We start from the raw sequence: 114299 nt of genomic DNA on the forward strand, positions 1-114299 counted from the left end.
AGGGTGACGCCAAGCAGGCGGGCGAGGGAGGTGAGGCGCAAGGTGAGGCACATGAGCGTATCCTGAATGAGAAAAGAACCAGGTCCGTAATATACACCGATATATAGCGTTCTGCCATTGCACAGATCAAGCCGGTACCAGGCCGATTCCCTGATATACTGTATATAAACACAGTATATCGAGGTGCACCATGGAATTGACGGACAAGCTGGAAATCCTGGCCGACGCGGCCAAGTACGATGCGTCCTGCGCCAGCAGCGGTGCGCCGAAGCGCGATTCCATCGGCAAGGACGGTTTTGGCGCCACCTCGGGCATGGGGATTTGCCACAGCTACACGCCGGACGGGCGCTGCGTCTCGCTGCTGAAGATACTGTTGACCAATTACTGCCTGTACGATTGCCAGTACTGCGTCAACCGCCGTACCTCGAACGTGCCGCGCGCGCGCTTTACGGTGGCCGAAGTGGTGAAACTGACCAGCGACTTTTACCTGCGCAACTACATCGACGGCCTGTTCCTCAGTTCCGGCATCATCCAGTCGGCCGACTACACGATGGAGCAACTGGTGCAGGTGGCGCGCGAGTTGCGCGAGGTGCACCAGTTCCGCGGCTACATCCACCTGAAAACCATCCCCGACGCCGATCCGGCCCTGATCGCGCTGGCGGGCCGCTATGCCGACCGGCTCAGCGTCAATATCGAATTGCCGACCCAGGACAGCGTGCAGAAACTGGCGCCGGAAAAGAGCGTGCACACAATCAAGCTGGCCATGGGCGCCATCCGCCGCAAGCTCGATGAAAAGGCCGAAGAACCGCGCTCGCCGCGCTTCGCGCCGGCCGGGCAAAGCACGCAGATGATCGTTGGCGCCGACGCCAGCGACGACCAGCAGATCCTCGCCACGGCCGAGACCCTGTACGGCAGCTATAAACTCAAGCGCGTGTACTACTCGGCCTTCAGCCCCATCCCCGACAGCCCGAAAAGCGTGCCGCTGGCGCCGCCGCCGATGCTGCGCGAACACCGGCTGTACCAGGCCGATTTCTTGCTGCGCAGCTATGGTTTCCAGGCCAGCGAACTGCTGCCCGCCAGCGGCGGCAACCTGGCGCTCGACATCGATCCGAAACTGGCGTGGGCGCTGGCGCACCGCGAACATTTTCCGCTGGACTTGAACCGCGCGGCGCAGCACATGATCGCGCGCGTGCCCGGCATCGGCCTGCGTAACGCGCAGCGCATCGTCGACCTGCGCCGTTTGCGGCAAGTGCGCTATGCCGACCTGTCGCGCCTGCGCTGCAGCATGAAAAAGATTGTCCCGTTCATCATCACGGCCGATTACTTTCCCGCACGCGACACCACCGCCTCGGAACAATTGCGCCGCGCCATGGCGGACGCACCGCAGCAATTGAACTTATGGCCGGAGCTGCAGGCAGCATGAGTACGTTCGTGCGGCTGGCGCAATCGTTCGACGCGTGGCGCGCGGCGGCGCGCGAACTGATCGCGCGCGGCGTGCCGCCTGCCGACGTGGCCTGGCAATCGCAGCCCGGCGACGGCGACCTGTTTTCCTCCACGCCAGAGGCCACGGATACCGGCGCGCCACCGCTGCGCCTGCCCCGCCAGCTGGTGGAACTGCTGGAGAGCGCCGCCTGTTTCAACGTGCATGACCGCTGGGCCTTCCTGTATCAGGTGCTGTGGCGCTGGCAGCAGGGCCAGCACGACGTGGTGTCCCCGGCCGACGCGGACGGCGCGCGCCTGCACGCCATGGTCAAGGCCGTGCACCGCGAGGAGCACGACATGCATGCCTACGTGCGCTTCCGCGAGCGGGCCGAAAGTGACGGCGCGCCCCGTTTTGTCGCCTGGTTCGAGCCCACGCACGAGGTGCTGCCGCAGGTGGCGCGCCACTTCGCGCGCCGCATGGGAAAGGCCAGCTGGATGATCGCCACGCCCGGCGCCAGCATGCTGTGGGATGGCGCCACCTTGCACGCGGGACCGGCCCTGCTGCGCGGCGCGGCCGACATCGACGATGCGGGCGAAGCGCTATGGCTGACGTACTACCGCAGCATCTTCAACCCCGCGCGCGTGAATGCGGACTTGCTGCACAGCCATATTCCCTCGCGTTTCTGGAAAAATTTACCCGAAGGCGCCATCGTGCCCGCCATGCTGAGCGGCGCGGCCAACGGCGAGCGGCGCACGGGCCAGACGGCCAGCGTGGGACAGCGGCAGGGCGCCGCCATGATCCCGATCAGCGCAGAGCGGGCCCAACCGGTGCGCGGGGCTGCCACAACACTGGACCAGTGCCGCCGCTGCGAACTGTGGCAGCATGCCACGCAAGCCGTGCCCGGCACAGGCCCGCACACCGCCCGCATCATGCTCGTCGGTGAACAGCCGGGCGACCAGGAAGACCTGGCCGGACTGCCGTTCGTCGGCCCGGCCGGTGCGCTGCTGGACAAAGCCATGCGGGAAGCTGGCATCGCGCGCGACAGCATCTATCTGACCAATGCCGTCAAGCATTTCAAGTGGGAACCGCGCGGCAAGCGCCGCCTGCACAAGACCCCGGCCCAGCGCGAGATCCTCGCCTGCCATGGCTGGCTGGAAGAAGAGATCGAACGTGGCAAACCACAGGTGATCGTGGCGCTGGGCAGCACGGCATTGAAATCCGTGCTGCAGGATGGCGCGGCCAGCATGACGCCGCTGATCGGCACGCCCATCGAACACGACGGGCGCTGGGTGGTGACCGTGTATCACCCGTCATATGTGCTGCGCGCACGGGACGAAGAGAGCCGGCGCCAGGCCTACGCGGTGATTGTCGATGGCTTGCGGCAGGCGCTGCGGCTACTGCAGGAGCCGCATCACGGCGTCGCCGCCGGCACTTCCTGCGCCTCATCGCGCCGCGCATAGCGCTGCGCAATCACGGCGCAGATCATCAATTGAATCTGGTGGAACAGCATCAGCGGCAAAATCACCATGCCCAGCGAGTGCGTGGCAAACAGTACCTTGGCCATCGGTACGCCGCTGGCCAGGCTTTTCTTCGAGCCACAGAAAACGATGGCGATTTCATCTTCCTTGCTAAAGCCCAGGCGGCGGCTGATGAACGTCATCAGGCCCAGGACCAGGGCCAGCAGCACGATGCTGAACAGGCCCAGGGCGACCAGGGTTTCCACCGAGATCGTGTGCCACAGGCCTTCGCTGACGGCTTCGCTGAAGGCCGTGTAGACCACCAGCAAAATGGAACCCTGGTCGACGAATTTCAGCATAGCCTTGTGGCGGTCGACCCAGCGGCCGATCCAGCGGCGCAGGAACTGGCCGGCCAGGAAGGGCAGCAGCAATTGCATAACAATCGATAAAACGGCGTCGACCGACGACTTGCTTTCCGCGCCCTTGGCCACCAGCAAACCCACGAGGATGGGCGCAAGAAAAATGCCGATGAAATTCGAGGCCGAGGCGCTGCAGATGGCGGCCGGCACGTTGCCGCGCGCCATGGCCGTCAGCGCGATCGACGATTGCACGGTCGATGGCAGCGCGCACAGGAACAGGATGCCCACGTACAGCTCGGGCGTGAGGAAGGTCAGCGCCAGCGGCCGCAGGGCCAGGCCCAGCAGGGGGAACAAAATGAACGTGCTGGCCAGCACCAGCAAATGCAGGCGCCAGTGCATGATGCCGGCCACCACGGCTTCGCGCGACAGCTTGGCGCCATGCAGGAAGAACAGGGCGCCGATGGCAACAGTGGTGATATTGCCGAAGACCACGGCCGTCTGGCCCGTGCAGGGCAGGAAGCTGGCCAGCGCCACGGTGACGAGCAGGGCGATGGTGAAGTTGTCGGGTTTCAGATTGCGCAGCAGGGCGGCGGAAGAAAAAGAAGACATGCGGTAGCCTGGTAGCGGCCCAGCCTTGCAACACTGCGCCATGGATGACAAAAAGCGCCGGAATCGGCGCCAGTGCTGGCTATTCTAACCCTATCGCCGGACTACCTGCCTGGAAGCAAGCGTGGCTTGTGGACACAATGGCACAAAAAAAATGCCCTGTCCGCAGACAGGGCAACCCGGAGTAAAGTACAGCGCGAGGGATTAACCGGCGGCTTTGACTTTCAGCTCGTTCTTGATTTCTTTCACGCCGCTCACGGAAGCGACGATCTGCACGACGCGGTCACCCGCTTCGGCGCTCGGTACATCGCCCGACAGGACGACCACACCTTGCTGGGTTGCTACCTTGACTGGCAGGGCAGCGGCTTGCGCATCGGCGCTCAGGGCGGCCTTGGCCGAGGAAGTGATGGTTTCATCAGGGACGGCAGCGGCGGCGTTGGCGGCCACGACAGTGTTAGCAGGAGCTTGTGCTTTTGGGGCGGAGTCAGCTGCATGCGAAGCGGTGATCGAGGCGCCCGACAGTACGATAGCGGCAACCAGGGTATTGAACAGTTTCGATGTTTGCATGGTAGTTCCTCTCAATGAAGTTAAAAGCTTCTTACTTGGATAAAGCAACACTTTGAAGCGTCACATCTACCCATACAGCAAGCACCGTGCCAGCTTTTAATTTCCCTTCAAAATCAAGTACTTATATTCAAAGCCGATTTTTCCAGCCCATTTCCGCCGGATCCGGCCCGAAAAAGGGGGCTTTTTGTCGCCTGCCAGCGACAGCTTGTGGCAACAATATCAATGTTTCAGGTTAAGCCGCTGATTTTTAACGCTTTATTTTTGTCGCTAATCAGCGACAGGGTCGCCGTCGGCCCGGAACAAGGCCGGCGTCAGCTCATATTTCTGCAATAAACGGTAGAACTCCGTGCGGTTGCGGTCAGCCAGGCGGGCCGCGTCGGCCACGTTGCCGTCCGTCAGGCGCAGCAACTGGATCAGGTAGTCGCGCTCGAAGCGCTGCTTGGCTTCGTTATAGCTGAGCGCTTCGAGCGACGGCACGCGCAAGGCCCGCTGCACCAGCGACAAGGGCACCAGCGGCGCCGTGGCCAGCGCGCACACTTGCTCGACGACATTGACCAGTTGGCGTACGTTGCCCGGCCATGGCGCGGCCACCAGCGCCGTGAGGGCGTCGGGCGCGAAGCCGTTCAACGGTTTTTGATACTTGGCCGCCAGTTTCTGCAGGAAATGGTTTGCCAGCAAGGCGATGTCTTCGCGGCGCTCGGCCAGCGGCGGCAAGGTCAAGGTCACGACGTTGAGGCGGTAATACAGGTCTTCGCGGAATTGCCCTTCCGCCATGGCCACATCGAGGTCGCGGTGCGTGGCGGACAGCAAGCGCACGTCGACGGGCCGCGTCTGGTCGGCGCCCACGGGCCGCACGGCCCGCTCCTGCAGCACGCGCAGCAATTTGACTTGCAGCGGCAGCGGCATGTCGCCGATCTCGTCCAGAAACAGGGTGCCGCCATCGGCCGCCTGAAATAAACCTTCGCGGTTGCCGACGGCGCCCGTAAACGAGCCTTTCACGTGGCCGAACAGTTCCGATTCCAGCAGCTGCTCGGGGATGGCGCCGCAATTGACGGCGATGAACGGCGCCTTGGCGCGGCGGCTGGCGTTGTGCAGCGCGCGCGCCAGCAATTCCTTGCCCGTGCCGCTGGGGCCGCGGATCAGGATGCTGGCGTCGGACCCCGCTACCAGCTTGGCTTCGGCCAGCAGCTCGGCCATCTGCGCACTGCGGCTGATCAGTTCGGCACGCCAGCCTTCGTCGCCGGACGCCGGCGCCGGCATGACGGTGGACAAGTTGATGGCGTACGCCACCTTTTCCATCAAGAGCTTGCCGTCGAACGGCTTCGTCAGATACGCAAACGCGCCGCGCGCCGTCGCGTCGACGGCGTCGGGAATGGTGCCGTGCGCCGTGAGCAGAATGACGGGCAGGGCCGCGTGCTGGCGGCGGATTTCATCGAACAAAGCCAGGCCGTCGCGGCCCGGCAATTGCACGTCGGTAATGACCAGGGCCGGCAATTCCACGGCCAGGCGCGCCAGCGCCGCTTCCGCGCTGCCCACGGCCGTCACGCGATAGTTGCCCGCCTTCAAGCGGATGGTCAGCAGGCGCAGCAGGTCGGGGTCGTCGTCGACCAATAAGATGTGGGCGTGCTCGCTCATTTCGCCGCTCCTGCGGCAGGGCGCACGGACAGGCTGCGCTCGATGTTTTTCAGTGCCTCGAGTTTTTCATTGAGCAAGTCGATGCGGCGCTGCGCGTCGCGCAACTGCGTGTTGAGCTTGTCGATGCTCTCTTCCTGGCGGCGCAGTTCCGCGTACTGGCTGCCGAGCAATTGCGCCAGCGGCGCCAGCAGCTGCGCGTCCTTGCCCGTGGCCGTGGCCAGCGGTTCCAGCAAGGCTTGCGCGCGGGCCAGGTCGCCGGGGCCGCGCACGGTCGCCTGCAGCATGGCGCGGCGTAGCGTGTTGTGCGGCGCATGATCGGCTTTCGTTAGGTCCAGCTGCGCTTTCGCCAGTTCCGACGGCGTCATCAGGCGCAAGGCACTCTGATACGCGAGCAGTTCGGCCAGCTGGGGGTCGGCCACGACCACCACGCGCGGCGGCGTCTGTACCAGCACGGGCGTCTGGGTGGGGGGCTTGGCGGCGCAAGCGCCCAACAGCAGCGCACAGGCGGCCATGCCGGCCAGGGAAGTTCTCGTCATCATAAGGGCAGTTCTATCCGAAAATGCGCGCCAGCCTGGCGCGGTAAAAGAGTGACGCTGCCATCGTGGGCGGCGATATATTCGCGCACGATGGACAGGCCGATGCCATTGCCGTTGCGCGCGCCGGCCGCCTGGCGCACTCCCTGGTAAAACGGTTCAAAAATGCGCGCGGCATCCTCGGGCGCCACGCCGGCCCCCTCGTCGACGCAATCGATGCGCACGCGGCCTCCTTCGCAAGACAGGGTGAAACGCACGGTGCCGCCCTCCGGGCTGAAACGCACGGCATTCGACAGCAAATTCGCCAGGGCGGTGGCCAGCTTGTCGCGGTCGGCCTGCACGATCAGGGATTCGCCCTGCACCTCGACCGTCAAACGGCGCGCCAGCCATTGCAGGCGCTGCGCGGCCACCACATCTTGCAGCAAGACCAGCAAGTCGACCTTGCTGTGCGCCAGATGCTGGGCGTCAAAAGCGGCGGTATTGTAGCGCAGCAAGTCTTCGATCTGGGTTTGCAGCGAGGCCGTGTTTTGCTGCAAGATGCCGGCGATTTCGCGCTGGCTGTCGCTGAGCTTGCCGGCCACCTCGTCTTCCAGCAAGGCCACGCCTTCGCGCAGGGCCGCCAGCGGCGTCTTCAGCTCATGCGAGATATGGCGCAGAAAACGTTCCTTGTCGGCATCGAGGTCCGCCAGGCGCTGGCGCAGCCAGTCCAGCTGCTGGCCCAGGCGGCGCGTGTCGGCCGGGCCGCCGACGACGATGGGCTGGTCGTAGCGCTTCTCGCCCAGGCGCTCGATGGCCGTCTCGATGCGGCGCAGCGGACGCGAGAGTAAAAAACCGAAGCAGGTGGCCAGCACGGCCGCCAGCAGCACGGCGCCGCCCACCAGCAGGCCCAGCAGGCGGCGCTGGCGCTCCAGCTCGGCCAGCAGCGCGTCATTGCGGCTGCCGATTTCCGTCTTGCTTTCGCGCGCCAGGCTGTCATTGATCTGCGTCATGCGGGCAAACGCGCGGTACACGACGGCGTGGCCATCGCGCTTGCGGCGTTTTCCAGCTTGCAAGACTTCCCACGCCGATTGCGCCTGCACCGTCCATTCGTCGGCCAGCTGGGGAGCGAATTCGGGCGTGGCGCGGTTCAGCACTTGCAGCGCCGCCGTCGCTTCCTCGCGCGCCGCCGCGTAACGCTCGCGGAACACGGGGTCGTCCAGCACGAGGAACTGGCGCGCGCTGCGCTCCATGGCCAGGGTGCGCTCGGACAGGCGCTGCGACTGTTCCGTCAGGGCGATCGCCTGCGCCGCCGTCTCACGCCCCAGCCGGGCCAGGTGCTCCAGGGTCAGCAGGGCTTGCACGGAGGTGGCCGTCAAGATACCCGTCGTCAAAATGAAGGCGGCAAATAACAGTTGGCGAAAGGAAAGTCGGGACAAGGTAGGCGCCTTCGGTTCAGTCTGGAGTGCAAAAGGCGCATGGTACGCTAAGCCCCCATCCTGGGGCGCCACCTGTCCAAAAATAGCTTATTTTGCAACATTGTTGCTTTTCCGGCCGACAAGCGAGGCCCGGCGGCGGCGCACGAATACTCCTAGTACAATAGGGAAAACTTCACGCAGGCATCAAAGTGACACCCCGCCCTGGCGGCCAGTCCTGGCATTCCGCCACTTTGCCCCCACATGTGATGCAGCCCCACCGACACTCCGAATCACCTACCGAAGAGATCCCATACCGCATGAGCACATTTGAAAAAGTCAGCAGCAACTTCATTCCAGTCTTGCAGGCAACCATCGAGCAATATGTCGAGCCAGCAACGGGCATGCGCCATATCCACATGCATACCGAGCAGGCTGAGATGGTGTTCCTGGTGGCCTTTCCCACTGTGCCGGAAGTGAGCGACGGACGCGCCCACATCCTCGAACACCTGGCCTTGTGCGGTTCGTCGCGCTACCCGGTGCGCGACCCGTTTTTCTCGATGCTGCGCCGCTCGACGGCCACCTTCATGAATGCGATGACCTATCCGGACCGCACCGTGTACCCGTTCGCCAGCACCGACCGCAAGGATTTCTTCAACCTGCTCGACGTCTATCTCGATGCGGCCTTCTTCCCGAACCTCGATTACCTGAACTTCCGCCAGGAAGGCTGGCGCCATGCGTTCGAAGGCGACAAGCTCGTGTACCAGGGCATCGTCTTCAATGAAATGAAGGGCGCCTTCAACAGCCCCATGCGCGCGCTCGACAGCGGCATCGCCAGCGCCTTGCTCAAGGGCACGACGTATGAAGTGGAATCGGGCGGCGATCCGCTCGACATCCCCGAGCTGACGCATGCCATGCTGAAAGAATTCCACGCCAGTCACTACCATCCTTCGCAAGCCGTGATCATGACCGCCGGCAATATCGAAGCGTCGGCCGTGCAGGAGCAGGTCGCCGAGCGCGTGCTATCCAAGCTCAGCGGCTTTAGCCCGCGCCGCCTGCCGCAGCTGGCGCCCGCGTGGACGGCGCCGCAGGAAAACATCGTCAAGATTCCTTCACAGGAAGCGCGCGACGATGAATTCGGCCTGCAATTTGCCTGGCTGATGGGCGAATCGAGCGACCCCATCGCCTACTACCACGCGCATTTGCTGTCGCATGGCTTGCTCGGCGAATCGTCGGCGCCCGTCATGCGCGCCATGGAATCGGCCGGCTATGGCCGCCCATCGGACATGAATGGCCGCGACGCGGGCATCCGCCAGATGGTGTTCCACATCGGCATGGAAGGTTTAACCAAAGAACAGATCGCCGATGCGCACCAGCGCATCTGGGCCGCGCTGGAAGAAACGGCGGAAGAGGGCATTCCCGCCGCCGTGCTGCACGCGGCCTTGCGCGACATCAAATACAGCCAGCGCGAAATCAGCAGCGGCCGCATGCCTTACGGCCTGGGCCGTTTGCTGCACGCCTTGCCGCTGGCCATGTACGACGGCAACGTGATGGACGCCTTCGACAATGCGGCCATCCTGGAAACCCTGGAGCAGCAGATCGACGACCCGGCATTCTTCAAGCAGCTGGTGCGCGAGCTGATCGCCAACCCGACCCGTCTGACGACGCACGTGGTGCCCGACAGCGCCTATTTTACCGACCGCGCCGCGCAGGAAGACGCCAAACTGGCGGCCCTGCAGGCAAAGCTGACGGATGCCGAGCGCGAACACATCGTGGCCGAGTCCGCAGCGCTGGAAGCGCATCAGCAGCTGCCGTCAAATTCGGAAGTGCTGCCGCGCATCCGCCCTGGCGACGTCAGCGCCGCGCCGCGCCCGGCCCTGCCGATTCCACCGGCCGTCGATGGCGCCGTGGCGTTCAGCATTGCCTCGAACGGCATCAGCTATGCCAACGTGCTGTACGACGTGTCGGGCCTGCCGGAAGCGTCGTGGCCATGGCTGCGCCTGTACACGGACCTGGCGCCGGAACTGGGCGTGGGCGACATGTCGTTCGATGACGCCAGCGCCTGGCGCCAGAGCATGGTGCCGTCGTTCCACATCGGCCTGGAAGCCATTCCCCGCCCGCAGCAAGCGATGCGCGTGGAATTGTCGTTCTCGGCCAGCGGCTTGCGCGAAGAACACGCGGCCATCGCCGCCGTGCTGTCGGCCTGGATCGCCAAGCCACGCTTCGATGAAGAAGAGCGCCTGGCGTTCCTGATCGAAAGCCTGGTGCAAGACAAACTCTCCAGCCTGGCCGAATCGGGCAACCGCTACGCCATGCTTGCCTCGGCAGCGCCGCTGTCGCCGACGCGCCGCTTCGACGACATCGTCGGCGGCCCGGCAGCATTGCCGTTTTACCGCCGTTTGCAGCAGCTGAGCAAAACGTCGGCAGGCTTGCAGGAAATCGCACGCGAACTCGACACCCTGCATGCGCACATCATCGCCCAGCCGCCGACCGTGCTGTGCGCGGGCCTGGAGCAGGATGGCATCACGCTGGCACGTCTGCTCGAGTTGCCGGCCGCCAGCACGGAGGCGGCCGCGCCAGCCGTTGCCGCCGCTCCGGCTACCTTGCCACTGGCCAACACGGCCCTGTATGCGACGAGCCAGATCAACCATTGCTTCGTTTCCTGGGCCGTGCCCGGCGTGCATAATCCCGATGCTGCGGCCCTGGCCGTGGCCGCCGAGCTGATGACCAACCAGGTGCTGCATACGGCCCTGCGCGAAAAAGGCGGCGCGTATGGCGGCAGCGCCAGCTACGCGGCCGGCGCCGGCACGTTCACGCTGAGCTCCTACCGCGATCCGCGCCTGGCCGGCACGTTCGCCGACTTCGGCACGACGCTCGACCAGATCCTCGACGGCGATTTCTCGCAAGAGCAGGTGGAAGAAGCCATCATCTGCGTCATCAAGGGCCTCGACAAGCCGCACTCGCCGTACGCGGAAGCGCTGACGGCCTGGAACATGCAGCAGCGGGGCACGACGGAAGCCGTGCGCCAGCAGTTCCGTACCGGCGTGCTCAATTGCACCCTGGCGCAGATCAAGGACGTCACGCACACCTGGCTGAAAAACGGCCAGCAAAGCCGCGCCGCGTTTGCGGGCAATACGACGCAAGACCTGGCCGGCCTGGACGTGGTCGATCTGCTGGCGCTGGCTTCCTAAGCTGGCCGGAGACGTCGGATTACGCGCGGCTTTGCCGCGCTAATCCGACCTACCCGATCTGCCTGAGCCGTAGCGTAGGTCGGATTAGCGGCGGCACGCCGCGTAATCCGACACCACCACCGATCAGCCAGGTACGGCGCCTGCTTCCATGTACATCAATTCCCACTGATGCCCATCGGGATCCTGGAAACTGTGGCCATACATGAAGCCGAAATCGATCGGCTCCTTGTAGATGCTGCCGCCCGCCTGGACGGCTTTCGCCACCAGCGCATCGACTTCGCCCCGGCTCTCGGCCGACAAACACACGAGCACTTCCGTCGCTACCTTGGTATCGCACAGCTGCTTGGGCGTGAATTGCTTGAACTTGTCGTGCGTCAACAGCATCACGAAGATATCGTCGGCAACGATCATGCACGTCGCTGTTTCATCCGTGAAATGGGCATTGAAACTGAAGCCCAGCGCCGTGAAAAACGCCACGGAGCGTTCCAGCGACTGGACGGGAAGATTGACAAAGATTTTGCGGGCCATCATGTCTCCTTGTGGGTCGTAGTTATGGATGCTGCCCGCCGATTCTACACCGGCTTTTTACGCGCCCGCGCGTCCCACGGTCTTCGGCGCGTAGCCGAAATAGCGGCTGAAGGCGGCACTGAAATTGGCCGGGTGGCGGTAGCCCGTTTGCCAGCCCGCCTGCGCCACCTGGCAACCATTTTCCAGCAGTAACTTTGCCCGCTGCATGCGCAGCGCCAGCAGGGTGCGCTGGGGGCTGTCGCCATAGCGGTAGCGCCATCCCTGCTTGAGCTTGAACAAACTCAAGCCCGCTTGCGCGCACAGGTAATCGAGCGTGAGTGCCTGCGCCATCTGCTCCTGCATCAGCGCGTAGACGCGTTCCAATTTGACGATGTCGGCCTCGGACCAGCGCGGCACGGATGCGGGCGCGGGCCGCAGTCCCCGCAGCTGTTCCGCCAGGATACTCAGCACGCCGATATGCACGGCCAGCGGGTCCGTCGCGCGCAGCAGCGAGCGGGCGTGCAGGGTAGCGGCCGCAGTGGTGGCCGCATGCGCCAGCTGGCGCGCGCCGCCGTGGGGCAGCAGGGACGCCAACCCCTCCGGCCAGTAGCGCGCCAGCGCCTCTTCATCGATCAGCACGCGCAATTGCGCCGCCCGTTGATGCGCCTCGAAACGGCGCTCGCCGCTGACGTGCCGGAACACCGTCATCGTTGTATGGCCACCCTGGAAACGCAATTGTTCGCCATCGCGCGTGGCGTAGGCGGACGCGCCTTCCAGGCCGATGGTGATCACCATGCCGCCCCCGTCGTCATGCTGCGATGGCTCGACGAGCGCAAGCCGTGGCCGGTAGTCGGAATGCACGAGCAGCAAGCCCTGGTCGACCTGGCGCTGGTCGGCGCGGCACTCTTTCAACCCCGGGTCCAGCTGGCGCCGCGTCCAGCCTGCCGCTTCCCTGTCCTGTCCCCTCATCGCTCCTCCCTGTCCTTGCGCGCCGTCGCGCATACGAAATACGCCGTGCCGCATATAAATGCAAATGATAATTATTCTCATTGTTGCATAAAATGACGCTGATGCCCACCTCGCCGAAAGGAAGATCATGTCATTCGATACGCAACACGCCTTGCAACCATACTGGGACCTGGCCGTCGCGCCCGTCCAGGCCGATGGACTGGCCGCCGCCCTGGAACTGGGTATTTTCGAGGTGCTGGCCACGCCGCACACGCCGGCGCAACTGGCGGACGTCCTGTCGCTGCATGCGCCGCACACGGCCCTGCTGCTGGAATTGCTTTGGAGCATGCAGGTGCTGGAGCGCGACGGCGCCGATACTGAGGCACTACGCTACCGCTGCACGGCCACCACCTTGCAGTATTTCTGCCGCGACTCTGTTGCCTTTTGCGGCGACGCCTGGCTGTACCGGCTGCACGCGCTGCGCCATTTCGCCACACAGCTCAACACCCTGGTGCGCGACGGCGGAAAAGTAACGCCCTACAGCACGGCGAGCGGGGTCAACTGGGCCACCGCCGCGCAGCAGCAAATCGGCCAGGAGCAGCGCGCCGTCACCATGCGCGCCGCCCTGTGCGTGATGCAGCGCGTCGCCCCGTTTGCGGACGGCAACACGCCGCTGCGCCTGCTCGACGCGGGCGGCGGTCCCGGCTGGGTGGCCATTGCGCTGGCGCAAGCCCATGCGGGCGTGCACGGCTGCGTTTTCGACTGGCCGGAAACGGTGGCCGTGGCGGCCGCGAACATCGCCCATGCGCAACTATCCGACCGCCTGGAGACCCTGGGCGGCGACCTGGACAGCGACGATATCGGCGGCGGCTACGACCTCATCTGGTGCTCGTCCGTGCTGCATTTCGTGCCAGACATGGCGGCTGCCTTGCGCAAGATGCAGGCAGCCTTGAAGCCAGGTGGCGTGCTCGTCTGCATACAGGCGGAAATCGCGGCGGCGCCGGGCGACGCGGCGCGCGTGCTGCCGTATTACTTGCCAATGCGCATGCTGGGCCGCACGGTGACACGGCACGGTGAATTGGCGCAGCTGCTGCGCGACACGGGCTGGCGGCAAGTGGAGCAATACGGCGCCAGCGATTTTCCCATGGCCCCCGTGCAGGTGCTGATTGCTCGTGCCTAACAATTACCATTTAGCAATTATCTTTTTTATAGCAAAAAAGGACGCAAATGCGCTAAGCTGTGCCGGCATTGATCGATGTCATCCGCAGCACTGTGCTGCCTTCACAAGGAACCCATCATGAGTCAAGCTATTGCAGGGAAAGTCGTCCTCATCACCGGTGCCAGCAGCGGCCTGGGAGAAGCCACCGCGCGCCATCTGGCCGCGTTGGGCGCCTGCGTCGTGCTCGGTGCGCGCCGCATGGATTTGCTCAATACCATCGCCGAGGAAATCACGGCCGCCGGCGGCCAGGCCGCCATTGCCCAGACCGACGTCACTCAGGCGGGCGACCTGAAGCGCCTGGTCGACACGGCCCTGGCCGTGTTCGGCAAGGTCGATGTGATGATCAACAATGCGGGGCTGATGGCCATCGCGCCGATGAGCGCCTTGCAAGTCGACGAGTGGAACAACATGATCGATATCAACATCAAAGGCGTGTTGAACGGCATCGCCGCCGTCCTGCCATACTTCCAGGCGCAAAACAGCGGCCACTTCATCAATATCTCGTCGGTGGCGGGACAAAAAGTCTTCAGCCCGGGCGGCACCGTCTACAGCGGCACCAAGTTTGCCGTCAGCGCCATTTCAGAAGGCTTGCGCCACGAGCTGGCGGCCAGCGGCGGCACCATCCGCACCACCGTCATTGCGCCGGGCGCCGTGGACACGGAGTTGAGCCAGGGCAGCAGCCACGCCGAGAGCGCCAAGGCCGTCAAGGAGTTCTACCAGATCGCCATTCCCGCCGATGCCGTGGCGCGCGCCATCGCGTATGCGATCGAGCAGCCGGCCGACGTGGCTATCAATGAGATCGTGCTGCGCCCGACGGCGCAGGCGTTTTAAGCGGCATCCTGTTGCAGCGATTCGATGATCAAGCCGGCCAGGCGCTCGACGGGCGGCCTGGACACGCTTGAGGCGCGCAGCAATTCCAGCGACAGCGGAGGCAGGGCGGGCAAGCCCGCTTCCACGTGATCGAGCGCGCGCACGGTCGAGGGCAAGCCCAGGCCCGTGCGCACCGTCACGCCCAGCCCGGCCGCCGCCGCCGCCCACAGTCCCGCCAGGCTGGGACTGGTAAACGCCGTGCGCCAGGCGATGCCGGCCCCATCGAGCGCCTGCGTGGCGCAGCGCTGGAACAGGCATTCGCGGTCGAACGTAATGAGCGGCAAAGGCTCGCCCGACTCGGGGCGCCAGGCCAGGCTGGACGAGGCGATCCAGCGCATGGACGGTTCGGCAATATGCTGGCGCTGCTGCTGCGGATATTCGGCCACGTCGGCGATACAGGCGCCGCCCCACAGCAGGGCCAGGTCCAGCTGGCCCATGGCCAGCCCTTCCATCAGGGCCGTGTTGCGCGCCACGTGCGCCTCGATGCGCACTTTCGGATGCGCGCGGGCAAAACGCCCCAGCACGTCAGGCAGCAAGGCTTCGCCAAAATCTTCCTGCAAGCCCAGCCGGATCCACCCTTCCAGTTCCGCCCCGCGCAAGGCGACGGCCGCCTCGTCGTTGAGTTCCAGCAGGCGGCGCGCATAGCCGAGCAGCACGTCGCCGGCCGGCGTCAGCGCCAGGCCCCTGCCATCCTTGCGGAACAGGGGCATGCCCGCCTGCTCCTCGAGTTTTTTCAGCTGCGCGCTGACGGCCGAGGTGGAACGGCCCACCTTGTCGGCCGCGCGGGCAAAGCTGCCCAGCTCGATGCCAGCCACATAGCTGCGCAGAAAGGCGATGTCGAAATTAAGCAGGCTCATGGCGTGGCGGTGATCGTCCGGTTTTATGGGATGGTGTGGCACAAATTATCTGATATTCAGAATGATCGTAGCGCGCCACACTGTCAGGGTCAACCACTTTTCTCTCCCTGCCATGAACACCAGTTGCCAAGCCATTCCCGTTCCTGTCCCCGTCACCGCGCCCGTGCTGGGCGACGCCCACCGCTGGAAAGTGCTCGCCGTCGGCGTGGCGGCCAATGCCAGCTTTTCCGCCGCCGCCAACGGCATGCCCACCACGGCCATCTGGCTGCGCAGCGGCTATCACCTGAGCAATACAGAACTGGGGGTGGCGCTGGGCGCCATGGGCCTGGGCGTGGCCCTGACCGAATTGCCATGGGGCATCGCCACCGACCGCTGGGGCGACCGTCCCGTGCTGCTGACCGGCTTGCTGGGCACCATGCTGGCGCTGCTGGCCTTGCTGCTGTGGATTACGCCCGCTGGCGGGTCCGTGCCGCCGTTATGGGCGCTAGCGGCGGGGCTGGCGCTGGTCGGCGTGCTGGGAGGCAGCGTGAACGGCGCCAGCGGCCGCGCCGTGATGCGCTGGTTCGGCCCCGGCGAACGGGGTTTTGCCATGAGCATCCGCCAGACGGCCGTGCCGCTGGGCGGCGGCCTCGGCGCCCTCATCCTGCCCAGCCTGGCATCGCGCTACGGCTTCATGCCCGTGTTTGGCGCCCTGGCCCTCGTATGCGGCCTGTCGGCGTTTTTTACGTGGCGCTGGATGCATGAGCCCGATTTCTCTGCCGAGGCCGCCAAGGGGCCGCACAATGCGTCCAAAAGCCTGTCCGGGATCAAGCCACTGCCACCGTTACGCAATCGAAAGGTCTGGCGCATGGTGGCCGCCATCGGCTTGCTGTGCGTGCCCCAGTTTGCCGTGCTCAGCTACGCCACCGTCTTCCTGCACGACCATGGCGGCCTGGGCCTGGCGGCCATCACGGCCGTGATGGTGGCCCTGCAGGCGGGCGCCATGGTGATGCGCATCTGGAGCGGACGCCATACGGACCGCCACGCGAACCGGCCCGCCTACCTGCGCGGCTCGGCCCTGGTGGCGCTGGCTGCATTCATTTTGCTGGGATGCATCGCCTGGCTGGAGGCGCCGGGCTGGCTGCTGATGGCCGCCGTGGTGCTCGCCGGCATCGCCGTGTCCGCCTGGCATGGCGTGGCCTACACGGAGCTGGCCACGGAAGCGGGCGGCGCCAACGCGGGCACGGCCCTGGGCATGGCGAACACGGCCGTCTACGTGGGGCTGTTCCTCACGCCGATGGCCATCCCGCACCTGCTGGCGGCCAGCAACTGGCCCGTCGTATGGTGGCTGGCGGGACTGGTGGCGCTACTGACCTGGCCGCTGTTTCCGAAGCCTTAAGAAAGCGGCGAAATCCGGTAAACGCAGCGCATCGCGTTCGCCAGCACGTGCTGCTCGCGCACGATGCTGGCGCTTGGCCCCACCACTTCCTGGAACAGCTGCAGTTCGGAGCGGCAAAAGCCCTGGCAGGTGCGCGCCGCGGCGCAGATGGGGCAGTGGTCTTCGATCAGCAGCCAGTCGTCGCCGTCCGCTTCCACGCGCGCCATATACCCCTCTTCATCGCGCACGGCGGCCAATTGCTGCAGCCGCGTGGGCAAGTCCGGCGCCGAACACGCCAAGGCGTACGCGCTGCGGCTTTCCTCTTCGCGCTGCGTGATCAGTTTATCCAGCCCCGCCTCGCCGAACAGCTGGCGCACGGAACCGATCAGCTTGATCGTCAGTTGCGCATGCGTGTCGGGAAAGCGCGCATTGCCCGCTTCCGTCAAGACCCAGTTCTGGCGCGGCCGTCCCGCGCCCGCCTGCGCTTCCTGGCGTCCTTCGATCAGGCCCGCCGCCACCAGCTTTTGCACTTGCTGGCGCGCCGCCTCGCCCGTCATGTCCAGGGTCTTGGCCAGGGTCGCCGTGGAGACGGGTCCCTTGGTCTTGATGAAATACAGGATGCGCTCCGTCGTTTGCGGCGCTTCGCTATTATCCAAACGTTTACTTGTGTAATTCATTTCGCTCAACTATCATGGGGCCAGTTAACCAACTAATTGCTTGCATAATAGGCCGGTAGCTCCCCGCTGTCGAGGAGTTTCCACGCCTGCATGCCGGCAAGGTACTCTTTTGACAGGATTTCCCCATGCAACTGTCTCACTCCATCTGGCTGTTTCACGCCATCCTCGCTACCGGCCTGGCCTCCTGGCTCACCCTGGCCGCCATCAACAACCTGCACGCCTTCCACGGCTCCGTCTGGGCCATCGGCAACACCATGCGCATGGACCCGCTGCGCCAGGACCCGACCATCCAGACGCCGCTGCTGCGCCGCGCGCTCACCTCGTTGACCTTGCACCGGCTCTCGCTGGGCGTGGTGCTGGCGCTGCAACTGCTGGCCGCCATCGCCGCCTGGACGGGCGTGGCGCTGTTGTTCGGCGGCGGCCTGGCTGCTGGCTTGCCCTGGCTGAACCTGGCCTTGTGCGCGATGGCCACCTTTTTGCTGCTGATGCACCTGGGCGGCCTGTGGTTCGGGTACTGGATCGCGCAGGAAGGCTTGCAGACGACGCACCTGGTGCTGCTGCTGTGGACCCTGGCGCTGTTTTTCACCTTCAACGCGCAGCAGACCTGATCAGCCTCTGCTGCGCCTCTTCTTTTTCCCTTTTACTGCTGTAAAGGACTTCATCATGAATACGAAAATCGTCGGCGCCTCCGCGCTGGCCATCGCCCTGGCCGTCGCCGGTGCCGCGCTGTACCCCCGTGCCGACTCGCATGCGGCCGATGCCGCCGCTTACCCGGCCACCAAGGTGGCGCTGGTGCCCGTCGTGCTGGGCACGCAAGAGCGCTTTTTTGCGGGCGTGGGCGAACTGGAAGCGGCGCGGCAAGTACAAGTGGCGGCCGAAACGGGCGGCCGGATCACGCACATCCGCTTCGAATCGGGCCAGAGCGTGGCGGCCGGCGCCGTGCTGGTACAGCTCAATGACGCCCAAGAACAGGCAATGCTGCTGCGCCAGCGTGCACAGCTGAAAAACGCGGAAAGCAGCCATGCGCGCACGCTGCAGATGGTCAAGGAAAAGGCGGCCACGCAGGAGCAGCTCGACACTGCCCTGGCCGCGCGCGACGCGGCCCTGGGCGACGTGCGCCAGACGGAAGCGCTGATCGCGCAAAAGACCATCCGCGCCCCGTTCGCGGGGCAGCTGGGCATCCGCAAGGTGCACGCGGGCCAGTACCTGAATGCGGCCGACACGGTGGCCAGCCTGATCGACACGAAGTCGCTGCTGGTGAACTTCGCCCTCGATGAACAGAGCAGCGCCAAGCTGGCGCCGGGCCAGGCCGTGCAAGTGCTGGTGGACGCGTATCCGGGCGACGTCTTTACGGCGAAGATCAACGCCATCGACCCGCTGATCGCCCGCTCGCGCATGGTGCAGGTACAGGCGGCGCTCTCCAATCCGCGCGGCGCCTTAAAAGCCGGCATGTACGCGAATGTGCGCGTGGCGCGCGAGGCGGGCCAGCAGCTGACGGTGCCGGAAACGGCCGTGACCTACAGCGCCTACGGCGACACGGTCTTTGTCGCGCAGCAGGAGGGCAAACAGCCGCTCACCGTCAAGCGCGTGGGCGTCAAACTGGGCGAGCGGGCAGGGGGCCGTGTCGCCATTATCGACGGCTTGCGCGAAGGGCAGCGCGTGGTCGCTTCGGGCCAGCTGAAACTGGCCGACGGCATGGCCGTGCAAGCCGTGGCCAATACCCTGGACGAGGCCAAGCGCGCCGCGCCCAAGGCCGGTTCCTAAGGAGCGCACACGATGAAATTTACCGATTTATTCGTGCGCCGCCCCGTGCTGGCGCTGGTGATCAGCACCCTGATTTTGATGCTGGGCGTGATCGCCATCCTGCAACTGCCGATACGCCAGTATCCGATGCTCGAATCATCGACCATCACGGTGAAAACCACGTATCCGGGCGCCTCGGCGGAACTGATGCAGGGTTTTGTCACGCAGCCGATCGCGCAAGCCGTGTCGTCCGTGGAAGGCATCGATTACCTGACCTCGTCGTCGGTGCAGGGCAGCAGCACCGTCACCGTGCGCATGGAACTGAACCGCGATTCCACGCAGGCGTTGACGGAAGTGATGGCCAAGGTCAACCAGGTGCGCTACAAGCTGCCCGAAGGTGCTTTTGACCCCGTCATCGAGCGCTCGGCCGGCGATTCCTCGGCCGTGGCCTACGTGGGCTTTGCCAGCGAGAGCGTCTCGGCGCCCGCGCTGACGGACTACCTGGCGCGCGTGGTGCAGCCGATGTTCGCCACCATCGACGGCGTGGCCAAGGTCGACGTGTATGGCGGCCAGCAGCTGGCCATGCGTTTGTGGATCGACCCGGCAAAATTAGCGGCGCGCGGCTTGACGGCGGCCGACGTGGCCGACGCCGTGCGGCGCAATAACTACCAGGCGGCACCGGGCAAGGTGAAGGGACAATTCGTCGTCTCCAACATCAGCGTCAACACGGATCTGACCAGCGTGGCCGAGTTCCGCGACATGGTCATCCGCAAGGGCGGCGATGACAGCGCGTCGCTCGTGCGCCTGAAGGACGTGGGCACGGTGGAACTGGGCGCGGCCGCCACGGAAACGAGCGGCATCATGGATGGCGTGCCGGCCGTGTACCTGGGCCTGTCGCCCACGCCGGGCGGCAACCCGCTGGTGATCGTCGACGGCATCAAGAAGCTGCTGCCCGAGATCCAGAAAACCCTGCCGCCCGGCGTGAAAGTGGAGCTGGCGTTCGAGACGGCGCGCTTCATCCAGTCATCCATCGACGAGGTGGCGCACACCCTGCTCGAAGCGCTGCTGATCGTCGTCATCGTCATCTACCTGTGCATGGGTTCCTTGCGCTCCGTGCTGATTCCCGTCGTGACGATTCCGCTGTCGATGCTGGGCGCGGCGGCGCTGATGCTGGCCTTCGGCTTCAGCATCAATCTGCTCACCCTGCTGGCGATGGTGCTGGCCGTGGGCCTGGTGGTCGACGACGCCATCGTCGTGGTGGAAAACGTGCACCGGCATATCGAGGAAGGCAAGACGCCCGTGGCCGCCGCGCTGGTCGGTGCGCGCGAAGTGGCCGGCCCCGTGATCGCCATGACGATCACGCTGGCGGCCGTGTATGCGCCCATCGGCATGATGGGGGGCCTCACGGGCGCGCTGTTCAAGGAATTCGCGCTGACCCTGGCCGGCGCCGTGGTGGTGTCGGGCGTGGTGGCATTGACCCTGTCTCCCGTGATGAGCTCCTTGCTGCTGCAGCCGAAACAATCGGAAGGGCGCATGGCGCGCGCCGCCGAGCATTTCTTCGAAGGTTTGACCAGCCGCTATGCGCGCCTGCTGGACCGTTCGCTGCACCACCGCTGGCTCAGTGCCGGTTTCGCCGCGCTGGTGATGGTGAGTCTGCCGTTTTTGTACCTGCTGCCGCAGCGAGAACTGGCGCCGGCGGAAGACCAGGCCAGCGTGCTGACGGCGATCAAGGCGCCGCAGCATGCCAACCTCGATTACGTCGAACGCTTTTCGTACAAGCTCGATGCCATCTACAAGCATATCCCCGAAACGCACTCGCGCTGGATCATCAACGGCGGCGAAGGTCCGGCATCGAGCATCGGCGGCATCAACCTGACTCCGTGGGCCGAACGCGCGCGCAACGCGGCCGTCATCCAGGCCGAATTGCAGCACGCCGTGGGCGACGTGGAAGGCACCAGCATCTTCGCCTTCCAGCTGGCGCCCTTGCCGGGATCGAGCGGCGGCTTGCCCGTGCAGATGGTCTTGCGCAGCGCGCAGGATTACGCCACCCTGTTCCGCACCATGGAAGACGTCAAGCAGCGCGCGCGCGATAGCGGCCTGTTTGCCGTCGTCGACAGCGATCTCGATTACAACAACCCCGTGGTGAAAGTGCGCGTGGACCGCTCGAAAGCGAACAGCCTGGGCATCCGCATGCAGGACATCGGCGAATCGCTGGCCGTGCTGGTGGGCGAAAATTATCTGAACCGCTTCGGCATGGATGGCCGCGCGTATGACGTCATCGCGCAAAGCCCGCGCGAACAGCGACTCACGGCGCAAGCCCTGACGCAGCAGTACGTGCGCGCCGACGACGGCAGCCTGCTGCCCCTGTCCGCCGTCGTCTCGGTGAGCGAACAGATCGAGCCGAACATGCTGACGCAGTTCAACCAGCAAAACGCGGCCACCTTCCAGGGCGTGCCGGCGCCCGGCGTGACCCTGGGCGACGCCGTCGCCTTCCTCGACGGCGTGGCGAAGACTTTGCCACCCGGCTTCAGCTACGACTGGCAGTCCGATGCGCGCCAGTTCGCCACGGAAGGCAATGCCCTGCTGCTGGCCTTCCTGGCGGCCGTCGTCGTCATCTACCTGGTGCTGGCGGCCCAGTACGAAAGCCTGACGGACCCGCTGATCATCCTGATCACGGTACCGCTGTCGATTTGCGGCGCCCTGATTCCGCTGGCGCTCGGCTATGCCACCGTCAACATCTACACGCAGATCGGCCTGGTGACCCTGATCGGCTTGATCAGCAAGCACGGCATCCTGATGGTGGAATTTGCCAACGAATTGCAGGTGCATGAACAGCTCGACCGCATCACGGCCATCCGCAAGGCGGCGCAGATCCGCCTGCGCCCGATCTTGATGACGACGGCCGCCATGGTGGTGGGCCTCGTGCCGCTGCTGTTCGCTTCCGGCGCGGGCGCCAACAGCCGCTTCGGCCTCGGTGTCGTGATCGTCTCGGGCATGTTGATCGGCACCTTCTTCACCCTGTTCGTGCTGCCCACCGTGTACACCTTTCTGGCCCGCCGCCACACGGCCGACCATGCCACGCCGCGCGCCCGCGACCTGTCGCAGGCGCTGAAGGAATCCGTATGAAAAATTACCGCTATCTTATTGCCCTTTTCCCCGTGCTGGCCGGCTGCGCCGTCAGCCCCGCCTACGTCACGCCGGGCACGCCCGCCATCACCCTGGCCAGCCCGCAGCAAGCGCAATTCGCAGCTGGCACGGGCGCCGTCAGCGAGGCCGCTTGGTGGACGTTTTTCGATGATGCACGGCTGTCGCAGCTGATCGCCAGCGCGCTCGAACACAACCTCGATATCGCCCAGGCGCAGGCCAACCTGCTGGCCGCGCGCGCCGTCTTCGACGAACGTCGGCTCGACGAACTGCCCACTGTCACGGGCCAGGCCGGCTGGCAGCGCACGGTGCAGCAAAACACGCCCGACAGCCGCACCGCCAGCGCCAGCACGCGCGTGGGATTCGACGCGCAATGGGAGATCGACCTGTTCGGCCGCCTGGCGCACATGAGCCGTTCGGCGCAGGCGCGCGCCGATGCGGCGCAGGCGGACTTGCGGCAAGTGCGGCTGACGATCGCCGCCGAGGTGGCGCGCAATTATTACGAAGCGCTGGGCTACCAGCAAAACCTGGCGCTGACGCAGGCGCAGGTGCAAAGCTGGCGCGACACGGTGGCATTGATCGACGCGCGCATCCGTGCCGGCAGCGGCTTGCCGGAAGAACGCCACAACGCACTGGCCAACCTGGCGCGCAGCGAGGCGGCATTGCCACCGTTGCAGGCGGGCCTGCGCCAGGCGCAGTACCGGCTCGATGTGCTGAGCGGCCAAGCGCCGGGCGCCATCGCCCTGGCGACCACACCGCGCCAGCAGGCGCCGCTGGCGGGCCAGCTGCCGCTCGGCGACGTGAATCAGTTGATCAAGCAGCGTCCCGACGTGGTGCGCGCCGAGCGCCTGCTGGCCGCGTCCAGCGAAGACGTGGGTGCCGCCACGGCCGACCTGTATCCGCGCCTGAGCCTCGGCGGCTTTCTGGGCTTCTTTGCCCTGCGCGGCAGCGGCGTATTCGATGGCGGCGCGCGCGCTTTCGAGGTGGCACCCTCCGTCAGCTATCCGGCCTTCCGCCTGGGCAGCGTCAGAGCGCGCTTGCGCGGCACGCAGGCCGAGGCGCAGGGCGCCCTGGCGCGCTATGCACAGACGCTGTTAGTCGCGCAGGAAGACGTGGAAAACGCCGTCACGCAGCTGGCGGAAAACCAGACGCGATTGGCCTCCCTGCTGGAATCGGCGCGCCACGGCAACGCGGCCCTCGGCATCGCCAGCACGCGCTATGCGGGCGGCGGTGGCAGCTATCAGGCGGTGCTGGAAAACCAGCGCGCCTTGTACGATATCCGGCGCGAAGCGCTGCTGGTGGAGACGGCGTCCTACATCGATGCGATTGCCCTGTACAAGGCGCTGGGATGGGGGCAAACTATGTAGCATTTTTCGATCAGGAGGAAATGCGATGTTCACGCAAGGCAGCTGGCTCAATCCACCGGAAAACTGGTCCGCCGACGCCGCGCAGCTGCGCGTGACGACGGATGCGAACACGGATTTCTGGCGCAAGACCTCGTATGGTTTTATCCGCGACAGCGGCCACTTTTTCGGTACGGAAATCGATGGCGATTTCACGGCGCAGCTGCACGTGGCGGCACAGTATTCCGCACTGTACGACCAGGCCGGCATGATGGTGCGCATCGACGAGCAACACTGGATCAAATGCGGCGTCGAATTTTCCGACGGCCAGCTGCTGTTGAGCACCGTGCTGACGGTGGATAAATCGGATTGGGCCGTCAGCATCGCGCCCGCCATGCCGGACGGTTTCTGGCTGCGCGTGACGGTGGAAAAGGGCGTCATCCGGGTGCAGTATTCGACCGATGGCAAGCTGTGGCCGCTGCTGCGCCTGGCGCCGTTTCCCGAGGCTGGCCACTACCGCGTGGGGCCCATGTGCTGCACGCCGGAACGCGGTGGCCTGGAAGTGGTTTTTTCGCAGTTTTCCACCGGTCCCGCGCTGCAAAAAGCGTTGCATGATTTAAGCTGATTTTCCAGCATAAAATCACGGCTGTTTATTCGTGCTGGTTGAGCGAGCGGTGCACGTCTTTCGACTCGTTGCGCCCCGGCCTGTCATCTGCCAGCTTGCCCGCTTCGCTGTGCGGCTGCTGGGCCACGCCCTTGACGTGGTCGCGGTGTTCCGGCTGTCCCAGGCCAGGCAGGTTTTCCTGCTCCACGGCATCGGGCGGGCTCTGTGGCGTAATCACATTGTTCGCCCAGTGGCCGCTGGCGACATTGCCGCTGGCGGGCTTGCCGCCGCCCTGGTTGGCATAGGCGTCGCCATCCGCTTGCGCGGCAGCGGTCTTGTCCATGCCGCTATTGCGGGCCTGGTCTGCGGGCTTCGAGGGGGTATCGTTCATCGCTCTTCTCCTGCCAATAGTCGATAAAATCCCATCTTGAACCGATAATTCCTACTGCGCATCCAGCGCACGGCTAGTCTTCCTGTAGGAAAATGCCGTGCGCGGTGCTGCTTTACGCGGCCGCCGGCGCCACCCATGTCTCGTGCAAATGGCGCCACAGCAGGGTGCCGCTGGCCGTTTTTTCATACACGACGGTGGACCAGCGCTCGGTGTTTTCCGCGCCGGGCAGCGACTGGAATTCGCGGTAGGACACGGTGGCGCCGGCCGCACTTTCCTGTATCAGAACGAGATCCGAAATGCGCATCTGCAAGCCAGGACGGCTGGCGCCTGCGGCGCGGAAAAACGCCGCCAGGCCCGCGCCATCGAGCTGCTTGCCACCGGGCGCCACCATCGTGAAATCAGGCGAAAAACGCGCGAGCAAATCAGCGCAATGTTCGGGTGCCGTGGCTGCGCCGGAAAGCCATGCGCGGATCAGCACATGCGTGGATAAAACGTCGTCAAAATAAAGATTTTTAGCATTCATTTTTTGCTTGCTCCATGGTGATGTAAAAGGTCGAGAACGGCGCGGTTGTCGATGCGCAGGCACAGCGCCAAAGGCAGCACGCACACGCTGGCGGCCAAGGCAAAGCACCAGTGAAACACCTGCGCCGCGCGCGCATGCAGGGCAGGGTCGTCCAGCGATGCGATACCGTGCGCGGCCAGCAAGCCATTGAGCAGTACGCTCAGCAGCGCCACGCCCAGGCAAAAGCCCAGCTGGCGGTTGATATTCCACACGGCGCTGGCCTGGCTCAGCTGCGCGTCCGGTGTGCGCAAAAACGCCGTGCTTTGCGCCGTGCTGCTGCACAAGCCGCCGCCAAAACCCATCACGGCATACGCGCCGGCCAGCCAGAATAATTGATCTGCGGAGTCCACCCGCAGCAGCATCAGCATGCCCGCCGCCTGCAGCAGGGCGCCCGCGATGAACAGCGGCTGCGGCCCCACGCGGCGGTAGCTTTTACCGGTGAGCGAAATGGCCGCAAACGAGGCCAGCGCCCACGGCAGCATCAAGGCGCCCGCCGTCGATGCCGGCATGCCCAGCACGCCCTGCAGATACAGCATGGCCAACAGGCTCACGCCCATGAAGACGCCCGGCACCAGCAGGTACATCAGCATGGCAATGCGCAGCAGCGGCTCGGCGGCCAGGCGCAGGTTGAGCAGCGGCGTCGACTTGCGCAGCGCGCCGCGCACGTAGGCCCACGCGCAGGCGGCGCCCAGCGCCAGCACGCCGGCGCCGGTCAGCAACTCGCCCGGCGTACCGAGCATGGTCAAGCCCAGCAGCAGCAGCAAAATCGCCGTGCTGCCCGCCAGCAGGCCGCCCACGTCGAGACGGGGCACGGCCGCGCGCGGCGGATCGGGACGCAGCCAGCAGGCGGCCAGCAGCAGCGCCAGCGCCGCGAACGGCACGTTCAGGTAGAAAATCGCCCGCCACGACAGGCTGTCGACGATCACGCCGCCCAGTGCGGGCGACAGCGCGGGCGCCAGCAAGCCCACCAGCATGATGACGGAGGACAGGCCGGGGCGCTCCGCAGGTTGATATAGCTGGTAGGTCATGCTTTGCCCCAGCGGAATGAGCAGGCCGCCACCGAGGCCCTGCACGCAGCGCCAGGCGATCAGCGCCTCGATCGAGGGGGCCAGACCGGCGCCGATGCTCGCGCATAAAAAAGTTAGCAACGATGCCATGAACACGGTTTTGCTGCCATAACAGGCAGCCAGCCAGGCGCTGGCCGGGATGACGATGGTCAGGCCGAGGATGTAGGCGGTGCTGATCCAGGCCAGCTGCGCCACCGAGGCGTGTAGGGCATGGCCGATGTCGGGGTAGGCGACGCTGGTGATGAACATGTTGATCAGGTCGACGAAAAACCCCAGCAGATAGATGGCCGCCACTTTTTTGCGATAGTCCATGGTGCTCCAAATGGCAAACGGCCAGCTTAAACGCCCATCGTCATTTGCGTAACAGGCCAGCGCCGATTACACTGTCAAACCCATTTTGACAAAGCCCCGCAACCCGCATCTCTTCTTATTTATGATCAGTCTTGACCGCCTGGGTATTTTCATTGCCATCGTCGACGCCGGCTCCCTGACGGCTGCCGCCGCCGTGCTGGGCCAGAGCAAGGCCGTCGTCAGTTTTAATTTGAAACAGCTGGAGGCGGAGCTGGGCGTGTCGCTGCTCACGCGCAGCACGCGCAGCCTGGCGCTGACGGACGTGGGGCGGCGCTTTTACGAGGATTGCCAGCGCGTGCTGAGCGAAGCGCATGGCGCCATCGAGACGGCGCGCCAGGGCCAGCAAGGCTTGCGCGGCACCCTGCGCCTGACCACCACCGTTGAATACGGCAGCCGCACGGTGATCCCCGCGCTGATCGCCTTTGCCGCCGCCCACCCGCAGCTGCAGATCCAGCATTCGTCGTCGTCGTCGCACGAAGATCTGATCTCGGGCCGCTATGACCTGGCCATCCGCATGGGTTCCCTCAACGATTCGAGTTACCGCGCCGCGCTGATCGAGCCGTACGCGATCTGGCCCGTCGCCTCGCCCGCCTACCTGGCCAGCCGGCCCGGCACGAAGATCGCCACCTTGGACGACTTGCAGCGCGCGCGCTGGCTGGCGCACAGCCGCCTGGCCTCGCCGCTGCGCTGGGACGTGCAGACACCCGACGGCCCCGCCGCCTTCGCCGTGCAGGATGACGCCGCCATCCATTCCGACTCCGCCTCGGCGCTGCTGGGCTTTGCCCTGGGCGGCTGCGGCGTGGCCCTGCTGCCGCAGTGGCTGGTGGAGGGGGAGGTGCGCGCGGGACGCCTGCGCCGCCTGCTGCCCGACGTCGTCTTCCCGGAACAGGGCGTGTATGCCGTGTATCCGAACACCCAGCATATTGCGGAAAAGGTGCGCGCCTTTATCGACTTTTTGCGCGCGTTCGTGGGCGCGCCCGACTGAGATTTCAATTCGTCAATATTTGATGAGGTCAACGATTTCCAAGGGGCAAACGGGCGCCCCTTTCGGTGTGCACGGCCTACACTGAAGGGACGTTGTTCATCGAATGGAGACCATCATGGCACATACATTGGCAGCAGTTTTCGCCGTGCGCGACATGGCCGAGCGCGCCCGGCACGACCTGATCACGGCGGGATTTCCCAGCGCCAACATCCGCCTGCACGATGCGGGCAGCGACGAATTTTCCGCCACGGAAAATATCCGCCGCGACGACAGCGACAGCCTGCTCGACAACATCAAGCATTTCTTCACGGACCTGTTCGGCAGCCACGCCGACCGCCACATCTATGCGGAAGCCGTGCGGCGCGGGCATATCGTGCTGACCCTGGAAGGAGCGAGCGACGCCGATATCCAGCGCGCCACCGACCTCGTCGAGCGCTACGCGCCGCTCGACATCGATGCACACGCCGAGCACTGGCGCGCCGGCGGCTGGCAAGGCGCGCCGCAAGACGACAGCGCGAGGCGCCAGGGCGCCAGCATGCAGTCCGGCGCGCCATCGCAGCAGGGCACGTCCGCCGGCAATATGAACGAGGCGCCAGGGTCGCAGCAGTTTGCCAGCGACATGGCGTCGCCGCCGCCGTCGTCCGGCGCGGGCGCCAACGTGCGCCGCTATCCCGGCGCCGATAACCTGCCCGGCACCAGCTACGACGACGAGCAGTACTACCGCAGCCACTGGAGCGCCACCTATGTCGCCACCGGCGCGCGCTTCGAGGACTACGATCCCGCCTACCGCTATGGCCATTCCATGGCCAACAGCGACAGCTACCGGGGCCGCCCATGGGACGAGGTGGAAGCGGACCTGCGTTCCACGTGGGAGCACACGTATCCCCAGTCGGCGTGGGACAACTTCAAGGCGGCCATCAAGCATGGCTGGGAACGCGTGACGTCCTGACGCGCTGAGGGGTTTGCGCCCCTCAGCGCCCCTCGTGCGTGAGCTTGAGGAAGTGGTTCAGGATGTGGAAGTGGTCTTCGAAGAATTGCTCTTCCATGGCCGGCAGCGACGCCACGGGCACCCACTGCGCCAGCGCCGCATCGTCGGCCGCCGTCACGGCCGGCAACTGGCGCGTCTTCAGGTCGAAATAATGCGCGTGCGTGATGGTGCGCCCGCGCTGGCTGCGGTCCGGGTGGTCGAACACGGCCACGCCCACCAGCGCCTCGACGAGGGTGGGCGCCAGCACGCCCAGCTGGGTTTCTTCCGCCAGCTCGCGCAGCGCTCCCTGCAACAGCCGTTCGCGCGGCTCCAGGAAGCCGCCCGGCAAGGCCCACAGGCCCTTGCCCGGATAGCCGCCACGGCGCACGAGCAGCACGTGGCCGCCCGTCTGCACCAGCGCGTCGACGGTCGTGAAGATGGGCGCATACGGCGCCACTTTCCAGCGCGCCTTGTAGGCCTCGATGGCGCGGTATTCCTGCACCAGCGGCGCGTACCACGGCAACAAGGTCCACGCTTTCAGATACTGGCCGATGGCCGGCGGCAGCAGCTGCGCCACGGCGCTCAGCGACACGTCGACGTCTTCCGCCTCGAACAGCACGTTGCGGATCGCCGTCGCGCCTATCGGTGCGCCAGGGTCGATCTCCAGATTGAGCAGCTGCCAGTGGGGGAAGTGGTGCAGGTAATAGCTGGTGGCGTCCTTGAAGCAGGCCACCAGGGCGATGCGCTGCGCCGTGGCCACGGCGCCCGCCACGGCGCGCCGCACGGCATCGGCCCACAGGCCATCGTCGTAGTAATCGCGCACGGCCACGTAATGCACGCGCGCGCGCTGATCCTCGGGCAAGGTGGCGGCGATCATGGCGGCCCGCTCCTGCCACGTAAACGGATTCTTCGGACTGCGCGCATGGAAGGCGGAACCGAGCACCACCACCACTTGCGCGGCCGTCGTCAGCGCCTTCTGCAGCAGGCCGGCATGGCCGTTATGAAAAGGCTGGAAACGGCCGATCAGGATGGCCGCGTCGGCGGAATAGGCGAGGGTCATGCGTCGTCTCCGGTGGGGTAGTGGGCCGCGATCGGCAATTGACGGCCGCTGCCAAAGGCGCGCGAACGCACGCGGATGATGGGCGCCGCCTGGCGCCGTTTGTACTCGTTGCGGGCGACCATGCCGAGGATGCGCGTCACGAGCGCGCGCCCCTCGTCCGTCTCGCGCAGCTGGTTGACCAGGGTCAGCGCCTGCGCGCTTTCTTGCGCCGGCAGGCGACGCCCTTCGATATGCCATTTGAGGATTTCATCGAGCACGGGATACGGCGGCAAGCTGTCGGTGTCGCGCTGGCCCGGCGCCAGTTCCGCCGACGGGGGTTTCTCCAGCACGGCGGCAGGAATCAGTTCGCGTCCGGCGCTGGCATTGATGTGGCGTGACAGGGCGAAGACCTCCGTTTTATACAGGTCGCCGATCAAGCCCAGTCCCCCATTCGTGTCGCCGTACAGGGTGCAGTAGCCGACCGAGATTTCGCTCTTGTTGCCGGTGGTGAGCAGCAGGGCGCCGAACGCGTTCGAGTATTCCATCAATATCGTGCCGCGCACCCTGGCCTGCAGGTTTTCCAGCGGCAGTCCTTGCAGCTTGCCGTCGAAGGCGGCCGCGTAGCCGGTTTCGTATTGCGCCACGATGTCGCGGATGGCATGCGTGTACAGGGCGATGCCGAGGTTGGCGCACAGGGCGACGGAATCGGTGACGGAGCCGGCGCTGGAAAAGACGGATGGCATGGTGATCGCCACCACGTTATCGGCACCGAGCGCCTCGACGGCCAGGGCCAGGGTCAGCGCCGAATCGATGCCGCCCGAGCAGCCGACGACGACTTGCGTAAAGCGGCAGCGGTGCGCATAGTCGCGCAGGCCCAGCACGATCTGGCGGCGCGCAAATTCGACGGCGGGGATGCCGTCCGGGTCCGGCACGGGAAACGCTGCGCCGTCCTTCTGCGCGAAACGCCCATCGGCAAAACGCAGCAATTGAAAATCCTCGACGAAGCGGGCCGCCTCGAATTGCACGCCGACGCCCGGCGAGATGGCGAACGAGGCGCCGTCGAACACGAGCTGGTCCTGGCCGCCCACCTGGTTGACGAACAGCAGGGGCAGGTTGACGCGCTGGCAGGCGGCGCCAAACACAGCGTGGCGCTGCGCGCGCTTGCCGATGTCGGACGGGCTGGCATTGATGCTGACGATGAGATCGGGCCGCGCCGCATGCAGGGCCTCGAACGGGTTGACAGCGTAGGCGCGGCCGTCGTCGTTCCAGCCATCCTCGCAAATCATGAAACCGACCTTGCAGTCGGCGATATCGAGGGTACAGGCGCCGGGCGGGCCCGGCTCGAAATGGCGGCCCTCGTCGAAGATGCCGTAGGTCGGCAGCAGCTGCTTGTAGTATTCGGCCACGATATGCCCGTCGCGGATGGCCAGCAAGGCGTTGTAGAGGGGCTTGCCGACGCCGGGGTTGGGCCGCGCCGTGCCGATGACGGTGACCAGCGCCGGCCAGCGCGTGGACGCTTGCAGCAGCTTGTTCAGCGCCTGCTGCAGGCCGCGCAGGAAGGCGGCATCTTCGAACAGGTCGCCCGGGTAGTACGCGCACAGCGACAGTTCGGGGCACACGAGCAAGTCGGCGCCATCGCTGCTGGCGCGGGCCATGCGCGCGGTGATGGCGGCGACATTGGCGTCGAAGTCGCCCACGGTGGGATTCATCTGGGCAAGGGCGATGGTCAGCATGGTGATCCTTCAATTGGTTCCGCTTGAAACCACTATCCTGCCTGAAAAGTTTTCTGAGCGTACTGATGCAATCGTGCAAGCCTGCCGGTCGCTGCGCTACAAGGTCTTGCGCCAGGCCCGCAAGCGCGTGCACGCGTTCGCATACGGCGACGCCGTATTGAACTGGATCATGCGCCCCATCGTGTAATGCGTGTACCAGGGCTGGCCATACAATTGCGCGTCGTCGTGCGCGTCGACCAGCGCCAGCAGCTGGTTTTTCGCCTGTTCCAGGCGCTGCAGCAAGTCGTCCATGCCCAGTTCAGCATAGTCGGCATAAAAGCGCTGCGCCAGTTTTCCCAGAGCGTTCCACGTGAAACCTTCGGCGGGAAAGGCGATATCCTCGATGCGTTTGCCGTCGCGCAGCTGGGCATGCCAGTGCAAGACCAGCTCGTTCCAGCCCACCAGATAGGCAAGCAGATCGCACACGCTCATGCGCGTGCCTTTCACTTGCCCCTCCAGCACGGGATCGCGTGCCAAGGCCGGCGGCACGCGTGCCAGCTCCTGCATCAGCTTGGCGTACGTGCTGTTGATGGCGTCGACCAGTTCCTGCTTGCTGTTCGGAATCGCCATCATGCAGCCTTCACAACAGGCAAGCCGGCCGCCTGCCAGTCGTCGTAGCCGCTGCCCAAACGGCGCGCCTGCAAGCCGTGCTGGCGCAGGGCCGCCACGGCTTGCACGGACAGCACGCAGTACGGGCCGCGGCAGTAGGCGGCGATCTCCGCGTTCGCGGGCAATTCGCCCAGGCGGCGCTGCAAGTCGTCAAACGGAATATTGATCGCGCCGGGCAAGTGGCCGGCGGCAAATTCCTGCGCGGGCCGCACGTCGAGCACAGTGATGCTGGCTTCCTGCATGCGTTCCCGCAGTTCGTCGCCCGTGATCGCTTCCACATGGTCGCCCCGGCCCAGCGCCTGCAGCTCGCTGCGCTGGTGCTGCGCATACACGTCCAGCGCAGCGAGCAACTGCATGACAGGACCGTTACCGAGCCGGTACAACACGCGCTTGCCGTCGCGTCGCGCCTGCACGAAACCGGCGCGCCGCAACTGTTGCAAATGCTGCGAGGTATTCGCCACGGACAAGCCCGTCAACTCCACCAGTTGCTCCACCGCATACTCGCCGTGCGCGATCTGCTCGAGCAGGCGCAAGCGCGGCGCGCTGCCTAAAATATGGGCAAACCCGGCAGAACCGGTAAGCAATTCAATATCGGCATTTTTCATTGACACGATGCTAGCACCCTTATAACATTCAAGCAATCAATTGAATGTTATAAGGGAGACACGATGCAAATACTCTGGCTCGATGCCCTGGCGATCGGCGTGGGCGCGACGGCAGTGATGGATGTGTGGGCGGTGGCATTAAAGCGCTTCTGGTGCATACCCTCACTGAACTTGGCGATGGTGGGACGCTGGCTCGGCCATCTTCCGCGCGGTACCTTCACCCACGTCAACATCGCCCAGGCGGCGCCCGTACGCGATGAAGCCATCCTGGGCTGGACGGCCCATTACGCCATCGGCGTGCTGTTTGCGGCCGTGCTGCTGGCGCTGGTGGGACGGGAGTGGGTGCAAGGGCCGACGTTCGCGCCGGCCTTGCTGGCGGGCCTGGTGAGCGTGGCCGCGCCGTTTTGCATCTTGCAGCCGGGCATGGGCGCCGGCCTGGCCGCCAGCAAGACGCCGCATCCGGCGGCCGCCCGCCTGCGCAGCCTGATGGCGCACACGGCGTTCGGCATCGGCCTGTACCTGGCGGCCCTGCTGTGGTCGACCGTGCGCTGACTTGTCCGGCTAGCTCGTCAGCGGCGGCACGGGCGCCGGTGCCGGTGCGGCGGCCACCGCTGACATGGCCGGCGCCTCGGGCTGCGCCGGCAAGGTGCTCAGCACCATCGTGCTGGGCTTGGCGATCGCGATGTGCGCATCGTCCAGGCGCTTGAGCAGTTCGAACAGCAGCGCGCTGCGGATGCCCGATGTCAGGCGCGGCGACGAGGCAAAGCCGGTGGCGTTGAACAACAACAGGCCATTGTCGATGCCATCGAGCTGTACGCTGGGCGCCGGCGTATCGAGCACGTCGGGATTGTCGACAAAGACGGACAGGATCAGCGCGCGCGCCTCCTGCGCATCTGTGCCCAGCGGCAGCGGCAGCTTGACTTGCACCAGGCCCAGCGGATTGGCCAGCGTGACATTGCGCACCGTCTTGGTAATGAATTCCGAGTTCGGCACGATCACTGTCGAACGGTCGCTCAGCTGAATTTCCGTGGCGCGCACATTGATGCGGCGGATATCGCCCTCCACGCCGCCGAGCGAGACCCAGTCGCCCACTTTCACAGGGCGCTCGGCCAGCAGGATCAAGCCGGAAACGAAGTTCTGCACCACCGCCTGCAAGCCGAAACCGATACCCACCGACAAGGCCGACGCCACCCATGCGATGCGTTCCAGGCCGATGCCGGCCGCCGACAGGGCCAGCGCCACGGCCAGCACGCCGCCGATGTAGCCGAACAGGGTGATGAACGACACTTGCATGCCGGTATCGAGATTGGTGGTCGGCAAATAACTGTTTTGCAGCCAGCGCTTGAACAGGCCCAGCGCGATAAAGCCGACGACCAGCACCAGCAGCGCCTGGATCATGGCGGCCGGGCGGATCGCCACCTCGCCGATGGCCAGGCCATCCTGCAGCTTGCCCACGCGCTGGAACAGCTCGCCCGGACCTTCGCCAAACGGCGCCAGCAGCAGCATCAGGGCCAGCAGCACGACGATCGCGCGGCCGATGCCCGACAGCAGCACGGCCGCCTGGTCGCGCGCCTTGGGCGTGGCCAGCACAGGATGGGCGGCGTCCGGCGGGGGCGGGGTCGAGGCCAGCAGCATGCAGATATCGTCGACCAGTACCGTCAGCAGATAGGTGCTGCACAGCACCACGATGACCCAGGCGATTTGCTTGGCAATAAAACTGCCGAACGCCACATAGCCGACCAGCAAGCTGATGACGCTCGATGCCAGCGCCAGCCACAGCAGCACCGTGACGCAGCGCAGCCACAGCGGCGTGACCAGGGTGGCGGGATCGGCCTCGCGCAACTGTCGCCAGCAGCGCTCGGCGCGCATCAGGCCGTAGGCGATGGTCGTGCTCATCACCAGGGCGACGATGCAGTTGACGGCCACGGCCGTCGACAAACCCGCATTGATGACGATGGTGACCCGTTCCGTGGCCCACACGAGCACGACGATGAAGGAAAACATCGATGGAAAATTGCGCATGCGGTGCGCCAGCGCATCGGGCAGGGGCAGCAAGCGCCACGATACACGGCGCGGCGACAGCAGCGCGTGGCCGAGCCCTGCCGTAAAGCCGGCAAAACAGATGATGCCGATCAAGCTGCTGAGGAAAGTCGAGGTTTTTTCGGACAGACCGCCATCCCAGCGCAGCCCCATGGCCAGCAATTCGGCCACCAGGCCCGGCGTGGCCGCCGCCAGCACCAGCACGGCCAGCGCATGCAGCGAACGGCGCAAACGGCCATGCGGCACGCGCGTGGCCGTGATCACCAGCAGATAGCGCGAAGCCCAGACGCTGGCGCCGAACACGGCCACGATGCCGGCCAGCAAGCCGCCCCAGGCCGACCACGGCGTGGCGCTTGCCGCGTTCGTCAATTCCCCCTCCAGCGCCCGCAGGCGCTGCAGATTCTGCGGCAATTCCGCATGCAGTTGCTTCCAGAACGAGCCAGCCAGTATCGACGCCGTGCGTTCACCCAGGCGCGCCTGCAACTGCGCGCGGCGCACCGTCGACACTTGCTCCGACGCCTGCGTCGCTTCCACGGCCAGCAAGCGCGCCAATTTCACCTGCGCATCGAGCGCGCTGCTGGTGCGGTCCAGCTGGCTGCGCTGGGCCGCCACGTCGGGGGCGTCTTTCGTGCCTGCCGCCGGCTTGCCCAGCTCGGCCAGCCGCGCCTGCACGCTCGACAGCGTGGGCACGAGCGCATCGGCCACCTTGTCGGCCTCGGCGCTGGCCGCCAGCGCATCGGCGCGCATCTGCGACAGGGTCGCGTCATCGAGCTCCGCCTCGCCATCGAGCGCCTTCTGGATGGTTGTAATCTGCTTGCGCAAGCCGTCGAGGCGCTGGTCGGCCGTGGCGGCGTCATCGACGGGTTGCGCCCAGGCGGGCGGCGGGGCCAGCGAGCAGGCCAGCAACAACGCCAGCAGGAAGGGAAAGAAACGGAGACGGAAAGAAGTCATGCGGACCTAAGGCTGAAAATGGGAAAAATTGCCGAATCGGCGGCGACGCCGGTCATGGCCTGCCGCCCGGCGGGTGCATGCCAATATAGCTGAAAACGCGCGCAAGCCGCAGAACAGGCGGAACCGGCGTGTATCCAAGGGGGCGACTAGGCATATTGCCCTATGGAAATATCACATAAAAAGGTCTAGGATCGTCCTCCGCTTGGCGGCGCGGCCCCCAATCCGCAGCCGCCGACCTTTTGACCATTCCCTCCGTATTGAGACCGCCATGAAGTTTTTATCCAACCTGACCATCGGCACCCGCCTCGCCGTGGGCTTTGGCGCCATCGGCGCCATGCTGATCATCATCTCTTGCCTGGGCATTGCCATGCTGGGCAAGATCAACCAAGGCACCGGCCACATCGTGCATGACAGCATGCCCAAGATTGCGCTCGCCAACAGCGTGTCGGCCAACATCAACGACATCGCCATTGCCCTGCGCAACATGATGCTCAGCGCCGATCCGGCCGACCAGCGCAAGCAGACCGAGGCCATCCTGGCCGCGCGCCAGGCGGCGGCCGGCAATCTCGGCAAGCTCGCGAACATGCTCGATTCGGACCGTGAACGCGCGCTGATGGCCAAGATGAACGACGCCAACACGCGCTACGCGCAGGGGCAGGAAGCGCTGCTGGCGCTGATCAAAAGCGGTACGCCGGACGACAGCAGCGCCTACCTGTACGGCCAGCTGCGTCCCGTCTTGCTTGTCTACAAGCAGTTGATTGCCGAACAAATCAGCTTGCAAAACACCCTGGCCACCACGGCGGGCGACAACGCCAACACCACCTATGCCAATACGCGCACCTTGCTGATCGGCATGTCGCTGGCGGCGCTGGCCATCGCGGCGGCCTTGGCGTATGGCATCACGCGCTCGATCACCGGCCCCGTCGCCACGGCGCTGCAGGTGGCCAACACGGTGGCCGCGGGTGATTTGCGCAGCCATATCACCGTGCAGTCGAGCGATGAAATGGGGCAACTGTTGCAAGCGCTCAAGCGCATGAACGACAACCTGGCGCACACGGTGGGCACGGTGCGCGCCGGCACGGAAACGATCGCGTCGGCCTCGTCCGAAGTGGCGGCGGGCAGCCTGGACCTGTCTGCGCGCACGGAGCAGCAAGCCAGTTCGCTGGAAGAGACAGCCTCATCCATGGAAGAGCTGACCTCGACCGTCAAGCAGAATGCCGACAATGCGCGCCAGGCGCATGTGCTGGCGGACACGGCCTCCGGCGTGGCGCAGCGCGGCGGCGCCGTCATCGCGCAAGTGGTGGCGACCATGCGGCAAATCGACGCCTCGTCAAACAAGATTGCCGACATCATCGGCGTCATTGACGGCATCGCCTTCCAGACCAACATTCTGGCCTTGAACGCGGCCGTGGAAGCGGCGCGCGCGGGAGAGCAGGGCCGCGGCTTTGCCGTGGTGGCCACGGAAGTGCGCAGCCTGGCGCACCGCTCGGCGGCGGCCGCCAAGGAAATCAAGACCCTGATCGACGACTCGACCCAGACCGTGGCGGCCGGCAGCGAACTCGTGCACCAGGCCGGCAACACCATGAACGACCTGGTCGACAGCGTGCGCCGCGTCACCGACATCATGGAAGAGATCACGTCCGCCAGCGCGGAACAGACGGCCGGCATCGAGCAAATCAACCAGGCCATCAGCGAGATGGACAACGTCACCCAGCAAAACGCGGCCCTGGTGGAAGAGTCGGCGGCAGCGGCGGCGGCCATGCAGGATCAGGCGGCGACCCTGGCACAGGTGGTGAGCGTATTTAAACTTGACGCCGGCAAGGCGCAGACCAAAGCGGCAGTCACCACGCCAACCGCACCGCGCCAGCAAGCCGTCGCCCTGCGCGTGCCGGCGACAAGGAAAGCTGCGCCGGGAACAGCGGCGTCATCCGACTGGGAAGAGTTCTAAGACAGCAACGCCACAGGTGCCTCTCGGCACCTGTGGCGTCATGCAGCATAGGATGCTTCTTGTTACGCGACCTGATCCATGTCAATAAACGATCAAGTTTGACACGGCGCGGCTAGGCCGAGATTTCTCTGCGGATGATCTCCGCGCCCGCGCTGAGCGCATTGAGTTTGCCTCTTGCCACGCGACGAGACAAGGGTGCCATGCCGCAGTTGGTGCTGGGGTAGAGCTTGTCGGCATCGACAAAGCGCAGCGCCTTGCGCAGGGTGTTGGCCACTTCCTCCGGCGTTTCAATGGTATTGCTGGCCACGTCGATGGCGCCGACCATCACTTTTTTGCCGCGTATGAGTTCAATCAGGTCGATGGGCACACGCGAGTTGTGGCATTCGAGCGAGATGATGTCGATATTCGATTGCTGCAGCTTGGGGAACGATTCCTCATATTGACGCCATTCGGAGCCCAGCGTATTTTTCCAGTCCGTATTGGCCTTGATGCCGTAGCCATAGCAAATATGCACGGCCGTTTCGCATTTGAGTCCTTCGATCGCCCGCTCCAGGGTGGCGATGCCCCAATCGTTCACTTCATCGAAGAACACATTGAAGGCGGGTTCGTCAAACTGGATGATGTCGACGCCGGCCGCCTCCAGTTCCCGCGCTTCCTGATTGAGGATCTTGGCGAATTCCCAGGCCAGTTTTTCGCGGCTTTTATAGTGGCTGTCATACAGCGTATCGATCATCGTCATCGGACCTGGCAGCGCCCATTTGATCGGCTGGCTGGTTTGCTGACGTAAAAACCTGGCGTCGTCCACAAACACCGGCTTGGTGCGGCTCACGGCGCCCACGACGGTCGGCACGCTCGCATCGTAGCGGTCACGGATTCGGACGGTCTCGCGTTTGTCAAAATCGACGCCGCTCAGATGCTCGATAAACGTGGTGACGAAATGCTGGCGGGTCTGCTCGCCATCGCTGACGATATCGATGCCTGCCTGCTGCTGTTCCTGCAGCGACAAACGCAGCGCATCCTGTTTGCCCTCGATTAACTCCTCGTCCTGTAATTTCCAGGGCGACCAGAGTTTTTCAGGCTGCGCCAGCCAGGAAGGTTTGGGCAAGCTGCCGGCGGTTGATGTAGGCAATAATTTTTTCATGATGGTGATTTCGTGTAGTTGGATTAATCAGCGAGCGTGGCGGCAGCCCATTGTTCAAGAACATGCTTGTATGGCTTGATGAAGTGCTCTTCCGTATATTTGCCCTGCTTGACAGCCAGCTGGCTGCGCTCTTCCCGGTCATAGACAATTTGCGTCAACGAATAATCCTGATTCTTCAGGCTGGGCTGATAGCATTTCCCCGCCGCGGCATTGGCGTTGTAAATTTCGGGCCGGTAAATCTTTTGAAAGGTTTCCATCGTGCTGATGGTGGCGATCAGCTCCAGATTGCTGTAGTCGGCCAGCAGGTCGCCGATAAAATAAAACGCCAGCGGCGCGGCACTGTTTGGCGGCATGAAATAGCGCACCTGCATGCCCATTTTCTCGAAATAGGCATCCGTCGAGGAGAACTCATTTTGCTGATACTCGACGCCCAGGATGGGGTGCTGGTTTTCCGTGCGTTGATAGGTCTTGCTGCTCGAAGCGCTGAGGCAGATGACCGGCGGCTTGCTGAAGCGCTCTTGATAAGCATCGGATCTGACAAAGTGCTTGAACAGCTTGCCATGAAAATCGCCGAAATCATCGGGTGCGCTGAATGCGGATTGATTGTTGTTGTGCTCTGGCAGCAGCACGCTGAAGTCGTAATCGCGCACGTAAGAGGAGAAATTATTCCCCGCAATGCCATCGATGCGTTGGCCGGTTTTTTTATCCAGGATATTCGGCTTCAATATCTCGATCAGCGGGATATTGCCGCCTTTGACATCGATATTCAACTCGACGGAAATGATTTCGAGTTCGACAGAGTAGCGGTCCGCGTTCGGATTGTCCCAATGCGCCAGGCTGTTGAAGCGGCTGTCGATCATTTTCAGGGTGTTGCGCAAGTTCTCCTGGCGGCTCTTTCCCCTGGCCAGATTGGCAAAGTTGGTCGTCAGGCGCGTAGTGTCCGATGGGTGATAGTTTTCATCGAAAACAATGCTCTTGATGCTGAATACAAAGTCGTTGCTCATGGTGTTCTGCTGTCCTGAATTCTGCGAAAAGGTGAATGTGTTAATTGCTTGGTGCCCGCGGTGATGCGTCTCAGGCTACGGCCAGCTCGTCAGCCGTGGCCGAGCTCGCATGGCGCGTCAATGCGATCAAGGGCAAGGCCCGTTGCACCGCCAGTGCGGCCCGCTGGAGCAGCGCCTCGTCCTGCAGACGGTAGTCGAGGAAATCCTTGTCGGTCGCATAGACGCCCAGCGGCAAGGTGCGTGCCTGGAAAAAACTGAACAGCGGCCGCAACTGGTGGTCGATCATCAGGGCATGGCGCTCGCTGCCGCCGGTGGCCGCCAGCAAAACGGGCTTGTCGATCAAGGCATCCTGATGAATGAAGTCGAAGAAGTGCTTGAACAGTCCCGTGTAGGCGCCGCGATAGACCGGGGTTGCCACCACCACGATGTCCGCTTGCTCGACCGCCGCAAGTTCCCGCTCCACCGTCTCGGGCAGCTGCGAGCGCCAGACGGCGCCGGCCAGCTGCGGTGCCAGCTGACCCAGTTCGACCAGCCGTTGTTCGCACAGCACTTCGTCGGCGATCAGGTCCATCAGGTGCTCGGCCAGGGCTGCCGCCTTGGAAGGGCGTTGCAGCCCGCCGGAAACGGCGACTATACGCAATGGACGTGTCATGGTTGCTTTCATAGGGATGGATGCGCGAAGGCGAAGAACGCCGGCAACAGAGAAGTGGATGATAGCGGGGGAAATCGATGAAGTATAATGGTCATATTTCATACATCCATGAATATGGCTCATTCCAATGCTTGAACGCATCCACCTCAGCATCGTCCAGCAGGTCGAAAAACAAGGCTCGTTGACGGCCGCCGCAGGCGTGCTGCACCTGACCCAGTCGGCCCTGAGCCACAGCATGAAGAAGCTGGAACAGCAACTGGGCACCGACGTCTGGCTGCGCGAAGGGAGAAATTTGCGCCTGACGCAGGCCGGCCAGTATCTGCTGGCGGTGGCGAACCGGGTACTGCCGCAACTGGACCTGGCCGAAGAGCGCCTGGGCCAGTTCGCGCAGGGCGAGCGCGGCGCGCTGCGCATCGGCATGGAATGCCACCCTTGCTACCAATGGCTGCTCAAAGTGGTGTCGCCGTATCTGACCGCCTGGCCCGACGTGGATGTGGACGTCAAGCAGAAGTTCCAGTTCGGCGGCATCGGCGCGCTATTCGGCTACGAGATCGACCTGCTGGTCACGCCCGACCCGCTGTACAAGCCGGGGCTGGCCTTCGAACCCGTGTTCGACTACGAGCAGGTGCTCGTCGTGGCCAAGAGCCATGCACTCGCTTCAGCGGCGTATGTGCAGCCCCGGCAACTGACGCAGGAAGTGCTCATCAGCTACCCCGTCGACATCGAGCGCCTGGATATTTACAATCAATTCCTCTTGCCGGCCGGTGTCACGCCCAAGCGCCACAAAGCCATCGAAACGACCGACATCATGCTGCAGATGGTGGCCAGCGGCCGCGGCGTGGCCGCCCTGCCGCGCTGGCTGGTCGAGGAATACGCGGCCAAGATGGACGTGGTGCCCGTGCGCCTGGGCGCGCGCGGCATCGCCAAGCAGATCTTCCTGGGCGCACGCGAGACGGACACCGCCATCGACTACGTGCGCGCCTTCATCGCACTGGCGCGCCAGCCGGCTATCGTCATGGCGCAAGGAAGGGAAGCTAAAACCCTGGATTCATCCCAATAAGCCCAGACGACGCTATCTCCGCTCGGAAACTACTGAACCCACCTATGCGGAGCGCCAATCGGCTGGTGCCATTCCGTCTTCCGGCTGTCAGACTGGCTGAAGACAGAGGCGGCTTTAAACTCGAAATATAGTGAGGAGAAAATATGTGGAGGAATTCGGCGGCAGTGGTAACAATAATAGCGCTCTTGTTGTGCTCCCCATGTTCGCAAGCATGGGGGGCGAATGTTTGTATAGGAAAATACCGTGATGGAAGCCATCCGAGTCCTGAAGAACTCGCGAAATTGCTTGATGAACATACACAGTGGCTGGAAATTTACACAAAGCTTGAAGAAAACGCCTTGCAGATCGAAATTAATAATCGAGACGATACAAAAAAGGCGAATCTCTGTAATGCGAATCTTGTAAATGCACAACTGAAGTACGCTCGGCTCAACGGTGCGAGTTTGCGAGGAGCAAATCTAAGTGGCGCGGACCTGGGTGGTGCACAGCTGGTGGGCGCAGATCTGTCTGGCGTGGTCGCGCGCGGTACATCTATGTCGAATGCCGCGCTGGTTGACGCCAACTTCAGCGGTGCTGACTTAACTGACGCCGACTTGTCCTACGCTATCATCGCCGGGGCGAATATGGATAAAGCCAATGTTGCCAGGACCCGCTTTGCCCTCTATGACATAAAGCTCGCTGGCCACGCGGATAACCTCCCCGATAAAGAAGCCTTTTCTCGGGTTCGTAACATGGCTGAGATCCGGCTCGATCCTTCGTTAAGCACAACGTCACAGTTTGTACTGTTGCGTGAAGAATTTAAGAAAACTGGTAAGCGCGATCAGGAGCGCGCGCTCACTGCGGCGCTTAAGCGTATGGAGGCGCGACACGCGTCGAGGCTGGAAAGGTGGTTCTACTTTGTAGCGTTTGATTTGACGACGGAATTTGGCGCCTCACCGGGTCGGGCGCTTAAGATTCTTTCGTACTTAATGATAGCGTTCGCTTTTCCGTACCTGTTCGCCTTGTCGAGGACCAACGGTGCCGGGATTTGGATTGTCTGGCCAAAAGAACGCCTGGAACAAGGCGTTGGTAACAACACTCCTGCCCGACTTCACAAGACTGGAATCTGTGCCATTCTAACCGCCTTCTACTTTAGCCTACTCTCGGCCGCTAGTATAGGCTGGAAAGATCTCAGCTTCGGGAATTGGATATCGAGGATTCAACCCACCGAATCTGCTTTACGCGCTACCGGCTGGGTAAGAAGTATTTCTGGAATCCAATCAGTAATTAGCGTATATCTGCTCGCCCTTTGGGCGTTAACATACTTCGCGAGACCATTCGAATGACCGCTGTAAAACCTTTCGTTATTTTCCAGGTATACACGTAGGAGCAGATTCAATTTCAAAGTGTAGATGGGTCGGCTATCTCAAGTTTTGCGTAAAGGTGTTTTGCTAAGCCGTTTCTCCAAAATTCGATACTCCCTTGAATTGCTTTAACATTCTTACCGTCTGCGCTGAGAGCTTGCAAGGCAGCAAACATATTATCGGTCACTTCCCGAGGCGACATGCCTATTGCTACACATCCTTGAATTGTTTTACCTTGTAGCCCGCTCCCGCCGGATTGTGTCCACTGCTCAGGCCATTCACTGTGATGCTTAAAGTAGTTTGCCCCAAGATCAACTATGCACGGATGGCTAAGCCCACTTCCCATATGTTTCGATGCTTGAAAAGAAAGAATTTGTCCTTTACCGTTTGGCAACTCGCAAGTTTGTGGAGCCAGTTCTCGAATCTTGTTAAGAATTGATACGGTTTGTGTAATCATTGCCTGGCCCAACACGAAGTTCGCGCCGATGAGCAGCCCGATTTCTTCGTGAATAATCTCATTGGGAACGTCCCAATACTTTCTGGATGCCCCATATGAGCCCATCCGATTTAATAAATCTTCGTCTGTGTTTTCAACCAAAGCCTGTAGTGATCGGGACACACTCTGAATTGGAAAATATGAAAAACGATCGTTTAATTTATCTAAAAGATAGGCAAGTGATGTCGGCATATACGATTTCAACTTAGGATGGACTGGCTCGCTACCACGCCTTGCCAGTTGATGAGAAGGAAAGGCGCGTGCATCTTACGCTGGGCTTACCGTACTTGCATGGCCGGAAATGTTGCGATAACTACGGTATGCGACAGTTGCAAGCTTTCATGCTTCCTGCGGATCATTGCTTGGAGGTACGCGAGCCGTAAGTGCCCTTCGATGAGTTGGTAGGGGGCGCGCATCTTCTCGTGCTCTCGAGGATGCACATGCGAGCCCGCATTCACTGCAACTATTATCGGAGCGGGCATGGTTCCTGAAGCCAGCATATACCGACCAAGCCAGGTGTTCAGGCGGTGCTTGCCATCGAATAGATCGTCGCCCCAGCCCCTCAATGTCTTAGGCCAGTCGCTGACGTGTCCGATACTCAAGATTTCCTCGTTGGACATAGATACAACCGCATATTCCCAAGACAGGGGCTCCATAGGAAGCCATGCCTGAAAGTCATTCCAATGCCGGTATATCCACGTCTCTATGACGGCCTCTGGTACGTGCGCGAAGTGCACAGGCCAGCGGCGCATATAGTCGGCGAACGGCTCTTGGTCGAAAGTGCCGTGCCGGTGTGGTGCGGGTATTCCAACTAACCCAGGGCTTGAATTTTTCATAACTTAAGATGGTTAGATCGCGCCAACTACTTAACTCACAGGATCGACTGCAAAACCAAACGCCTACAAGATTATCGCGAGTGCAGTAGTCAAGTAGTTTCGGACACAACAATAGGGGCGTTTTGTGCCATTTTCCGCTCGTAGGCGGCGAGCGGCAGATTGTCCAGTACTGAATTCAATCGCTTGCAGTTGTATAAGCCGACGATGTAATCGGTGATGTCGGCCTTGGCCTCGGCATGGTTGACATATTGGCGCTACCAGACGCGCGCCGTCTTGAGGTTCAAGAAGAAGCGTTCGGCGATGGCGCTCCCTACCATAATAGACTGAGTGTCACAGCAATTGCCTTTACGGCTCATACTGCAAACAAAGCCGTGCTCGTCCAGCAGTTCCTGATACAGCGCACTGGCGTACTGGCTGCTGCGGTCGGAATGGACGACTAGGCCCAGGCACGGCTGGCGCGGATGGCCATGTAAGGCGTTGCAGACCAGTTCGGCAGGCATACTCGGCGCCATGGGCCACGCCACGACCTTGTGCGCGAACAGGTCGAGCACGATGGCCAGATACACCCAGCCGGCGCCTGTGCGGATGTACGTGATGTCGGTCACATACGTCATATTCGGCGCCGGCGGATCGAACTGCCGATTGAGCACATTGGGGGCGATTGGTAGGTCGTGCTCGCTGTCGGTGGTATGGATGAATTTGCACCTCCAGACGGGCTTAAGGCCGCTTTGCGCATCAAACTGCAAACCTTGTGGCGTCCGATCTTGATTCCCTGGTTGGCCATCGCCGTGACCAAAGGACGGCTTCCATAGCTTTGATGGCTGGCCGCAAATGCGGCCTTCAGGTGAACGCTTTTTTTACACAGAATCAGTTTGGCAGAACGACGCCGCGCCTCGTAATAGGCGGAACGGCTGACGGACAGGGCGCGGCACCGAGCTCCCGACCAACTTTATTAGCTCTAGTGTCGACGAATAATAAAGTCTGACACAATGGTCCTTTAAAAATCAATGACTTATCCTTTTAGCTTCGTACCGACGAGCGAAATAAAGTTTGACACAAAGGACGACTTTCACGCTAGTGCCTAGATTCTTGCAATAATAAAGTTTGACACAAAGGCGTCGAAGCTTGCTCTGCTATGCACCATATTAGCTGCACAGCTAATATGGTGTAACTCCCAACTTTAGTTGACATCCTAAGATTAGCTGTACAGCAAACTGACCCTGAGCTGCCGGCATTGGACTTGGCTTGGCTCGTCACGGACGAGGCCAAGAATGGATTCCAGTTCAGCAAGCTTCTCGGTCACGCCGATGACCTTAGAATGTGGCCCACCATCGTTTCAGCATGGATCAATGCCGACGGGCAGCGATCTTCGGGCATACCTCATTCCTAGTGCGGCCCAAAAGAAATTCTTGCTATGATAGCTATATCAGTTGCTACCGGTCATACTTCAGACCAACTTACGATCAAATCGGAGTCCTAACTTGCTAACAACGATTCTCACATCAGTTCTCGGAGTGATCATTATCGCCGGGGGGACGTGGATTATAAAATCCCGCTGGCTATATGTCATCGCACCCAAGTTCCACATGATTTCCCCTACGAACAACGGGCAAGTTGTCTCATTGTCAATTTGCAATGCTGGACTCCTGGCGGAAGAAGATGTCGTACTGACGATGAGACCCTCCTGCTCCTTTGACCTTGTAGCGACGTCAAAAAGCACCGTAACGCTTCAGGGACAAAAAATCTCTTTACCCAAGTTAGCCAAGAGGGAAATAGTCACAGTGCTCATTCTCGTACGGGGTAATCAATTTGTGCCAGAGGACATCGAGAGTGTCGAATCAAAGGCTACCGAGGGTAAGGTTGTCGAAACGAAAGAGAAGGCTATTGCAGCGTGGCAGCACTTTATCGCATTACCAATTTTATTAATATTTGTAGCGGGGCCATTTCTATTGGGTAATTTCTTTGGGGGCGAACTTAAGCTATCAATATTTGGTTACGTGAAAAATCAGTATGAGATACTTGAACCAAGCAAACAGTTAGCCGGATTCAAAATTTCCACTAACGAAAAATACGCTCATGGCAAGTTAGAAGGTGCTTTAAATGATTCCCGGATAGCGATTGCGGTTAAAGAAGTAGTTCGACGGGGCGATATTCTTACGTTTTCGATAAACATAAAGAATAGTTCTGGCGCTCCGTTAAAAATTGATGGATCGATTTCCGGAACTGCGGGAAAAGGCAGCGTCGATTTTTACGAATCACGAGTTGAAGACTTCGCGTTAGCAGACGGGGAAAATAAATTGGTAAAAATGCGTGTGTTTCTTCCAGAATCTAACAGCGTAAAAATGGCAGAAGGCACATTCAATTTCAAAGGCTTGGGTATGGGGAGTATTGCCATAGAGCAAGTTTTTAACTTCGATTAGAAGATTAAGGGTAATCCCCCATTTTTAGAGCGTGCTAAAAGTAGAGGTTAAACGGCCAGAGAAAGTGCTATGATGTTAACGAAATTCGGCCATTATTTATGACTCATCCTCTCTAGTTTTCCACATGCCACCAGCAAATGCCTCGGAGTCCTTGATACGAATGGGTTGGTGCACGATGTATTTCCGCCCATCAAGGTCCCAGTATCTTATAGTAATACGCAAGGTTGAACCATAATGCCAAAAAGTTTCTTCATCCCCACGGGTGTAACCGAAGGAATTTGTCATGCTTTTCCCATTAGCGAGAAGTGGAATCTCCCCCTTTTCTGAAAAGCAGCGTAGAACATGCGCGTAAGTGGTACTTGAGCCTTTGAATTTCTCAACCCACGGAGCCATGCACTTTTCAGCACCGTCAGTTGAAACGAAAAGGCGCACGCTCACGGCTGGCCGGTTTCCGGTGTTTGTAACCACTAGGTTGTAGGCAATTGATTCATTGCCGCCAGCATATGTTTCAACTGTAGCTGAAATTATGGGGCGGTTAGATTGAAGCCAGTTTCTGCGAGAGATCCAGAGTGAACATAACGAAACTATTAATGCTGATGCTGACATCAGCGTTTTCCAATCGTCGGGACTGAGCTGAGGCATATCGCTTTACCAGTTAACATTCGAAAATACTGCTTCTATGGGAAGTACAGTCCATCGAGCGCACTAACTCATTTTGTCGCATCATCTTCCTTTCGAAAGTACGGACGTGAATCGATAAGATGATCAGGGAATAGCACGCCAAAGCGGCCATCGTCATCATTTTTTGCAATATCCCGTTTCTTTATGACAAAATTCATTGCATCGCGGACTTTTGGTTTCAGGCAATTCAGTACATATTCAACAAACTCCTCAACTGTTTTAGTCTCAGTATGAAGCTGGTTAAGACCGACTGATTTTATGCTAACTGCAATTGTTCGCTCCCAAAGAGAACGATATTCTTTGAAGACTGGAATCTTACCCAAGAAGAAAACCTCATTAAATTTCTGCTTTTCCGGTACAACGTTGCCATGCAAAAGGTCATTTCGCTCGTTGATTAGGCGGTGAAAATTTTTACAAGGCTGAGCGCTATAATCGACCGCCTTTTCAAATCCGACGCAGTTGATATGCAGAGCTCGAACTCTTACATCGATCTGCTGGCGGAAAATACTTTCAAGCAGACGAGCATCCGATTTAATGTCGGAGCGAGCTTGCACAAAAATAAGTAAATTAATGAAGGCCTCTGCCCATACAGGCAACATCGATCGAATACCAAAGCAGAGGCCAAATGCTCGGCTATGGAATTCGCTTACCGAATTCCATGACTCCGCCTGAGCTATTGCCGTGGAAGGCGTATTGAAATCCTCCGAAAATGGCGAATTCAAATCCAGAGTGGACAGTTCCTTGTGTAGACTATTAATGGCGTGAGTCAATCTCCAGTAAGGATTGACGAACTCTGTCCAGCGTTCAAGCTTGCCACGAATCCGCGCCATCGCCGGGCCGTAATTCTGTAAATCAGTTTTAATAAGTTTAATTAGATCAAACTTCTCCGAATCCCCAAAAGATAGCTCGCCAATAACAAAGACATCAGTTCGAAAATTTGTGCCCCAGAATCCGATCAGAACTTCGCCGTATTTGAATGTCCAATCCCAGTGCACAAGATTATCGGAATGGTCGTTTCGAAGAAAATTCTGAATTCCATTTGGGGGGCCAAATCTACCCCAGAAGTAACAAAACAGCTCAATCGGCTTCAATTCATTTCGTATCTCTAGAAAAGATCTAGATATACCAGTATCATTACAAGCATGGATGTACGCAATAATCTCTTCAGTTGAGGGATACGCGAGCGCAGCAAGGAAATCTTGTGGAAGGGACATGATGCGTTCTTGATAGCGTTGAAAATTCAGGGATCGGAACAGCAACTGTGGATACTTTTTCGGATCCAACTAGTGTACGGAGAATAGCATCTTGCTGCAATTCAATCTGCTTGGTTTGTTAAAATATGCCCAGAAAGCATTATAGTCCTGCGGATAATTTTGGTCAGTATTTAGGGCAAGAATGGAACGAAGTCAGTGAATCTTGCATCTTTTGGTGTTGGCCCGTCATGGTAGTGACGACAGTGATCAAGAGTCGCGTCGCGTTCTTTACCTAGAAGCGCCACCATTGCATCTCAGTCTGCGTAGTCATGAAGGCCTGCAAGATGAATGACGCGCAGTCCAATTTGTAGATTGCGTCACCCTTGCAGGCGCTGTGCGAGGTCAACCGTTTCCTTGTCGCTCACCATCGAGTCTAGTTTTTGCCGAAGAATTGCAATCATCTGGCCTGCGAGGCCAGCATGGGCGACTAGTTGTATTGCGCGGCTCTTTAGATACGCCTTCGCCGTAGGCAAGTCGACCATTGATGATTTTTGGATGCATTTAATATTAAGTTGACGATGAGTAAATTTGATCGCAGACTGTGTCTCTTATTCCTCATGAAGACAAGAAATGGCTACTGGATCGAAGTTGAACAGCGCAGCGTTGAAAGCATTTGACAAAATCTACGATACTGAGCATGAGGACAATGCTGCTCATGTACGGGGGGAATTTCTGCTAGCATTTCCACTGAAAAATCTCGCTCATATTTCCTTAGATGAGTACGTCATTGGCCTCCAGAGTCCGACCTTTTGTACTTTTGTCGAAGCGAAGACGCGCCCTTGGGCGAACATTCAGGGAGCAACTTCTGAGAAATTTGGAATTTACTTTGGCAAAACAAAACATGACCCGAAAAAGACATATCGGTTCACAAGGAAATTTGGCAATGATCGTGACGAAGCGTTTAATTTGATAAAAACGACGTTGTTGAACTTGATCCGCCTCGGCAAAGCTAAAACTCTGGATTTTGTATCGATCGATGCCAACATATTCTCACAAATGTTCAAGGCAAAGATTCTAAGTCTTTACTTCCCTAATCGTTTTCTAAATGTATGTAGTGCAGAACACCTCAAGATGCTCGCCGAGCATTTCGGTTTTGCCCAAGGCCTGCCTGTTAGCGAATATCAGCACATGTTATTGCAAGTGAAAGAGTCTAATCTCATTACTAAGGCCTGGAGCAACCCTAAATTTATGGCCTTCCTGTACCACGCTTATGTCCACGTCCAGTCACAGGCTACTAACGCGATAAAAAAGCCAAGGAAGAAGGCTCACGGCAAGGTGAATTTTGAAGACTTGCAGGCTCAAAGGGATCTCATCGGAAAAGCCGCCGAGATATTTGCACTCGATTGGGAAAAGGCGAGATTGGAAGGTGCAGGCATCGGCCACTTGACTTCCAAGATCGAGGACCGCCGCGACCGGCCTGGATATGGATATGATTTCCTTTCGTATTCTTCACCCAAGCAGAAGCGATTTGTCGAGGTCAAGTCCGTGGGAAAACTTTCTGGTGGACGCGGTTACCGCTTTTTCCTTTCAGAGAACGAATACAATGTCTCGATATCCTCTGACCATTGTGATGACTATTTTTTTTACATGGTTTTCTTTGACGGCAAAGGTGAGCCCTCCAGTTTGCGCGCAATTCGCGCTGACGAATTGTATAAAGTTGGTGAGAAGATTCCTGCCGCCTACACTGTCCAGTTTGAGTTGGAGCGGTAGTGGGGAAACTGAGTCACCGAGTACGCGGTCCGGAAATGAACCTACACATGGACTTTCATTCGCAGAAACAAAAATGCCAACCTACGAGGGTTTGCTCGCGAAAAAATGTGGATTGCGGGCTCGCCCTTGTTGGACAAGTACGACTAGTGAAGCAAATCTGTTCTGCCCTTCGCGTGGCGCCCTCGTACATAGCCCGGCGGCTAATTCGCCCAACCGCCTGAGCTGATGGCAGCGCTATTCAGGCTTTCCACCAACCTGCCGACGCGATCCTGGTCGATACCGTGCATGCCGAGATAATTACGCTGCCGACCTATGGCGACCGTCGGGCAGGCGCGTTGGCGAATCGCATGCGTGCCTTGATGGGCCTGCCAGCGATCAACCACAAGCGCTTCTATCGTGCGATGAAAACGAACAGTTTTCTGCTAGCGGTTTGAAAGATCTTTCACAGTGTGTTTATAGACGAGATGGCCTAACGCAGTTCGCCATTGGTCTGGGTAGCTGTCAAGCGAATTTGCAGCGCTTCTTAAAACGACGTCCGAGGAGCCAGCAACATTATTATTAACCAACGCAGTCCCAAGTTGGACACAAGCTGTCCGGTGTCGCACGCCCTTTGACGCAAGCACTCGGGCTGCAGCGTTCGGTGCGCCAAAACGCAAGTGTTCGGGAAAACTCACGAAGCCCTCAGCCATCTCGATGCCGTCAGATTCAAGACGCTTAGCTAACAGGCTTAGTCCCTGTTCGACCAGCGTTTGAAGGGAAAAGGTAATGCCCCGCATGTGAATTGCAAGCACATCGTCAACCGTCAGTCCTACTTGGACTGCGATCTCTCGGAACCGGATTCCGCCCATCCACAACCGTACGATTTCAAAAAAGATTCCCTTAACCGTTTCGACGTCGACCCCGTCGTCGAGCCGAAAACACGATCTCAAATCCGTTTTAAGTTCTGTATGTGACCAAGCCCATTGAAGAATGTCATTCCTCACCTCATGTGATAAGGGATCTACTTCTTTATCCCAATCTGACCGCATAGGAAGGAGTCCCTGCTCGACAGAGTCGATCAACCGAATTTTAGCTCCGGTCGTGCGAGCCCAGGCAGTTTTGCCGACAGCACGATAAACAATTAGGCGGTTGGCCCTCAACGCAAAAATAGCACGGAGGTTGGCTTCGTCATCGATGTAGGTCAGCGTGTGCAGCGTCTTGTCGATGCGGCCGAACTCGGGCCAGATGAGACCAGAAGGCCCTCCAGGCGCGTTTGCTGGTTCAGGCTGATCCCCACTCCCCAGCGAGCGCCACAAGCGCTCTTCGACGCGGCTGCGCAGGCGCGCAACGTACCGTTCGAGCGTCGTGCAGCCTGGCAGCAGTACCTAGTGCGTCACGAACCACGTCGTGGCGCGCTCGAACAGCACGCTCGGCCGGTCGGTGCCGGTCCAGCAAAGCGCGTACAGCCACCGGGTAAGGCGAAAGGCGATCAAGGGTTCCGTGAATTCGACGTAGCCATAGCGCGCGCGAATTTCTATCGCGTGCTGCTAGCGTTGTCGGCCGGTGCTGTAGGCGCTTGCTTTGTCCAGCACCTCGATGCGCAGCTGCATGGCCAGCGTCCGCAACACGGGCTGGGGCACGGCCAGAGGATCTTCCAAAAACGCGCCCAGGTAGCGCACTGTGCCCAGCTGGATGGCGAAGACAAGCCGATTGTGTGCGCCGCGCTTCTCAGCGATTAGCGCATGGTCGGTGTCGTCCAGATGAAAGTACCCGGCGAGGTCATGGGGTGATGGAGAACCGGCGTAGCGGCCATAGTTCTCGCGCTGCGCGTTGGAAAGAAAGCTGACTGGCATCTTTTCCCTGTATGGCGGCAAACAGAGCATTATGATTTGCCTTGGTGCATGGCCGAAATGCGCTTGACCTGGCCTTAACTGCACCCGGACAGCTCGTCGCTCTTCTGGATCGTATTTTCGTTTTCGCAAGGCGACTGTGCCCTTGTCAGGAGTCGGCTGAACTGGATTGGCTGAGCCTCTCCCGAACCCGCATGATGGACTGGCGAGTGGTGCCATAGTCACGCGCCACCTTGGCAACGGACTCACCTGTCGCGAGGCGTTGCATTGCTTCGGCCTGCTGTACCTTGGTCAGCGCTGGCGGGCGACCCAGCGTCTTGCCTTCCGCCCGTGCGCGTGCAATACCCGCTTGGGTTCGCTCGATCAGCAAATCGCGCTCAAACTCAGCTACCGCATTCAACACGCTCATGCTCATCTTTCCGGCAGCGCTAGTCAGATCGACCCCGCCGAGCGCCAGGCAGTGCACACGAATAGCATCGGCCGCCAGCTGCTCTACTGTGGCACGCACATCCATGGCATTGCGGCCAAGTCGGTCCAGCTTGGTTACGATGAGTACATCGTCGGGTTCCAGACGGTCGAGCAACCTAGCAAACTGCGGCCGTTCAGTGGCCGCGACGCTGCCACTGATGCTTTCGCACACGATACGGCGTTTGTCGACCGCGAAGCCGGCCGCCTCGATTTCAAGAATTTGGTTGTCTGTGTTCTGATCGGCGGTGCTGACGCGAGCGTAGATGAAGGTGCGAGACATGTTAGGCAGCCAAAACGTACGAAATGGATGTACTTATTATAAGTCATGTCCGAAACATTGAAATGCTATTTTATGTACATCCTAAAATCACACTGTCCGCAACTGATCGTTTTCGTACATCACAGCTAAAACAACATATAGTTTTCCTACCGTTATCATATAAATATCTTTGTTGATTTCTGAGCGCTAAAGGCGTGTAATTACGTATCGGACTGCGTTCGTACTTTTTCCAGTTTGGGGTGAAATAGCCCCTTGATTCACCAGACACAGCCTATGCGTTATTCTTACGGATAGGAATAGGACTGTGCATATGACTAGGAACAAGCAAACAATCGAGGTTGTGACGGTGAGCCAGGAGCGCCGCAGGCGCTGGTCTGCCGAGGAAAAAGCGGCGCTGGTGCGCGAGACTTACGAGCCAGGCATGAACGTGTCGCTGGTCGCTCGCAAGCACGGCGTCGGTGCAAGCCAGTTGTTCAACTGGCGTAAGCTCGAACGGGAAGGCGCGCTAACGGCGGTCACTGCTGGCGAATCGGTGGTACCGGCGAGCGAACTGGCCGCTGCACGCGCGCAGATAGCCCAGTTGCAGCGCATGCTCGGCAAGAAGACGATGGAGGCGGAAATCCTGAAGGAGGCCGTCGAGTTCGCTCGCGAAAAAAAGTGGATTGCGCGCTCGCCCTTGTCGGGCAAGGACGACCAGTGAAGCCGGTCTGCTCTGCCCTTGGCGTAGCGCGCTCACACGTAGCCCAGCTGCTGGTTCGTCCCGCGGACTGGATCGACGGGCGTACCACTCAGACGTTCCACCAACCTACCGACGCCATCCTGGTCGACGCCGTGCGCGCCGAGATTACAGCGCTGCCGACCTATGGCTACCGCCGGGCTGGCGCTCTGGTCAACCGCACGCGCGCCTTGATGGGCTTGCCAGCAATCAATCACAAGCGGTTTTATCGCGTGATGAAGGCGAACAGTCTGCTGCTACCCAAGGCGCCGAAACGCCCAGTGAGCAGCCGCGTGCACAATGGCGCGGTGGCGGTGGACGAACCCAATCAGCGCTGGTGCTCGGACGGCTTCGAGATCGCCTGCGACAACGGCGAAGTGGTGACCGGTGTGTTCATGAAGGATTGCTGTGACCGAGAAATCATTGCCTGGCGTGCGTGGGCCGAACGTGGCCTGCCTGGCGAGCCCGTGCGCGACATGCTGGTGGAAGCGGTCGAGACAAGATTCGGCCAGGCCAGCGTCGGCTCGACCAGGCTGGAATTCTTGAGCGACAACGGCGGCGCCTATCGAGCCCATGAAACGCACGCGCTGGTGCGCGCACTTGGGATTGAACCGGTGCATACACCGGTATGCAGCCCGCAGTCGAACGGCATGGCCGAGAGCTTCGTGAACACGTTTAAACGGGACTACGTGAACTTGATGGACCGCAGCAGCGCAGAAATCGTTCTGGCTCAACTGCCAGACGCCTTTATGCACTTCAACGAGGTCCATCCGCATTCGTCGCTGAAATGGAAATCGCCTCGCATGTTCAGGAGGGAGCTGGCGCGCCGGGCTCAGGAAAGCGGCGCTAACTAAACGATTGGCTGTGTCTGGTTATATGGGGGCAAGATCAGGGGCCTCCAATGAAATTTTCTAATAAGAATCTCTTTCTTGGTTTTTTCCTTGCCTGCGCGATATGCCCAGCTGGAGCGAGTCCGTTAAATGATCGCCTTCTATTTTGGGAAAAAGAGGCATTGATGTGTCCAGCAGAACCAGGACGCAACGCCTTTCCTACCAAACAAACCGGAGACCCGGCCCAACCATGTGACGACGGCGATATGACATTGTTCAATGGCCTTCTTTGCGCCGCTGGCGACCCACGAGGATGCCAAGGCGTGGCCGAGGCACAGAATCCGGCTACCGGCGAATGGGCGCGTTCACCGCGCATCCGCATACTCGGCCGTAACGATCGCGGCGACGCCTTTTTCTCTCCAGACATGGCGCTCGGCTTGCAGTTATATTTCGTCAAGACTGGTGACGTCGCAGCGGCCCGCAAATGGCTTACTTGGATGCACGAACACGTCGCGTGTTCTGTCGAACTGTTCAACAAATGCCTGGTACGCGCCCTGCCGCGCTTTTGTACCAATGACGAGAAGGACAAAGGCTGCACTATGCGACCAGGTGACGCCGCCCAGCTGTCCGCCACCGTGTCCTACCTCCAGCAGAAATACGGCATGCAGGACCTACCTGACGGTCGCCTGCGTGGATACCTCGGCACGTTCTCAGGCTACGGCCAGGCCATTGTCGACATTGATGCGCATGTCAATGACGCGGGCTTCCCCATGCACTTGGTCGGGGTATCGGTAATGCTTATGCGCATGATGGGCCAGACCGATCCGCGCATTGCTACGGCTGCCGCAACGCTGGCTAGGAGAGAGCCGCGCAATGCCTTTTTCCGCTACCTCAGCGAAGGAAAGACGCCGGCCGTGATCGGCCTGACCACAGAGAAATGCCCGGCGCTGGACCGCCAGCCGACACCGCCCTTGATCCAATGGCAGTGGGAGCGCGCAGAAGCTGACCGGGCCTGGGAACATTCTAGCTATTGGGACTGCATATTTATGGCACACCTTTTGCGCTAGCGCAACCTAAGCTTATTAAATATATATTGTCTCTGTTTTTCGTAGCATAGTGGTGCCTGCTAGCCGGCCGGCCGTCGGTATTTAGGAGAATGGGTATGAGAATCGATAACGACGTCTTTAACAAATCTGCAATAGCAAAACTATGTATTGGTATGGTGCTGGGAGGCATACTAACAGTCGCGTCAGCACAGACTATTAACTTTGATGAAGAAGTTAAGGCGGGTGGTGTGCGATGCGTGGCTCAAGGTCAGGATGAAAAGATTTACAAAAGTTTTTATGCTGGCGATGGGCGCTATTTTGTCAATGCAAGCTTGACGACTGAAGTTAAAGACGGAATGGGAAACTGTAATTTTATAACCGACTCACCTGAGCCGGCAGTGCAAACGGAGAAGTTCCAAGGTACCGACCAGCCGGTTAAGTATACTGTCCGCGCCTATGCAGACTGTGGAAACTTTTTCTTACCTGTCTCTGACATGAGGCAGGTTTGCAAATTTAGGGCAAGTTCTGTCAGAGGCCAAAAATAGATCGAAAGTCGGGTTCTAAAAGAACGACGCCAGCGGTTTCCTGTCACTGGCCGGACATTTGTACGGAACCGCAATACTTGTGAAATCGGTGCAATATTCCATTGGCTATTTTCGCATAGTGAAATATGTCTTTCCGAAAATAATCGATTTATGGAGCATGATGAGAATAGATATCTTTACTTTTCCTTAAATTTTTGTTGTTGCATAGCCATGCAATAGTTGGGTATATGCAGAATATTAATTCAACCTACAAAGGACGAACCATGCAACATACTGATCTCTCGCCTGAAGAAAGCAACCAAAAAACAATTGAAGCCGTATCGGCAGCTCGGCCGAAATTATTTGGGAAATTTAACGTAGATGGCGATAAAAGCTGGTCTAGTCCTTATATATCGGTTAGGCAATTAATATTTCGCCCTGGCAGTAGATTGATTTTTGACGAAGCTGTCACGCGCGCTAATCGAAATATTTTTATATTCGCCGAAGAAATAATTTCTGAGGATCAGGAGAATCCGGGGACAATCACCTGGGTAGATGTCGCTCCATCCATACCGCCGGCGGCAGGGTCAGGGGTAGCTGGTGCTAACCAAGGTGGCGCCGAAAATGTGGGTGGTGGAATGGGTGGAACCGGTCCCGAAGGGCTTCGAGGCGAGCTTGGAGCTACAGCGCCATCATTGACTATCGTAGTCAAGAACATCGTAGGTGGGTTAAAGCTTGGTCTGCGGGGCGAGGACGGTGGCTCAGGGGCGTGGGCGGAACAGGCGGGGCGGGAGGTCAGGGGGGGCGTGGGACAAATGCGAGTCAAAGTATGTTTGACTGCAAGAGTGGTGCTGGAAATGGGGCTCAAGGTGGAGCTGGTGGGGCCGGGGAAGCGGCGGACAAGGCGGCTGGGGCGGGAATGGGGGAACATTCACCCTCATAACTGAAGGCGACAACGTGGCTGTGATTACGCGGCTATTGGCCGTCGACCTCACCCCAGGTATCGGAGGCGGCGGCGGTGCAGGTGGTTTAGGGGGGCCAGGCGGACCAGGCGGGCCAGGCGGGGCGGATGCTCGACCGTACTGCCAAGGTGCCGGCAACGATGGACCTGCCGGGCCGGCAGGTGGGCAGGGTGGCGCAGGTGCTAGTGGTCAGTCAGGAGTGCCGGGGCAATACTATGTTGGGGGCCTTAGCGTCGCCGATATTGAGGGTGCATTGAAATAACACTCGCTCAGCTAACGTGAACGGAGTCGAAGGATTCCGTTTTTATTCGGACAAAGGGTCGCAGTAGGAGCGCCAGTTTCCTAGCGCCTAACATGTAAAGGGTTCTACTGGCTCATAATGTAACAGAAATTCGGCTGGAATTTGCTCTTTAGCAAATATCGCTCGCAGTTGCTCCGAGAAGGCCGGGTCGTTCCGGCCGTACGACGCCAACCGGAGTATTCAGCATAGTCGATGATGGTGAAGGCCGCTACCGACAAAAGTAAGTCAGAATCCGTGTGCGCAGTCGCCTTCTGAGCCAGAAAAATGGTGCAGTCGCCTGCTGAAAATGACATACCCTATACGCCAGAGCGAAAGATTAAAATTTATAAAAATACATTTTTTTATTAGTCTACAGTTGCATCAACATCTGAACAACTTCCAAAGGATTCAATATGAACACACATGAACAGGAAAATCTCCGTTTTGCTGAGCTTGTCACTAAGGCTTTGGTAGCTCAAGAGGAAAAGGCGCTGCGTGTCCTTGATGAGGCAGAAGTGACTGAATTAAAGGAACTTGCAGCAAAGCTTAATGGCAAGTATGACTTTGAAGACAAGGAAGGCTCGCTTTTGGGTTGTATGTGGGTTTGCAACAATAACTGGAGTTGCGATCCTTCTAATCCGCCACCCAACTGCGGCAGATGCCGTAAGGTTTGCTTTTAAACTCGGACGTAGAGACGACAGCCGGACCGGTCATTTTTATCAAGTTGTCCGCGTGGAGCGAACTCGCCCGCGCGCGATCAGTAGCCTTAGTGCCAGCGAGAATGGTCGACAACAGTCCCGTTTCGATCGTTGCCCCGCCCGTTTTTACGCTGGTACGCTACAACCATACAAAGAACCAAGGCGTTAGCCATCGCTATGGGTGTACCCAAAAAGTCTGAAACCCACGCTACAATTCGACCACCCAACTTGGGGAATATCTACATCCTTCTTAAAAAGGACGCATTAAATGATTATCCAACCAATCAACGAAGCCAAAACCGCCGCTCATGGCGATTACCGCATAATCCGGCGCAATGGCGCAGTCGTCGCCTTCGAGCCTGCCAAGATCGCAAGAGCGATGAAACGGTATATGACAGTGGCCGAGTCTAACATGGTTGAGCGAAGCCTCGACTCCGCTGTTGCCGCGTCTGTTCTGCTTGATGACGGTTCTGACACAGCTGGTGCGTCACCAGAAGCAGGTGGCGAGTCTGGAGGAGACGATGATGACGGCGACGGCGATGGCGACGGGCCCCGACGATCTCGCTACGCTTCTCCTACCCCAAAAGTTCGCAATACCCCGGCTGCTCCTCGCCTTCCACGAAGTATACCCACTAAAGCCACGCCTATAAGCACCCCACACCGGGATGCACTGGTCGCGCTCGTCCTCTTAACCACCATAGTGCTGTTGACTGGCGTTGTTCTCGCAATGCTGGGCTTTCCCAAGATCTCGGCCAGTGTCATAGCAAGCTTAACCGGCTTGCCATGGCTGGCAGCAAAGTTCATACGGCCTAAGTAATATTTCTGGCCCTGGGCAATGCTGCCTGGGGCCCGGCGTGCTCATGAATGGGTATGCCCTATCCCACCCAGGATTGTTGTTTTACTGTTCGATTTTTTTTCGCGCCTTGACGAGCCGCGTCTATTAGTCAAGAATCTTTGTGCATTTTGGTTTTTTTTAACACTTTTCTAAATAAGGTAGTAATTATGTCTATAACTCAATCGCCTGTTAGCCTTCGCGGCGGGCTTGATGAACTGCTTGCTGCTGTAGCAGACCTGGGGAAGGCGTGTTCACAGATCGGTGACGCGCCCGACGAACAGCGTATACAACCGCCATTGGTTCCTTTTGATTCAACGGGTTTAATCGCCCACATGAATGCGATTCGCGACCAAATCCGTGAAACAGCGCGTCGTTGGAAACTGCGCCTGGCACCGACCCGTGTGCATGGTGGCATGAAGAAAAAATCGCATACAGCAAACCGCAGCCAGGGCCGCTCAGGTAGCACGGGCAAGTCGTCGGCAAAGAAAAGCGCTAGCGCATCGGGTGACAGCGGCGGCGGCGGCGGCGGCGACGGTGACGGTGACGGGCCCAAGCGCAACAAGAAGAAAACCGTTCGTCCAAAGTCCGCAACACCCCCCCCGAAATACCCGCCCAGCCCCACAACTGGCGCGCACCAAGTGTCTCCCCCGCAATCTCCATCTGCGCCCGCATCAAATCGTGGTCAAGAAACTGCCTTAAAAGGCCTCGCTGTGTATTTATTTTTTATGATCGTTCTCGTCCTGTTGGGCGAAATCGAACTCGCGCGCAGTTTCGTTGACTCGAAGTGGATACCGCTCGTGCTCGTGTCCTTGACGAAGTTGCCTAAAAAATAGGTAGGCAACTGCTGCATCTCAAACGGTTTGCTTTGAAACTGATTGAGGTGCAGCTCCGGCAAAGTTCTATGCGTTCATGCTCATGGTTACACCATCCCTCGCTTTCAGCGGCGCAGAACAGGTAGGGCATAGGCAAAACGTCCGGTTATGACTCAGAACTCTGACACATTTGATACCGCGTACTTGACGCCCGATTGAGGTGTACTTCAGTTGGAAAGTGGTCAGCCGGAGGCTGGAAGCCCCACGATTGGGCTTAACCGTGTTTCCGTTCCACTGCGCCTCATTCCCCAATACCGACGGCGTGCGCGAAATTCTTGGCGTGGCCACGGGTCTTTCCGAAGGAGAACCGCTCTAGACGGACTTCTTGCGCGGCCGGACCCGGCGCGGTCTGCGTGGCGTCGCTGAAGCCGCGATACATGCAGCTTAAAGGATTGCAATCCTTGAGCGAAAATCAGTCTGCACGGCTCTCTGCCGTGATCAACTGACCAGGGCCCATCCCCTTGAGAATCACATCTCATACACCACGTTTAGGGACACCATTACACAAATCTGAAATTATGCCCTGATGGGTCTAGGGCACTGGCAGGGCCAGAAGTACGCCTGCAGTGCCTGGGCTGACCTTATTCTTTGATTGACATGAGGAAGGAAACACACCGCTTGAAGGCCGCTGCCAGGGCCAAAAGCCACGCCAGGCGGCCTTTGTCAGACTTTATTATTTTTTGTCAGACTTTATTATTTATTGTCAGACTTTATTGTTTGTCCACAGGTCCGGGGCGGCCCCCGCCCGGCTTACTCCACCGTCACCGACTTCGCCAGATTCCTTGGCTTGTCCACATCCGTGCCCCGCGCCAATGCCGTGTGATACGCGAGCAATTGCAGCGCGACCACGTGCAGGATCGGCGACAGATCGCCGTAGTGCTCGGGCAGGCGGATCACGTGCAAGCCTTCGCCGGAGCTGATGCGCGAGTCGACGTCGGCAAAGACGTACAACTGGCCGCCGCGGGCGCGCACTTCCTGCATGTTCGATTTGAGCTTTTCAATCAGGGCATCGTTCGGCGCGATGGTGACGACGGGCATTTCATTCGTCACCAGGGCCAGCGGCCCGTGTTTCAGTTCGCCGGCCGGATACGCTTCGGCGTGGATGTACGAGATTTCCTTCAGTTTCAAGGCGCCTTCCAGGGCGATCGGGTAGTGCATGCCGCGGCCCAGGAAGAGGGCGTTTTCCTTGCGCGCGAATTCCTCGGACCAGGCGATGATCTGCGGCTCCAGCGCCAGCACGGAAGCGATGGCGACGGGCAGGTGGCGCATGGCTTTCAGGTGCGCCGCTTCCTGCTCTTCGGACAGGTGACCGTTGACTTGCGCCAGGCACAGCGTCAGCAGGAACAGGCCGGCCAGCTGCGTCGTAAACGCCTTGGTCGACGCCACGCCCACTTCCACGCCGGCGCGCGTGATGTAGGCCAAGGCGCATTCGCGCACCATGGCGCTGGTGGCCACGTTGCAGATGGTCAGGGTGTGCTGCATGCCGAGGCTGCGCGCATGTTTCAGGGCGGCCAGGGTGTCGGCCGTTTCGCCGCTTTGCGAAATGGTGACGACCAGGGTGTTCGGATGCGGCACGCTGTCGCGGTAGCGGTATTCGCTGGCCACTTCCACGCTGACGGGCACCTTGGCGATCGACTCGATCCAGTACTTGGCCGTCATGCCCGCATACGAGCTGGTGCCGCAGGCGAGGATCAGCACGCGGTCGATCTGCTTGAAGATTTTATACGCGTCGTCGCCGAACAGTTCCGGCATGATGCCCGTCACGCCTTCCAGGGTGTCGCCGATGGCGCGCGGCTGTTCGAAGATTTCCTTCTGCATGTAGTGGCGGTACGGGCCCAGCTCGGCCGCGCCCGTGTGCGCATGCACGGTTTTCACTTCGCGCTCGACGGGCTTGCCATCGACGTCGACGATCCAGCAGCGCGACAGTTGCAGGTCGACCACGTCGCCTTCTTCCAGGTAGATGATCTGGTCGGTCGTGCCGGCCAGCGCCATGGCGTCCGACGCGACGAAGTTTTCACCGTTGCCCAGGCCGACGATCAGGGGCGAGCCCTGGCGCGCGGCGACCACGCGGTGCGGCTCGTCGCGGCAGAACACGGCGATCGCGTACGCGCCGTCGAGGCGTTTCACGGCCTGCTGCACGGTCTCGAACAGGTCGCCGTTATACATGTGCTCGACCAGGTGGGCGATCACTTCCGTGTCCGTCTGGCTCTGGAAGACGTAACCGAGGGCCGTCAGTTCGGCGCGCAGTTCGTCGTGGTTTTCGATGATGCCGTTATGCACCAGTGCCACGCGGGCGTTCTCTTCCGTCGGGGAAAAGTGCGGGTGGGCATTGAACGAGACCGGGGCGCCATGCGTGGCCCAGCGCGTGTGGGCGATGCCCGTAAAACCGCTCAAGCCTTCTTCCGCGATCTGCTTTTCCAGCTCGGCCACGCGCGCGGTGGAACGCGAACGCTGCAACCGGCCATCCGCATGCAGGGCGATGCCGCAGGAATCGTAGCCGCGGTATTCCAGGCGCTTCAAGCCTTCGAGCAGGATGGGAGTGATATTACGTTGCGCTACCGCGCCGACGATGCCGCACATGGAAACCTCTGTCTAAAATTTAATCAATGCACGCATGCTAATGCAGAGTGCGTGAAATATGCTTTCTAAATCCATATATTTTTGACCGAATATTTCATGACTATTTCACGGTGAAATATTATTTCATTTATAATCGATATATTTTCTAATTCATCAAAATCATGAGCGAGCACAATATTACCCTCGATGAAATCGATCGTCGCATCCTGAATGCCTTGCAAATTGATGCGTCGCAAACCAACAGCGAGCTGGCGCAAGCCGTGCACGTCTCGGCGCCCACGTGTTTGCGGCGGGTCAAGCATTTACGGGAAAGCGGCGTCATCGAGCGGCAAGTGGCCATCGTCGCGCCGCAGCTGGTGGGCGCGCGCCTGACGGCCATCGTGGAAATCACGCTCGACGTGCAGGCAGCGGAACGCATGGCCGAATTCGAGCAACTCGTGGCGGACGAGCCCGCCGTGCTGCAATGCTACCGCGTCTCGCCCGGGCCCGACTTCGTGCTGATGGTGCAGGTGGCCGACATGCCCGCCTACCACGCGCTGGCGCACCGCCTGTTTGCCGCGCACGCGAATGTGCGCAACGTAAAAAGCTATTTTTCCACGTTTCGCAGCAAGTTCGAGACGCGCATCGCGGTATAAATCCGGCTGGAAGAGAAGTTATCCCCGCTTATCCCAGCCTTTCCGCCCGCTTATGCACAAGTTTATCCACAGTATGAACATCACGGCTTTCCACGGCCGCCGCCATCCAGCCGCGCATGAGGCCTTTCAATAAATAGACATCAGTTCCCGGATAAAACTTATCCCGGCTTATCCAGCGTTTGCCCACGCTTTAATCACAGGCTTTTGCACAGCTTTACCCACAGCAAGGCTTTACAAATTTGTCTTAAATATTCTTGCAATACAATGACTTATAAGTTATTCATGACTTATTATCCAATTACGCACAAGCTTATCCACAATCCAGACAGGCAAAAATCTGAGGCTACTTTCATAGCCTGCGAGGCTAGCTTGCCTCCTCAGGAACGGTTTAATAACTTAGCGGAAATTTAGTCGACGCAGCAGCAACGAACCCATGGCCAGGTAAATCATATTTTCCGAAACATCAAGGCGCTGCTCGTAGTCGCGCACCAAGCGCCGGTAACGCATCAGCCATGCAAACGTTCGCTCGACCACCCAGCGCCTGGGTTGAACAGCGAAACCTTGCTGCCCTTGCAGGCGCCGCACGACTTCCACCGTGAAGTCAAGAAACGCAGCCTTGTCCATCAACTGTTTGCGGTCATATGCCGCATCCCCAAACAGATGCTTCACCCATGGCCAGCGTTTAATCAGGCCGTCGAGCACCATCTGAGCACCAGTGGAGTCGGCAATATCGGCTGGGGTCAGGTTCATCGCCAGTAAGCGACCGTCCGTGTCGACCGCGATATGGCGTTTGCGCCCGCTGAGTTTCTTGTGGGCGTCATAGCCTCTTGTTCGTGCCCCTGGCGCTTTCACGCTCTGGCTATCGACAACACCGGCACTCGGCAGCACCTCCCGTTCATTGCACATACGATCGAGCATCAGCGCCAAGTCATGAATGGTACGAAACAGCATGCGCCGCATCAGCCGCCGAAACCAGTAATAAACCGTCTGATACGGCGGGAAATCATTTGGCAGCATGCGCCACTCGCATCCGGACCGTACCATGTAACGCAGCGCATTGATCACCGTGCGCAAATCCGTTTTGCGAGGTCTTCCCGTCTTCGCTTGCCTTGGCAGCAGCGGTGCGATCAGACGCCACTCTTCATCTTTCACATCTGTGGGATAGCCACGTTTAAGTGCCGTCCTCACCTGCTGATGCCGGCTTCGATTCTCTTGCGTCCACATCGTCAATCACTCCAAAACATCAAAGATGCTTTGACCTGAAAGTTGCTATAAAGTTTTTAAACCGTTACTCAGGCGCCAAACTTCGCCAGATAACTTATCCCGTCTTTTCCACAGGTTTTTCACCATTTATACGCAGCTTATACCGGGCTTATCCATCACTTGTCCGCCTGCTTGTTCACATGTTTATCCACACACCAAAATACAGCAGAAATACTTGATGGAAATAAAGCTGCGACTTATCCCGGGTTACCAGCCAGCTTTCCACAGGATTATCCACAGGCGCAAAAAAACGCCGCCAGCCCGGACAGGCTGGCGGCGTCATGCCGGGTGAGGGCGATATCGCTTACTTGGGGATTTTCACGGGACGCGTCCAGCCGTCGATGGTCACCTGCCGCGCGCGCGACACCGTCAGCTTGCCGGCCGGGGCATCCTTCGACAAGGTCGTGCCGGCGCCCAGGGTGGCGCCCTTGCCGACGGTGACGGGCGCGATCAGCTGGCTGTCGCTGCCAATGAAGGCGTCGTCTTCAATCACCGTGCGGAACTTGTTCACGCCATCGTAGTTGCAGGTGATCGTGCCGGCGCCGATGTTGACCTTCGAGCCGATGGTGGCGTCGCCGATGTAGGCCAGGTGGTTGGCCTTGCTGTGCGCGGCGACCTGGCTGTTTTTCACTTCGACGAAGTTGCCGATGTGCACGTCTTCCGCCAGAACCGTGCCCGGGCGCAGGCGCGCGTAAGGGCCGATGATGGAAGCGGCGCCGACGACGGCATTCTCGAGATGACAGAAGGGCTTGATGTGCGCGCCGGCGGCCACGGTGGCATTGATGATGACGTTGTTGGCGCCCACGCGCACTCCGTCGCCCAGTTCCACGCGGCCTTCGAACACGCAGCCGACGTCGATGGTGACGTCGCGGCCGCAAATGAGTTCGCCGCGCACATCGATGCGGGCCGGGTCCAGCAAGGTCACGCCGCGCTCGAGCAAGGCTTGCGCGATATTGTTCTGGTGGATGCGTTCCAGCTGGGCCAGTTGCACCTTGCTGTTGACGCCCGCCACTTCCCACACGGCCGCCGGGTGGGCCGAGGTGACGGCCACGCCGTCGGCGACGGCCTGGGCAACGATATCGGTCAGGTAGTATTCCCCTTGAGCATTGTCATTCGACAAGGCCGACAGCCATTGCTTCAGCTGCACGGTGGGCGCGACCATGATGCCGCTGTTGATCTCGCGGATGGCGCGCTCGTCTGGCGTGGCATCCTTTTCCTCGACAATGCGCACGATGGCGCCGTGCTCGCGCACGATGCGGCCCAGGCCGAAGGGATCGTCCTGTTCCACGGTCAAAATAGCCAGCTTGTCCTTGCCGGCCGCCTGCACCAGTTGCTGCAGGGAAGCGGCGCTGGTCAGCGGCACGTCGCCGTACAGGATCAGGGTCGGCACGCTGTCATCCAGCAACGCCACCGCTTGCTGCACGGCATGACCGGTGCCCAGCTGCTGCGTTTGTTCCGCCGCGTCGATCGCCAGATCCTGCTTGGTCTTGTAGCCGTCCAGCAACTTCAGCACCGCTGCGCCCCCATGCCCGTAAATCACGCATAATCGGGACGGCGCCAGGACGCGCGCCGTGTCGATGACGTGCGACAACAGCGGCTTGCCCGCCAACGGGTGCAATACCTTGGGCAGTGCCGACTGCATGCGTTTGCCCATACCGGCAGCGAGAATGACAACGTTCATAGACCGTAATTTTATAAGTTAAGAATATGAAAAAGTTTAACACGCAGACCCCGTCTTCCACGCCCTTCCAGCGGTTTACTTATGCCGTGCTGGCCATCATGCTTGTCGTCATGGCCGGCTGCAGCGGCTTGCGCCTGGCCTACAACAACGGCGATACCGTGCTGTACTGGTGGCTGAACGCGTATGTCGACCTGGACCGCGACCAGAAGGGCTGGGTGCGCGAAGACATCGACAAGCTGTTCGACTGGCACCGCAAGACGCAATTGAAGGATTACGTGGAAATCTTGCGCACGGGCCAGAAACAGCTGCAAGGCAATATCACGCAGGCAGACCTGATGGCCGACTACAGCGAGATCAAGCAACGCACCCAGGCGCTGCTGCTGAAAGCCACGCCCGAGCTGGCCGACCTGGCCCGCTCGCTCAAGCCCGAGCAGATCACGCAGATGGAAAAGAAGTTCAAGTCGAACAATGAGGATTACCGCAAGAAATACCTGAGCGGCGACCAGGAGAAGCGTCAGAAACTGCGTTACAAGAAAGCCATGGAGCAATTCGAACTGTGGTTCGGCAGCTTCAGCAGCGAGCAGGAAGCCATCATCCGCAAGGCGTCCGACGCCCGTCCGCTGAACAATGAGATCTGGCTCGACGAACGCATGCGGCGCCAGCAGAATGTGTTGACCCTGGTCAAGAAAGTCCACCAAGAAAAACTCGGCAAGGAAGCGGCCGCAGCCTTGATCACGACCCTGATCAAGGACAGTTTCGAGCGCCTGGAACACTCGGAGCGCAAGGCCTTTTTTGACGCCTACGAAAGCAGCACGGCGCAGATGGTCATGACGGTGATCAAGATCGCCACACCAGCGCAAAAAGCCCATGCCGTCAAGCGCATGCAGGGCTGGATCGACGATTTCAATTCCCTGGCCACGCAAGCCAAATAGGCAGCCAGCGCCAGCAGGGGGGGATGGGGCCATATGCTATAGTGGCCGCCATCGAATTGAAGAAATCCCCATGCAAAAAAAAATTAAAAAACCCGCCAAAGTCCCCGTCCACCACGCGCCGCCACCGAACCAGGTGCGCATCATCGGCGGCCAGTGGAAGCGCTCCGTGCTGCCTGTTTTGCAGGCACTGGGCTTGCGCCCGACGCCGGACCGCGTGCGCGAAACCGTATTCAACTGGATCAACCACTTGCGCGACGGCGACTGGGCCAACGCCCAGGTGCTGGACCTGTTTGCCGGCAGCGGCGCACTGGGCTTCGAGGCGGCCAGCCGCGGCGCGGCGTCCGTCACCATGGTCGATACGCATACGCCCGTGATCCGCCAGCTGGAAGAAAACAAGACGAAATTGCGCGCCGACAATGTGCAATTGCTGCGCGGCGACGCCCTGCTGACGGCGCAAGGCCTGGCAGCGCGCGGCCAGCGTTACGACCTGATCTTCCTCGATCCGCCTTACCAGCAGGATTTCCTGGCGAAAGTGTTGCCGCTGTGCGCCAACCTGCTCAGGGAAGGCGGCATCGTGTACGCGGAATCGGGCTTGCCGCTGGTCTTCGATGAAGCCAGCGCACTGGAAAAGCCCGAGTGGATGGCGCCGTGGGAAGTCATCCGCGCCGACAAGGCGGGCACCGTTTATTATCATTTGCTAACTTACAACAAAGTGCCGGCAACTGCCTGAATCTGCCTATAAATGAGGCAAAAAAGCTCCCTGGCCCGAGGCGCAGCACCAAGGTGGTCACCAATTTCAGGCATAATGCGCGTCTATATTGGTGCATCATCAGGGAGCCGCAATGGTTGTAGCCGTTTATCCAGGAACATTCGATCCGCTCACGCGCGGTCATGAAGATTTGGTGCGCCGCGCATCGGGTCTGTTTGACAAGCTGATCGTCGGTGTGGCCGACAGCAAGAACAAGCAGCCGTTTTTCTCGCTCGACGAACGCCTGGAAATCGCCAACGAAGTGCTCGGTCACTATCCGAATGTGCAAGTGGAAAGCTTTTCCGGCCTGCTCAAGGATTTCGTGCGCAAGCATGAAGCGCGGGTCATCGTGCGCGGCTTGCGCGCCGTCTCCGACTTCGAATACGAATTCCAGATGGCGGGCATGAACCGCTACCTGCTGCCCGATGTCGAAACCATGTTCCTGACGCCATCCGACCAGTACCAGTTCATTTCGGGCACCATCGTGCGCGAAATCGCGGCGCTGGGCGGCGACGTCTCCAAGTTTGTCTTCCCCTCGGTGAACCGCTGGCTGCAAAACAAGATTGCCGCCAACGCTGCCTCATCGCAATAAGTAAGAGTGAAATCATGGCATTACTGATCACCGACGAATGCATCAATTGCGACATTTGCGAGCCCGAGTGCCCGAATGACGCGATCTACATGGGCGCGGAAATCTACGAAATCGATCCCAACAAGTGCACCGAATGCGTGGGCCACTTTGACGAGCCGCAATGCCAGCAAGTGTGCCCCGTCAGCTGCATCCCCTTCAATCCCGCCTGGCGCGAAAGCCCGGAGCAATTGATGGCCAAGTACGAACGCCTGCAGGCGGAACTGCCTGCCGCCAAACCCTAAGCATTTCTTCCTCGCCACTTCTGCGTGGCGCCAGCTTCTGCCAACTGTTCTACACTGTGTGCATGTGCGGACTTATCCACAGCACATGTTTCTCTACGGAGGCAGAAGATGCAAATACGCACATCCCGTTTGGGCCGCTCCCTGGCCGCCGCCTGCCTGTGCGCGGGCTTGTGCGCCGCCCTGGAGCAACCTGCGCTGGCCGTCGAAGTGGGCGGCGTCAGGCTGGACGACACGGTGCAGCTGGCCAGCCGCGAGTTGAAACTCAACGGCGCCGGCGTGCGCTACAAGGTCATCTTCAAGGTCTACACGATTGCGCTGTACCTGCCGGAAAAGAAAACCCAGCTGACCGACATCCTGGCACTGCCCGGGCCGCGCCGCCTGGAAATCGTCATGCTGCGCGACATCACGTCCGACGAGCTGGGACAAGCGTTCATGCAGGGCTTGAAGCGCAGTTCCGACCAGGCCGACCGTACGCGCCTGCTGAGCCAGACGATGCAGTTCGGCGCCATGTTCGAAACGGTGCCCGGGCTGAAAAAGGGCGATATCCTCACCGTGGACTGGCTGCCGGAAGAGGGGACCTTGTGCAAGCTGAACGGCAAACAGGTGGGCGACATGGTGCCGGACCTGGCTTTTTACAATGCGCTGCTGAAAATCTGGATCGGCGCCCATCCGGCCGACACGGTGTTACGCGCGCATTTGCTGGGCGACGTGGCGTAATCGGCTGGCGGCGGGCGTAAAAAAAGCCGGCGCAGGCCGGCTTATCATTTGCAACAGTTGATCGCTCAGGCGCGCGTCGACAGGGCGCGCAATTCGGCGGCGTTGCTTGGCGACACGCCATCCATCTTGCCCAAGGTACGCTGCAAGGCTTGCGCTTCGCGCATCTGCTGGCGCGCCAAACGCTCTTCGCGGCTCAGCTTGGGACGCACCACCAGCACCATGGCGCGGGCAATGCCCACCAGCAATGGCTTGAACAGCAGGGCGAAGGCGCCCACGGCAACGATCACCAGCACGAGTTGCAGGGCGTTCAGCAGGGAAATCTCCAGCACGGGTGCGGATACTGCGTACAGGGCGGAGGCGAAGGTAGACATACTGTTCCAGTGCATTATAGAATTTGCCAGTACTATAGTGCAGTGCAACATATAAATCTAATTCCATTTCTTGATACCAATTATATGAATCGTGAATGGAAAACTGTAATATTTTTTAACGAGTGAAAATATTCGTGCCCGGCGCGGTTTACACTCCTAAGTAATCAATTTTAAGTAATCAATTCAACTTTTATCTTGGGCTTTCCATGAGTTTTCTGACGCTGGATCTGAACTTGCTGCGTGTTTTCGACGCCGTCATGACGGAACAAAACCTGACGCGCGCAGCGGGCCACCTGGCGATGACGCAGCCGGCGGTATCGAACGCCATCAAACGCCTGCGCGAGAGCCTCGGTGACGAATTGCTGATCCGCACGGCATATGGCGTGAAACCCACGCCCCGCGCCGAAGCGCTGTGGCCGTCCGTGCGCTCGGCCCTGGCCAGCCTGGAAGCGGCCGTCACGCCGGAAACCTTCGACGTGTCGAAAACGCACGCCACCTTCCGCATGGCCATGGCCGACGCGACGGCCGCGTTCTGGCTGCCTTCATTGATGCGCTCGATCGAACGGGAAGCGCCGGGCGTCAACGTGCGCATGATGCCGCTGACGACGCGCGAACCGCGCCCGATGCTGCTGCGCGGCGATATCGACCTGGCCGTGGGCTTCTTTCCCGGCGTGGCGGCGCAATTGTCGAGCGAGACGGGTTCGCCCATCCGCCACGAGCGCCTGTATTCCGGCAAGTATGTATGCGTGATGCGGCGCGGCCATCCGCTGGCCGACAAGGAATTGACCCTGGATAACTATTGCGCGGCCAACCATTTATTGGTGAGCTTTTCCGGCCGCGCGCATGGCTTGATCGACGAAGCGCTGTCGCAGATCCACCGCGAACGGCGCATTTTGTTGACGGTCAACCAGTTCTTCACGGCCGGGCGCGTCGTCGCCAATTCCGACCTGATCACGGTCTTGCCGCGCCATCTGATCGCCTCGACGGGCATGACGGAGTCCCTGCTGTACAAGGATTTGCCGTTGACCCTGCCGGCCGTCCACCTGGACATGCTGTGGCACGAACGCGACGCCCGCAGCCCCGCCCACAAATGGCTGCGCAACCACCTGGAAAGCATGAACACGCCCACCCTGCGCACGGCCACGGCGGCCGGCGGCGGCGTGGCACCGAAGCCGCACGTCGAATAACACCTGTACGTAACAAAAAAACGCCTGATGTCTCAGGCGTTTTTTTTATGCGTGATTGCTGGACCGATAACCGATTCTGAAACCGCCCCAGTGCTTGCCCTCGACGTGAATCGGCACGGATAAATCGTGCATGACTTCGCCCGTGTCGCGTTTATAGGTCTGCAACAGGAAGGGCTTGGTGTTGCTGCCGCAGCGCTTGCCCGTACGGTCGCTGAAGATGCGCTTGGTGCGGTTATTCACGATATCGGTCGCGTAGTCGCCCGTCAGCGGCTGGGAAAACTTCTTGTTATGCGTTGGAAAATAGCCATTGTTGTCGACGGCGCCCGCATACGCGAGATGGGGTAACGCGGCCAGCACGCCTTCCTGCAGGTCGGGCAGCACCTTGTCCGTAAAGGCATCGAACTTCGTGTTGTGCTTGGGCGGATTGGTGTTCGGGATGGGGCGGTAGTGGCGGTCGAACAGGGCTTCGCGCGTGATGCGCCCCGAGGCGATCGCCTGCTCGAACAGTTTGCCCACTTCGCGCGCGGCGCGCTGGGCCGCCTCGCGGATCTCGTCGTGCGGTGTGGCCACGCTCGATTCGCCCAGCGCGCCGGCGATCACTTCGGCCCGCTCGGCCAGAGCCATGGCCGACTGCGTGGCGCGCGGCAATTCGGCATTCGTCGACAACATGCTGTCGCGGATTTGCAGGATGGCGTCGGCGATCAGCTGCGTCGTGTCGACGTGCTCGCGCGAGGCGCGGGCGATTTGCCCGATCTCGTCTTCCGACTCGCCCGACGATTCCTCGATATGGCTGAGCGAGGCATGCACGCTTTCCACATTGCGCGCCGCTTCCGTGACACCGGTCGCCAGCGAACTCATGCCGCGTGCGGCTTTTTCCGCCTGTTCATTGATTTCGCGCACCATCACGCTGATTTCATCGGAGGCTTCCTTGGTGCGCTGCGCCAATTGCCGCACTTCGCCGGCCACCACGGCAAAACCGCGCCCGTGTTCGCCGGCGCGCGCCGCTTCGATGGCGGCATTCAGCGCCAGCAAGTTGGTGCGCGCGGAAATATCGGAAATGGCTTCCGTAAAGCCGGTGATGCGTTTGGATTTTTCCTGCAAGCTCAGCATGTTGCTGGAGGCGCCTTGCGCTTCCTCGCGTGCATGATTGATGCGGCGCAAGCCCTGGTCCACTTCGGCGCGCGCCGCCACGCTTTCCACACGCACACCGGCGGCCACTTTGGCGGCCCGTTCCGCATTGGCGGCGATCTTTTCCGTCATCGCGGCATTTTGCACGGAGCTGTCGGCAATGTCGCTGGCCGTGCGCACGTCGAGTTCCACCTTCTGTTTGACGGAATCGACAAAATACGAAGTTTCCGCTGCGCCGATCATGATGGCGTCGATGGCGTTGCCCACCGTATCGGCGAACTCGTGCAAGCCCGGCTCGCCGCGCGCACGGCTGGCCGCCGCCAGCAGCGCGGCGCCGATGGCGGCGGCCACGCAAGCGATCAGATACGGATGCTCGCCGCCCGAGAGCAGCAACAGATAGGCCAGGCAACAGGCGATGGCCATGGCCAGGATCGTGAATACAAAGAAACGCACCAGCTGATGCTGCAACTGCTTCATTTGTCCCCCGCTGCGCGAACCCGTCACGTCCCGTTGAAGGGACGTGCTGTAACCGTATGCGGGTGGGCACGATTGCCCGCCTTGCACCCTGAACGTCACGTCTATGCGGCGTTTCAGGCGGCTACCGGATAGCAGAATTGTGGTTCTACCCTACAACATTTGTTCCGATAGCTCAATCAGAAAAGTGGGGCGGCTACACCGAGGTCACTTAATTGGCAATTTGGTGGTGTTTTTGACCTCTTCCATGACGGCATAAGTGTGGGTTTCCCGCACACCTTTTTGCAGCAAGGTCTTGCCCAGGAATTCGCGGTAGGCGGCCATGTCCTTGACGCGCGCCTTGACCAGGTAATCGAAGCCGCCGGCCACCATATGACATTCCAGTACCTCTGGAATGATTTGTACGCTATGCTTGAAGGCGTCGAACACTTCCGGTGTCGTGCGATCGAGCACCACTTCGATGAACACCAGCAACGACACGTCGAGCAACTGCGGGTTCAACTGGGCCGTATAGCCCATGATGTAACCGGATTCGTGCAACTTGCGCACGCGCTCCAGGCAGGCGGCCGGCGACAGGTTCACGCGCGCGGCCAGCTCCACATTGCTGATGCGTCCATCGCTCTGCAATTCCATCAAGATTTTCTTACTGATCTTGTCCAGCATTCCTATCACCCCCAAATTAATATTATTTGGTTAAATTGTCGCATCAAAAACTATCTATTGCTAGTCCCCTGTATTACCAGAATTAATCCATAAGAATCCCCTTTACAATCGAATCATCTTAACGTCCGACTTTCTGTATTTTTTTGCACCAAAAAAGAGCAAGAATTACGTCAGTTTTCGTCCCCTTTTTCCTTGTAAAGAGCACTTATGCACCCTGCAGGCCCCTCGGCTTTTATCCCGATTCCTTTTGCTGCGTTCCAGGCAGAAATCCTGCCCGAAGCGACACCACAACGCGCCGCCATCACTGCCGCCTATAGGCGCGATGAGGTTTCCGCCGTGCAGTGGCTGTTGCAACAAGTGCGCCCCAGCAGTACCGAAACGATCACCGAAGGACAAGCGCTGGCGCATCGCCTGGTCTCGAACGTGCGCCAAAAACGCACACGCGCGTCCGGTGTCGATGCACTGATGCACGAGTTCTCGCTATCGTCGGAAGAGGGTGTTGCATTGATGTGTCTGGCTGAAGCGCTGTTGCGTATACCCGACAGTCAAACGGCCGACCGTTTGATCGCCGACAAAATCAGCAAGGGCGACTGGAAGAAGCACCTGGGCGAATCGCCGTCGCTGTTCGTCAATGCCGCCACCTGGGGCTTGCTGATTACGGGCAAACTGGTCAGTACCAGCAGCGAATCGGGCCTCGGTTCGGCCATGACCAAGCTCATCGCCAAAGGCGGCGAACCGCTGATCCGCAAGGGCGTCGACCTGGCCATGCGCATGCTGGGCAACCAGTTCGTCACGGGGCAAACCATCGAGGAAGCGTTGAAGAACAGCCGCGAGAATGAAACGCGCGGCTACCGTTACTCGTACGACATGCTGGGCGAGGCGGCCCTGACGCAAGCCGACGCGGCCAACTACTACGCTTCGTACGAAACGGCGATCCACGCGATCGGCAAGGCGTCGAACGGACGTGGCATCCGCAACGGCCCCGGCATTTCCGTGAAACTGTCGGCCCTGCATGCGCGCTACAGCCGCGCCCAGCGCGCCCGCGTCATGGAAGAATTGCTGCCGAAGGTCAAAGCGTTGCTGTTGCTGGCCAAACAGCACAACATCGGCTTCAATATCGATGCGGAAGAAACGGACCGCCTGGAACTGTCGCTGGACCTGATGGAAGCACTGGCGTTCGATGCGGACCTGGCCGGCTTCGACGGCATCGGCTACGTGGTGCAGGCGTATCAAAAGCGCTGCCCGTTCGCCATCGATTTCCTGATCGACCTGGCGCACCGCAGCGGCCGCAAGTTCATGGTGCGCCTGGTGAAAGGCGCGTACTGGGATGCGGAAGTCAAGCGCGCACAAGTCGACGGCCAGGAGGGCTATCCCGTCTACACGCGCAAGGTCTACACGGATGTCTCTTACCTCGTGTGTGCGCAAAAACTGCTGGCTGCCAGCAGCCTGATCTACCCGCAGTTTGCCACGCACAACGCGCAAACCCTGTCGACCATTTATACCTGGGCAAAACGCGACGGTATTACCGACTATGAATTCCAGTGCCTGCACGGCATGGGCGAAACCCTGTACGACCAGGTCGTCGGCCCCGACAACCTGGACAAGCCGTGCCGCATCTACGCCCCCGTCGGCTCGCATGAAACCCTGCTGGCCTACCTGGTGCGCCGCCTGCTGGAAAACGGCGCCAACTCATCGTTCGTCAACCAGATCGTCGACGAAAGCGTGGCCATCGATAGTCTGATCCGCGATCCGCTGGAACAGGCACGCCTGCAGGGCGGCTTGCCGCACCCGTCGATTCCGCTGCCGCTGGACATGTTTGGCAGCGAGCGCAGGAACTCGGCCGGCCTGGACCTGTCGAATGAAGACACCTTGCGCACCCTGGCCACCGGCCTGGCGCAGCAGCAGACATGGCAGGCGGCGCCGCTGATCGATGGCGCCGTCAGCCTGAATACGCCGATGCAAGTCATCCACAATCCGGCCCAGCACGACGATGTCGTGGGCAAGGTCATGGAAGCCGGTCCGGCGGACGTGGAAACGGCGCTGGCCAGCGCCAGCGCGTATGCCATGGATTGGCAAACGACGGAACCGTCGGTCCGCGCGCAAGCGTTGCTGCGCGCCGCCGACCTGTTCGAGGAACACCATATCGAGCTGATGGCCCTGGCCGTGCGCGAAGCGGGCAAGTCGCTGCCGAACGCGATCGCGGAAATCCGCGAAGCCGTCGACTTCCTGCGCTACTACGCGGCGCAGGTGGAACATGCGCCGAACACCCTGGCGCTCGGTCCCGTCACCTGCATCAGCCCGTGGAACTTCCCGCTGGCCATCTTTACGGGCCAACTGGCCGCCGCTCTGGCAGCCGGCAACGTAGTGCTGGCCAAGCCGGCCGAGCAAACGCCGCTGATCGCCCACCGCGCCGTGCAATTGCTGCATGCGGCCGGCGTGCCGCGCGGTGCGCTGCAATTCTTGCCCGGCAGTGGAGAAGTGGTCGGTGCCGGCCTGTGCAATGACGCGCGCGTGAAAGGCGTGATTTTCACGGGCTCGACGGAAGTGGCGCAATTGATCAACCGCAACCTGGCCGCGCGCGCCGTGGCCGAAGGCATCGACATTCCCCTGATCGCCGAAACGGGCGGCCAGAACGCGCTGATCGTCGATTCGTCCGCCTTGCCGGAACAGGTGGTGCAGGACGTGATGTCGTCCGCTTTTGACAGCGCCGGCCAGCGCTGCTCGGCCTTGCGCGTGCTGTTCCTGCAAACGGAAATCGCCGACAAGACCATCCATATGCTGAAAGGTGCGATGCAGGAATTGCGCGTTGGCAATCCTGACCGCCTGGCGACCGATATCGGTCCCGTCATCGATGCGGAAGCGCAAGGTAACTTGCTGGCCCACATCAACAAGATGAAAACCATGGCCATCGACCATTATTCGCTCGATTTGCCGACCGTCAAAGGCACGTTCGTCGCCCCGACCGTGCTGGAAATTAAGTCGCTGGCGCAATTGACGCAGGAAGTCTTCGGCCCCGTGCTGCACGTGATCCGCTACAAGCGGGCCGAACTGCCGCAACTGGTGCAATCGATCAACGACAGCGGTTATGGCTTGACCCTGGGCATTCATACGCGCATCGACGAAACCATCGCTTTCATCACCCAGCGCGCGCACGTGGGCAATATTTATGTCAACCGTAACATCGTTGGCGCCGTCGTCGGCGTGCAACCGTTCGGCGGCGAAGGCAAATCGGGCACGGGACCGAAAGCCGGTGGCCCCCTGTATCTGAAACGCCTGCAGCGCAATGCGCCGGCCGGCGCGCAGCACCAGCGCCAGGCGCCGCCCGCGCTCGACGCGCTGACCGTCTGGGCGAAGATGCATGGCCACGACCAGGTGCAGCAACTGGCGCAGGAATACGCACGCACCACCTTGCTGGGCAGCACCACCGTCTTGCCAGGCCCGACGGGCGAGCGCAATACCCTGAGCTTTGCCGCACGGGGCACGATTCTGTGCGCGGCAGCCACGTCCGGCACCTTGATGAACCAGCTGGCGGCCGTGCTGGCCACCGGTAACCAGGCCCTCGTGCTGGCGCAAGCGCCGGAGCTGATCCCCGGCGACTTGCCGGCGGCGCTGAAGGACCGCATCCAGATCGTCAGCAGCCTCGAGTCCGTCAAGCAGGATTTCCAGATCGCCATGATCGAGCCTAGTCTCGATGGCCAGCTCAAACCGCTGCTGGCGGCACGGGAAGGGGCCCTGGTGGCCACCATCGCCACCACGCAGGACGGTGCCATCCCCCTGTGGCGCCTGGTCGCTGAGCGGGCGCTGTGCGTGAATACGACGGCGGCCGGTGGTAATGCCAGTTTAATGATGTTAAGTGTCTAAATTTTAAGCAGGTAGTTAACAAGGAAGGGCAGAACCGGTGGTTCTGCCCTTTTTTTATACACGCTAGCTGAAACATCAGCCAGCCAGGCGCTGGCATAGCTGCTGAATCACTGCAAACGCATACGGCGAAGCGACGGATTGCACGAAACGCATGAAGTCGACGGCCGCCTCTTCGTTGGCATTGTCGGAAATGGTGCGCATGACCGTAAACGGCACACCGAGTTCAAAACACACTTGCGCCACGGCGGCGCCTTCCATTTCGACGGCCAGCAAGTCAGGGATATCCGCTTTCAGCTGGTTGATATGCGCGGCGCTGCCGATGAACTGGTCGCCGCTGGCGATCAGGCCGCGGTGCACCTGCGCGTGCTGCAAGCCGAATTCCACGATATCGGCCGCCTTGAGCACGCTGGAAACATCGTCGCGCAGGAAATCTTCCGCGGCGGCGGCCAGTTGCGTGCTCAGTTCCAGGTCCGTGGCGAAGCGCTGCAAGCCCGTCAGCGGCACTTCGAAGCGGGGAAACAAAGGTCGGACGTCCATATCATGCTGCAGCAGCGATTCGGCCACCACGATGTCGCCCACTTTCACGTGTTTATCCCCACTGCCGGCCACGCCGGTGAAGACGATGTGGGTAACTCCGTACTTTTCCACAAGGATAGAAGCTGTCATGGCAGCGGCAACCTTGCCCAGACGCGACAGGACGCACACAGCGTCGATATTCCACAGGTTCCCCAGGGTGTAGTCACGCATGCCGTGCGAACGCCTCTGAGGGCCTTGCATGGCTTCTACCAGCCCCTGCTGTTCTTCGTGCAAGGCACTGATGATGCCTAAACGCATTTTTTTGTGTGAATTCATGCTGTTTTTACAGGTTTTTTGAATTGCAAAACGGTTTACAGGGTGAAAACAGCCTTTTCGGTGACTTTTCCACCGTGCGCGTTTGTCTCTGTGTTTTAAATAAAGATGTATACATAAAAATAGTAGTGATAGTAAACGGCCATTTTTTTGTGGATAAGTCGGTATACCATCGAAAAATCATCGACTTAGCGCACAAAAAAGTAGGCGCACAAGCATTGTATCCAGCGAGGACTTGTTTGGGATAAAAATTGGCTTGTGGACAAAGATCGACTTTTCCCACATCTCATCCTGTGGATATGCAGGCACTTATCCACACCGCTACGCAAAAATCGCATTTTTTCTTGCTGCAGTGACATGTTTGACGGGATTTGTGTGGACTGATTCCTGTCTGGCAATCGAAGCTGAGCGATCACGAACGCGCTTCTTTCACGAACATCGGCATCCAGGTGATTCCTGGCAGACGGTTTGGCAGTGGGTAGCACTGTTGCCGTTGGCTTTTTTTTAACGTTTTTTGCATGCTTTTTGGAAATATCCCCGGACTTCCGTTTTTTTGTCGGTTTACAATAGATCTATATATAAAAATAGTAGTAATAGTAAACGCGTTTTTTTCTGTGGATAAGTCACTTTTTTTCAACAGGATCAACCGTTTACGCGCAAAATAAAGCGTGCATAATCGCTGTATCACGCGAGGAGCAAAATTGTATAAAATGCGGGCCTGCGCATAACTTCGTGTTTACTCACAAGTCATCCTGTGGATATCAAGTGACTTATCCACAATCGTCTCAAATACCCCCTCTTTTCGACATCGCACCGTCTCTCGGCCGAATACCTGGCCAGGACGGTTGACGATTCCATTTTGCAAAACGGTTTGGCAGTGCAGTGCGCGTGATGCCGGCCGTGCCGGTTTTCGTCGCTCAGTTGTTGGCGCGATTTTTTTTGTCAGTCAAAGCAGCTCGCCGTTTTTTTTGAAGACAGGCTTGTGAACCTTCCCGAAGGAAAAGGCAGACAAAGCGCGCGTTGTCAGGTTTATCTTAACAAGATCGTATACAAGAATAGTAATAGTAGTTAACGGCGACATCTTCTGTGGATAAGTCCTGATTTATCCTTGTAAACAATCGCTTGGCGTACGGATAAACGCTGAGTAAGGGTTGTATCTGCCGGGGATGGTTTTGGGATAAAAAAAGGCGTCCAAAAAAATTTTCGTTTACTCACATATCGTACCTGTGGATATCCATACGGTTATCCACAGCTTGGCGACCTTGTTTTTGAGCTTATCGTGACGCTCGCCCATATCGCTGGCCACGATTAATGTCGCCCTGGCCCGGGACTGGTGGTAATCTCAAGACGGCTCAGCAGCCATGCATGCATGAAGAAAGACAGACTCTGGTAAAGGGACGCGGTGGGGAGACACGCCGCGCGACAGCTTGATGGCATACCGAAAGGAGCTTCATTGGAATCGGCAGGCGAATACGACTACATCATCGTGGGCGGCGGCACGGCAGGTTGCGTGCTGGCCAACCGGCTCACGCGCGACAAGGATGCCAACGTTTTGCTCGTGGAAGCGGGCGGCAAGGACGATTACGTGTGGATCCACATCCCCGTCGGCTATCTGCATTGCATCGGCAACCCCCGCACGGACTGGTTGTATACCACGCAGGCGGACGCGGGCCTGGGCGGGCGCAGCCTGATCTATCCGCGCGGCAAAGTGCTCGGGGGCAGCTCTTCCATCAACGGCATGATCTACATGCGTGGCCAGGCCGGCGATTACGATCACTGGGCCGACCTGACGGACGACGCTTCGTGGCGCTGGGACAAAGTCTTGCCGCTATTTAAACAAAGCGAGGATTATTACGGCGGCGCCTCGGAAAACCATGGCGTCGGTGGCGAGTGGCGCGTGGAAAAACAGCGCCTGTCGTGGGATATTTTGAATGCGTTCCGCGACGCGGCGCAGCAGGTGGGCATCCCGAAAACCAGCGATTTCAATGGCGGCGACAATAGCGGCAGCGCGTATTTCGACGTCAATCAGCGCCGCGGCATTCGCTGGAATACCTCGAAAGCGTTCTTGAAACCGGCCGCGCGCCGGCCGAACCTGACGATCATGACGGGCTGCCACGTGGAACGTCTGCTGCTGGAAACGACGGAAACGGGGCCGCGCTGCACGGGCATCGTGTTTACGGGCGGCGGCACGCAGTGGCAGGCGACGGCCAAACGGGAAACCTTGCTGACGGCGGGTGCCATCGGTTCGCCCCAATTGCTGCAATTGTCCGGCATCGGCCCGGCCGCCTTGCTGCGCGAACACGGCATCACGCCCGTGCTGGACTCGGCTGGCGTGGGCGGCAATTTGCAAGACCATTTGCAGCTGCGTATGGTGTACAAGGTGCAGGGCGTCAAGACCTTGAACGTGATGGCCAGCAATATCGTCGGAAAAATGCAGATCGGCTTGCAATATGCGCTGTTCCAGAGCGGGCCCATGTCGATGGCGCCGTCGCAGCTGGGGGCGTTCGCCAAGTCCGACCCGCAGCAAGCCACGCCGAATCTGCAATACCACGTGCAGCCGCTGTCGCTCGACAAATTCGGCGAACCCTTGCATGCGTTTCCCGCGTTTACGGCCAGCGTCTGTAATTTGCGTCCCACCTCGCGCGGCCATGTGCACATCGCCAGCGCCGACAGCTATGCGGCGCCGAAGATCGTGCCCAATTACCTGAGTACCGAGCAGGACCGCGCCGTGGCGGCCGACGCCTTGCGCCTGACGCGCGCCATCGCCGCCGCGCCGGCCCTGAAAAAATTCGCTCCCGAAGAATACAAGCCGGGCGTGCAATTCCAGAGCCAGGAAGAGCTGGCGCAGGCGGCCAGCCAGATCGGCACCACCATCTTCCACCCGGTGGGCACCTGCCGCATGGGTCTGGCCAGCGAGGCCTCTAGCGTGGTCGACAGCTCCTTGCGCGTGATCGGCGTGGCCGGCTTGCGTGTCGTCGATGCCTCGATCATGCCGTACATTACTTCTGGTAACACGAACTCGCCCACCGTGATGATCGCGGAAAAAGCGGCGCAAATGATACACGCGGCCTGGAAATAGCGGGGCAAGCGTGCGAGTTTGCGCCATTCGGGCTGGCGAAAAATCCCCGTAGTTATACTGTATTGTGCGTTAAATTTAAGTTGTGTATTATAAAAATGACTAAGTAGTACAAAAAGTACAACTAGGAGACACGATGTCAAACGTAATCTTGGAAACAAGAAATTTGACCAAGGAATTCAAGGGTTTCACCGCTGTGAGCGAGGTGAACCTGAAGGTAGAGCGGGGCCATATCCACGCCTTGATCGGTCCTAACGGCGCCGGCAAGACCACGTGTTTCAACTTGCTCACCAAATTCCTGGTCCCCACATCCGGGCAGATCCTGTTCAATGGGAAAGATATCACGGCCGCCAAACCGGCCCAGATCGCGCGCATGGGCGTGATCCGTTCCTTCCAGATTTCCGCCGTCTTCCCGCATCTGTCCGTGCTGCAGAATGTGCGCATCGGCTTGCAGCGCCAGCTCGGTACCTCGTTCCATTTCTGGCAAAGCGAACGTGCCTTGAACCAGCTCAACGACCGCGCCATGGCCTTGCTGGCCGAAGTCGACCTGACGGAGTTTGCCGACACCATCACGGTCGACATGCCCTATGGACGCAAGCGGGCGCTGGAAATTGCCACCACCCTGGCGATGGAGCCGGAAATGATGCTGCTCGATGAACCGACGCAAGGCATGGGCCACGAAGACGTGCACCGCGTCACCGAGCTGATCAAAAAAGTGTCGGCCGGCCGCACGATTTTGATGGTGGAACACAATATGAGCGTGGTCTCTGGCATCTGTGACAAGATTTCCGTCCTGCAGCGCGGCGCCATGCTGGCCGAGGGCAGTTACGCGGAAGTGTCGCGCAATCCGCAAGTGATGGAAGCCTACATGGGCACCACCCACGCCGAACTGGAAGGGGCGCATTGATGGCGACACAAGTGAATGGTGGCGCACCCGCGCTGGAAATTACGCAACTGCACACCTGGTATGGCGAATCGCACATCCTGCACGACGTCAACCTGAAAGTGGAGCAGGGCGAAGTGGTGACTTTGCTGGGCCGCAACGGCGCCGGCCGCACGACCACCTTGCGCGCCATCATGGGGCTGACGGGCGCGCGCACGGGCTCCATCAAAGTCAATGGCAGCGAAGCGATAGGTTTGGCCACGCACAAAATCGCCCACCTGGGTATCGGTTACTGTCCTGAAGAGCGCGGCATTTTCTCGTCGCTGTCGACCGAGGAAAACCTGCTGCTGCCGCCGACCCTGGCCAGCGGCGAGAAGGGCATGTCGGTGGAGGAAATCTACGCCATGTTCCCGAATTTGCAGGAGCGCCGCCACAGCCAGGGCACGCGATTGTCGGGCGGGGAGCAGCAGATGCTGGCCGTGGCGCGCATCCTGCGCACGGGCGCCCGTTTGCTGCTGCTCGATGAAATTTCCGAAGGCCTGGCACCCGTCATCGTGCAGGGCCTGGCGCGCATGATTACCACCCTGAAGGCAAAGGGCTACACCATCGTCATGGTGGAACAGAATTTCCGGTTTGCCGCGCCGCTGGCGGACCGGTTTTATGTGATGGAGCACGGTCAGATCGTCGAGACTTTTGCTGCATCCGAACTGGAAGCCAAGATGCCGGTATTGACCGAGCTGCTTGGCGTGTAATGCCCATGTAGTTCCGTATCGTCGTCGAGCAATCGTTTAAATAGCAAACAATAATCCCAACGGAGACACTATGAAACGTAACGCTATCGCCATTGCCACCGCCACTCTTTGCGCCCTGGGCTTTTCCGCCGCCGCGCACGCCCAGGTATCGGGCGATACCATCAAGATCGGTTTTATTTCCGACATGTCAGGCGTGTATTCCGACGTCGACGGCCTCGGTGGCGCGGAAGCCATCAAGATGGCGATCGCCGATGCCGGCGTGGTACTGGCCGGCAAAAAGGTGGAATTCATTTCCGCCGACCATCAAAACAAGGCCGACATCGCCGCCTCGAAGGCACGCGAATGGTTCGACCAGCAGGGCGTCGACATGCTGATCGGCGGCACCAATTCCGGCGCCAGCCTGGCCATGGCCAAGGTCGCGGCTGAAAAGAAAAAAATCTTCATTGCCATCGGTGCCGGCTCCTCGCGCCTGACGAATGAAGAGTGCACGCCGTACACCGTGCATTACGCCTACGACACAGTGGCGCTGGCGCGCGGCACGGGCGGCACCATCGTCAAGCAGGGCGGCAAGAACTGGTATTTCATGACGGCCGACTATGCGTTTGGCCATTCGCTGGAAAAAGACACGGCCGAGGTCGTCAAGGCGGCCGGCGGCAAGGTGCTGGGCAGCGTCAAGCATCCGCTGGGCGCCTCGGATTTCTCGTCCTTCCTGCTGCAGGCGCAAGCGGCCAAACCGCAGATCCTCGGTCTGGCCAATGCGGGTGGCGACGCCATCAACAGCATCAAGGCGGCCAACGAGTTCGGCCTGACGAAATCGATGAAACTGGCCGGCTTGCTGATCTTCATCAACGACATCCATTCGCTGGGCCTGAACCTCACGCAGGGCATGTACCTGACCGATGGCTGGTACTGGGACTTGAATCCTGAAACGCGCGCCTGGTCGAAACGCTATTTCGCCAAGATGAAGAAGGAGCCGTCGATGCTGCAGGCGGCCGACTATTCGGCCGCGGCGAACTACCTGAAAGCCGTCAAGGCCGTCGGCACGGATGATACGGACAAGGTCATGGCGTATCTGAAAAAGACCAAGATCAACGACATGTTCACCCAGAATGGCGAAGTACGTCCCGATGGCCGCATGGTGCACGATATGTATTTGATGGAAGTCAAAAAGCCATCCGAGTCGAAATACCCATGGGATTACTACAAGGTGGTCGCCACCGTGCCCGGTGCGCAAGCATATGTGACCAAGGCTGAATCGAAGTGTTCGTTGTGGAAGTAACGCAGTAGCAACCTCCACGGACTGCCCGCCGCCGCGCGGGCGCTCCGTCCTGCATGCGCTTCGCTCGCAGGGTTCGCCTTGCGCCGCCGCACCCGTTTGCGGTGGCGCGTTTCCCTTGATACCACACCGCTACCCGGCGGTGCTTTTTATACTGTGATGCCATGGAAATTTTCGGCGTTCCATTACAAGCGATGATGAGCCAGCTGCTGCTGGGTCTCGTCAACGGCTCGTTCTATGCCATGTTGTCCCTCGGTCTGGCCGTTATCTTCGGCTTGCTCAACGTTATTAATTTCTCGCACGGCGCCATGTACATGATGGGCGCCTTCCTGGCCTGGATGGGCCTCAGCTATTTCGACATCAATTACTGGGCCATGCTGGTCATCGCCCCGATCCTCGTCGGCCTGCTCGGCATCCTGATCGAAAAAACCATGCTGCGCTGGCTGTACAAACTCGACCACCTGTATGGCTTGCTGCTGACGTTCGGCATCACCCTGATCATGGAGGGCGTGTTTCGCTCGTTCTATGGCGTCTCGGGTCAGCCGTATGCCGTGCCCGAGGCGCTGGCCGGCGCGACGGACCTCGGCTTCATGATCTTGCCGAACTACCGCGCCTGGGTGGTGATCGCCTCGCTCTCCGTCTGCCTGGCCACCTGGTTCGTCATCGAGAAAACCAAGCTCGGCGCCTACCTGCGGGCCGGCACGGAAAACCCGAAACTGGTGGAGGCGTTCGGCATCAACGTGCCGCTGATGGTGACCTTGACCTTCGGCTTCGGCGTGGCGCTGGCCGGTTTCGCCGGCGTGCTGGCGGCGCCGATCATCCAGGTTTCGCCGCTGATGGGCTCGAACCTGATCATCGTCGTGTTTGCCGTGGTGGTGATCGGCGGCATGGGTTCCATCATGGGTTCCATCCTGACGGGCCTGGGCCTGGGCGTGATCGAGGGCCTGACCCGCGTGTTCTACCCGGAAGGCTCGGCCACCGTGGTGTTCGTGGTGATGGTCATCGTGCTGCTGCTGCGTCCCGCCGGCCTGTTCGGCAAAGAAAAGTAATCCTCATCAGTCATGTATTGGAGCTACCACGATGAATAAGAATGTAGGCTACGCCATTGCCCTGCTGCTGGCGTTGGCGGCCCCGTTTTACGGCTACCCCGTCTTCCTGATGAAGTTGCTGTGCTTTGCCCTGTTTGCCTGCGCTTTCAACTTGTTGATCGGCTACACGGGTTTGCTGTCGTTCGGCCACGCGGCATTTTTTGGCGGCGCCGGCTATGTCACCGGTTATGCGCTGCGCACCTGGGGCTGGCCGACGGAACTGGGCTTGCTGGCGGGCGTCGCCACGGGCGCCTTGCTGGGCCTGGTGATCGGCGGCCTGGCGATCCGCCGCCAGGGCATCTACTTTACGATGATCACCCTGGCGCTGGCGCAGATGGTGTACTTCCTGGCCTTGCGCCTGCCGTTCACGGGCGGCGAGGACGGCTTGCAGGGTGTTCCACGTGGAACCTTGCTGGGTACGATAGACCTGGCCAACGACACGGTGCTGTACTACGTCGTGCTGGCCATTTTTGTCGCCGGCTTCGCCCTGATCGTGCGCACCATCCATTCGCCGTTCGGACAGGTGCTCAAGGCGATCAAGGAAAACGAACCACGCGCCATCTCGCTCGGCTACGACGTCAACAAGTACAAGCTGATGGCCATCGTGCTGTCGGCGTCGCTGGCCGCCCTGGCCGGCGCCACCAAGACCCTGGTGCTGGGCTTTGAGACCTTGACCGATGTGTACTGGGGCATGTCGGGCCTGGTCGTGCTGATGACCTTGGTGGGCGGCATGGGCACCTTGTCCGGCCCCATCCTCGGCGCCGTGCTGATCATCGCGCTGGAAAACAAGCTGGGCGATGTCGGCACCTACCTGGCCACGCACACGGGCATCGAGTGGTTCGGTACCCTGGGCGAATCGGTGGGCATGGTCACGGGCGTGATCTTCGTCATCTGCGTGCTGCTGTTCCGGCGCGGCATCGTCGGCGAAGCCATCGCGCGCTTCGGCGGCAGGGCGGCCAAAGCCGCTGTCTGATTTTCAAGCAACGCCGGACGATTCGTCCGGCGTTTTTCATTGTGCGTCCACTGTTACTTCAACGGAGAGAACCACCATGCAAATGACGATCACGCGCGCGGGCACTGTTGGCACGAGCCTGTGCACCCTGCTGGCGTTGGCAGCCTGCGGCAGCAACCATGCGCCGGAAGAGCTGAACCAGATGCCCGGCTACCTGGGCACCATCACGCGCGCCGACTACGACGGCAAGACGAACGATCTGCTGACGGCCGGGCTGGGCAAGACTGGGCTGGCGGGCGCCACGCCCGCGTATGCGAATGCGGAACAGCCGACGCCGCTCGAGCTGCGCCGCAATGCGATCTATGCCAATTACCGCGCCGTGCTCGACATCGCCGCCAACAGCGGCTACGGCACCCTGTACGGGCCGAACGTGGATGCAGCCGGCAACGTGGGTAGCGGCGAGGGCCTGGTCGCGGGCAGCGAATACATCGCCTATGCCGATGATGGCACGGGCAAGAAAAACGTCACCCTGATGGTGCAGGTGCCGGCCAGCTTCGACCCGGACCGCGCCTGCATCGTCACGGGCACGTCCAGCGGCTCGCGCGGCATTTACGGCGCCATCGGCAGCTCGGGCGAATGGGGCCTGAAAAAAGGTTGCGCCGTGGCGTATGCGGACAAGGGTTCCGGCACGGGCCTGTATGTGTTCGAGGACGACAGCGTCAACCTGCAGAACGGCGTGCGCGCGGGCAGGGTCGCCGCCGGCAAGAACGCGCTCTTCGCGCCCGACTTGAGCGACGCGGACCGGCTGGCCTGGTCTGGCGCCTATCCGAACCGCATCGCCTTCAAGCATGCGCACTCGCAGCAAAACCCGGAGAAGGACTGGGGCAAGGTCACCTTGCAGGCGGTCGAGATGGCGTTTTACGTCTTGAATGAACGCTACGGCGTGCTGGCCCGCGACGGCAGTTCGCGCATCGTGCGCCTGACGCCAAAGAACACCATCACGATCGCCTCGAGCATTTCCAACGGCGCTGGCTCGGCCTTGCTGGCGGCGGAACAGGATACGAAAGGCTTGATCAGCGGCGTGGCGGCCAGCGAACCGCAAATCCAGCCGGCGGCATCTAACGCTTACAGCGTGCGCCAGGGCGGGGCGGTGGTGGCCAATCCGGGCCGCGCGCTGTTCGACTACGCCACCTATGCGGCCCTGTATCAGCCGTGCATCGCTTCCGTGCCCGGCAATGCGGGACGCTGCACGGCGCTGGTGGCCAAGGGCTTATTGAACGGCGCCGACCTGGCGGCGCAGCAGGCGGACGCGAAGCAGCGCTTGCGCGCGTATGGCTGGTTGGTCGATTCCGATCCGCTGCAGGCTTCGCACGCGGGCACGAACATCCTCGTAGCCGTCACGTATGCGTATGCCTACGGGAAATTTTCCGTGACCGATAAAGTGTGCGGTTTCACGTTTGCGCAGACGGATGGCAGCGGCAATCCGATCGCGTTCACGTCGGCGCAAAAGGCAGCCAGCTTTGCCGCGCAAAACGGCATCCTCGGCAATGTCGTGTACGACAACAGCGTGGGCGGCGCCAAAGTCTACACGGCCGGCGTGTCGCCATCGACCAGCCTGGCGGACCAGTCGCTCGACGGCTTCCTGTGCCTGCGCAGCCTGGCGACGGGGCGCGACGCCGTCAGCGGCGCCAACTTGCAGGGCACCCTGGGCGGGCAGAGCGTGCGCGTGCGGGCCGGCATGGCCGAAGTCGCGGCCAGCGGAAAGTTGCAGGGCAAGCCGGCCATCATCGTGCATGGCCGCAGCGACACCTTGATTCCCGTCAATCACGCCTCGCGCGCCTATCTTGGCCTGAACGCCGCCGTGGAAGGGGCCGCCAGCCGGCTACGCTATATCGAGGTGACCAATGCCAACCATTTCGATTCCTTCAGCAGCGCCTTGCCGACCCTGATCGTACCGCTGCACGTCTACCTGAACCGGGCGCTGGACGCCATGTATGCGCACTTGAACGCCAAGCAAGCCTTGCCGCCATCGCAGGTAGTGCGCACGGTGACGCGTGCCGATGCGTCGACCCTGATCACGAATGTCAACGTGCCAGCGATCGCCACGGCGCCGGCGCCCGCCAATGCCGTCAGCGTGACGGGCACGCAGGTGGATATTCCGAACTAGGCTGTATCGCTTGTGAAACCTGCGGCCACGTTTCACGTGGCCGTTTTTATTCCCAGGCCGACTCGGCGATCTGGCCCAGTCCCTGGAAGACGGGCTTGGAAAACCAGTAGCCCTGCATCAGTGAAATGCCGCAGCTGGCCAGGAAGTCGCGCTCGGCGCGTGTCTCGATGCCTTCGGCCAGCACGCGGATACCGAGCTCACGGCACAGGCTGGCGATGGCGCGCACGATGGCCTGGCGCGGCGCCTGCGTATCGATGCCGCGCACCAGGTCCATGTCGATCTTGATGATGTCGGGCTGATATTCGGCCAGCAGGTTCAAGCCCGCATAGCCGGCGCCGAAATCATCGATGGCCGTCTGGAAACCGAAGCGCCGGTAGGCGCGGAAGATCTCGACCAGGTGGGGACGGTCTTGCACCCGTTCGCCTTCCGTCACTTCAAAGATGATCTTGTCGGTAGGGAAGCGGTGCAGCCTGGCCGCTTCCAGGGTGCTGCGGATGCACACTTCCGGGCGGTAGACGGCGTTGGGCAAAAAATTGATCGACAGGAAGCCCTGCATGCCGAGGCGCGCTGCACCGGCCACGGCCTTGACGCGGCACGCCTGATCGAAGCGGTAGCGGTTGGCGTCGTTGACTTGCGCCAGCACGCTGGCCGCGCTTTCGCCGTTCGGGCCACGCACCAGCGCCTCGTGCGCATAGATGCTGCGCGTGGCCAGGTCGACGATGGGCTGATAGGCATACTCGAAGGCAAACGGCAGCGGCGCGCTGTCATGGCAGCCGGCACAGGCACCGTAGGGAAAGTGGGTGCTGTCGGGATGAATGGGGATGTCGGGAGGCGTCATGGCGTCAGTGTAGCTGGGCGGGTTGGCAGATTCCGTCTGCTGGTTCACAGTGCGGCCGCATAGATGGCGCGCGCATCGGCGCGCATGAGGGGACGGGGATTGTTGCCCAGCAAGCGCGTTTGCAGCATGGCTTCATCGGCCAGGCGGTCCAGGTCGCCGGACGTGATGCCCACTTCGCGCAAGGTGCGCGCGATACCGGTAGCTACGGCAATGTCCTGCATGGCGTCGATCAGGGCCTCGGCCCGCGCTTCCTCGCTGCCCGTGATGCCGGGTTCCAATACGGTCGCCAGTTGCGCATACAGGGGCGCCGCATGGGATAGATTAAAACGCAGCACGTGCGGCAACACCAGCGCGTTCGACAGGCCATGCGGCACGTGGAACAGGCCGCCGATGGGATAGGCGAGCGCATGTACGGCAGCCACGGGTGCGTTGGCAAACGCCTGGCCGGCCAGCATGGCGCCCAGCAGCATGGCTTGCCGCGCCGGCAAGTTGCTGCCATCGCGGCAGGCTGCGAGCAAGTTGCTGGAGAGCAGCGACAGTGCCTGGGTAGCCAGCATGTCGGACAAGGGATTTTTCAGCAGGCGGCTGGTGTACGCTTCGATCGCATGCACCATGGCATCGATGCCGGTGGCGGCCGTCACTGCGGGCGGCAAGCCCAGGGTCAGGCTGGCGTCGAGGATGGCCAGGTCCGCATACAGTTGCGGCGCGACGACGCCCATCTTGCTGGTGGCGCCCGTGGTGACGATGGCGATGTGCGTGACTTCCGAGCCCGTGCCGGCCGTCGTCGGCAATTGCACCAGCGGCAGGCGCTGACCGTGCACGTTGCCGATGCCGTACAGCTGGGTCAGTTCCTGGTGGCCGGGCGCCAGCACGGCGATCAGCTTGGCCACGTCCAGCGAGCTGCCGCCTCCAAGGCCGATAATCAGTTCCACGTGAAACATCTGGGCCTGGGCCACGCCAGCCAGCACGACGGCTTCGGGCGGATCGGCTTGCACGTCGGAAAAGACATGCATCTCGATGCCGGCCGCTTGCAAGCTGCGCAACGGTGCATCGGCCAGACCCGTGCGTAAAAAGCCCGCGTCGGTGACGACCAGGGCGCGGCGCACGGCGGGGAAGTGGTGGGCGATATGGGCGCCCAGTTGGGCCGCGGCGCCCGGTTCAACGATCAGATGCGGCACGGTACGGAACTGGAAGGCGGACATGCATGCTCCTGACAGTAAAGACAGAAGTCCAGCATACTCCGCTTTCCTGTCACGTGCCTGTTTCACGTGGAACCAAAAGCGGCGCTTACTCCCACTCGAGCGCGCCGCGCTTCCATTCATAGGCCAGGCCAATGGCCAGCACGCCGAGAAAGCCCATGACGGCCCAGAAGCCGGGCAAGCCCAGTTCGTTGACGTTGGCCGCCCACGGCATCAGGAAGATCACCTCGATATCGAACAGGATGAACAGGATGAACAGGATGGCTACCAGGTAGAAGCGGATGTCGAACTTCATGCGCGCATCGCCGAACGCCTCGAAGCCGCATTCGTACGGTGACAGTTTTTGCGCATCGGGCTTGTGCGGCCCCAGTACGCGTCCCAGCAGCATGGGCACGATGCCGACCAGGATGCCGATCAGAATGAACAGCAGGACGGGAAAATAGTGTTCGAGGAGCATGGGGATTCCTCTCAGTGGCTCGATGACAGTTTCATCAGCACGATGCCGCACACGATGAGGACGGCGGCGAACACGCGCATGGTATTGACTTGCTCGCCCAGAAAGACGATGCCGACGATAAAGGCGCCGACGGCACCGATGCCCGTCCAGATGGTGTAAGCCGTGCCCAGGGGCAGGGTGCGCATGGCCAGCGACAGCAAGCCGAAGCTGGCGATCATCATGACGACGGTGACAACGGAGGGAGTGAGTCTGGTGAAACCCTCGGAGAGTTTCATCGAGTATGCCCACACGACTTCAAGCATGCCGGCAATTATTAACAGTATCCAGGCCATGGCGGCTCCTATACAGAGCGGGCCGTCCCGGTGTGTTCCCATGATGGGGGAGGCCGTCCTCCTGGATGATCGTCGCGCTGGCCACTGGCGTGAGCACGGGGCAAACGATGCGGCAATTGTAGCAAACATTGCCGGACCCCGCAGCGCGGCGCGGGCCTGTCCTGGCGCCTGGGCGTGTTCCACGTGAAACAAAAATCGCTGTCGACTTGCCCTCGCTGAGTAAAAATTAAGCAAAAAATGGCCCGTGGAAGGTTGCGTTCGCAAAAAGACTCTATAATCGGAGCTCTCTTCCCGCATTTTTACTTGCACTGTTACCTATTTATCATGTTATTTCCTACAGAATTCGACGTCATCGTTGTCGGTGGTGGTCACGCCGGTACCGAGGCGGCCCTCGCTTCCGCCCGCATGGGGCAGAAGACGCTATTGCTCACGCATAATATTGAGACACTGGGCCAGATGTCGTGCAACCCCTCCATCGGCGGCATCGGCAAGGGCCACCTGGTCAAGGAGGTCGATGCCATGGGCGGCGCGATGGCGATTGCCACCGACGAATCCGGCATCCAGTTTCGTATCCTGAATTCCTCGAAAGGCCCGGCAGTTCGCGCCACGCGCGCCCAGGCCGACCGTATTTTGTACAAGGCCGCCATCCGCACGCGCCTGGAAAACCAGAGCAACCTGTGGCTGTTCCAGCAAGCGGTCGATGACCTGATCGTCGAAGGCGACCGGGTCGTCGGCGCCGTCACGCAGATCGGCTTGAAGTTTCTCGCGCGCGCCGTCGTGCTGACGGCCGGTACTTTCCTCGACGGCAAGATCCACGTGGGCTTGAATAATTATTCGGCTGGCCGCGCCGGCGACCCGCCCGCCATCTCGCTGTCGGCCCGTCTGAAAGAGCTGAAACTGCCGCAGGGCCGTTTGAAAACGGGCACGCCGCCGCGCATCGATGGCCGCACGATTGACTTTTCCGTGATGCAAGAACAGCCGGGCGACCTCGATCCCGTGCCCGTGTTTTCGGTGATGGGCAACACGGCCATGCATCCGCGCCAGGTGCCGTGCTGGGTCACGCACACGAATAGCCAGACGCACGACATCATCCGCGCCGGCCTGGACCGCAGCCCCATGTACACGGGCGTCATCGAAGGCGTGGGCCCGCGTTACTGCCCCTCGATCGAAGACAAGATCCACCGTTTCTCGGGCAAGGAATCGCACCAGATCTTCCTCGAGCCGGAAGGTTTGACGACGCACGAGTTCTATCCGAACGGTATCTCCACCAGCCTGCCGTTCGATGTGCAGATCGCCCTGGTACAGTCGATGAAGGGCATGGAAAACGCCCATATCCTGCGCCCCGGCTATGCCATCGAATACGATTATTTCGACCCGCGCGGCTTGAAGGCGTCGCTGGAAACGAAGGCCGTCGCGGGCCTGTTCTTCGCCGGCCAGATCAACGGCACCACGGGCTACGAGGAAGCGGCCGCGCAAGGCATGCTGGCGGGCCTGAATGCGGCCTTGCTGACGCAGGACAAGGAAGCCTGGGTACCGGGCCGCTCCGAGGCCTATCTGGGCGTGCTGGTCGACGATCTGATCACCCAGGGCGTGCAGGAGCCGTACCGCATGTTCACCAGCCGCGCCGAGTACCGTTTGAGCCTGCGCGAAGACAATGCCGACATGCGCCTGACGGAAATCGGCCGCGCGCTGGGCTGCGTGGGCGACGTGCAATGGCAAGCCTTCGAGACTAAGCGCGAAGCGGTGGCGCGCGAGCTCGAGCGCCTGCGTTCCACGTGGGTCAATCCGCGCATTCTGGCGGCCGCCGAATCGGAACGCATCGTGGGCCAGGCGCTCGAGCGCGAATACTCGCTGGCGGACCTGCTGCGCCGCCCGAACGTGGCCTACGACACCCTGATGAGCATGACGGGCATGGAAGGCCAGGCCCTGGCCGGGCCCGGCGTGGAAGACCCCGCCGTGCGCGAACAGGTGGAAATCCAGCTCAAATATGCGGGCTACATCGAGCGCCAGAGCAAGGAAATCGAGCGCCACGAACACTATGAAAACCTGGCCTTGCCCGAGGGTTTTAACTACCTGGATATCGGTGCGCTGTCGGTCGAAGTGCGGCAAAAACTCGACAAGCAGCGCCCGGAAACCCTGGGCCAGGCATCGCGCATTTCCGGCGTGACGCCGGCGGCGATTTCGCTGCTGCTGGTCCACCTGAAAAAGCGCGGCTTTGGCGCAGGGCAAGCCGAAATACAGACCACCACTTTAAAGGACGAGGTTGTTGAATGAAGCAGTTTGACCGGGCCGCATTGGCCCAGATTTTGAATGAAGGCATCGCCGCGCTGGGGCTGGACCTGAGCGCGGATCAGACGGAAAAACTGCTCGATTACCTGGCCTTGCTGGCCAAATGGAACAGCGTGTACAACCTGACGTCGGTGCGCGATCCCCTGCAGATGCTGACCTTGCACGTGCTCGATTCGCTGGCCGCCGTGCCGGCGTTCGCGGATGCAAAGCATGTGCTCGACGTGGGCGCCGGCGGCGGCTTGCCGGGCATGGTCCTGGCCATCGCACGGCCCGACGTAAAGGTGTCGATGATCGACACGGTGCATAAAAAGACGGCATTCTTGACGCAAGTGAAGGCGGAACTGGGCCTGGCCAACGTCACCGTGTACACGAAGCGGGTGGAACAGCTGGAAGTGGCGCAGAAATTCGACGTGATCACCTCGCGCGCCTTTGCCGACCTGTCCGACTTCGTCAACTGGTCGCACCACGTGCTGGCCGAGGGCGGACAATTCATCGCCTTGAAAGGGGTGGCACCGCCAGACGAGAGAGAGCGACTGCCGGCAGACTGGAAAGTGACGGAATTACGGGCGATCCAGGTGCCAGGGCTAAATGCAGAGCGTCATCTGGTCTTTATAGCAAGAATTTAAAGGCCTTGTAATTAACGGTATAAATCATATAAACAGTTTATACGGTATAAATAATATAAACCGTATAAACGATTTATATCGTATAAATAAAATAAACAGTATAAATCGTTTCGGTCGGATGCCGGGGCGCACGATGAAGTTTGCATCTCTTTACAACTAGAAGATACATGGCCAAAATTTTTTGTGTAGCAAATCAAAAGGGTGGTGTTGGTAAAACCACAACAAGCGTCAACCTCTCCGCCGGTCTGGCCAAATTGAACCAGCGCGTGCTGCTGGTCGACCTCGACCCGCAGGGCAATGCGACCATGGGCGCCGGCATCAACAAGGCCGGCCTGAAGGCGTCGACCTATGAAGTCATGCTGGGCGAATCCGATGTCAAGACGGCACGCCAGCGTTCGGAAGCGGGGCGCTTCGATGTCTTGCCGTCGAACCGCGAACTGGCCGGCGCCGAAGTGGAGATGGTCGAACTCGACAACCGCGAACGCCGCCTGAAGGATGCGCTGGCCGAAGTCGACAGTGAATATGACTTCATCCTGGTGGATTGCCCGCCGGCATTGTCGATGCTGACCCTGAATGGCCTGTGCGCCGCGCATGGCGTGATCATCCCGATGCAGTGCGAGTACTACGCGCTGGAAGGCTTGTCCGACCTGGTCAACACCATCAAGAAGGTGCATGCGAACCTGAACCCGGATTTGAAGATCATCGGCTTGCTGCGCGTGATGTTCGATCCGCGCATGACATTATCGCAACAAGTGTCGGCGCAGCTGGAACAGCACTTCGGCGACAAGGTCTTCAATACCATCATCCCGCGCAACGTGCGCCTGGCCGAAGCGCCGTCGTACGGCTTGCCCGGCGTGACCTTCGACCCCAGCTCGAAAGGTGCCCAGGCGTATATCGCCTTCGGCGCCGAGATGGTCGAGCGCATCAAACATATGTAAACAAGAGGCGGGCGCCTGCACGGTTTGATGTAAGCGCTTACTCTGAAAACACGATTAGGACAGCATGGCTACGAAAAAATTAAAAGGACTGGGTCGCGGACTCGACGCCCTGTTGGGCGGCGGCGGCGATTTTGCCAGTCCGGACACGACACAACCGTCGAACTTGCCCGTATCACAAATGCAAGCCGGCAAGTACCAGCCGCGCACGCGCATGGACGAGGGGGCCTTGAATGAACTGGCCGCTTCGATCAAGGCGCAAGGGCTGATGCAGCCGATCCTGGTGCGCCCGATCGGGCAGGACAGCCTGAGCGGACTTGTCAAATATGAAATTATCGCAGGCGAGCGCCGTTTCCGCGCCTCGCAGCTGGCCGGCCTGACGGAAGTGCCGGTGCTGGTGCGCGACGTGGACGACCTGGCCGCCGCCGCGATGGCGCTGATCGAGAACATCCAGCGCGAAGACCTCAATCCTTTGGAAGAGGCGCAGGGCATCCACCGCCTGATCGCCGACTTCAGTTTTACGCATGAGCAAGCGGCCACTGCGCTGGGACGCTCGCGCAGCGCCGTGTCGAACCTGTTGCGTTTGATGAACCTGGCCAGTCCCGTGCAAACCATGCTGATGGCCGGCGATATCGACATGGGCCATGCGCGCGCGCTGCTGGCCGTCGATGCGGCCAGCCAGATCACCCTGGCGAACCAGGTCGTGGCCAAGCGCCTGTCGGTGCGCGAAACGGAAAAGCTCGTCACCCGCACGCTCGAGGAAGCGGCCAACCCGGTTGAGCCGCGGCAAAAGGAAAAGTCCGGCGACATCGCGCGCCTGGAAGAAGAGCTGTCCGATGCGCTGGCCACGCCCGTGGTGTTCAAGATGGGCAACAAAGGCCGTGGCCAATTGGTCATCGATTTTGCCGATCTTGACGTGCTCGATGGCTTGTTGACACGTTTGCGTGGTTAAATAGCAAGCTGCAAAGACAGGGGCCATGCGGGTGTGGCCGATCCGGCCATGCTTTCCGGATGCACCACGTGATTCCTTGATAACACGGCTGGAAGCGGCCAGACAAGCGACTTTGCCATATAGTGGTGCAAATGGCGGCGAATAGTCGGTAAAGCGTCAGTTTCACGCAGCAATTGCCCTGCTGCGGTGCACCAACGTTTGACTCTATAGATCAAAGCCAACTATAATCCCGTGTCTTTGCGTGTGTAGATTTTTCTGGGAACTTGGCAATTGAGTGATTCACAACAAAGTATTGCCAAGCCAGTCTACAAAGTAGTTGCATTGCAGCTAGCAATCGCTATCAGTTTTGCCACGGTTACCCTGTTTTTTGGTGGCAGTGTCAGAGGCTGGTCCGCCGCATACGGCGGCGCTATCGCAGTCATCGGTAGCCTGGTGTATGCCCTGTTGGTGGTTCGCGGTTCTAGCGACGCCAACAAGGCATTCCGGGCGCATTTGCGCGCAGAAGTGGTGAAAATATTTATCACAGCGGTGCTGTTTATATTGGCACTGGTGTTGTTTCAGTCGGCCGCCTGGTTATGGCTGATCTTGGGTTTCGCGGTGGCAACCTTAGCATACTGGTTTTCATTGCTCGCTGTTTAATCATTGGTTTTGGGGCCTGTTGAGCTCTGAAACGACAAATCTAAATTCATTATGACCACAGAACACGCTATTGAAGCGGGCCATGCTGCCCCGGCCAACGCCACAGAATACATCAGTCACCATCTGGCCCACCTGAGAAGTGCCGACGGCATGATCAATCTGGATACGTTCTGGATTTCGGCCATTCTGGGCTTTGTTTTCCTGGCTGTTTTCTATATGGCGTCGCGCCGCGCGACGGCTGGTGTCCCTGGCAAGTTGCAAAACTTCGTCGAAATGGTCATGGAAATCGTCAATGACACTATTAATGGGGCCTTCCACGCGAAAAGCAAGGTCATCGCGCCGCTGGCCATCACTATTTTTGTGTGGGTCTGGTTGTTGAACGCGATGGACTTCCTGCCGGTTGACCTGTTGCCGAAGATCCTGAGCTGGTTTGGCGTGCATAAACTGCGCGCCGTGCCGACCGCCGACGTCAACCACACATTCGCCATGTCGCTGTCGGTCGTGCTGTGCGTGATCGCCTTCTCGATCAAGGCCAAGGGCCTGGGCGGCTGGATCAAGGAACTGTTCACGGCACCGTTCCATGCGAGCGGCCTGATCGGCACGATCGCCCTGGCACCTGTCAATTTCTTGCTGCAAATGGTTGAGCTGGTTGCAAAACTGATCTCCCTGTCGCTGCGACTGTTCGGCAATATGTATGCCGGCGAACTGATTTTCATCTTGATCGCGTTGTTGCCTTGGTGGGCACAGTGGGCGTTGGGTGGTCCATGGGCAATTTTCCATATCTTGATTGTAACTTTGCAAGCTTTTGTGTTTATGGCGTTGACGGTTGTGTATCTGAGCCTCGCGGTTGAGAAACATTAATCATTAACTTTATATTTTGTTTTTTTAGTATCTTTCGTTTTTAAATTTAGGAGAATTTTATGCAAGCTCTGATCGCACAAGTACAAAGCATGACCGTTCTGGCAGCAGCAATCATCATCGGCCTGGCCGCAATCGGCACCGCTCTGGGCTTCGCTATCTTGGGTGGCAAATTCCTGGAAGCTTCGGCACGTCAACCAGAACTGATGCCACAACTGCAAACCAAACTGTTCGTTATCGCTGGTCTGCTGGATGCTATCTCGATGATCGGCGTTGGTGTTGCTCTGCTGTACACGTTCGCTAACCCGTTCCTGTCCGCTCTGACGGCTGTTGCTCAGTAATTCGCTCCAACCCTAGGAGAAACTTTTAGTTAGGAGCAAAGGTATGGACATCAATATGTCGCTCATCGGCCAGATGATCACCTTCGCGGTGTTGGTCTGGTTCTCGATGAAGTTCGTATTTCCAGCGCTGAACAACGCGCTGGATGAGCGTGCCAAACGAATCGCGGATGGATTGGCTGCGGCCGATCAAGGTCAGGCTTCGATGGCAGTCGCTGAAAAGCGTGCGCAAGAGGCATTGAACAGTGCACGTGAAGAAGCGTCGCAACGCGTTGCGGACGCTGAAAAGCGCGCGCAGCTGGTTGCTGAAGAGATCAAGCAAAATGCACAAGCTGAAGCTGCGCGTATCATTGCGCAAGCCCAGTCGGACGCCGAACAGCAACTGTCGAAAGCACGCGAACAATTGCGCGCTCAGGTGGCTGACCTGGCTGTCAAGGGTGCCGAGCAGATCCTGAAGCGTGAAGTCAACGCTACGGCTCACGCCGAAATGTTGCAGCGTCTTGCTGTCGAGCTGTAATCATGGCAGAACTCGCAACCGTCGCCCGTCCCTACGCGGAAGCTTTGTTCCGCGTAGCCCAAGCTGGTAAGGAGTCAAGCAACCTCGCGGCGTGGTCCGAGCTGGTGTCCGAACTGGCACAGATCGGTAGCCACCCCGAGGTACAGGCGTACGCGCGCAATCCGAAGGTTTCGGAAAGCGACGTCGCCGCCACCATCCTGTCGTTGTTGAAATCGCCGCTCAATGAGGAAGTGAAAAACTTCGTCACGATGTTGATCGAAAATGGCCGCATCAGCCTGCTGCCGGAAATCGGCGCGCAATTCCATGTCTTGAAAAATGGCCTGGAAGGTGCGGCTGACGCCGAGATCACGAGCGCTTTCGATCTGAGCGAAGGCCAAACGGCCGAGCTGGTCGCAACGCTGGAAAAGAAATTCAGTCGTAAGCTCAACCCTGCCGTCACAGTGGATCCATCGCTGCTCGGCGGCGTGCGCGTGGTTGTTGGCGACCAAGTGCTCGATACCTCGGTGCGCGCCAAGCTGCAGCAACTGCACGCTGCACTGGTGTCGTAAGACACGCGCTTCGGCAGGCCAGCTTAGACAGACCCTTACCCCTCGCGCAAGCTGAGAGAAACACTTTTAGGAGTTAGTATGCAACTCAACCCATCTGAAATCAGCGAGTTGATCAAGAGCCGGATCCAAGGTCTTGACGGCGGCGCTGAAGTGCGTAATCAAGGCACGGTTATTTCCGTCGCCGACGGTATCTGCCGCATCCACGGTTTGTCGGACGTGATGCAAGGCGAGATGCTGGAATTCCCAGGCAACACGTTTGGCCTGGCAATGAATCTGGAACGCGACTCCGTCGGTTCCGTGATTCTGGGTGCCTACGAGCACATCTCCGAAGGCGACACGGTGAAATGCACCGGCCGCATTCTGGAAGTGCCAGTCGGTCCTGAGCTGCTCGGCCGCGTTGTCAACGCGCTGGGCCAGCCGATCGACGGCAAAGGCGCCATCGAGACCAAACTGACGGCCGCGATTGAAAAAATCGCCCCGGGCGTGATCGCCCGTGAATCCGTTTCGCAACCAATGCAAACCGGCCTGAAGTCGATCGATGCGATGGTTCCAGTTGGCCGCGGCCAGCGCGAACTGATCATCGGCGACCGTCAAACCGGCAAGTCGGCCGTGGCGATTGATGCGATCATCAATCAAAAAGGCCAGGGCATGAAATGTATCTACGTCGCGATTGGCCAAAAAGCCTCGTCGATCAAGAACATCGTGCGCTCGCTGGAACAGCACGGCGCGATGGAGTACACCATCGTTGTCGCCGCTTCCGCTTCGGAATCGGCCGCCATGCAATACATCTCGCCGTACTCCGGTTGCGCCATGGGCGAATACTTCCGTGACCGCGGTGAAGATGCACTGATCGTCTACGATGATCTGTCCAAACAAGCTGTTGCATACCGTCAAATCTCGCTGCTGCTGCGCCGTCCACCAGGTCGCGAAGCGTACCCAGGCGACGTGTTCTACCTGCACAGCCGCCTGCTGGAACGCGCAGCACGCGTGAACGCCGACTACGTCGAGAAGTTCACCGACGGCGCCGTCAAAGGCAAGACCGGTTCCCTGACGGCACTGCCGATCATTGAAACGCAAGCTGGCGACGTGTCCGCATTCGTGCCAACCAACGTCATTTCGATTACCGACGGTCAGATCTTCCTGGAAACCTCGTTGTTCAACGCCGGTATCCGTCCTGCGATTAACGCCGGTATTTCCGTATCGCGCGTCGGTGGCGCCGCCCAGACCAAGGTCATCAAAAACCTGTCCGGCGGTATCCGTACCGACTTGGCGCAGTACCGTGAACTGGCCGCGTTTGCGCAGTTCGCTTCGGACCTGGATGAATCGACCCGCAAGCAGCTGGACCGTGGTGCCCGCGTAACGGAATTGCTCAAGCAAGCCCAATACTCGCCACTGTCGATCTCGCTGATGGCCGTATCGCTGTTCTCGGTGAACAAAGGCTTCATGGACGACGTGCCAGTCAAGCAAGTGCTGTCGTTCGAAGCTGGTGTCCACGCTTACATGAAGACCAAGCAAGCTGCTCTGCTGGCCAAGATCGAAGAAACCAAGCAACTCGACAAAGACAGCGAAGCAACTCTGTCGGCGGCCATTGCTGATTTCAAGAAATCCGGCGCATATTAAGCGGCCAGGCGGCGCCCGCCTCGAGTGAGGCGCCGCCCTACGCGCAGAAGGAGTAAGGACTCATGGCATCAAGCAAAGAGATACGAGGCAAGATCAAGAGCGTAGAGAATACGAAGAAGATCACCAAGGCGATGGAAATGGTCGCCGCGTCCAAAATGCGCAAGGCGCAAGACCGGATGCGGGCCGCTCGTCCCTACAGTGACAAGATTCGGAATATCGCCGCCAATCTGGCGAACGCCAATCCGGAATACACGCACCCGTTCCTGGCAGTTGCCCAGGGTACGCAAGCGAAGGCAGTGGGTTTCATCGTTGTCACGACCGACAAAGGTCTGTGCGGCGGCATGAACACCAACATCCTGCGCCAGGTGACGTCGAAGTCGCGCGAGCTGGAAGCAGCTGGCAACCGGATTGAAGCAGTTGCCATCGGTAACAAGGGTTTGGGTTTTTTGAATCGCATCGGCGTCAAGATCGTCGCCTCTGCCATTCAAACCGGTGATACGCCGCACCTGGATAAATTGATCGGACCTGTCAAGGTCATGCTCGAAGAATTCCAGGCTGGCAAGCTCGACGCAGTGTACCTGTGCTACACCAAATTCATCAACACGATGAAGCAGGAACCAGTGGTCGAACAGTTGCTGCCGTTGACGGCTGACAAAATGGTCGCCGACAAGAGCGCACACTCGTGGGATTACATCTACGAGCCGGATGCACAAAGCATCATCGACGAATTGCTGGAGCGCTATGTAGAAGCGCTGGTGTACCAGGCAGTCGCGGAGAATCTGGCGTCCGAGCAATCGGCACGGATGGTCGCGATGAAAGCTGCAAGCGACAACGCGGGTAGTGTGATCGGCGAATTGAAGCTGATCTACAACAAGACCCGCCAAGCTGCGATTACCAAAGAACTCTCCGAAATCGTCGCCGGTGCGGCTGCGGTTTAAACGAATTTAACTATATTGAAGGAACGAACATGGCTGATGGCAAAATCGTTCAGTGTATCGGCGCTGTGGTGGACGTTGAGTTTCCCCGCAACGCGATGCCTAAGGTATTTGATGCCTTGAAGATGGCAGGCTCGGAACTGACCCTGGAAGTACAACAGCAGTTGGGCGACGGCATTGTCCGTACCATTGCACTCGGCTCGTCCGATGGCCTGCGTCGCGGCATGATGATCCAGAACACCGGCAAACCTATCATGGTGCCAGTCGGTAAAGCAACCCTGGGTCGCATCATGGACGTGCTGGGCAACCCGATCGACGAATGCGGCCCCGTGTCGCACGAGCAGATCGCGTCGATCCACCGCACCGCTCCTGCATACGACGAACTGTCGCCATCGCAAGAACTGCTGGAAACCGGCATCAAGGTGATCGACCTGGTGTGCCCGTTTGCAAAAGGCGGTAAAGTCGGTCTGTTCGGCGGCGCTGGCGTAGGCAAGACCGTGAACATGATGGAACTGATTAACAACATCGCCAAAGCGCACAGCGGCGTGTCCGTGTTCGCCGGCGTCGGTGAGCGTACCCGTGAAGGTAACGACTTCTACCACGAGATGGCTGACGCGAAAGTGGTCGATCTGGAAAACCCAGAGAACTCCAAGGTCGCGATGGTCTACGGTCAGATGAATGAACCGCCAGGTAACCGTCTGCGCGTCGCGCTGACCGGCCTGACGATCGCTGAATCGTTCCGTGATGAAGGCAAAGACGTTCTGTTCTTCGTCGACAACATCTACCGCTTTACGCTGGCTGGTACCGAAGTATCGGCACTGCTGGGCCGTATGCCGTCGGCTGTGGGTTACCAACCGACCCTGGCGGAAGAAATGGGCCGTCTGCAAGAGCGTATTACGTCGACCAAGACCGGTTCGATCACCTCGATCCAGGCCGTCTACGTTCCAGCCGATGATTACACCGATCCGTCGCCTGCTACCACGTTTGCTCACTTGGATTCGACCGTTGCGCTGTCGCGTGACATCGCTTCCCTGGGTATCTACCCAGCCGTGGACCCACTGGATTCGACCTCGCGTCAGCTCGATCCGTTGATCGTTGGTCAAGAGCACTATGACACCGCGCGTGCCGTGCAAACGACCCTGCAACGCTACAAGGAATTGCGCGACATTATCGCGATTCTGGGTATGGACGAGCTGGCACCGGAAGACAAACTGCTGGTTGCCCGTGCACGTAAGATGCAGCGTTTCCTGTCGCAGCCTTTCCACGTCGCTGAAGTCTTTACCGGCGCGCCTGGTAAATACGTTTCGCTCAAAGACACGATCAAGGGCTTCAAAATGATCGCTTCGGGCGAACTCGATCACCTGCCGGAACAAGCGTTCTACATGGTCGGCACGATCGAAGAAGCAATCGAAAAAGCCAAGAAACTTAACTAAGTTAAGTCTGGGCCTAACCCCGCCCGTTAGACGGCGGGGTTCTTCAACCCGATAGGACACACATGGCACACACAATTCACGTTGACGTGGTTTCCGCTGAAGAACTGATTTTTTCAGGCGAAGCAGAATTCGTCGCGTTGCCGGGTGAACAGGGCGAGCTGGGTATCTACCCACGCCACACGCCTTTGATTACCCGCATCCGTCCGGGCGCGGTCCGCATCAAGGTAGTCGGCCAGGCTGAAGAAGAGTTCGTCTTCGTTGCCGGCGGCCTGCTGGAAGTGCAACCGGATACCGTGACCGTCCTGGCCGATACCGCGATCCGCGGTCACGACCTCGACGAAGCGAAAGCGCTGGAAGCGAAGAAGTTGGCGGAAGAAAATATCCACAACAAGGATTCGGGCATCGACTACGCGCAAGCGCAAGCCGAGCTGGCCAGCGCGATTGCGCAGCTGGCAGCGATCCAGAAGCTGCGCAAGCATTAATTTGCTCGCACGCAGTAATACAAAAAGGCAGCCTGCGGGCTGCCTTTTTTATGCTTCAGCCGCTTGGCTTATTCGCAGCTTGGCTGCCAGGCGCTATCGCGCAACTGGGCAGCCAGGCTGGCATTGCCCTCATTGACCAGCTTCAGGCTAGCCTGCCTGCCCGCCGCTGACTGGTCCGCGCCCGCCGGTGTCTTTACCGCATATTGAAACTGCAGCAGGCCACCACAGGCGGCAGCGCCATGAAAGCTCTTGCTGACGTTCGATTCATACACGGGGTTGGCCGCATCCGGTTCATATACCGACCGCATCAGCACGTGGCCGTTCTCGACAGTGACGGAGGAAATGGGTTCCGGCTTGGTGGCTGCCAGCGACTTGAGCAGGGCGGCCGAGAAGTCCAAGGGATCGGTCTTGGAATTGCCTTCGTAGAGTATGGTAATCAGGCTGCTCCATTTTTCCACCGCTTCGCCATTCGTCGTATATTCATACAAGGCCCGTTTGCTGTTGCGACCCTGCGGCGCGGTAAACGCCAGCGTGTAGACTTTGTCGGCATGGTGAATCTCTTGCGGCACGATCAGCTTCTGCGCGAACAGCGAGCTGCTGGCGAACAGGCAAGCTGACAATGTACTCAGTAGTAAAACGGTTTTTCCCTTGAACACAGTGCATCCTCATGTCATGGTTGGCGGACCGCGCGCATTGCGTGCGGGGCATCTCTGTTGGTAGTGCATTTGACTATACCTTGCATATTTCTCAATTGCAACTTTGATATATTCCAGCATCCTGGCTGTGGCTCGGCTGTTCACGCCATTCCATCCTTGTCACGTTGCCTGAAGGCCTTCATCGTCACCTTCCACTTGGCGCGCGCTGCGCTGCGCTCGAGCGGCGTCTCCTCGCTGCGGCGCGCGTCGCGCAGCAGCTTGTGATAGTTGCGCAGGCGGTCCCCGTCGACGGCGCCACGCACGGCGCAACCGGGTTCGCTGGCATGCTGGCAATCGCGGAACTGGCAGGTGGACGCCACTGCCGCGATGTCGTCGAACGTGGCCGCCAGGGTCTGCGCATCGGCATCGGCGCGCCAGCTGCGCAAGCCCGGCGTGTCGATGATGCAGGCGCCATCCGCACACAGGTGCAGCGAGCGGGCCGTCGTCGTATGCCGGCCGCGGCCGTCGCCGTGGCGCACGCCGTTGGTCGCTTGATCCGCCGCGCACAAGGTATTGGTCAGGCTGGACTTTCCCGCGCCCGATGAGCCGAGCAGTACCAGGGTCTGGCCGGCACCCAGCCAGGGTTCCAGGATGGCCACGTCATACGCGTGGCGCGTATCGATGGCGAACAGCGGCACGTGGGGCGGCAGGCGCTGCCTGAGCTGGGCCAGTTTTCCCGGCACGTCGTCGGCCACGTCGGCCTTGCTCAGTACCACCACGGGGCTGACCTGGGCCGCCAGCACGATGGTCAGGTAACGCTCCAGGCGGCGCGGATTAAAATCCTCATCGAGTCCCATCACCAGCAGGGCCGTGTCGACATTGCTGGCCAGCACCTGGCGCCGGCCGTCATTGCCGCGCCGCGCGATCTGCGTGACTGGGGATAAGTGCGCCGTTATCCACAGCGTGCCGTGAAGATCGGGTTCGGCGGCGATCCAGTCGCCGACAGCAAGGATGGTGTCGTGTTCGAGCAGCGCGTGCAGCAGGCGTGGCAGGATCTGCGCCGGCTGTTCCAGGCTGCCGTCGTGCACGCCGATGCTGTCGCGGTGCACGGCGCTCACGCGCATCAGCTGCGCGGTGGTGGAAGATACGTTGAGTTGGGTGGCCGCGCCGGCGATAGCCTGCTGCAGCCCGATAAGGCGTAGTTGCGCAAAATCGAATGCGATCATGGTAGCGTGATTCCAAATTCTGTCGTCCGCATGCGGACGTATAGCCTGCGCGTGCAGGCACCGCCAGTCGCGATGACTGGCACGAAAGAAAGGGACGTCGGCTACGCGATCACGCGTATGGGGAATGGCGAGCTAAAAAGGCTTAGCAGGGGAAAACAGTGATCAGGCAGCCGACAGCACGGCAGTATCCGAATGGCGCATGTTGTCTACTCCTGTTGTGTGATGGAAAACGCCAGTGTGCCAGCGGCATGCGCCGCCGTCAATGGATGGTGTGGCTCAGCTGCACATGCCGTATGCCTGGCGCTCGGGGAAATAACGGTACGTAAACGTGCGTACCGGATAGCGCTTGCCGCCGACGAGCATGTCGGGCATGGATAGATCAAAGCGCTGCGGCAGCTGGCGCGGCAGTTGCAGGCGCAAGCGCCACTGGGTTTCCTTGCTGTTGCCGACGGCGGCAAACATGATGGGCAACTGCTCGATGACGTCGACGATCTCCGCCTTCTGGTTCATGCCGCGCTGGTAAATGGTGAGTATCTTGGCTTCCGCGAAAGGCGGCTTTTTCGGTTCTTCCAGCAGGAAGGACAGGCGCGTAAAACTGGCTTGGGTGCCGACGGGCAAGGTAAAAATCAGCGCCAGCTCCGTGCCGCCTTCCTTCAGGGTGACAGGCGGCGTGGCGTAGATGCTGATACCGCGCGGCAGTTCGAAACGCGAGCCATCCGTCCACGTCTTGCACTCGGGCGTGGTGGCCTGGTACAGGCTGGGCGCCGTGTAGTCATCGCAGGCGGAAACCAGCAGCAGCAGGGGCAGGGCAAGGAGGGCGGAACGGCGCATGGGAGTCACGGTTGGGGGATCAGCCGACAGTGTAAGCGATCCCCGCGCGATCCACCAGCGACGCCAGGTCTATCCGGGCGGGGCGCGCCGCACGGACTGCAGCTGGCAATGCGCCGGTTGCAGCGCAGCCTGGATGATGTCCAGCGCCAGCTGCGGCCGGGCCGCGCCGCACATGAAGATGTCGACGGCGGCAAAGCCCACTTCGGGCCAGGTATGGAGCGAGATGTGCGACTCGGCCAGCAGCAGCACGCCCGTGACGCCCTGGCCCGGGCCAAAGCTGTGGAAATGGCCGTGCAGTACTTGCGCACCGGCCGCGATGGCCGCCTCGCGCAGCAGGCGCTCGAGCGCGGCGCAGTCGCGCAGGCGTTCCGGTGCGATGCCCGACAGGTCGGCCAGCAGATGGATGCCCAGGGGGAGATGCGGTGCGGACGCCATGCTTATTTGTGGCTGCCGCCGCTGGAGCCGCCGCCATAGCTGCCGCCGCCGCCGCCCGTGCGCGAACTCCAGCTGCTGCCGCCGCTGCTGCCGCTGCCGGCCACCTTGAACATGCGCACCCAGTTGGCGGCCGTGACGGAAAACGTCACCATCAGGGCGTAGATCACGTATTTACTCATGGGGATTCTTTGCATTCTTGTCGAGAAAAGCGGCGGGCAGGAACAGCGCCAGGCAGCCCAGCAAACTCCACATCAAGGTGCTGGAGAACGACACGAACATGGGGATCGCATTCAAGACCAGCACGATGACGATGAAGACCTTGGCGATGCCGCGGTGACTGAGCTGGATATTCGTCGTTTTGATGGCGCCATGGAAGGCGGCGCCGAACCAGGCGGCCATCTGGTCGTAGGCGACGGGCACGGAGCGCGACCAGGTCATTTCCTCGCCCGTGAGTTCCGCCGCCAGCTTGGTCTGTCCCTGCTCGAATTCATAGACGCGCGTGCTGTCGCCGACGGCCACCTTCCAGTTGAAGGCGCCGGCCGCATACACGACCTGCGAGCCGTAGTCATACAGTTTGCGGTAGGTGGCGCCATCGAGCGTGCAGCTGGCGGCGTCCAGCGAGGCCCAGCTGGGCCAGTTCGGCAGCACGTTCGAGCGCGACCAGCCCTCGTCCGTCTCCACCAGCCAGAAGAAGCCGGCGCGCGCGTTGTACAACAGGTATTCGTTCCACTCGCTGCCCTCGTCGTCGGCGCGGCGCATCATGCCGATCACCGTGAAATCCACATTGCTGATCTTCGCGCTGGCGCCCAGTTCCAGCGTGATGTCGGCGTTCTCGTGCACCTGCTTGCCGATGGCCAGCACCTGCGCTTCCGGGCCGCTGGCATCGAGCTGCGCATGGCAGGCGGGACACACGAGCTGCGCCGCGGCGCCAGGGACGTACTGGATGCCGCTGCCGCAGGAGGGGCAGTCGAGCGCATCGAGCTTGCCGCGGTACTTGCCGGCGCTTTTGGCGATGGCCTCGTCGTCGCGCAGCAGCTGGCATTGCAAACTGTCCAGGGTGACGGCGACGCCCTGGTAGACGACCGGTTGCGGGCCATCCGTGTAGTCGAGCGTGACGAAGCTCGCGTAGTTGCGGAAGTCCGCCACCTGGATGCGCCAGCCGGCGCCCACCTTGAAGGGCAGCTCGCCCTGGCCGGCGATGCATTCGGCGCTGCGGATCTCGGCGGCCGTGTACGGTTCGCCGCAGATCGTGTAGCGCCTGCCCGGCGCCAGCTCGCCAAAGGCGGGCAGGGCATCCTGCGTGCCGCGCTCGCGCGTCAGCGTGTACAGGCCGGACGAGTCGCCCAGCCACGCCGTGCTGGCGTCGTCGAACAGCAGATACCACTCGTTCCACGTGCCGGCGCTGTAGCGCTGCTGGATGCGCCCGACGACGGTGAAGTGCACGCCGTCGTGTACGCCGGCCGTGCCGATCTGGATCGGCGAATAGTCTTCCAGGACGGCCGACATCTTGCCCACGTCCCTGACGGAATCGGCGTCCTTGAGGATGGTGCTGTGGCAGTACTCGCACACGGCGAGCACGGAAGCGTGCGAGCGGAAATGCACTTCCGCGCCGCAGCTGGGACAGGAAACAGTTTGCATGCAGTCGTATTTCGCCCTAATCAGCCGATCAGTTTTTTCAGCAGTTCAGCCTTGGCGCCATCGTAGTCGGCCGGCGAGATGAGCCCCTTGTCCAGTAAACCCTTGAGTTTTTCCAGGCGCGCCTCGATCGGTTCCTCGGCAGGTGGAGCCGCCGGAGCGGGTGCCGGGGCGGGCTGCTGCAGCGCACCGCCCATGCTTTGCGCCATCACCTGGCCGATCGACAGTCCGGCGCCGAGACCGGCGCCGATGCCGGCCATGCCGCCTTCGTTCTGCGCCGCCAGCGGGATCGCGTTGGCCACCTGGAATTTGGTGTAGCCGCTCATCTTGTCAGCGCCCAGGCCGCCCTTCATGCCGGCGGAAATACGTTCGTCGAGCGCCGCCTGCAATTCCTCGGGCAGGCTGATGCTGGCCACGTTGAATTCATCGAGGCCCACGCCGTAGCGGGCAAACGCCTGCGCCAGGCCATCCTTGACCTCTTGCGCCATCAGCGCCTGGTTGGCCGCCATGTCGAGGAAGGGGACATTCGCGCCGCCCAGCGAGCTGGCCATGCTCGACATCAGAATGCCGCGCAACTGATCTTCCACCTCGTCGCGCGTATAGACTTCGCGCGTGCCGCTGATCTCGGTGAAGAAGGTGCGGGCGTCGGCGATGCGGTACGAATACATGCCGAAGGCGCGCACGCGGATCATGTCGAAATCCTTGTCGCGGATGGTGATCGGCTGCGGCGTGCCCCACTTGCGGCCGGTCTGCACGCGCGTGCTGAAGTAATACACGTCCGACTTGAACGGCGAATCGAACAGCTTGTCCCAGTTTTTCAGGTTGGTCAGCAGCGGCAAGGTCTGCGTCGTCAGCTTGTGCGTGCCGGGACCGAAGACGTCGGCGATCTTGCCTTCATTGACGAAGACGGCGACCTGCGATTCGCGCACATTCAGGATGGCGCCGTTCTGGATCTCGAAATCCTGCATGGGGAAGCGCCAGGCCAGCACGCCTTCCGTCTCTTCGTTCCACTGCAGTACGTCGATAAACTGCTTCTTGATAAAGCTGCCGAGGCTCATGATGGATGTCCTTGAATAAGATAAAGCGGTGTCAGGAAATGCAGGCGGCGTTGATGGCGCCGATCGACAGCGAAATGGCGCCCAGCAGGCCGCCGAAGGCGCTGTTGTTCGATTCGATCTGATCCTTCGACATGCGCAGCAGGCGCGTGGTGACCACATAGGCGAGCAATTGCACCACCATGGCACCGAAGGCCCAGGCGAAGAATTGCTGGTAGTTGGCCGTGTGCATCAGGGACGAGGCGATGGTGGCGGAAAAGCCCAGCAGCGCGCCGCCCAGCGACAGGGCCGCCGCCTGGTTGCCCTGTCGGATCAGCAGCACTTCGTTATACGGCGTGACGCGCGTGTAGATGATAAAAAAGGCAATCAGCAGCGCGGCGGCCAGTATAAGATGGATCAGATAGTTTAGGATGGCGGGCACGGCTTTCCTCGCAATGAGTATTTGATAACGTCAACGCATATTAGAACAAAAAAAAGTCCAATGAACAAAAAGATTCTGATTTTGTCCGTCTTCGTGGTCGCCTCCTGCGGCCTCGCGTATGAACTGATCGCCGGCGCCATGTCCAGCTACCTGCTCGGCGATTCCATCCTGCAGTTTTCCACCATCATCGGCTGCTACCTGTTTGCCATGGGGGTGGGCGCCCACTTTTCCAAGTATGTGCGGGACGACGACGTGCTCTCGCGCTTCGTCGACATCGAGCTGGCCGTGGGCCTGATCGGCGGCTTGTCGGCCGCCATCCTGTTCATGACGTTCTCGTGGATGGCCGCGCCATTTCGCACCTTATTGTATGTGATGGTGTTCCTGATCGGCGCACTGGTCGGCATGGAAGTGCCGCTGGTGATGCGCGCCCTGAACTCGCGCCAGACGGAGTTTTCCGAGCTGGTCAGCCGCGTGCTCACCTTCGATTACCTGGGGGCGCTGGCCGTCTCCCTGCTGTTTCCGCTGGTGCTGTCGCCCTACCTGGGCCTGGTGCGCACGGGCTTTTTGTTCGGCATGCTCAACGTGGGCGTGGGCCTGTGGACGATTTACGTGTTCCGCGCGGAGCTGAAGAACCTCACGGGGCGCTTCCTGCGCGCCTGCGCCGTGATGCTGGTGCTGGTCGCCGGCTTTGCCATGTCCGACCGCATGGTGGCCTGGGGCGAGCACGGCCTGTTCGGCGACCAGATCGTGTATTCCACCACGACGCCTTACCAGCGCCTGGTGATCACGCGCTGGAAGGACGATACGCGGCTCTACATCAACGGCAATCTGCAGTTTTCCTCGCGCGACGAGTACCGCTACCACGAGGCGCTGGTGCACCCCGTGCTCGAAGCGCTGCCGTGGGCGCGCCGCGTGCTGGTGCTGGGCGGCGGCGATGGCCTGGCGCTGCGCGAAATCCTCCGTTATCCACAGATCGAACACGTCACCGTGGTCGACCTCGATCCTGCCATGACGGCCGCGTTTACCACGCGCCCGGAACTGGCAAAGTTAAATAACAACGCGTTCTCGGACAAGCGCGTCACCGTCGTCAATGCCGATGCCGCCGTCTGGCTGCGCAACAACGGCGACATGTTCGACGCGGCCATCGTCGATTTCCCCGATCCGTCCAGCTTCGCGCTCGGCAAACTGTATTCGGTGCCGTTCTACGACCTGGTGAAAAAGCACCTGGCGGCCAAGGGCTTGATGGTGGTGCAATCGACGTCGCCGTTCTTTGCCCCGCACGCCTACTGGACCATCAATTCGACCCTGCGCGAAGTGGGCATGCGCACCTGGCCCTACCACGCCTACGTGCCCTCGTTCGGTGAATGGGGTTTTATCCTTGCCTCGCCCCAGCTCGACTACGCACCGCCGACGCAATACCGCCTGCCGATGCGCTACCTGAATGCGGACACCACGCGCGAGATGTTCATCTTCCCGCCCGACATGCAGCCGCTGCCCATGGCGCCGAACCGCTTGAATACCCAGTCGCTCGTGCATGAATTCGAGCAGGACTGGAACCGGGTGATCCGCTGATGCAGCGCCGCTCCTTCATGCTGTGGGCCGCCGGCGGCACCGCGGCGGCGGCGGCCGGCATCGGCAGCATCGCCGCGTATCTGCGCTGGCAGGAAATCACGCCCAAGGTGCTGTATCCGGGCCGCAGCGAGGGGCATTATTTGCGCAAGCTGCTGCGCGAGGGCACGGCGCTGCCGCCGCCTGCACGCACCTTGACGACCGACGTGGCCATCCTCGGCTCCGGCATCGCGGGCCTGACGGCCGCCTGGCGTTTGAACAAGCTGGGGCACAGGGATTTTCTCATGATCGATGGCCCGCAGCCGTATGGCAACGCGGCCGGCGGCCACTTCGGCGACCTGGCCTATCCGACCGGTGGCCATTACCTGCCGTTGCCGTCGCCCGAATCGACCCATGTGCGAGAGATCCTGTTCGACCTGGGGATTATCCAGCGCGATCCGCAGGCGGAAAAGCCATATTACGACGAGCGCTACATCCTGCACGCTCCGGAAGAGCGATTGCTGTTCAACGGCCACTGGCAGGACGGCTTCATTCCCACCGAAGGCGTGCCGCCTGCGGAACTGGCGCAGCATGAACGCTTCTTTGCCGAGGTGCGGCGTTTGCGCCAGGCGCATGGCAACGATGGCAAGCGCGTCTTCGTCTTTCCTACCGTGGCGTCGTCGCAAGATCCGGCCTGGCAGGCGCTCGACACCATCACCTTGAAGCAGTGGATGGAGCGCGAAGGCTATACCTCGCCCACCCTGCACTGGTATCTGAATTACTGCTGCCGCGACGATTACGGCACGCGCTACGACCAGGTCTCGGCCTGGGCCGGCCTGCATTACTACTGCAGCCGCTGGGGCCAGGCCGCCAATGCGGGCAATGGCGCCTGGCTGACCTGGCCGGGCGGCATGCAACCGGTCGCCACGGCCATGGAACAGGCGTCCAAGGTCCGGCGCCACGCGGGCACGGTGGTTTCCCTCACGACGACGGCCAACGGCGTGGAAGCGCTGTGCCTGGAACTGGTCGACGGCCAGCCGCGCACCTACCTGGTCAAGGCGCGCAAGGCCATCTGCGCCATGCCGCTGTACGTGGCGGCGCGCGTGGTGAAGAACATCGCCGACTATGGCTTCGACGCGAAACGCGATACGCCCGCGTATGCGCCGTGGCTGGTGGCGAATTTTTTACTGAAACGCTTTCCCGACGAACTGCCGCATGCGCCCCTGTGCTGGGACAACGTGGTGTACCAGGAACCGGGCCTCGGCTACGTCGTCTCGACCCACCAGGACATCCGCGTGCGCCCGCCCGAGAAAACCGTCTTCAGCGCCTACGTGGCCCTGTCCGACCGCACGCCGCAGCAAGCGCGCAAATGGTTAGATGTGGCCAGCCCCGAAGAACTGCTGGCGCTGGCCAGCGTCGATTTAAAGACGGCGTATGGGCGCGATTTTGCCAGCAGCGTAGAGCGCGTCGACATCACCGTGCGCGGTCACGCCATGGCGGCGCCCTTGCCGGGCTTTCGCAGCAACGCGGGCTTGAAGGCCTTGCGCGAACACGACGGCGCCATCCTGTTCGCGCATGCGGATTTGTCGGGCTTTTCCGTGTTCGAGGAGGCGGCATGGTGGGGGGATAGGGCGGCGCGGCTGGCGGCTGTCTGACGCGATGCAAAAGTCGCCTTAGATGATTTCTGTCAACCTCTTCATTTTTTTCCAAAACATAATAAATAGCTGTACTGCTTGTGCGGACAGCTTTCTTTTTGTGTTAACAATGGAGCGAAAATGAAGCAGACAAAGCATCGGTTTGAGGACGGCAGGATGGAAAAAATACGCCGTAGTGTCACGTCTATTTTCTTTCCGCTAGCAAAGTGGCGCTACTTTGTGCTGTTTCAATCCAAGGCCCAGGCAACTTCCTGGATCGTTACCCTGCTGATATGCATGGTAGCCATCACTTATCTTTTTTCTCTGGATCGTGAATCGAAGGCGCCACTTGAGGTGGTATTGCTGGGGGCGGGGATAGGATCGTTGTTCTCGCTGATAGCCGTCCTTCCGGCCGCATTCAAGGTACGGGATAATGGACTTGGCATGCTTGGGGAAATAGAAGTGCGTCTGTTAAAAATGCATTATGTCGAGGAAGCGCGCCATACTGGCATCGTTATCTATCGGCAGAATTTGCCGCGCTTGCTGCGCTGGGATGAGGGCAATATCGAGATCAGGAACGAGGAAGGTGTTTTCGTGGTCAGTGGTGGGTATCTTTCGTTGCGAAAGCTTCGTGGTGGCTTGCTGAAATCATATTGATGATGTGAATGGAATAAAAAAGGCCGGCGCGAACGCCGGCCAGAGCCCCCTAAGGCTCGAACCTGTGCTTCCTTGTTCTTCTCATTTATTTTTATTAATCACGTCGATGAACACGGCCGCCAGCAGTACCAGGCCCTTGATCACCTGCTGGTAGTCGATGCCGATGCCCATGATGGACATGCCGTTGTTCATCACGCCCATGATGAAGGCGCCGATGACGGCTCCCATCACTTTGCCCACGCCGCCCGAGGCCGAGGCGCCGCCGATGAAGCAGGCGGCGATCACGTCCAGCTCGAAACCTGTGCCCGCCTTCGGTGTGGCCGTGTTCAGGCGCGCCGCGAAGATCAGGCCGGCCAGCGCGGCCAGCATGCCCATGTTGACGAAGGTGTAGAAGCTGACCCGTTCCGTCTTGATGCCGGACAGGCGCGCCGCCTTTTCGTTGCCGCCCACAGCGTACACGCGGCGGCCCAGCACGGTGCGGTTGGTGATGAAGGTGTAGGCGACGATGAGCAGCGACATCACGGCCAGCACGTTGGGAAAGCCGCGGTACGACGCCAGCAGGTAGCTGAAATACACCATCACGGCTGCAAAGATGGCGTTTTTCAGCAGGAAGAAGGCGCGTGGCTCGTTTTCCATGCCGTGTTTCAGTTGCTTGGCGCGGCTGCGCAGCGAGGTGACGATCAGCGCAGCGGCGGCGATCACGCCCAGCAGCAGCGACAGGCCGCGCAGGTTGTCGCCGCCGAACGGGTCGGGCAGGAAGCCGGAGCTGAGCATCTGGAAGCCTTCCGGGAAGGGACCGACCGACTGGCCAGCCAGCAACGCCAGGGTCAGGCCCTTGAACACCAGCATGCCGGCCAGCGTGACGATGAAGGACGGGATTTTAAAGAAGGCGACGAAATAGCCTTGCGCGCCGCCGATGACGGCACCGGCCAGCAGGCAGAGGATGCTGGCGGCGACAAAATGCATGTGGTAGTTGACGATCAGGACGGCGGCCAGCGCGCCGACGAAGCCGACCACCGAGCCGACGGATAAATCGATATGGCCGGCCACGATGACCATCAGCATGCCCAGCGCCATGATGACGATGTAGCTGTTTTGCAGCACCAGGTTCGTCAGGTTCAGCGGCTGCATCAGGGTGCCGTCCGTCATGTACTGGAAAAAGCCCATGATGACGATCAGCGAGAGCAGCATGCCGTAGTCGCGCATATTGTTTTTCAGGAAGCCGGCATAGCTTTTCGCTTGCGGCGCGGCCGCTGGCGCTGCTGCCGCCGGCGCGCCTGCTGTCAATTTATTGTCCATTGTTTTCTCCGTGTGTAACGATCGCGCGCATGATGCGTTCCTGCGATGCTTCTGCCGCGCTCAGTTCTGCCGCGAAGCGGCCTTCGTTCATGACATAGATCCGGTCGCACATGCCC

103 protein-coding genes and 3 pseudogenes (2 of these 106 running past the window's edge) are annotated in these 114299 nt (G+C 60.4%); 57 read left to right on the forward strand and 49 right to left on the reverse strand.

Features of this window, described 5'->3' with window-relative positions; genetic code table 11:
* Positions 1 to 53, reverse strand: the 5' portion of a protein-coding gene (gene modA, locus JAB4_RS01235) for a molybdate ABC transporter substrate-binding protein (RefSeq protein WP_070223268.1). 718 nt of this gene lie to the left of the window's left edge; 53 of the gene's 771 nt are visible here — the first part of the coding sequence; the start codon lies at positions 51 to 53; the stop codon falls past the left edge of the window.
* Positions 54 to 190: 137 nt separating this feature from the next.
* Here modA and JAB4_RS01240 point away from each other — a divergent pair, with 137 nt between their 5' ends.
* Both JAB4_RS01240 and JAB4_RS01245 read left to right on the forward strand, forming a co-directional pair.
* Positions 191 to 1423, forward strand: coding sequence for a putative DNA modification/repair radical SAM protein (locus tag JAB4_RS01240; protein ID WP_070223270.1), 1233 nt, complete (start codon positions 191 to 193; stop codon positions 1421 to 1423).
* Positions 1420 to 2883, forward strand: coding sequence for a UdgX family uracil-DNA binding protein (locus JAB4_RS01245; RefSeq protein WP_070223272.1), 1464 nt, complete (start codon positions 1420 to 1422; stop codon positions 2881 to 2883). The genes JAB4_RS01240 and JAB4_RS01245 overlap by 4 nt, the downstream gene beginning before the upstream one ends.
* Here the strand turns inward: JAB4_RS01245 and JAB4_RS01250 are convergent.
* From JAB4_RS01250 to JAB4_RS01270, 5 genes are all read right to left on the reverse strand, one after another.
* Complete coding sequence (locus JAB4_RS01250) at positions 2835 to 3848, reverse strand: bile acid:sodium symporter family protein (protein ID WP_070223274.1); 1014 nt, start codon at positions 3846 to 3848, stop codon at positions 2835 to 2837. The two genes, JAB4_RS01245 and JAB4_RS01250, sit on opposite strands and share 49 nt — an antisense overlap.
* Before the next feature lie 201 nt (positions 3849 to 4049).
* The gene (locus tag JAB4_RS01255) at positions 4050 to 4412 is read right to left on the reverse strand and encodes a BON domain-containing protein (RefSeq protein ID WP_070223276.1); all 363 of its coding nucleotides are present in this window, start codon (positions 4410 to 4412) and stop codon (positions 4050 to 4052) included.
* A gap of 267 nt (positions 4413 to 4679) precedes the next feature.
* Positions 4680 to 6047: a sigma 54-interacting transcriptional regulator gene (locus tag JAB4_RS01260; RefSeq protein ID WP_070223278.1), complete on the reverse strand. Its 1368-nt coding sequence runs from the start codon at positions 6045 to 6047 to the stop codon at positions 4680 to 4682.
* Positions 6044 to 6586: a hypothetical protein gene (locus JAB4_RS01265; protein ID WP_227742073.1), complete on the reverse strand. Its 543-nt coding sequence runs from the start codon at positions 6584 to 6586 to the stop codon at positions 6044 to 6046. The genes JAB4_RS01260 and JAB4_RS01265 overlap by 4 nt, the downstream gene beginning before the upstream one ends.
* Positions 6583 to 7995, reverse strand: coding sequence for an ATP-binding protein (locus JAB4_RS01270; RefSeq protein ID WP_070223280.1), 1413 nt, complete (start codon positions 7993 to 7995; stop codon positions 6583 to 6585). The genes JAB4_RS01265 and JAB4_RS01270 overlap by 4 nt, the downstream gene beginning before the upstream one ends.
* A 296-nt stretch (positions 7996 to 8291) precedes the next feature.
* Between JAB4_RS01270 and JAB4_RS01275 the strand changes: the two genes are divergently transcribed.
* On the forward strand, positions 8292 to 11162 hold the full coding sequence (locus JAB4_RS01275) for an insulinase family protein (RefSeq protein ID WP_070223282.1): 2871 nt from the start codon (positions 8292 to 8294) through the stop codon (positions 11160 to 11162).
* A gap of 123 nt (positions 11163 to 11285) precedes the next feature.
* Here the strand turns inward: JAB4_RS01275 and JAB4_RS01280 are convergent, their stop codons facing one another.
* A complete protein-coding gene (locus tag JAB4_RS01280; protein ID WP_070223284.1) occupies positions 11286 to 11690 on the reverse strand; it encodes a VOC family protein in 405 nt (134 codons plus the stop codon).
* A gap of 57 nt (positions 11691 to 11747) precedes the next feature.
* On the reverse strand, positions 11748 to 12638 hold the full coding sequence (locus JAB4_RS01285; RefSeq protein WP_070223287.1) for an AraC family transcriptional regulator: 891 nt from the start codon (positions 12636 to 12638) through the stop codon (positions 11748 to 11750).
* Positions 12639 to 12765: 127 nt separating this feature from the next.
* On the opposite strand from JAB4_RS01285, the gene JAB4_RS01290 reads away from it, so the two are divergent.
* Positions 12766 to 13797, forward strand: coding sequence for a methyltransferase domain-containing protein (locus JAB4_RS01290; protein WP_070223289.1), 1032 nt, complete (start codon positions 12766 to 12768; stop codon positions 13795 to 13797).
* Between the two features lie 117 nt (positions 13798 to 13914).
* Positions 13915 to 14667 (forward strand): SDR family oxidoreductase, encoded by a 753-nt coding sequence (locus tag JAB4_RS01295; protein ID WP_070223291.1) that lies wholly within the window; start codon positions 13915 to 13917, stop codon positions 14665 to 14667.
* Here the strand turns inward: JAB4_RS01295 and JAB4_RS01300 are convergent.
* Positions 14664 to 15563, reverse strand: coding sequence for a LysR substrate-binding domain-containing protein (locus tag JAB4_RS01300; RefSeq protein WP_070223293.1), 900 nt, complete (start codon positions 15561 to 15563; stop codon positions 14664 to 14666). The genes JAB4_RS01295 and JAB4_RS01300 overlap by 4 nt on opposite strands.
* 112 nt (positions 15564 to 15675) lie before the next feature.
* Between JAB4_RS01300 and JAB4_RS01305 the strand changes: the two genes are divergently transcribed.
* Entirely contained in the window at positions 15676 to 16941 is a 1266-nt protein-coding gene (locus JAB4_RS01305; RefSeq protein WP_070223295.1) for an MFS transporter, read from the forward strand.
* Here the strand turns inward: JAB4_RS01305 and JAB4_RS01310 are convergent.
* Positions 16938 to 17597, reverse strand: coding sequence for a MarR family transcriptional regulator (locus tag JAB4_RS01310; protein ID WP_070223362.1), 660 nt, complete (start codon positions 17595 to 17597; stop codon positions 16938 to 16940). The genes JAB4_RS01305 and JAB4_RS01310 overlap by 4 nt on opposite strands.
* A gap of 125 nt (positions 17598 to 17722) precedes the next feature.
* Here JAB4_RS01310 and JAB4_RS01315 point away from each other — a divergent pair, with 125 nt between their 5' ends.
* Genes JAB4_RS01315 through JAB4_RS01335 form a run of 5 tightly spaced genes read left to right on the forward strand, consistent with a single transcriptional unit; the run spans position 17723 to position 24452 of the window.
* A complete protein-coding gene (locus tag JAB4_RS01315) occupies positions 17723 to 18205 on the forward strand; it encodes a DUF2165 family protein (RefSeq protein ID WP_070223297.1) in 483 nt (160 codons plus the stop codon).
* A gap of 55 nt (positions 18206 to 18260) precedes the next feature.
* Entirely contained in the window at positions 18261 to 19361 is a 1101-nt protein-coding gene (locus JAB4_RS01320; protein WP_070223299.1) for an efflux RND transporter periplasmic adaptor subunit, read from the forward strand.
* A gap of 12 nt (positions 19362 to 19373) precedes the next feature.
* A complete protein-coding gene (locus JAB4_RS01325) occupies positions 19374 to 22466 on the forward strand; it encodes a MexW/MexI family multidrug efflux RND transporter permease subunit (protein WP_070223300.1) in 3093 nt (1030 codons plus the stop codon).
* Positions 22463 to 23851, forward strand: a complete 1389-nt coding sequence (locus JAB4_RS01330) for a TolC family protein (protein WP_070223302.1) — start codon at positions 22463 to 22465, stop codon at positions 23849 to 23851. Before JAB4_RS01325 ends, JAB4_RS01330 begins: the two co-directional genes overlap by 4 nt.
* A 25-nt stretch (positions 23852 to 23876) precedes the next feature.
* The gene (locus JAB4_RS01335; protein WP_070223304.1) at positions 23877 to 24452 is read left to right on the forward strand and encodes a DUF1349 domain-containing protein; all 576 of its coding nucleotides are present in this window, start codon (positions 23877 to 23879) and stop codon (positions 24450 to 24452) included.
* A gap of 25 nt (positions 24453 to 24477) precedes the next feature.
* On the opposite strand, the gene JAB4_RS01340 is transcribed toward JAB4_RS01335, so the two are convergent.
* The 3 genes from JAB4_RS01340 to JAB4_RS01350 form a co-directional block, all read right to left on the reverse strand.
* Positions 24478 to 24822, reverse strand: a complete 345-nt coding sequence (locus tag JAB4_RS01340; protein WP_070223306.1) for a hypothetical protein — start codon at positions 24820 to 24822, stop codon at positions 24478 to 24480.
* A gap of 112 nt (positions 24823 to 24934) precedes the next feature.
* Complete coding sequence (locus JAB4_RS01345) at positions 24935 to 25243, reverse strand: DUF4440 domain-containing protein (RefSeq protein ID WP_217495077.1); 309 nt, start codon at positions 25241 to 25243, stop codon at positions 24935 to 24937.
* A gap of 98 nt (positions 25244 to 25341) precedes the next feature.
* On the reverse strand, positions 25342 to 26763 hold the full coding sequence (locus JAB4_RS01350) for an MFS transporter (protein ID WP_070223310.1): 1422 nt from the start codon (positions 26761 to 26763) through the stop codon (positions 25342 to 25344).
* A 121-nt stretch (positions 26764 to 26884) separates the two neighbouring features.
* Here JAB4_RS01350 and JAB4_RS01355 point away from each other — a divergent pair, with 121 nt between their 5' ends.
* Positions 26885 to 27787: a LysR family transcriptional regulator gene (locus tag JAB4_RS01355; protein WP_070223312.1), complete on the forward strand. Its 903-nt coding sequence runs from the start codon at positions 26885 to 26887 to the stop codon at positions 27785 to 27787.
* Positions 27788 to 27902: 115 nt separating this feature from the next.
* The gene (locus tag JAB4_RS01360; protein ID WP_139143764.1) at positions 27903 to 28736 is read left to right on the forward strand and encodes a hypothetical protein; all 834 of its coding nucleotides are present in this window, start codon (positions 27903 to 27905) and stop codon (positions 28734 to 28736) included.
* Between the two features lie 22 nt (positions 28737 to 28758).
* On the opposite strand, the gene JAB4_RS01365 is transcribed toward JAB4_RS01360, so the two are convergent.
* From JAB4_RS01365 to JAB4_RS01380, 4 genes are all read right to left on the reverse strand, one after another.
* Positions 28759 to 29814, reverse strand: coding sequence for a bifunctional nicotinamide-nucleotide adenylyltransferase/Nudix hydroxylase (locus JAB4_RS01365; RefSeq protein WP_070223316.1), 1056 nt, complete (start codon positions 29812 to 29814; stop codon positions 28759 to 28761).
* Positions 29811 to 31526: an NAD+ synthase gene (locus JAB4_RS01370; RefSeq protein WP_070223318.1), complete on the reverse strand. Its 1716-nt coding sequence runs from the start codon at positions 31524 to 31526 to the stop codon at positions 29811 to 29813. The genes JAB4_RS01365 and JAB4_RS01370 overlap by 4 nt, the downstream gene beginning before the upstream one ends.
* 96 nt (positions 31527 to 31622) lie before the next feature.
* Positions 31623 to 32138, reverse strand: coding sequence for a ClbS/DfsB family four-helix bundle protein (locus tag JAB4_RS01375; protein WP_275527878.1), 516 nt, complete (start codon positions 32136 to 32138; stop codon positions 31623 to 31625).
* Positions 32135 to 32779, reverse strand: a complete 645-nt coding sequence (locus JAB4_RS01380) for a metalloregulator ArsR/SmtB family transcription factor (protein WP_070223320.1) — start codon at positions 32777 to 32779, stop codon at positions 32135 to 32137. Before JAB4_RS01380 ends, JAB4_RS01375 begins: the two co-directional genes overlap by 4 nt.
* A gap of 63 nt (positions 32780 to 32842) precedes the next feature.
* On the opposite strand from JAB4_RS01380, the gene JAB4_RS01385 reads away from it, so the two are divergent.
* On the forward strand, positions 32843 to 33331 hold the full coding sequence (locus tag JAB4_RS01385) for a DUF2938 domain-containing protein (RefSeq protein WP_070223321.1): 489 nt from the start codon (positions 32843 to 32845) through the stop codon (positions 33329 to 33331).
* A 9-nt stretch (positions 33332 to 33340) separates the two neighbouring features.
* Here the strand turns inward: JAB4_RS01385 and JAB4_RS01390 are convergent, their stop codons facing one another.
* The gene (locus JAB4_RS01390) at positions 33341 to 35770 is read right to left on the reverse strand and encodes a DUF3772 domain-containing protein (RefSeq protein ID WP_070223322.1); all 2430 of its coding nucleotides are present in this window, start codon (positions 35768 to 35770) and stop codon (positions 33341 to 33343) included.
* Between the two features lie 268 nt (positions 35771 to 36038).
* On the opposite strand from JAB4_RS01390, the gene JAB4_RS01395 reads away from it, so the two are divergent.
* Complete coding sequence (locus tag JAB4_RS01395; protein ID WP_070223323.1) at positions 36039 to 37718, forward strand: methyl-accepting chemotaxis protein; 1680 nt, start codon at positions 36039 to 36041, stop codon at positions 37716 to 37718.
* Between the two features lie 112 nt (positions 37719 to 37830).
* On the opposite strand, the gene JAB4_RS01400 is transcribed toward JAB4_RS01395, so the two are convergent.
* The 3 genes from JAB4_RS01400 to msuE all read right to left on the reverse strand — a co-directional run bounded on the left by JAB4_RS01400 (position 37831) and on the right by msuE (position 40515).
* Complete coding sequence (locus tag JAB4_RS01400) at positions 37831 to 38859, reverse strand: methionine synthase (protein ID WP_070223324.1); 1029 nt, start codon at positions 38857 to 38859, stop codon at positions 37831 to 37833.
* Positions 38860 to 38882: 23 nt separating this feature from the next.
* The gene (locus JAB4_RS01405) at positions 38883 to 39863 is read right to left on the reverse strand and encodes a DUF1852 domain-containing protein (RefSeq protein WP_070223325.1); all 981 of its coding nucleotides are present in this window, start codon (positions 39861 to 39863) and stop codon (positions 38883 to 38885) included.
* 70 nt (positions 39864 to 39933) lie between these two features.
* Positions 39934 to 40515: an FMN reductase gene (gene msuE, locus JAB4_RS01410; protein WP_070223326.1), complete on the reverse strand. Its 582-nt coding sequence runs from the start codon at positions 40513 to 40515 to the stop codon at positions 39934 to 39936.
* Between the two features lie 127 nt (positions 40516 to 40642).
* On the opposite strand from msuE, the gene JAB4_RS01415 reads away from it, so the two are divergent.
* Together JAB4_RS01415 and JAB4_RS01420 are read left to right on the forward strand one after the other, a co-directional pair.
* Complete coding sequence (locus JAB4_RS01415; RefSeq protein WP_070223327.1) at positions 40643 to 41575, forward strand: LysR family transcriptional regulator; 933 nt, start codon at positions 40643 to 40645, stop codon at positions 41573 to 41575.
* Between the two features lie 281 nt (positions 41576 to 41856).
* Positions 41857 to 42900 (forward strand): pentapeptide repeat-containing protein, encoded by a 1044-nt coding sequence (locus JAB4_RS01420; RefSeq protein WP_070223329.1) that lies wholly within the window; start codon positions 41857 to 41859, stop codon positions 42898 to 42900.
* A 55-nt stretch (positions 42901 to 42955) separates the two neighbouring features.
* On the opposite strand, the gene JAB4_RS01425 is transcribed toward JAB4_RS01420, so the two are convergent.
* Entirely contained in the window at positions 42956 to 43606 is a 651-nt protein-coding gene (locus tag JAB4_RS01425; RefSeq protein ID WP_139143765.1) for a hypothetical protein, read from the reverse strand.
* 808 nt (positions 43607 to 44414) lie between these two features.
* Positions 44415 to 45181: pseudogene (locus JAB4_RS30565) on the reverse strand (IS3 family transposase); the annotation flags it as partial.
* A 550-nt stretch (positions 45182 to 45731) separates the two neighbouring features.
* On the opposite strand from JAB4_RS30565, the gene JAB4_RS01435 reads away from it, so the two are divergent.
* Positions 45732 to 46670, forward strand: a complete 939-nt coding sequence (locus JAB4_RS01435; RefSeq protein WP_070223334.1) for a hypothetical protein — start codon at positions 45732 to 45734, stop codon at positions 46668 to 46670.
* A 96-nt stretch (positions 46671 to 46766) separates the two neighbouring features.
* Here JAB4_RS01435 and JAB4_RS01440 read toward each other — a convergent pair whose 3' ends face one another.
* Positions 46767 to 47276, reverse strand: a complete 510-nt coding sequence (locus JAB4_RS01440) for a hypothetical protein (RefSeq protein ID WP_071650248.1) — start codon at positions 47274 to 47276, stop codon at positions 46767 to 46769.
* 104 nt (positions 47277 to 47380) lie between these two features.
* A complete protein-coding gene (locus tag JAB4_RS01445; protein WP_070308505.1) occupies positions 47381 to 48565 on the reverse strand; it encodes a hypothetical protein in 1185 nt (394 codons plus the stop codon).
* Positions 48566 to 49174: 609 nt separating this feature from the next.
* On the opposite strand from JAB4_RS01445, the gene JAB4_RS01450 reads away from it, so the two are divergent.
* Positions 49175 to 50314 carry a DUF3883 domain-containing protein gene (locus JAB4_RS01450; RefSeq protein WP_070223337.1) on the forward strand — a complete coding sequence of 380 codons (1140 nt, stop codon included), beginning with the start codon at positions 49175 to 49177 and terminating at the stop codon, positions 50312 to 50314.
* 1231 nt (positions 50315 to 51545) lie between these two features.
* On the opposite strand, the pseudogene JAB4_RS30570 reads toward JAB4_RS01450, so the two are convergent.
* Together JAB4_RS30570 and JAB4_RS01470 are read right to left on the reverse strand one after the other, a co-directional pair.
* Positions 51546 to 52146: pseudogene (locus JAB4_RS30570) on the reverse strand (DUF4158 domain-containing protein); the annotation flags it as partial.
* 145 nt (positions 52147 to 52291) lie between these two features.
* Positions 52292 to 52891 carry a recombinase family protein gene (locus JAB4_RS01470; RefSeq protein WP_070223341.1) on the reverse strand — a complete coding sequence of 200 codons (600 nt, stop codon included), beginning with the start codon at positions 52889 to 52891 and terminating at the stop codon, positions 52292 to 52294.
* A gap of 310 nt (positions 52892 to 53201) precedes the next feature.
* On the opposite strand from JAB4_RS01470, the gene JAB4_RS01475 reads away from it, so the two are divergent.
* From JAB4_RS01475 to JAB4_RS01490, 4 genes are all read left to right on the forward strand, one after another.
* Positions 53202 to 54460 (forward strand): IS3 family transposase gene (locus JAB4_RS01475; protein ID WP_227742074.1). Its coding sequence is split into 2 segments (ribosomal slippage): positions 53202 to 53541 and positions 53541 to 54460, totalling 1260 coding nucleotides; the frame shifts between segments, so codons are not numbered across the junction.
* Between the two features lie 47 nt (positions 54461 to 54507).
* The gene (locus tag JAB4_RS01480; RefSeq protein WP_139143953.1) at positions 54508 to 55503 is read left to right on the forward strand and encodes a hypothetical protein; all 996 of its coding nucleotides are present in this window, start codon (positions 54508 to 54510) and stop codon (positions 55501 to 55503) included.
* A gap of 95 nt (positions 55504 to 55598) precedes the next feature.
* The gene (locus tag JAB4_RS01485) at positions 55599 to 56027 is read left to right on the forward strand and encodes a hypothetical protein (RefSeq protein ID WP_070308608.1); all 429 of its coding nucleotides are present in this window, start codon (positions 55599 to 55601) and stop codon (positions 56025 to 56027) included.
* 263 nt (positions 56028 to 56290) lie between these two features.
* Entirely contained in the window at positions 56291 to 56953 is a 663-nt protein-coding gene (locus JAB4_RS01490) for a hypothetical protein (RefSeq protein WP_193725208.1), read from the forward strand.
* 364 nt (positions 56954 to 57317) lie between these two features.
* Here JAB4_RS01490 and JAB4_RS01495 read toward each other — a convergent pair.
* Positions 57318 to 57440: pseudogene (locus JAB4_RS01495) on the reverse strand (TniQ family protein); the annotation flags it as partial.
* A gap of 221 nt (positions 57441 to 57661) precedes the next feature.
* On the opposite strand from JAB4_RS01495, the gene JAB4_RS01500 reads away from it, so the two are divergent.
* The 3 genes from JAB4_RS01500 to JAB4_RS01510 all read left to right on the forward strand — a co-directional run bounded on the left by JAB4_RS01500 (position 57662) and on the right by JAB4_RS01510 (position 59614).
* Entirely contained in the window at positions 57662 to 57928 is a 267-nt protein-coding gene (locus JAB4_RS01500) for a hypothetical protein (RefSeq protein WP_139143948.1), read from the forward strand.
* 286 nt (positions 57929 to 58214) lie between these two features.
* Entirely contained in the window at positions 58215 to 58763 is a 549-nt protein-coding gene (locus JAB4_RS01505) for a hypothetical protein (RefSeq protein ID WP_139143947.1), read from the forward strand.
* A 185-nt stretch (positions 58764 to 58948) separates the two neighbouring features.
* Entirely contained in the window at positions 58949 to 59614 is a 666-nt protein-coding gene (locus tag JAB4_RS01510) for a hypothetical protein (RefSeq protein WP_139143946.1), read from the forward strand.
* Between the two features lie 789 nt (positions 59615 to 60403).
* Here JAB4_RS01510 and glmS read toward each other — a convergent pair.
* Complete coding sequence (gene glmS / locus JAB4_RS01515) at positions 60404 to 62233, reverse strand: glutamine--fructose-6-phosphate transaminase (isomerizing) (protein ID WP_070217699.1); 1830 nt, start codon at positions 62231 to 62233, stop codon at positions 60404 to 60406.
* Between the two features lie 161 nt (positions 62234 to 62394).
* Here glmS and JAB4_RS01520 point away from each other — a divergent pair, with 161 nt between their 5' ends.
* Entirely contained in the window at positions 62395 to 62868 is a 474-nt protein-coding gene (locus tag JAB4_RS01520) for an Lrp/AsnC family transcriptional regulator (RefSeq protein ID WP_070217697.1), read from the forward strand.
* A gap of 396 nt (positions 62869 to 63264) precedes the next feature.
* Here the strand turns inward: JAB4_RS01520 and JAB4_RS01525 are convergent, their stop codons facing one another.
* Positions 63265 to 64092, reverse strand: a complete 828-nt coding sequence (locus JAB4_RS01525) for an IS5 family transposase (RefSeq protein ID WP_070308615.1) — start codon at positions 64090 to 64092, stop codon at positions 63265 to 63267.
* A 343-nt stretch (positions 64093 to 64435) separates the two neighbouring features.
* On the reverse strand, positions 64436 to 65812 hold the full coding sequence (gene glmU / locus JAB4_RS01530; protein ID WP_070218910.1) for a bifunctional UDP-N-acetylglucosamine diphosphorylase/glucosamine-1-phosphate N-acetyltransferase GlmU: 1377 nt from the start codon (positions 65810 to 65812) through the stop codon (positions 64436 to 64438).
* A gap of 26 nt (positions 65813 to 65838) precedes the next feature.
* Here glmU and JAB4_RS01535 point away from each other — a divergent pair, with 26 nt between their 5' ends.
* The 5 genes from JAB4_RS01535 to JAB4_RS01555 all read left to right on the forward strand — a co-directional run bounded on the left by JAB4_RS01535 (position 65839) and on the right by JAB4_RS01555 (position 69082).
* Positions 65839 to 66744 (forward strand): DUF6279 family lipoprotein, encoded by a 906-nt coding sequence (locus JAB4_RS01535; protein ID WP_175444775.1) that lies wholly within the window; start codon positions 65839 to 65841, stop codon positions 66742 to 66744.
* 70 nt (positions 66745 to 66814) lie between these two features.
* Positions 66815 to 67474: a 16S rRNA (guanine(966)-N(2))-methyltransferase RsmD gene (gene rsmD, locus JAB4_RS01540; protein WP_139143703.1), complete on the forward strand. Its 660-nt coding sequence runs from the start codon at positions 66815 to 66817 to the stop codon at positions 67472 to 67474.
* A gap of 112 nt (positions 67475 to 67586) precedes the next feature.
* Positions 67587 to 68084, forward strand: a complete 498-nt coding sequence (coaD, locus tag JAB4_RS01545; protein WP_034752633.1) for a pantetheine-phosphate adenylyltransferase — start codon at positions 67587 to 67589, stop codon at positions 68082 to 68084.
* Positions 68085 to 68098: 14 nt separating this feature from the next.
* A complete protein-coding gene (locus tag JAB4_RS01550; protein ID WP_070218911.1) occupies positions 68099 to 68365 on the forward strand; it encodes a YfhL family 4Fe-4S dicluster ferredoxin in 267 nt (88 codons plus the stop codon).
* Positions 68366 to 68473: 108 nt separating this feature from the next.
* Positions 68474 to 69082 (forward strand): chalcone isomerase family protein, encoded by a 609-nt coding sequence (locus JAB4_RS01555; protein WP_070218912.1) that lies wholly within the window; start codon positions 68474 to 68476, stop codon positions 69080 to 69082.
* A 65-nt stretch (positions 69083 to 69147) separates the two neighbouring features.
* Here the strand turns inward: JAB4_RS01555 and JAB4_RS01560 are convergent, their stop codons facing one another.
* Positions 69148 to 69453 carry a hypothetical protein gene (locus JAB4_RS01560; protein ID WP_070218913.1) on the reverse strand — a complete coding sequence of 102 codons (306 nt, stop codon included), beginning with the start codon at positions 69451 to 69453 and terminating at the stop codon, positions 69148 to 69150.
* Positions 69454 to 69659: 206 nt separating this feature from the next.
* Here JAB4_RS01560 and JAB4_RS01565 point away from each other — a divergent pair, with 206 nt between their 5' ends.
* Positions 69660 to 70640, forward strand: a complete 981-nt coding sequence (locus tag JAB4_RS01565; RefSeq protein ID WP_034783859.1) for a LysR family transcriptional regulator — start codon at positions 69660 to 69662, stop codon at positions 70638 to 70640.
* A gap of 45 nt (positions 70641 to 70685) precedes the next feature.
* On the opposite strand, the gene JAB4_RS01570 is transcribed toward JAB4_RS01565, so the two are convergent.
* Both JAB4_RS01570 and JAB4_RS01575 read right to left on the reverse strand, forming a co-directional pair.
* Positions 70686 to 72245 carry a methyl-accepting chemotaxis protein gene (locus JAB4_RS01570; protein WP_070218914.1) on the reverse strand — a complete coding sequence of 520 codons (1560 nt, stop codon included), beginning with the start codon at positions 72243 to 72245 and terminating at the stop codon, positions 70686 to 70688.
* A 204-nt stretch (positions 72246 to 72449) separates the two neighbouring features.
* On the reverse strand, positions 72450 to 72905 hold the full coding sequence (locus JAB4_RS01575; RefSeq protein ID WP_010393827.1) for an Lrp/AsnC ligand binding domain-containing protein: 456 nt from the start codon (positions 72903 to 72905) through the stop codon (positions 72450 to 72452).
* Between the two features lie 207 nt (positions 72906 to 73112).
* Here JAB4_RS01575 and putA point away from each other — a divergent pair, with 207 nt between their 5' ends.
* Positions 73113 to 76766: a trifunctional transcriptional regulator/proline dehydrogenase/L-glutamate gamma-semialdehyde dehydrogenase gene (putA, locus tag JAB4_RS01580; protein ID WP_070218915.1), complete on the forward strand. Its 3654-nt coding sequence runs from the start codon at positions 73113 to 73115 to the stop codon at positions 76764 to 76766.
* A 75-nt stretch (positions 76767 to 76841) separates the two neighbouring features.
* Here putA and JAB4_RS01585 read toward each other — a convergent pair whose 3' ends face one another.
* Positions 76842 to 77600, reverse strand: coding sequence for a 5'-methylthioadenosine/adenosylhomocysteine nucleosidase (locus tag JAB4_RS01585; protein ID WP_070219103.1), 759 nt, complete (start codon positions 77598 to 77600; stop codon positions 76842 to 76844).
* Between the two features lie 1468 nt (positions 77601 to 79068).
* Between JAB4_RS01585 and JAB4_RS01590 the strand changes: the two genes are divergently transcribed.
* The 7 genes from JAB4_RS01590 to JAB4_RS01620 all read left to right on the forward strand — a co-directional run bounded on the left by JAB4_RS01590 (position 79069) and on the right by JAB4_RS01620 (position 87809).
* Complete coding sequence (locus JAB4_RS01590; RefSeq protein WP_070218916.1) at positions 79069 to 80694, forward strand: GMC family oxidoreductase N-terminal domain-containing protein; 1626 nt, start codon at positions 79069 to 79071, stop codon at positions 80692 to 80694.
* Positions 80695 to 80827: 133 nt separating this feature from the next.
* Complete coding sequence (locus JAB4_RS01595; protein ID WP_035823437.1) at positions 80828 to 81598, forward strand: ABC transporter ATP-binding protein; 771 nt, start codon at positions 80828 to 80830, stop codon at positions 81596 to 81598.
* Positions 81598 to 82326, forward strand: a complete 729-nt coding sequence (locus JAB4_RS01600) for an ABC transporter ATP-binding protein (protein WP_070218917.1) — start codon at positions 81598 to 81600, stop codon at positions 82324 to 82326. Before JAB4_RS01595 ends, JAB4_RS01600 begins: the two co-directional genes overlap by 1 nt.
* A 70-nt stretch (positions 82327 to 82396) precedes the next feature.
* Positions 82397 to 83605 (forward strand): ABC transporter substrate-binding protein, encoded by a 1209-nt coding sequence (locus JAB4_RS01605; RefSeq protein ID WP_070218918.1) that lies wholly within the window; start codon positions 82397 to 82399, stop codon positions 83603 to 83605.
* Between the two features lie 161 nt (positions 83606 to 83766).
* Positions 83767 to 84651: a branched-chain amino acid ABC transporter permease gene (locus JAB4_RS01610; RefSeq protein WP_070218919.1), complete on the forward strand. Its 885-nt coding sequence runs from the start codon at positions 83767 to 83769 to the stop codon at positions 84649 to 84651.
* Between the two features lie 31 nt (positions 84652 to 84682).
* Positions 84683 to 85663 carry a branched-chain amino acid ABC transporter permease gene (locus JAB4_RS01615; protein WP_070218920.1) on the forward strand — a complete coding sequence of 327 codons (981 nt, stop codon included), beginning with the start codon at positions 84683 to 84685 and terminating at the stop codon, positions 85661 to 85663.
* 76 nt (positions 85664 to 85739) lie between these two features.
* A complete protein-coding gene (locus JAB4_RS01620) occupies positions 85740 to 87809 on the forward strand; it encodes a 3-hydroxybutyrate oligomer hydrolase family protein (RefSeq protein WP_083287247.1) in 2070 nt (689 codons plus the stop codon).
* Between the two features lie 46 nt (positions 87810 to 87855).
* On the opposite strand, the gene JAB4_RS01625 is transcribed toward JAB4_RS01620, so the two are convergent.
* The 4 genes from JAB4_RS01625 to sugE form a co-directional block, all read right to left on the reverse strand.
* Positions 87856 to 88647: an EAL domain-containing protein gene (locus tag JAB4_RS01625; RefSeq protein WP_070219104.1), complete on the reverse strand. Its 792-nt coding sequence runs from the start codon at positions 88645 to 88647 to the stop codon at positions 87856 to 87858.
* A gap of 44 nt (positions 88648 to 88691) precedes the next feature.
* Entirely contained in the window at positions 88692 to 89849 is a 1158-nt protein-coding gene (locus JAB4_RS01630) for an iron-containing alcohol dehydrogenase (RefSeq protein WP_070218922.1), read from the reverse strand.
* A gap of 85 nt (positions 89850 to 89934) precedes the next feature.
* The gene (locus JAB4_RS01635; RefSeq protein WP_070218923.1) at positions 89935 to 90303 is read right to left on the reverse strand and encodes an NADH-quinone oxidoreductase subunit A; all 369 of its coding nucleotides are present in this window, start codon (positions 90301 to 90303) and stop codon (positions 89935 to 89937) included.
* An 11-nt stretch (positions 90304 to 90314) separates the two neighbouring features.
* Positions 90315 to 90635, reverse strand: a complete 321-nt coding sequence (sugE, locus tag JAB4_RS01640; RefSeq protein WP_070218924.1) for a quaternary ammonium compound efflux SMR transporter SugE — start codon at positions 90633 to 90635, stop codon at positions 90315 to 90317.
* Positions 90636 to 90959: 324 nt separating this feature from the next.
* Here sugE and mnmG point away from each other — a divergent pair, with 324 nt between their 5' ends.
* The 13 genes from mnmG to JAB4_RS01705 all read left to right on the forward strand — a co-directional run bounded on the left by mnmG (position 90960) and on the right by JAB4_RS01705 (position 102807).
* On the forward strand, positions 90960 to 92909 hold the full coding sequence (mnmG, locus tag JAB4_RS01645; protein WP_070218925.1) for a tRNA uridine-5-carboxymethylaminomethyl(34) synthesis enzyme MnmG: 1950 nt from the start codon (positions 90960 to 90962) through the stop codon (positions 92907 to 92909).
* A complete protein-coding gene (rsmG, locus tag JAB4_RS01650) occupies positions 92906 to 93550 on the forward strand; it encodes a 16S rRNA (guanine(527)-N(7))-methyltransferase RsmG (RefSeq protein WP_070218926.1) in 645 nt (214 codons plus the stop codon). The genes mnmG and rsmG overlap by 4 nt, the downstream gene beginning before the upstream one ends.
* 167 nt (positions 93551 to 93717) lie before the next feature.
* Positions 93718 to 94488, forward strand: coding sequence for an AAA family ATPase (locus tag JAB4_RS01655; RefSeq protein WP_046681849.1), 771 nt, complete (start codon positions 93718 to 93720; stop codon positions 94486 to 94488).
* Positions 94489 to 94552: 64 nt separating this feature from the next.
* Complete coding sequence (locus tag JAB4_RS01660; protein ID WP_070218927.1) at positions 94553 to 95437, forward strand: ParB/RepB/Spo0J family partition protein; 885 nt, start codon at positions 94553 to 94555, stop codon at positions 95435 to 95437.
* A 270-nt stretch (positions 95438 to 95707) separates the two neighbouring features.
* Complete coding sequence (locus JAB4_RS01665; RefSeq protein ID WP_034752692.1) at positions 95708 to 96076, forward strand: ATP synthase subunit I; 369 nt, start codon at positions 95708 to 95710, stop codon at positions 96074 to 96076.
* A gap of 51 nt (positions 96077 to 96127) precedes the next feature.
* The gene (gene atpB / locus JAB4_RS01670; protein ID WP_046681851.1) at positions 96128 to 96937 is read left to right on the forward strand and encodes a F0F1 ATP synthase subunit A; all 810 of its coding nucleotides are present in this window, start codon (positions 96128 to 96130) and stop codon (positions 96935 to 96937) included.
* Positions 96938 to 96996: 59 nt separating this feature from the next.
* Positions 96997 to 97275 carry a F0F1 ATP synthase subunit C gene (gene atpE / locus JAB4_RS01675; protein WP_034752695.1) on the forward strand — a complete coding sequence of 93 codons (279 nt, stop codon included), beginning with the start codon at positions 96997 to 96999 and terminating at the stop codon, positions 97273 to 97275.
* 43 nt (positions 97276 to 97318) lie between these two features.
* On the forward strand, positions 97319 to 97789 hold the full coding sequence (locus JAB4_RS01680; protein ID WP_034752697.1) for a F0F1 ATP synthase subunit B: 471 nt from the start codon (positions 97319 to 97321) through the stop codon (positions 97787 to 97789).
* Between the two features lie 2 nt (positions 97790 to 97791).
* Positions 97792 to 98337, forward strand: coding sequence for a F0F1 ATP synthase subunit delta (locus JAB4_RS01685; RefSeq protein ID WP_070218928.1), 546 nt, complete (start codon positions 97792 to 97794; stop codon positions 98335 to 98337).
* A gap of 78 nt (positions 98338 to 98415) precedes the next feature.
* Positions 98416 to 99957: a F0F1 ATP synthase subunit alpha gene (gene atpA / locus JAB4_RS01690; RefSeq protein ID WP_034752701.1), complete on the forward strand. Its 1542-nt coding sequence runs from the start codon at positions 98416 to 98418 to the stop codon at positions 99955 to 99957.
* A gap of 62 nt (positions 99958 to 100019) precedes the next feature.
* Positions 100020 to 100895 carry a F0F1 ATP synthase subunit gamma gene (gene atpG, locus JAB4_RS01695; RefSeq protein ID WP_070218929.1) on the forward strand — a complete coding sequence of 292 codons (876 nt, stop codon included), beginning with the start codon at positions 100020 to 100022 and terminating at the stop codon, positions 100893 to 100895.
* A gap of 29 nt (positions 100896 to 100924) precedes the next feature.
* Positions 100925 to 102325, forward strand: coding sequence for a F0F1 ATP synthase subunit beta (atpD, locus tag JAB4_RS01700; protein ID WP_034752705.1), 1401 nt, complete (start codon positions 100925 to 100927; stop codon positions 102323 to 102325).
* 62 nt (positions 102326 to 102387) lie between these two features.
* On the forward strand, positions 102388 to 102807 hold the full coding sequence (locus JAB4_RS01705) for a F0F1 ATP synthase subunit epsilon (RefSeq protein ID WP_065307860.1): 420 nt from the start codon (positions 102388 to 102390) through the stop codon (positions 102805 to 102807).
* A 68-nt stretch (positions 102808 to 102875) separates the two neighbouring features.
* On the opposite strand, the gene JAB4_RS01710 is transcribed toward JAB4_RS01705, so the two are convergent.
* The 8 genes from JAB4_RS01710 to JAB4_RS01745 all read right to left on the reverse strand — a co-directional run bounded on the left by JAB4_RS01710 (position 102876) and on the right by JAB4_RS01745 (position 109045).
* Positions 102876 to 103463, reverse strand: coding sequence for a hypothetical protein (locus JAB4_RS01710; RefSeq protein ID WP_139143704.1), 588 nt, complete (start codon positions 103461 to 103463; stop codon positions 102876 to 102878).
* Positions 103464 to 103603: 140 nt separating this feature from the next.
* Positions 103604 to 104668: a ribosome small subunit-dependent GTPase A gene (gene rsgA, locus JAB4_RS01715; RefSeq protein ID WP_070218931.1), complete on the reverse strand. Its 1065-nt coding sequence runs from the start codon at positions 104666 to 104668 to the stop codon at positions 103604 to 103606.
* 276 nt (positions 104669 to 104944) lie between these two features.
* Positions 104945 to 105499, reverse strand: a complete 555-nt coding sequence (locus tag JAB4_RS01720; protein WP_070218932.1) for a hypothetical protein — start codon at positions 105497 to 105499, stop codon at positions 104945 to 104947.
* Between the two features lie 69 nt (positions 105500 to 105568).
* A complete protein-coding gene (gene speD / locus JAB4_RS01725) occupies positions 105569 to 105934 on the reverse strand; it encodes an adenosylmethionine decarboxylase (RefSeq protein WP_070218933.1) in 366 nt (121 codons plus the stop codon).
* A 2-nt stretch (positions 105935 to 105936) separates the two neighbouring features.
* Complete coding sequence (locus tag JAB4_RS01730) at positions 105937 to 106113, reverse strand: hypothetical protein (protein ID WP_157792409.1); 177 nt, start codon at positions 106111 to 106113, stop codon at positions 105937 to 105939.
* The gene (locus tag JAB4_RS01735; RefSeq protein WP_070218934.1) at positions 106106 to 107572 is read right to left on the reverse strand and encodes a DUF4178 domain-containing protein; all 1467 of its coding nucleotides are present in this window, start codon (positions 107570 to 107572) and stop codon (positions 106106 to 106108) included. Before JAB4_RS01735 ends, JAB4_RS01730 begins: the two co-directional genes overlap by 8 nt.
* Positions 107573 to 107592: 20 nt before the next feature.
* A complete protein-coding gene (locus tag JAB4_RS01740; RefSeq protein WP_070218935.1) occupies positions 107593 to 108627 on the reverse strand; it encodes an SPFH domain-containing protein in 1035 nt (344 codons plus the stop codon).
* A 31-nt stretch (positions 108628 to 108658) separates the two neighbouring features.
* Positions 108659 to 109045 carry a DUF350 domain-containing protein gene (locus JAB4_RS01745; RefSeq protein ID WP_070218936.1) on the reverse strand — a complete coding sequence of 129 codons (387 nt, stop codon included), beginning with the start codon at positions 109043 to 109045 and terminating at the stop codon, positions 108659 to 108661.
* Positions 109046 to 109105: 60 nt separating this feature from the next.
* On the opposite strand from JAB4_RS01745, the gene JAB4_RS01750 reads away from it, so the two are divergent.
* The 3 genes from JAB4_RS01750 (at position 109106) to JAB4_RS01760 (ending at position 112884) form a co-directional block, all read left to right on the forward strand.
* Entirely contained in the window at positions 109106 to 110617 is a 1512-nt protein-coding gene (locus JAB4_RS01750) for a polyamine aminopropyltransferase (RefSeq protein ID WP_070218937.1), read from the forward strand.
* Positions 110617 to 112248, forward strand: coding sequence for an NAD(P)-binding protein (locus tag JAB4_RS01755; RefSeq protein ID WP_070218938.1), 1632 nt, complete (start codon positions 110617 to 110619; stop codon positions 112246 to 112248). The genes JAB4_RS01750 and JAB4_RS01755 overlap by 1 nt, the downstream gene beginning before the upstream one ends.
* 120 nt (positions 112249 to 112368) lie before the next feature.
* Positions 112369 to 112884, forward strand: a complete 516-nt coding sequence (locus JAB4_RS01760) for a hypothetical protein (RefSeq protein ID WP_070218939.1) — start codon at positions 112369 to 112371, stop codon at positions 112882 to 112884.
* An 81-nt stretch (positions 112885 to 112965) separates the two neighbouring features.
* Here the strand turns inward: JAB4_RS01760 and mmsB are convergent, their stop codons facing one another.
* Positions 112966 to 114183, reverse strand: coding sequence for a multiple monosaccharide ABC transporter permease (gene mmsB / locus JAB4_RS01765; protein ID WP_070218940.1), 1218 nt, complete (start codon positions 114181 to 114183; stop codon positions 112966 to 112968).
* Positions 114173 to 114299, reverse strand: partial view of a multiple monosaccharide ABC transporter ATP-binding protein gene (gene mmsA, locus JAB4_RS01770; protein WP_070218941.1) — the 3' end only. It continues 1415 nt past the right edge of the window; only the last 127 of its 1542 coding nucleotides appear in the window; the start codon falls outside the window, past its right edge — the gene reads right to left on this strand; it ends in the stop codon at positions 114173 to 114175. The genes mmsB and mmsA overlap by 11 nt, the downstream gene beginning before the upstream one ends.

This window comes from Janthinobacterium sp. HH102 (assembly GCF_001758625.2).
Lineage (GTDB): Bacteria > Pseudomonadota > Gammaproteobacteria > Burkholderiales > Burkholderiaceae_D > Janthinobacterium.

Excerpts from the sequence above, each read along its gene's own strand:
- JAB4_RS01240 (WP_070223270.1), top strand. The coding sequence starts at position 191 with ATGGAATTGACGGACAAGCTGGAAATCCTGGCCGACGCGGCCAAGTAC.
- JAB4_RS01245 (WP_070223272.1), top strand. The coding sequence starts at position 1,420 with ATGAGTACGTTCGTGCGGCTGGCGCAATCGTTCGACGCGTGGCGCGCG.
- JAB4_RS01250 (WP_070223274.1), bottom strand. The coding sequence starts at position 3,848 with ATGTCTTCTTTTTCTTCCGCCGCCCTGCTGCGCAATCTGAAACCCGAC.
- JAB4_RS01255 (WP_070223276.1), bottom strand. The coding sequence starts at position 4,412 with ATGCAAACATCGAAACTGTTCAATACCCTGGTTGCCGCTATCGTACTG.
- JAB4_RS01260 (WP_070223278.1), bottom strand. The coding sequence starts at position 6,047 with ATGAGCGAGCACGCCCACATCTTATTGGTCGACGACGACCCCGACCTG.
- JAB4_RS01265 (WP_227742073.1), bottom strand. The coding sequence starts at position 6,586 with ATGATGACGAGAACTTCCCTGGCCGGCATGGCCGCCTGTGCGCTGCTG.
- JAB4_RS01275 (WP_070223282.1), top strand. The coding sequence starts at position 8,292 with ATGAGCACATTTGAAAAAGTCAGCAGCAACTTCATTCCAGTCTTGCAG.
- JAB4_RS01280 (WP_070223284.1), bottom strand. The coding sequence starts at position 11,690 with ATGGCCCGCAAAATCTTTGTCAATCTTCCCGTCCAGTCGCTGGAACGC.
- JAB4_RS01285 (WP_070223287.1), bottom strand. The coding sequence starts at position 12,638 with ATGAGGGGACAGGACAGGGAAGCGGCAGGCTGGACGCGGCGCCAGCTG.
- JAB4_RS01290 (WP_070223289.1), top strand. The coding sequence starts at position 12,766 with ATGTCATTCGATACGCAACACGCCTTGCAACCATACTGGGACCTGGCC.
- JAB4_RS01295 (WP_070223291.1), top strand. The coding sequence starts at position 13,915 with ATGAGTCAAGCTATTGCAGGGAAAGTCGTCCTCATCACCGGTGCCAGC.
- JAB4_RS01300 (WP_070223293.1), bottom strand. The coding sequence starts at position 15,563 with ATGAGCCTGCTTAATTTCGACATCGCCTTTCTGCGCAGCTATGTGGCT.
- JAB4_RS01305 (WP_070223295.1), top strand. The coding sequence starts at position 15,676 with ATGAACACCAGTTGCCAAGCCATTCCCGTTCCTGTCCCCGTCACCGCG.
- JAB4_RS01310 (WP_070223362.1), bottom strand. The coding sequence starts at position 17,597 with ATGAATTACACAAGTAAACGTTTGGATAATAGCGAAGCGCCGCAAACG.
- JAB4_RS01315 (WP_070223297.1), top strand. The coding sequence starts at position 17,723 with ATGCAACTGTCTCACTCCATCTGGCTGTTTCACGCCATCCTCGCTACC.
- JAB4_RS01320 (WP_070223299.1), top strand. The coding sequence starts at position 18,261 with ATGAATACGAAAATCGTCGGCGCCTCCGCGCTGGCCATCGCCCTGGCC.
- JAB4_RS01325 (WP_070223300.1), top strand. The coding sequence starts at position 19,374 with ATGAAATTTACCGATTTATTCGTGCGCCGCCCCGTGCTGGCGCTGGTG.
- JAB4_RS01330 (WP_070223302.1), top strand. The coding sequence starts at position 22,463 with ATGAAAAATTACCGCTATCTTATTGCCCTTTTCCCCGTGCTGGCCGGC.
- JAB4_RS01335 (WP_070223304.1), top strand. The coding sequence starts at position 23,877 with ATGTTCACGCAAGGCAGCTGGCTCAATCCACCGGAAAACTGGTCCGCC.
- JAB4_RS01340 (WP_070223306.1), bottom strand. The coding sequence starts at position 24,822 with ATGAACGATACCCCCTCGAAGCCCGCAGACCAGGCCCGCAATAGCGGC.
- JAB4_RS01350 (WP_070223310.1), bottom strand. The coding sequence starts at position 26,763 with ATGGACTATCGCAAAAAAGTGGCGGCCATCTATCTGCTGGGGTTTTTC.
- JAB4_RS01355 (WP_070223312.1), top strand. The coding sequence starts at position 26,885 with ATGATCAGTCTTGACCGCCTGGGTATTTTCATTGCCATCGTCGACGCC.
- JAB4_RS01360 (WP_139143764.1), top strand. The coding sequence starts at position 27,903 with ATGGCACATACATTGGCAGCAGTTTTCGCCGTGCGCGACATGGCCGAG.
- JAB4_RS01365 (WP_070223316.1), bottom strand. The coding sequence starts at position 29,814 with ATGACCCTCGCCTATTCCGCCGACGCGGCCATCCTGATCGGCCGTTTC.
- JAB4_RS01370 (WP_070223318.1), bottom strand. The coding sequence starts at position 31,526 with ATGCTGACCATCGCCCTTGCCCAGATGAATCCCACCGTGGGCGACTTC.
- JAB4_RS01375 (WP_275527878.1), bottom strand. The coding sequence starts at position 32,138 with ATGATGGCGATTCCGAACAGCAAGCAGGAACTGGTCGACGCCATCAAC.
- JAB4_RS01380 (WP_070223320.1), bottom strand. The coding sequence starts at position 32,779 with ATGAAAAATGCCGATATTGAATTGCTTACCGGTTCTGCCGGGTTTGCC.
- JAB4_RS01385 (WP_070223321.1), top strand. The coding sequence starts at position 32,843 with ATGCAAATACTCTGGCTCGATGCCCTGGCGATCGGCGTGGGCGCGACG.
- JAB4_RS01390 (WP_070223322.1), bottom strand. The coding sequence starts at position 35,770 with ATGACTTCTTTCCGTCTCCGTTTCTTTCCCTTCCTGCTGGCGTTGTTG.
- JAB4_RS01395 (WP_070223323.1), top strand. The coding sequence starts at position 36,039 with ATGAAGTTTTTATCCAACCTGACCATCGGCACCCGCCTCGCCGTGGGC.
- JAB4_RS01400 (WP_070223324.1), bottom strand. The coding sequence starts at position 38,859 with ATGAAAAAATTATTGCCTACATCAACCGCCGGCAGCTTGCCCAAACCT.
- JAB4_RS01405 (WP_070223325.1), bottom strand. The coding sequence starts at position 39,863 with ATGAGCAACGACTTTGTATTCAGCATCAAGAGCATTGTTTTCGATGAA.
- msuE (WP_070223326.1), bottom strand. The coding sequence starts at position 40,515 with ATGACACGTCCATTGCGTATAGTCGCCGTTTCCGGCGGGCTGCAACGC.
- JAB4_RS01415 (WP_070223327.1), top strand. The coding sequence starts at position 40,643 with ATGCTTGAACGCATCCACCTCAGCATCGTCCAGCAGGTCGAAAAACAA.
- JAB4_RS01425 (WP_139143765.1), bottom strand. The coding sequence starts at position 43,606 with ATGCCGACATCACTTGCCTATCTTTTAGATAAATTAAACGATCGTTTT.
- JAB4_RS01440 (WP_071650248.1), bottom strand. The coding sequence starts at position 47,276 with ATGTCAGCATCAGCATTAATAGTTTCGTTATGTTCACTCTGGATCTCT.
- JAB4_RS01445 (WP_070308505.1), bottom strand. The coding sequence starts at position 48,565 with ATGTCCCTTCCACAAGATTTCCTTGCTGCGCTCGCGTATCCCTCAACT.
- JAB4_RS01450 (WP_070223337.1), top strand. The coding sequence starts at position 49,175 with ATGGCTACTGGATCGAAGTTGAACAGCGCAGCGTTGAAAGCATTTGAC.
- JAB4_RS01470 (WP_070223341.1), bottom strand. The coding sequence starts at position 52,891 with ATGTCTCGCACCTTCATCTACGCTCGCGTCAGCACCGCCGATCAGAAC.
- JAB4_RS01480 (WP_139143953.1), top strand. The coding sequence starts at position 54,508 with ATGAAATTTTCTAATAAGAATCTCTTTCTTGGTTTTTTCCTTGCCTGC.
- JAB4_RS01485 (WP_070308608.1), top strand. The coding sequence starts at position 55,599 with ATGAGAATCGATAACGACGTCTTTAACAAATCTGCAATAGCAAAACTA.
- JAB4_RS01490 (WP_193725208.1), top strand. The coding sequence starts at position 56,291 with ATGCAACATACTGATCTCTCGCCTGAAGAAAGCAACCAAAAAACAATT.
- JAB4_RS01500 (WP_139143948.1), top strand. The coding sequence starts at position 57,662 with ATGAACACACATGAACAGGAAAATCTCCGTTTTGCTGAGCTTGTCACT.
- JAB4_RS01505 (WP_139143947.1), top strand. The coding sequence starts at position 58,215 with ATGATTATCCAACCAATCAACGAAGCCAAAACCGCCGCTCATGGCGAT.
- JAB4_RS01510 (WP_139143946.1), top strand. The coding sequence starts at position 58,949 with ATGTCTATAACTCAATCGCCTGTTAGCCTTCGCGGCGGGCTTGATGAA.
- glmS (WP_070217699.1), bottom strand. The coding sequence starts at position 62,233 with ATGTGCGGCATCGTCGGCGCGGTAGCGCAACGTAATATCACTCCCATC.
- JAB4_RS01520 (WP_070217697.1), top strand. The coding sequence starts at position 62,395 with ATGAGCGAGCACAATATTACCCTCGATGAAATCGATCGTCGCATCCTG.
- JAB4_RS01525 (WP_070308615.1), bottom strand. The coding sequence starts at position 64,092 with ATGTGGACGCAAGAGAATCGAAGCCGGCATCAGCAGGTGAGGACGGCA.
- glmU (WP_070218910.1), bottom strand. The coding sequence starts at position 65,812 with ATGAACGTTGTCATTCTCGCTGCCGGTATGGGCAAACGCATGCAGTCG.
- JAB4_RS01535 (WP_175444775.1), top strand. The coding sequence starts at position 65,839 with ATGAAAAAGTTTAACACGCAGACCCCGTCTTCCACGCCCTTCCAGCGG.
- rsmD (WP_139143703.1), top strand. The coding sequence starts at position 66,815 with ATGCAAAAAAAAATTAAAAAACCCGCCAAAGTCCCCGTCCACCACGCG.
- coaD (WP_034752633.1), top strand. The coding sequence starts at position 67,587 with ATGGTTGTAGCCGTTTATCCAGGAACATTCGATCCGCTCACGCGCGGT.
- JAB4_RS01550 (WP_070218911.1), top strand. The coding sequence starts at position 68,099 with ATGGCATTACTGATCACCGACGAATGCATCAATTGCGACATTTGCGAG.
- JAB4_RS01555 (WP_070218912.1), top strand. The coding sequence starts at position 68,474 with ATGCAAATACGCACATCCCGTTTGGGCCGCTCCCTGGCCGCCGCCTGC.
- JAB4_RS01560 (WP_070218913.1), bottom strand. The coding sequence starts at position 69,453 with ATGTCTACCTTCGCCTCCGCCCTGTACGCAGTATCCGCACCCGTGCTG.
- JAB4_RS01565 (WP_034783859.1), top strand. The coding sequence starts at position 69,660 with ATGAGTTTTCTGACGCTGGATCTGAACTTGCTGCGTGTTTTCGACGCC.
- JAB4_RS01570 (WP_070218914.1), bottom strand. The coding sequence starts at position 72,245 with ATGAAGCAGTTGCAGCATCAGCTGGTGCGTTTCTTTGTATTCACGATC.
- JAB4_RS01575 (WP_010393827.1), bottom strand. The coding sequence starts at position 72,905 with ATGCTGGACAAGATCAGTAAGAAAATCTTGATGGAATTGCAGAGCGAT.
- putA (WP_070218915.1), top strand. The coding sequence starts at position 73,113 with ATGCACCCTGCAGGCCCCTCGGCTTTTATCCCGATTCCTTTTGCTGCG.
- JAB4_RS01585 (WP_070219103.1), bottom strand. The coding sequence starts at position 77,600 with ATGCGTTTAGGCATCATCAGTGCCTTGCACGAAGAACAGCAGGGGCTG.
- JAB4_RS01595 (WP_035823437.1), top strand. The coding sequence starts at position 80,828 with ATGTCAAACGTAATCTTGGAAACAAGAAATTTGACCAAGGAATTCAAG.
- JAB4_RS01600 (WP_070218917.1), top strand. The coding sequence starts at position 81,598 with ATGGCGACACAAGTGAATGGTGGCGCACCCGCGCTGGAAATTACGCAA.
- JAB4_RS01605 (WP_070218918.1), top strand. The coding sequence starts at position 82,397 with ATGAAACGTAACGCTATCGCCATTGCCACCGCCACTCTTTGCGCCCTG.
- JAB4_RS01610 (WP_070218919.1), top strand. The coding sequence starts at position 83,767 with ATGGAAATTTTCGGCGTTCCATTACAAGCGATGATGAGCCAGCTGCTG.
- JAB4_RS01615 (WP_070218920.1), top strand. The coding sequence starts at position 84,683 with ATGAATAAGAATGTAGGCTACGCCATTGCCCTGCTGCTGGCGTTGGCG.
- JAB4_RS01620 (WP_083287247.1), top strand. The coding sequence starts at position 85,740 with ATGCAAATGACGATCACGCGCGCGGGCACTGTTGGCACGAGCCTGTGC.
- JAB4_RS01625 (WP_070219104.1), bottom strand. The coding sequence starts at position 88,647 with ATGACGCCTCCCGACATCCCCATTCATCCCGACAGCACCCACTTTCCC.
- JAB4_RS01630 (WP_070218922.1), bottom strand. The coding sequence starts at position 89,849 with ATGTCCGCCTTCCAGTTCCGTACCGTGCCGCATCTGATCGTTGAACCG.
- JAB4_RS01635 (WP_070218923.1), bottom strand. The coding sequence starts at position 90,303 with ATGCTCCTCGAACACTATTTTCCCGTCCTGCTGTTCATTCTGATCGGC.
- sugE (WP_070218924.1), bottom strand. The coding sequence starts at position 90,635 with ATGGCCTGGATACTGTTAATAATTGCCGGCATGCTTGAAGTCGTGTGG.
- mnmG (WP_070218925.1), top strand. The coding sequence starts at position 90,960 with ATGTTATTTCCTACAGAATTCGACGTCATCGTTGTCGGTGGTGGTCAC.
- rsmG (WP_070218926.1), top strand. The coding sequence starts at position 92,906 with ATGAAGCAGTTTGACCGGGCCGCATTGGCCCAGATTTTGAATGAAGGC.
- JAB4_RS01655 (WP_046681849.1), top strand. The coding sequence starts at position 93,718 with ATGGCCAAAATTTTTTGTGTAGCAAATCAAAAGGGTGGTGTTGGTAAA.
- JAB4_RS01660 (WP_070218927.1), top strand. The coding sequence starts at position 94,553 with ATGGCTACGAAAAAATTAAAAGGACTGGGTCGCGGACTCGACGCCCTG.
- atpB (WP_046681851.1), top strand. The coding sequence starts at position 96,128 with ATGACCACAGAACACGCTATTGAAGCGGGCCATGCTGCCCCGGCCAAC.
- atpE (WP_034752695.1), top strand. The coding sequence starts at position 96,997 with ATGCAAGCTCTGATCGCACAAGTACAAAGCATGACCGTTCTGGCAGCA.
- JAB4_RS01680 (WP_034752697.1), top strand. The coding sequence starts at position 97,319 with ATGGACATCAATATGTCGCTCATCGGCCAGATGATCACCTTCGCGGTG.
- JAB4_RS01685 (WP_070218928.1), top strand. The coding sequence starts at position 97,792 with ATGGCAGAACTCGCAACCGTCGCCCGTCCCTACGCGGAAGCTTTGTTC.
- atpA (WP_034752701.1), top strand. The coding sequence starts at position 98,416 with ATGCAACTCAACCCATCTGAAATCAGCGAGTTGATCAAGAGCCGGATC.
- atpG (WP_070218929.1), top strand. The coding sequence starts at position 100,020 with ATGGCATCAAGCAAAGAGATACGAGGCAAGATCAAGAGCGTAGAGAAT.
- atpD (WP_034752705.1), top strand. The coding sequence starts at position 100,925 with ATGGCTGATGGCAAAATCGTTCAGTGTATCGGCGCTGTGGTGGACGTT.
- JAB4_RS01705 (WP_065307860.1), top strand. The coding sequence starts at position 102,388 with ATGGCACACACAATTCACGTTGACGTGGTTTCCGCTGAAGAACTGATT.
- rsgA (WP_070218931.1), bottom strand. The coding sequence starts at position 104,668 with ATGATCGCATTCGATTTTGCGCAACTACGCCTTATCGGGCTGCAGCAG.
- JAB4_RS01720 (WP_070218932.1), bottom strand. The coding sequence starts at position 105,499 with ATGCGCCGTTCCGCCCTCCTTGCCCTGCCCCTGCTGCTGCTGGTTTCC.
- speD (WP_070218933.1), bottom strand. The coding sequence starts at position 105,934 with ATGGCGTCCGCACCGCATCTCCCCCTGGGCATCCATCTGCTGGCCGAC.
- JAB4_RS01730 (WP_157792409.1), bottom strand. The coding sequence starts at position 106,113 with ATGAGTAAATACGTGATCTACGCCCTGATGGTGACGTTTTCCGTCACG.
- JAB4_RS01735 (WP_070218934.1), bottom strand. The coding sequence starts at position 107,572 with ATGCAAACTGTTTCCTGTCCCAGCTGCGGCGCGGAAGTGCATTTCCGC.
- JAB4_RS01740 (WP_070218935.1), bottom strand. The coding sequence starts at position 108,627 with ATGAGCCTCGGCAGCTTTATCAAGAAGCAGTTTATCGACGTACTGCAG.
- JAB4_RS01750 (WP_070218937.1), top strand. The coding sequence starts at position 109,106 with ATGAACAAAAAGATTCTGATTTTGTCCGTCTTCGTGGTCGCCTCCTGC.
- JAB4_RS01755 (WP_070218938.1), top strand. The coding sequence starts at position 110,617 with ATGCAGCGCCGCTCCTTCATGCTGTGGGCCGCCGGCGGCACCGCGGCG.
- JAB4_RS01760 (WP_070218939.1), top strand. The coding sequence starts at position 112,369 with ATGAAGCAGACAAAGCATCGGTTTGAGGACGGCAGGATGGAAAAAATA.
- mmsB (WP_070218940.1), bottom strand. The coding sequence starts at position 114,183 with ATGGACAATAAATTGACAGCAGGCGCGCCGGCGGCAGCAGCGCCAGCG.